Source organism: Mycobacterium saskatchewanense (assembly GCF_010729105.1).
GTDB lineage: Bacteria > Actinomycetota > Actinomycetes > Mycobacteriales > Mycobacteriaceae > Mycobacterium > Mycobacterium saskatchewanense.
In genome coordinates this window covers 1077781-1191294 of the sequence record NZ_AP022573.1, presented here as the reverse complement: position 1 = coordinate 1191294, position 113514 = coordinate 1077781, and the positions used below count along the sequence as shown (strand labels likewise).

General features: G+C 69.4%; 105 protein-coding genes, 1 tRNA gene and 5 pseudogenes (2 of these 111 cut by a window edge). 69 read left to right on the top strand and 42 right to left on the bottom strand.

What is annotated here, in order from left to right; genetic code table 11:
• Positions 1-963 carry the 5' portion of an alpha-(1->6)-mannopyranosyltransferase A gene (locus tag G6N56_RS05495; protein ID WP_085257123.1) on the bottom strand. It extends 564 nt beyond the left edge of the window, so the window shows 963 of its 1527 coding nt (coding positions 1-963); it begins with the start codon at positions 961-963; its stop codon lies off the left edge, out of view.
• A 2-nt stretch (positions 964-965) separates the two neighbouring features.
• Entirely contained in the window at positions 966-2015 is a 1050-nt protein-coding gene (idsA2, locus tag G6N56_RS05490; RefSeq protein ID WP_085257129.1) for a bifunctional (2E,6E)-farnesyl/geranyl diphosphate synthase, read from the bottom strand.
• A 251-nt stretch (positions 2016-2266) separates the two neighbouring features.
• On the opposite strand from idsA2, the gene G6N56_RS05485 reads away from it, so the two are divergent.
• Positions 2267-3163: a mycobacterial-type methylenetetrahydrofolate reductase gene (locus G6N56_RS05485; protein ID WP_085257124.1), complete on the top strand. Its 897-nt coding sequence runs from the start codon at positions 2267-2269 to the stop codon at positions 3161-3163.
• Here the strand turns inward: G6N56_RS05485 and lppM are convergent.
• Complete coding sequence (gene lppM, locus G6N56_RS05480) at positions 3160-3807, bottom strand: lipoprotein LppM (RefSeq protein WP_085257130.1); 648 nt, start codon at positions 3805-3807, stop codon at positions 3160-3162. The two genes, G6N56_RS05485 and lppM, sit on opposite strands and share 4 nt — an antisense overlap.
• 138 nt (positions 3808-3945) lie before the next feature.
• Positions 3946-4566 (bottom strand): GNAT family N-acetyltransferase, encoded by a 621-nt coding sequence (locus G6N56_RS05475; RefSeq protein ID WP_085257125.1) that lies wholly within the window; start codon positions 4564-4566, stop codon positions 3946-3948.
• A gap of 329 nt (positions 4567-4895) precedes the next feature.
• Between G6N56_RS05475 and G6N56_RS05470 the strand changes: the two genes are divergently transcribed.
• The 5 genes from G6N56_RS05470 (at position 4896) to G6N56_RS05450 (ending at position 10638) form a co-directional block, all read left to right on the top strand.
• Positions 4896-5297 (top strand): SCO2097 family morphological protein, encoded by a 402-nt coding sequence (locus G6N56_RS05470; RefSeq protein ID WP_085254096.1) that lies wholly within the window; start codon positions 4896-4898, stop codon positions 5295-5297.
• 455 nt (positions 5298-5752) lie between these two features.
• Complete coding sequence (gene mraZ / locus G6N56_RS05465; RefSeq protein ID WP_085254095.1) at positions 5753-6184, top strand: division/cell wall cluster transcriptional repressor MraZ; 432 nt, start codon at positions 5753-5755, stop codon at positions 6182-6184.
• Positions 6159-7331: a 16S rRNA (cytosine(1402)-N(4))-methyltransferase RsmH gene (gene rsmH, locus G6N56_RS05460; protein ID WP_142280430.1), complete on the top strand. Its 1173-nt coding sequence runs from the start codon at positions 6159-6161 to the stop codon at positions 7329-7331. The genes mraZ and rsmH overlap by 26 nt, the downstream gene beginning before the upstream one ends.
• Positions 7328-8578, top strand: a complete 1251-nt coding sequence (locus G6N56_RS05455; RefSeq protein ID WP_085254093.1) for a cell division protein FtsL — start codon at positions 7328-7330, stop codon at positions 8576-8578. Before rsmH ends, G6N56_RS05455 begins: the two co-directional genes overlap by 4 nt.
• The gene (locus G6N56_RS05450) at positions 8575-10638 is read left to right on the top strand and encodes a peptidoglycan D,D-transpeptidase FtsI family protein (protein WP_085254092.1); all 2064 of its coding nucleotides are present in this window, start codon (positions 8575-8577) and stop codon (positions 10636-10638) included. The genes G6N56_RS05455 and G6N56_RS05450 overlap by 4 nt, the downstream gene beginning before the upstream one ends.
• A 33-nt stretch (positions 10639-10671) precedes the next feature.
• Here G6N56_RS05450 and G6N56_RS05445 read toward each other — a convergent pair whose 3' ends face one another.
• Positions 10672-11781 carry an FAD-dependent monooxygenase gene (locus G6N56_RS05445; protein WP_085254091.1) on the bottom strand — a complete coding sequence of 370 codons (1110 nt, stop codon included), beginning with the start codon at positions 11779-11781 and terminating at the stop codon, positions 10672-10674.
• Between the two features lie 117 nt (positions 11782-11898).
• Between G6N56_RS05445 and G6N56_RS05440 the strand changes: the two genes are divergently transcribed.
• The 16 genes from G6N56_RS05440 (at position 11899) to G6N56_RS05365 (ending at position 29320) form a co-directional block, all read left to right on the top strand.
• Positions 11899-12456, top strand: coding sequence for a TetR/AcrR family transcriptional regulator (locus G6N56_RS05440; RefSeq protein WP_085254090.1), 558 nt, complete (start codon positions 11899-11901; stop codon positions 12454-12456).
• A gap of 65 nt (positions 12457-12521) precedes the next feature.
• Positions 12522-14090, top strand: coding sequence for a UDP-N-acetylmuramoyl-L-alanyl-D-glutamate--2,6-diaminopimelate ligase (locus G6N56_RS05435; RefSeq protein WP_085254089.1), 1569 nt, complete (start codon positions 12522-12524; stop codon positions 14088-14090).
• Positions 14087-15667, top strand: coding sequence for a UDP-N-acetylmuramoyl-tripeptide--D-alanyl-D-alanine ligase (locus tag G6N56_RS05430; RefSeq protein WP_085254088.1), 1581 nt, complete (start codon positions 14087-14089; stop codon positions 15665-15667). Before G6N56_RS05435 ends, G6N56_RS05430 begins: the two co-directional genes overlap by 4 nt.
• Positions 15664-16743 (top strand): phospho-N-acetylmuramoyl-pentapeptide-transferase, encoded by a 1080-nt coding sequence (mraY, locus tag G6N56_RS05425; protein ID WP_085254087.1) that lies wholly within the window; start codon positions 15664-15666, stop codon positions 16741-16743. The genes G6N56_RS05430 and mraY overlap by 4 nt, the downstream gene beginning before the upstream one ends.
• Positions 16743-18209, top strand: a complete 1467-nt coding sequence (gene murD / locus G6N56_RS05420; protein ID WP_085254086.1) for a UDP-N-acetylmuramoyl-L-alanine--D-glutamate ligase — start codon at positions 16743-16745, stop codon at positions 18207-18209. Before mraY ends, murD begins: the two co-directional genes overlap by 1 nt.
• Before the next feature lie 6 nt (positions 18210-18215).
• Positions 18216-20048, top strand: coding sequence for a putative lipid II flippase FtsW (gene ftsW / locus G6N56_RS05415; RefSeq protein WP_085254085.1), 1833 nt, complete (start codon positions 18216-18218; stop codon positions 20046-20048).
• Positions 20045-21286 (top strand): undecaprenyldiphospho-muramoylpentapeptide beta-N-acetylglucosaminyltransferase, encoded by a 1242-nt coding sequence (gene murG, locus G6N56_RS05410; protein ID WP_085254084.1) that lies wholly within the window; start codon positions 20045-20047, stop codon positions 21284-21286. The genes ftsW and murG overlap by 4 nt, the downstream gene beginning before the upstream one ends.
• 50 nt (positions 21287-21336) lie before the next feature.
• Positions 21337-22785, top strand: coding sequence for a UDP-N-acetylmuramate--L-alanine ligase (gene murC, locus G6N56_RS05405; RefSeq protein ID WP_142280437.1), 1449 nt, complete (start codon positions 21337-21339; stop codon positions 22783-22785).
• Positions 22786-22826: 41 nt separating this feature from the next.
• Positions 22827-23729, top strand: coding sequence for a cell division protein FtsQ/DivIB (locus G6N56_RS05400; RefSeq protein WP_232069307.1), 903 nt, complete (start codon positions 22827-22829; stop codon positions 23727-23729).
• Between the two features lie 194 nt (positions 23730-23923).
• Positions 23924-25078 (top strand): cell division protein FtsZ, encoded by a 1155-nt coding sequence (gene ftsZ / locus G6N56_RS05395; protein ID WP_085254081.1) that lies wholly within the window; start codon positions 23924-23926, stop codon positions 25076-25078.
• A gap of 31 nt (positions 25079-25109) precedes the next feature.
• Entirely contained in the window at positions 25110-25832 is a 723-nt protein-coding gene (gene pgeF, locus G6N56_RS05390; RefSeq protein ID WP_085254080.1) for a peptidoglycan editing factor PgeF, read from the top strand.
• A 5-nt stretch (positions 25833-25837) separates the two neighbouring features.
• Positions 25838-26650, top strand: coding sequence for a YggS family pyridoxal phosphate enzyme (locus G6N56_RS05385; protein ID WP_142280436.1), 813 nt, complete (start codon positions 25838-25840; stop codon positions 26648-26650).
• Between the two features lie 65 nt (positions 26651-26715).
• Entirely contained in the window at positions 26716-27372 is a 657-nt protein-coding gene (locus tag G6N56_RS05380; RefSeq protein WP_085254079.1) for a cell division protein SepF, read from the top strand.
• Positions 27373-27529: 157 nt separating this feature from the next.
• On the top strand, positions 27530-27820 hold the full coding sequence (locus G6N56_RS05375; protein ID WP_023364806.1) for a YggT family protein: 291 nt from the start codon (positions 27530-27532) through the stop codon (positions 27818-27820).
• A gap of 261 nt (positions 27821-28081) precedes the next feature.
• Complete coding sequence (wag31, locus tag G6N56_RS05370) at positions 28082-28885, top strand: DivIVA-like cell division protein Wag31 (RefSeq protein WP_085254078.1); 804 nt, start codon at positions 28082-28084, stop codon at positions 28883-28885.
• Between the two features lie 63 nt (positions 28886-28948).
• Entirely contained in the window at positions 28949-29320 is a 372-nt protein-coding gene (locus tag G6N56_RS05365) for a phage holin family protein (RefSeq protein ID WP_085254077.1), read from the top strand.
• Positions 29321-29329: 9 nt separating this feature from the next.
• Here G6N56_RS05365 and G6N56_RS05360 read toward each other — a convergent pair whose 3' ends face one another.
• The 9 genes from G6N56_RS05360 to G6N56_RS05320 all read right to left on the bottom strand — a co-directional run bounded on the left by G6N56_RS05360 (position 29330) and on the right by G6N56_RS05320 (position 37542).
• The gene (locus G6N56_RS05360) at positions 29330-30007 is read right to left on the bottom strand and encodes a phosphoribosyltransferase (RefSeq protein ID WP_085254076.1); all 678 of its coding nucleotides are present in this window, start codon (positions 30005-30007) and stop codon (positions 29330-29332) included.
• A 28-nt stretch (positions 30008-30035) separates the two neighbouring features.
• Positions 30036-30377, bottom strand: a complete 342-nt coding sequence (locus G6N56_RS05355) for an STAS domain-containing protein (RefSeq protein WP_085254075.1) — start codon at positions 30375-30377, stop codon at positions 30036-30038.
• The gene (locus G6N56_RS05350; protein ID WP_085254074.1) at positions 30374-30616 is read right to left on the bottom strand and encodes a hypothetical protein; all 243 of its coding nucleotides are present in this window, start codon (positions 30614-30616) and stop codon (positions 30374-30376) included. The genes G6N56_RS05355 and G6N56_RS05350 overlap by 4 nt, the downstream gene beginning before the upstream one ends.
• The gene (locus tag G6N56_RS05345) at positions 30613-32274 is read right to left on the bottom strand and encodes a PP2C family protein-serine/threonine phosphatase (protein WP_085254073.1); all 1662 of its coding nucleotides are present in this window, start codon (positions 32272-32274) and stop codon (positions 30613-30615) included. The genes G6N56_RS05350 and G6N56_RS05345 overlap by 4 nt, the downstream gene beginning before the upstream one ends.
• Positions 32275-32426: 152 nt before the next feature.
• Positions 32427-34184, bottom strand: a complete 1758-nt coding sequence (locus G6N56_RS05340) for an MOSC domain-containing protein (protein WP_085254072.1) — start codon at positions 34182-34184, stop codon at positions 32427-32429.
• Positions 34185-34246: 62 nt separating this feature from the next.
• Entirely contained in the window at positions 34247-34882 is a 636-nt protein-coding gene (locus G6N56_RS05335) for a pyridoxamine 5'-phosphate oxidase family protein (protein WP_085254071.1), read from the bottom strand.
• Between the two features lie 307 nt (positions 34883-35189).
• A complete protein-coding gene (locus tag G6N56_RS05330; RefSeq protein ID WP_085254070.1) occupies positions 35190-36029 on the bottom strand; it encodes an MBL fold metallo-hydrolase in 840 nt (279 codons plus the stop codon).
• A 23-nt stretch (positions 36030-36052) separates the two neighbouring features.
• On the bottom strand, positions 36053-36721 hold the full coding sequence (locus tag G6N56_RS05325; RefSeq protein WP_085254069.1) for a cysteine hydrolase family protein: 669 nt from the start codon (positions 36719-36721) through the stop codon (positions 36053-36055).
• The gene (locus G6N56_RS05320) at positions 36718-37542 is read right to left on the bottom strand and encodes an alpha/beta fold hydrolase (protein WP_085254068.1); all 825 of its coding nucleotides are present in this window, start codon (positions 37540-37542) and stop codon (positions 36718-36720) included. The genes G6N56_RS05325 and G6N56_RS05320 overlap by 4 nt, the downstream gene beginning before the upstream one ends.
• 169 nt (positions 37543-37711) lie before the next feature.
• Here G6N56_RS05320 and G6N56_RS05315 point away from each other — a divergent pair, with 169 nt between their 5' ends.
• Positions 37712-38644, top strand: a complete 933-nt coding sequence (locus G6N56_RS05315) for a LysR family transcriptional regulator (protein ID WP_158090673.1) — start codon at positions 37712-37714, stop codon at positions 38642-38644.
• Between the two features lie 20 nt (positions 38645-38664).
• On the opposite strand, the gene G6N56_RS05310 is transcribed toward G6N56_RS05315, so the two are convergent.
• Complete coding sequence (locus tag G6N56_RS05310) at positions 38665-39132, bottom strand: nuclear transport factor 2 family protein (RefSeq protein ID WP_085254066.1); 468 nt, start codon at positions 39130-39132, stop codon at positions 38665-38667.
• 89 nt (positions 39133-39221) lie between these two features.
• On the opposite strand from G6N56_RS05310, the pseudogene G6N56_RS28850 reads away from it, so the two are divergent.
• A pseudogene (locus G6N56_RS28850) lies at positions 39222-39356 on the top strand (CGNR zinc finger domain-containing protein); the annotation flags it as partial.
• Between the two features lie 117 nt (positions 39357-39473).
• Here G6N56_RS28850 and G6N56_RS05300 read toward each other — a convergent pair.
• Positions 39474-40472: a quinone oxidoreductase family protein gene (locus G6N56_RS05300; protein WP_232069215.1), complete on the bottom strand. Its 999-nt coding sequence runs from the start codon at positions 40470-40472 to the stop codon at positions 39474-39476.
• Between the two features lie 185 nt (positions 40473-40657).
• On the opposite strand from G6N56_RS05300, the gene G6N56_RS05295 reads away from it, so the two are divergent.
• Positions 40658-41296, top strand: a complete 639-nt coding sequence (locus tag G6N56_RS05295; RefSeq protein WP_085254064.1) for an FMN-dependent NADH-azoreductase — start codon at positions 40658-40660, stop codon at positions 41294-41296.
• Positions 41297-41319: 23 nt separating this feature from the next.
• Complete coding sequence (locus G6N56_RS05290) at positions 41320-42174, top strand: alpha/beta fold hydrolase (protein WP_085254063.1); 855 nt, start codon at positions 41320-41322, stop codon at positions 42172-42174.
• Here G6N56_RS05290 and G6N56_RS05285 read toward each other — a convergent pair whose 3' ends face one another.
• On the bottom strand, positions 42175-43149 hold the full coding sequence (locus tag G6N56_RS05285) for a GlxA family transcriptional regulator (RefSeq protein WP_197746655.1): 975 nt from the start codon (positions 43147-43149) through the stop codon (positions 42175-42177).
• Positions 43150-43278: 129 nt separating this feature from the next.
• Between G6N56_RS05285 and G6N56_RS05280 the strand changes: the two are divergent.
• Positions 43279-43984, top strand: a pseudogene (locus tag G6N56_RS05280) (nitronate monooxygenase).
• A gap of 204 nt (positions 43985-44188) precedes the next feature.
• On the opposite strand, the gene G6N56_RS05275 reads toward G6N56_RS05280, so the two are convergent.
• Together G6N56_RS05275 and G6N56_RS05270 are read right to left on the bottom strand one after the other, a co-directional pair.
• Positions 44189-44353, bottom strand: a complete 165-nt coding sequence (locus tag G6N56_RS05275; protein ID WP_158090671.1) for a hypothetical protein — start codon at positions 44351-44353, stop codon at positions 44189-44191.
• A 32-nt stretch (positions 44354-44385) separates the two neighbouring features.
• Positions 44386-44471: transfer RNA gene (locus tag G6N56_RS05270), tRNA-Leu, on the bottom strand.
• Between the two features lie 98 nt (positions 44472-44569).
• Between G6N56_RS05270 and G6N56_RS05265 the strand changes: the two genes are divergently transcribed.
• A complete protein-coding gene (locus G6N56_RS05265; RefSeq protein ID WP_085254062.1) occupies positions 44570-45937 on the top strand; it encodes a M20/M25/M40 family metallo-hydrolase in 1368 nt (455 codons plus the stop codon).
• Between the two features lie 29 nt (positions 45938-45966).
• Complete coding sequence (locus G6N56_RS05260) at positions 45967-46497, top strand: YbhB/YbcL family Raf kinase inhibitor-like protein (RefSeq protein WP_085254061.1); 531 nt, start codon at positions 45967-45969, stop codon at positions 46495-46497.
• A 7-nt stretch (positions 46498-46504) separates the two neighbouring features.
• Here the strand turns inward: G6N56_RS05260 and G6N56_RS05255 are convergent, their stop codons facing one another.
• The gene (locus tag G6N56_RS05255; RefSeq protein ID WP_085254107.1) at positions 46505-48352 is read right to left on the bottom strand and encodes a PE family protein; all 1848 of its coding nucleotides are present in this window, start codon (positions 48350-48352) and stop codon (positions 46505-46507) included.
• Between the two features lie 171 nt (positions 48353-48523).
• Between G6N56_RS05255 and G6N56_RS05250 the strand changes: the two genes are divergently transcribed.
• Entirely contained in the window at positions 48524-49945 is a 1422-nt protein-coding gene (locus tag G6N56_RS05250; RefSeq protein ID WP_085254060.1) for an HNH endonuclease signature motif containing protein, read from the top strand.
• Here G6N56_RS05250 and G6N56_RS05245 read toward each other — a convergent pair.
• The 3 genes from G6N56_RS05245 to G6N56_RS05235 are packed head-to-tail and all read right to left on the bottom strand — an operon-like array spanning position 49942 to position 52324.
• A complete protein-coding gene (locus G6N56_RS05245; protein WP_163645199.1) occupies positions 49942-51018 on the bottom strand; it encodes a quinone-dependent dihydroorotate dehydrogenase in 1077 nt (358 codons plus the stop codon). The two genes, G6N56_RS05250 and G6N56_RS05245, sit on opposite strands and share 4 nt — an antisense overlap.
• 26 nt (positions 51019-51044) lie before the next feature.
• Positions 51045-51251 carry a DUF5703 family protein gene (locus G6N56_RS05240; protein ID WP_085254106.1) on the bottom strand — a complete coding sequence of 69 codons (207 nt, stop codon included), beginning with the start codon at positions 51249-51251 and terminating at the stop codon, positions 51045-51047.
• Positions 51252-51304: 53 nt separating this feature from the next.
• Entirely contained in the window at positions 51305-52324 is a 1020-nt protein-coding gene (locus tag G6N56_RS05235; protein ID WP_085254058.1) for a YncE family protein, read from the bottom strand.
• A gap of 153 nt (positions 52325-52477) precedes the next feature.
• Here G6N56_RS05235 and G6N56_RS05230 point away from each other — a divergent pair, with 153 nt between their 5' ends.
• The 7 genes from G6N56_RS05230 to G6N56_RS05200 all read left to right on the top strand — a co-directional run bounded on the left by G6N56_RS05230 (position 52478) and on the right by G6N56_RS05200 (position 58390).
• Positions 52478-52780, top strand: a complete 303-nt coding sequence (locus G6N56_RS05230; RefSeq protein ID WP_085254057.1) for a hypothetical protein — start codon at positions 52478-52480, stop codon at positions 52778-52780.
• A gap of 93 nt (positions 52781-52873) precedes the next feature.
• Positions 52874-53608 carry a histidine phosphatase family protein gene (locus G6N56_RS05225; protein ID WP_085254056.1) on the top strand — a complete coding sequence of 245 codons (735 nt, stop codon included), beginning with the start codon at positions 52874-52876 and terminating at the stop codon, positions 53606-53608.
• A 76-nt stretch (positions 53609-53684) separates the two neighbouring features.
• On the top strand, positions 53685-54272 hold the full coding sequence (locus G6N56_RS05220) for a DUF3090 domain-containing protein (RefSeq protein WP_085254055.1): 588 nt from the start codon (positions 53685-53687) through the stop codon (positions 54270-54272).
• Positions 54256-55080 (top strand): SCO1664 family protein, encoded by an 825-nt coding sequence (locus tag G6N56_RS05215; protein ID WP_085254054.1) that lies wholly within the window; start codon positions 54256-54258, stop codon positions 55078-55080. Before G6N56_RS05220 ends, G6N56_RS05215 begins: the two co-directional genes overlap by 17 nt.
• Positions 55081-55424: 344 nt before the next feature.
• Entirely contained in the window at positions 55425-56204 is a 780-nt protein-coding gene (locus G6N56_RS05210; RefSeq protein ID WP_085254105.1) for a 3'(2'),5'-bisphosphate nucleotidase CysQ, read from the top strand.
• Positions 56205-56230: 26 nt separating this feature from the next.
• Entirely contained in the window at positions 56231-57466 is a 1236-nt protein-coding gene (mshC, locus tag G6N56_RS05205; RefSeq protein WP_085254053.1) for a cysteine--1-D-myo-inosityl 2-amino-2-deoxy-alpha-D-glucopyranoside ligase, read from the top strand.
• 36 nt (positions 57467-57502) lie between these two features.
• Positions 57503-58390, top strand: coding sequence for an SDR family oxidoreductase (locus G6N56_RS05200; protein ID WP_085254052.1), 888 nt, complete (start codon positions 57503-57505; stop codon positions 58388-58390).
• 51 nt (positions 58391-58441) lie between these two features.
• Here G6N56_RS05200 and G6N56_RS05195 read toward each other — a convergent pair whose 3' ends face one another.
• Entirely contained in the window at positions 58442-59332 is an 891-nt protein-coding gene (locus G6N56_RS05195) for a PAC2 family protein (protein ID WP_180150480.1), read from the bottom strand.
• A 356-nt stretch (positions 59333-59688) separates the two neighbouring features.
• Here G6N56_RS05195 and metH point away from each other — a divergent pair, with 356 nt between their 5' ends.
• Positions 59689-63465: a methionine synthase gene (gene metH, locus G6N56_RS05190; RefSeq protein ID WP_142280425.1), complete on the top strand. Its 3777-nt coding sequence runs from the start codon at positions 59689-59691 to the stop codon at positions 63463-63465.
• Between the two features lie 59 nt (positions 63466-63524).
• Here the strand turns inward: metH and G6N56_RS05185 are convergent.
• A pseudogene (locus G6N56_RS05185) lies at positions 63525-63689 on the bottom strand (ABC transporter permease); the annotation flags it as partial.
• 385 nt (positions 63690-64074) lie between these two features.
• Here G6N56_RS05185 and G6N56_RS05180 point away from each other — a divergent pair.
• The 4 genes from G6N56_RS05180 to G6N56_RS05165 all read left to right on the top strand — a co-directional run bounded on the left by G6N56_RS05180 (position 64075) and on the right by G6N56_RS05165 (position 67176).
• Complete coding sequence (locus G6N56_RS05180) at positions 64075-64356, top strand: phosphoribosyl-ATP diphosphatase (RefSeq protein WP_085254103.1); 282 nt, start codon at positions 64075-64077, stop codon at positions 64354-64356.
• Between the two features lie 2 nt (positions 64357-64358).
• The gene (gene hisG, locus G6N56_RS05175; RefSeq protein WP_085254049.1) at positions 64359-65210 is read left to right on the top strand and encodes an ATP phosphoribosyltransferase; all 852 of its coding nucleotides are present in this window, start codon (positions 64359-64361) and stop codon (positions 65208-65210) included.
• Between the two features lie 116 nt (positions 65211-65326).
• A complete protein-coding gene (locus G6N56_RS05170; protein ID WP_085254048.1) occupies positions 65327-65809 on the top strand; it encodes a DUF4126 domain-containing protein in 483 nt (160 codons plus the stop codon).
• A complete protein-coding gene (locus G6N56_RS05165; RefSeq protein WP_085254047.1) occupies positions 65806-67176 on the top strand; it encodes an FAD-containing oxidoreductase in 1371 nt (456 codons plus the stop codon). Before G6N56_RS05170 ends, G6N56_RS05165 begins: the two co-directional genes overlap by 4 nt.
• A 203-nt stretch (positions 67177-67379) precedes the next feature.
• Here G6N56_RS05165 and G6N56_RS05160 read toward each other — a convergent pair whose 3' ends face one another.
• Complete coding sequence (locus G6N56_RS05160) at positions 67380-68249, bottom strand: RecB family exonuclease (RefSeq protein ID WP_085254046.1); 870 nt, start codon at positions 68247-68249, stop codon at positions 67380-67382.
• 73 nt (positions 68250-68322) lie between these two features.
• Between G6N56_RS05160 and trmI the strand changes: the two genes are divergently transcribed.
• Complete coding sequence (gene trmI, locus G6N56_RS05155; RefSeq protein WP_085254045.1) at positions 68323-69165, top strand: tRNA (adenine(58)-N(1))-methyltransferase TrmI; 843 nt, start codon at positions 68323-68325, stop codon at positions 69163-69165.
• Between the two features lie 4 nt (positions 69166-69169).
• Here trmI and G6N56_RS05150 read toward each other — a convergent pair whose 3' ends face one another.
• Both G6N56_RS05150 and G6N56_RS05145 read right to left on the bottom strand, forming a co-directional pair.
• The gene (locus G6N56_RS05150) at positions 69170-69469 is read right to left on the bottom strand and encodes a DUF503 domain-containing protein (RefSeq protein ID WP_085254044.1); all 300 of its coding nucleotides are present in this window, start codon (positions 69467-69469) and stop codon (positions 69170-69172) included.
• An 8-nt stretch (positions 69470-69477) separates the two neighbouring features.
• Positions 69478-70122, bottom strand: a complete 645-nt coding sequence (locus tag G6N56_RS05145; RefSeq protein WP_085254043.1) for a lipoprotein LppK — start codon at positions 70120-70122, stop codon at positions 69478-69480.
• 295 nt (positions 70123-70417) lie between these two features.
• Between G6N56_RS05145 and arc the strand changes: the two genes are divergently transcribed.
• Positions 70418-72247, top strand: coding sequence for a proteasome ATPase (gene arc, locus G6N56_RS05140; protein ID WP_085254102.1), 1830 nt, complete (start codon positions 70418-70420; stop codon positions 72245-72247).
• Positions 72248-72405: 158 nt separating this feature from the next.
• Here the strand turns inward: arc and G6N56_RS05135 are convergent, their stop codons facing one another.
• From G6N56_RS05135 to G6N56_RS05125, 3 genes and pseudogenes are all read right to left on the bottom strand, one after another.
• Positions 72406-73050 carry a hypothetical protein gene (locus tag G6N56_RS05135; RefSeq protein ID WP_085254042.1) on the bottom strand — a complete coding sequence of 215 codons (645 nt, stop codon included), beginning with the start codon at positions 73048-73050 and terminating at the stop codon, positions 72406-72408.
• Positions 73051-73059: 9 nt separating this feature from the next.
• A pseudogene (locus G6N56_RS05130) lies at positions 73060-73296 on the bottom strand (hypothetical protein); the annotation flags it as partial.
• Positions 73297-73310: 14 nt separating this feature from the next.
• Positions 73311-74066 carry a sulfite exporter TauE/SafE family protein gene (locus G6N56_RS05125; protein ID WP_085254041.1) on the bottom strand — a complete coding sequence of 252 codons (756 nt, stop codon included), beginning with the start codon at positions 74064-74066 and terminating at the stop codon, positions 73311-73313.
• A 99-nt stretch (positions 74067-74165) separates the two neighbouring features.
• Here G6N56_RS05125 and dop point away from each other — a divergent pair, with 99 nt between their 5' ends.
• The 11 genes from dop (at position 74166) to G6N56_RS05070 (ending at position 86436) form a co-directional block, all read left to right on the top strand.
• Complete coding sequence (gene dop / locus G6N56_RS05120) at positions 74166-75674, top strand: pup deamidase/depupylase (RefSeq protein WP_085254040.1); 1509 nt, start codon at positions 74166-74168, stop codon at positions 75672-75674.
• A 119-nt stretch (positions 75675-75793) separates the two neighbouring features.
• A complete protein-coding gene (locus G6N56_RS05115) occupies positions 75794-75988 on the top strand; it encodes a ubiquitin-like protein Pup (protein WP_085254039.1) in 195 nt (64 codons plus the stop codon).
• A complete protein-coding gene (prcB, locus tag G6N56_RS05110; protein WP_085254038.1) occupies positions 75985-76872 on the top strand; it encodes a proteasome subunit beta in 888 nt (295 codons plus the stop codon). Before G6N56_RS05115 ends, prcB begins: the two co-directional genes overlap by 4 nt.
• On the top strand, positions 76869-77708 hold the full coding sequence (gene prcA, locus G6N56_RS05105; RefSeq protein ID WP_085254037.1) for a proteasome subunit alpha: 840 nt from the start codon (positions 76869-76871) through the stop codon (positions 77706-77708). Before prcB ends, prcA begins: the two co-directional genes overlap by 4 nt.
• Positions 77709-77895: 187 nt before the next feature.
• Entirely contained in the window at positions 77896-79254 is a 1359-nt protein-coding gene (gene pafA, locus G6N56_RS05100; protein WP_142280424.1) for a Pup--protein ligase, read from the top strand.
• Positions 79255-79407: 153 nt separating this feature from the next.
• Positions 79408-80421 carry a helix-turn-helix transcriptional regulator gene (locus G6N56_RS05095; RefSeq protein WP_085254035.1) on the top strand — a complete coding sequence of 338 codons (1014 nt, stop codon included), beginning with the start codon at positions 79408-79410 and terminating at the stop codon, positions 80419-80421.
• A complete protein-coding gene (locus tag G6N56_RS05090) occupies positions 80418-81392 on the top strand; it encodes a helix-turn-helix transcriptional regulator (RefSeq protein ID WP_085254034.1) in 975 nt (324 codons plus the stop codon). The genes G6N56_RS05095 and G6N56_RS05090 overlap by 4 nt, the downstream gene beginning before the upstream one ends.
• 91 nt (positions 81393-81483) lie before the next feature.
• Positions 81484-81750 carry a Sec-independent protein translocase subunit TatA gene (tatA, locus tag G6N56_RS05085; RefSeq protein WP_085254033.1) on the top strand — a complete coding sequence of 89 codons (267 nt, stop codon included), beginning with the start codon at positions 81484-81486 and terminating at the stop codon, positions 81748-81750.
• Positions 81751-81889: 139 nt separating this feature from the next.
• Positions 81890-82753, top strand: a complete 864-nt coding sequence (gene tatC, locus G6N56_RS05080; protein WP_085254101.1) for a twin-arginine translocase subunit TatC — start codon at positions 81890-81892, stop codon at positions 82751-82753.
• A 93-nt stretch (positions 82754-82846) separates the two neighbouring features.
• Positions 82847-85627, top strand: a complete 2781-nt coding sequence (locus G6N56_RS05075) for a DEAD/DEAH box helicase (RefSeq protein WP_085254100.1) — start codon at positions 82847-82849, stop codon at positions 85625-85627.
• A 65-nt stretch (positions 85628-85692) separates the two neighbouring features.
• Entirely contained in the window at positions 85693-86436 is a 744-nt protein-coding gene (locus G6N56_RS05070) for a DUF4333 domain-containing protein (protein WP_085254032.1), read from the top strand.
• Positions 86437-86440: 4 nt separating this feature from the next.
• On the opposite strand, the gene G6N56_RS05065 is transcribed toward G6N56_RS05070, so the two are convergent.
• Complete coding sequence (locus tag G6N56_RS05065) at positions 86441-87397, bottom strand: 5'-3' exonuclease (RefSeq protein WP_085254031.1); 957 nt, start codon at positions 87395-87397, stop codon at positions 86441-86443.
• 102 nt (positions 87398-87499) lie between these two features.
• Between G6N56_RS05065 and G6N56_RS05060 the strand changes: the two genes are divergently transcribed.
• The 5 genes from G6N56_RS05060 to G6N56_RS05040 all read left to right on the top strand — a co-directional run bounded on the left by G6N56_RS05060 (position 87500) and on the right by G6N56_RS05040 (position 92096).
• Positions 87500-88627, top strand: a complete 1128-nt coding sequence (locus G6N56_RS05060) for a M24 family metallopeptidase (protein WP_085254030.1) — start codon at positions 87500-87502, stop codon at positions 88625-88627.
• An 82-nt stretch (positions 88628-88709) separates the two neighbouring features.
• Positions 88710-91226: a WXG100-like domain-containing protein gene (locus G6N56_RS05055; RefSeq protein WP_085254029.1), complete on the top strand. Its 2517-nt coding sequence runs from the start codon at positions 88710-88712 to the stop codon at positions 91224-91226.
• Positions 91227-91256: 30 nt separating this feature from the next.
• A complete protein-coding gene (locus G6N56_RS05050; RefSeq protein WP_085254028.1) occupies positions 91257-91469 on the top strand; it encodes a hypothetical protein in 213 nt (70 codons plus the stop codon).
• Positions 91470-91574: 105 nt separating this feature from the next.
• The gene (locus G6N56_RS05045) at positions 91575-91796 is read left to right on the top strand and encodes a hypothetical protein (RefSeq protein ID WP_085254027.1); all 222 of its coding nucleotides are present in this window, start codon (positions 91575-91577) and stop codon (positions 91794-91796) included.
• Positions 91797-91928: 132 nt separating this feature from the next.
• Positions 91929-92096 (top strand): hypothetical protein, encoded by a 168-nt coding sequence (locus G6N56_RS05040; RefSeq protein ID WP_232069214.1) that lies wholly within the window; start codon positions 91929-91931, stop codon positions 92094-92096.
• A gap of 10 nt (positions 92097-92106) precedes the next feature.
• Here G6N56_RS05040 and G6N56_RS05035 read toward each other — a convergent pair whose 3' ends face one another.
• Complete coding sequence (locus G6N56_RS05035; RefSeq protein WP_085254025.1) at positions 92107-92520, bottom strand: F420-dependent biliverdin reductase; 414 nt, start codon at positions 92518-92520, stop codon at positions 92107-92109.
• 35 nt (positions 92521-92555) lie between these two features.
• On the opposite strand from G6N56_RS05035, the gene G6N56_RS05030 reads away from it, so the two are divergent.
• The 4 genes from G6N56_RS05030 to G6N56_RS05015 are packed head-to-tail and all read left to right on the top strand — an operon-like array spanning position 92556 to position 95951.
• On the top strand, positions 92556-93305 hold the full coding sequence (locus tag G6N56_RS05030; protein ID WP_085254024.1) for a decaprenylphospho-beta-D-erythro-pentofuranosid-2-ulose 2-reductase: 750 nt from the start codon (positions 92556-92558) through the stop codon (positions 93303-93305).
• A complete protein-coding gene (gene cbiE, locus G6N56_RS05025) occupies positions 93302-94474 on the top strand; it encodes a precorrin-6y C5,15-methyltransferase (decarboxylating) subunit CbiE (RefSeq protein ID WP_085254023.1) in 1173 nt (390 codons plus the stop codon). The genes G6N56_RS05030 and cbiE overlap by 4 nt, the downstream gene beginning before the upstream one ends.
• Positions 94471-95226, top strand: coding sequence for a precorrin-4 C(11)-methyltransferase (gene cobM / locus G6N56_RS05020; protein WP_085254099.1), 756 nt, complete (start codon positions 94471-94473; stop codon positions 95224-95226). Before cbiE ends, cobM begins: the two co-directional genes overlap by 4 nt.
• Complete coding sequence (locus G6N56_RS05015; RefSeq protein ID WP_085254022.1) at positions 95226-95951, top strand: cobalt-precorrin-6A reductase; 726 nt, start codon at positions 95226-95228, stop codon at positions 95949-95951. The genes cobM and G6N56_RS05015 overlap by 1 nt, the downstream gene beginning before the upstream one ends.
• Here G6N56_RS05015 and sigC read toward each other — a convergent pair.
• Positions 95948-96502, bottom strand: coding sequence for an RNA polymerase sigma factor SigC (sigC, locus tag G6N56_RS28845; protein WP_232069306.1), 555 nt, complete (start codon positions 96500-96502; stop codon positions 95948-95950). The two genes, G6N56_RS05015 and sigC, sit on opposite strands and share 4 nt — an antisense overlap.
• 156 nt (positions 96503-96658) lie before the next feature.
• A pseudogene (locus G6N56_RS28840) lies at positions 96659-97297 on the bottom strand (DUF2275 domain-containing protein); the annotation flags it as partial.
• Positions 97298-97456: 159 nt separating this feature from the next.
• Here G6N56_RS28840 and G6N56_RS05005 point away from each other — a divergent pair.
• The 3 genes from G6N56_RS05005 (at position 97457) to G6N56_RS04995 (ending at position 102668) form a co-directional block, all read left to right on the top strand.
• Positions 97457-99007: a PPE family protein gene (locus G6N56_RS05005; protein ID WP_085254021.1), complete on the top strand. Its 1551-nt coding sequence runs from the start codon at positions 97457-97459 to the stop codon at positions 99005-99007.
• Between the two features lie 287 nt (positions 99008-99294).
• Positions 99295-99726: an MmpS family transport accessory protein gene (locus G6N56_RS05000; RefSeq protein ID WP_085254097.1), complete on the top strand. Its 432-nt coding sequence runs from the start codon at positions 99295-99297 to the stop codon at positions 99724-99726.
• Complete coding sequence (locus G6N56_RS04995; protein ID WP_085254020.1) at positions 99723-102668, top strand: MMPL/RND family transporter; 2946 nt, start codon at positions 99723-99725, stop codon at positions 102666-102668. The genes G6N56_RS05000 and G6N56_RS04995 overlap by 4 nt, the downstream gene beginning before the upstream one ends.
• Here the strand turns inward: G6N56_RS04995 and G6N56_RS04990 are convergent.
• The 4 genes from G6N56_RS04990 to G6N56_RS04975 form a co-directional block, all read right to left on the bottom strand.
• Entirely contained in the window at positions 102656-104134 is a 1479-nt protein-coding gene (locus tag G6N56_RS04990; protein ID WP_085254019.1) for a precorrin-2 C(20)-methyltransferase, read from the bottom strand. The genes G6N56_RS04995 and G6N56_RS04990 overlap by 13 nt on opposite strands.
• Complete coding sequence (locus G6N56_RS04985) at positions 104131-104757, bottom strand: precorrin-8X methylmutase (protein WP_085254018.1); 627 nt, start codon at positions 104755-104757, stop codon at positions 104131-104133. Before G6N56_RS04985 ends, G6N56_RS04990 begins: the two co-directional genes overlap by 4 nt.
• A gap of 4 nt (positions 104758-104761) precedes the next feature.
• The gene (gene cobG / locus G6N56_RS04980; RefSeq protein WP_085254017.1) at positions 104762-105874 is read right to left on the bottom strand and encodes a precorrin-3B synthase; all 1113 of its coding nucleotides are present in this window, start codon (positions 105872-105874) and stop codon (positions 104762-104764) included.
• Positions 105875-106415: 541 nt separating this feature from the next.
• Positions 106416-107621 carry an IS30 family transposase gene (locus tag G6N56_RS04975; protein WP_163645198.1) on the bottom strand — a complete coding sequence of 402 codons (1206 nt, stop codon included), beginning with the start codon at positions 107619-107621 and terminating at the stop codon, positions 106416-106418.
• 126 nt (positions 107622-107747) lie between these two features.
• On the opposite strand from G6N56_RS04975, the gene G6N56_RS04970 reads away from it, so the two are divergent.
• A complete protein-coding gene (locus G6N56_RS04970; protein ID WP_085257405.1) occupies positions 107748-108419 on the top strand; it encodes an alpha/beta hydrolase family protein in 672 nt (223 codons plus the stop codon).
• Positions 108420-108422: 3 nt separating this feature from the next.
• Positions 108423-111995: a cobaltochelatase subunit CobN gene (gene cobN / locus G6N56_RS04965; RefSeq protein ID WP_085257373.1), complete on the top strand. Its 3573-nt coding sequence runs from the start codon at positions 108423-108425 to the stop codon at positions 111993-111995.
• A gap of 21 nt (positions 111996-112016) precedes the next feature.
• Here the strand turns inward: cobN and G6N56_RS04960 are convergent, their stop codons facing one another.
• The 3 genes in view from G6N56_RS04960 to G6N56_RS04950 are tightly spaced (at most 56 nt apart) and all read right to left on the bottom strand, a layout consistent with a single transcriptional unit that may run on beyond the window.
• Positions 112017-112820 (bottom strand): SDR family NAD(P)-dependent oxidoreductase, encoded by an 804-nt coding sequence (locus G6N56_RS04960; protein ID WP_085257372.1) that lies wholly within the window; start codon positions 112818-112820, stop codon positions 112017-112019.
• Between the two features lie 27 nt (positions 112821-112847).
• Complete coding sequence (locus G6N56_RS04955) at positions 112848-113441, bottom strand: TetR/AcrR family transcriptional regulator (RefSeq protein WP_085257371.1); 594 nt, start codon at positions 113439-113441, stop codon at positions 112848-112850.
• A 56-nt stretch (positions 113442-113497) separates the two neighbouring features.
• Positions 113498-113514, bottom strand: partial view of a sulfotransferase family protein gene (locus G6N56_RS04950; protein WP_085257370.1) — the final stretch only. 1129 nt of this gene lie beyond the right edge of the window; only the last 17 of its 1146 coding nucleotides appear in the window; its start codon lies off the right edge, out of view; its stop codon occupies positions 113498-113500.

Here is a 113514-nt window from a genome sequence, read left to right as displayed (position 1 = left end):
CGCCGCGAGGAACGCCTTGGCGGACGAGTAACCCCGCCGCGCGCGCAGATGGCGCATCCACACCCACACCAGGAAGGGCAGCGAGATCCCCGCGGTGGCCTTGACCGCGATCGCGACCGTGATCAGTGTGACGCCCAGGACGTGGCGGTCGGCGAACGTCAGGGCGATGCCGGCGGCCATCAGGCCCACCATCAGCATCTCGTTGTGCACCCCGCCCATCAGGTGGATGAGCACCAGCGGGTTGAGCACGCAGATCCACAGCGCGATGGAGCCGTCGGTGCCCAGCTGCCGTGCCAGGCGTGGGGCGGCCCAGATCAGCAGCGCCAGCCCCGGCAGCATGCACAGGCGCAGCAGGGCCGTCCCGGCGACGACGTTGTTGCCGACGACGATCGTGACGAATTTCGCGACCAGGATGAAGGCCGGGCCGTAAGGGGCGGTGGTGATCGTCCAGATCGGACTCACGTTGTCCAACAAGATGTTCGGATTCGCGACGGGTCCGACCGCGTACGGGTCGAGCCCGTCGCGCAACAGCGCGCCCTGGGCCAGGTAGGAGTAGGTGTCCCGGCTGAAGACCGGCACCGAGAGCAGCAGCGGCGCCAGCCAGAAACCGGTGGTGGCTTTCATCGTGAACTCGGTCGCCTGCCCGGCGAGCGCCCGTCGGCCCAGCGCAAGCCATGCGATGAGCATGAGGCCCACGCCCGCCCACAGCAGGATCGACGACAGCACCAGGCCGTGGCCGAACCGCATCCAGGACATGTGAATCGTTTCCAGCAGCGGGTCGTGCTGGCGGGTGCTGCCCGCCCCGAGCCCGCCGATGGTGATCAGGATCGAGCCGAACAGGCCCAGCCGCGCCGGGCCGGACTCGGGGGCGGCGGCGAATGCGGTGAGCCGCGAAACGCGTTGTCGGAAAGGAGCTTTCGTCCCGGCTTCGTCGGCGGGCGGGGTATCTGTGGGCGTGGTCATCGTCAGGCGGAGCGGTCGGTGGCCATCCTGGCCATCTCGAACAGCCCGGCTTTGGCCTCGGCGCCGACGGGCGCGGCCGCCAGAGCGTCCAGCGCGCGCCGCGTCAGCTCGGCGATACGCCGTTCCGCGGCGGCCAGCGCGCCGACCGACTCGATGACCGCCCGCAACTCGTCGACCTGCGCGTCGGTCAGCTCGGCGCCGATGGAGCCGCGCAACAGGGCGGCCGCCGCGGGGTCCGACCGGTCGGCGAGCTCAACCGCCTCGGCGAGCAGCACCGTGCGCTTGCCGGAGCGCAGGTCGTCCCCGGACGGCTTGCCCGTCACCGCCGGGTCGCCGAACACGCCCAGCACGTCGTCGCGCAGCTGGAACGCCACCCCGAGGTCCGTCCCGAACTGGCCGAACACGGCCTGCACGTCGGGCCTGTCGGCCGCTGCCGCCGCCCCCAGCTGCAGCGGGCGGGACACGGTGTAGCAGGCCGTCTTGAAGGTGTCGACGTTCATCGCCGACGCGATGGACTCGGCGGCGCTCGCCTCGGCGACGATGTCGAGGTACTGACCGCCCAGCACCTCGGTGCGAATCTGGGCCCACACGCGCCTAACCCGCCGGTGGGCCGCCGGCGACACCGGCAAGTCGGAGACGATGTCGTCGGCCCAGGCGAGTGCGAGGTCGCCGAGCAGGATGGCCGCCGACTCGCCGAACCGCTCCGGCGAACCCCGCCATCCCCGCTCGCGGTGCAGCGCGGCGAAGCGGACGTGCGTCGTCGGCTTGCCGCGGCGGGTGGACGAGTCGTCGATCACGTCGTCGTGTACCAGGGCGCAGGCGTGCAAAAGCTCGAGGGCCGAAAACAGCAGCAGCGCGTCGGAATTCGGCTCCTGGTCGGCCACGGCACGCCAGCCCCAGTACGCGAACGCGGGCCGCAGCCGCTTGCCGCCGCCCAACACGAAGTCTTCGAGCGCGCCGATCAGGTCGTCGTAGTCGGCGCCGATATAGGCGCTCTCGGCGCGCCGCTCGTGCAGGTATTGCCTAAGCCGCTCGGTGATGGCGCCGGTCAACTCGATGGTTGCCGCTGCTTTTGCGGTTTCCGGGCTCAGCGCGGCGCCCCCTTCCTGCTCGGCCTGGCTCGTGCGGTCCTGGGCCGACAGTTTATGTCGCGCCGGCGGCCGCACTGGCTTGGACCGCCTCAGTATTCCCCCGCCAGCGGCCGGTCCCGCCCCGCCTATGCTGGCGGGGTGTCTGGGCGCGACGGCAGCGCGGCCATCCAGAGCCCAGGGAAATGGTCGTCTGACCGACGGAGAGGAGCCGCGTGACCCTCAACACCATCGCCCTCGAGCTGGTGCCTCCGAATCGCGACGACGGTCGAGAGCGGGCCCTCGATGATGCACGGAAAGTGGTGCGGTACTCGGCCGAATCCGGCCTGGACGGCCGGCTCCGGCACGTGATGATCCCGGGGATGATCGCGGAAGACGACGACCGGCCCGTCGCGATGAAGCCGAAGCTGGACGTGCTCGACTTCTGGTCGATCATCAAACCGGAACTGCCGGAGATGCGCGGTCTCTGCACGCAGGTCACCGCGTTCATGGACGAGGCGTCGTTGCGGGAACGGCTCGCCGCCCTGTGTTCGGCCGGGATGGAAGGCGTGGTCTTCGTCGGCGTGCCGCGCACCATGAACGACGGCGAAGGCTCCGGCGTGGCGCCGACCGACGCCCTGTCGATCTACCGCGACCTGGTGCCCAACCGGGGCGTCATCCTGATTCCGACCCGCGACGGCGAGCAGGGCCGGTTCAACTTCAAGTGCGACCAGGGCGCCAACTACGCCATGACCCAGCTGCTGTATTCCGACGCGATCGTCGACTTCCTGGCCGAGTTCGCCAAGACCACCGACCACCGGCCGGAGATCCTGCTGTCGTTCGGGTTCGTCCCGAAGGTCGAGGACCGCGTCGGCCTCATCAACTGGCTGATCCAGGACCCGGGCAACGCGGCGGTGGCCGGCGAGCAGGAGTTCGTCAAGCGGTTGGCCGGCAGCGAGCCGGCCGACAAGCGCCGGCTCATGGTCGACCTGTACAAGCGGGTGATCGACGGCGTCGCCGATCTCGGCTTTCCGCTGAGCATCCATTTCGAGGCCACTTACGGGGTATCGGGGCCGGCGTTCCAGACGTTCGCCGAGATGCTCGACTACTGGTCGCCCACCCCGGCCGGCTAGACCGGTGGCTGGTCGCGCGGCGCGGTGATCCGCGGGGAGCGATCCCGCCCGATCCAGGCGAGCAGCGCCACCACCCCCGCCGCCGCGAACGACGCGATGCCCAGCCAGACGCCCGCACCGGTGAAGGAGCGGGTGTTCGGGTCGGTGGAGCGGGCCTGGGCGGTCATGGTGCTCACCACGCCGGGCTTGAGCTTCCAGGACACCACCTCGGGCTCGACGCGGTCGCCGTTGGTGGAGGTCACGACGCCGGGAAAGGCGACGGTGAGCTCGACGTCCGCCTCGGGGTCGGTCACCGAGGTCAGGTCCGCCCGGCCTTCCAGGATCACCAGGTTGCCGTTCCGGCGCAGCGACAGGTTCACCCCGGAGGCGTCGGAGTTCATGTTGGCCAGCTGCGGCAACTCGGCGAACGTCAGGTCCGAGAACACCGCCTGCGAACCCACGTAGCCGTCGCTGTCGTAGTTCGACACCGCCACCTTCTGCCCGAACGGCAGGTTGTTCGTGTCGAGCTGGGGGCCCATGTCCTTCGAGGTCCTGGGTTTGGCGGCGGCGACGATCTCCCCGGACACCATGTCGTCCGGGGAGATGGTGAGCGACGCCCGGACCCGCAGGCATCCGGTGGCCAGGGGGACCAGGAGCAGCAGCATCGCGATGGCCAGCGCGCGGCGCCGCCGGGGAATGGATCGCCGGGCCGGGAGCGGAGGGGAGCTGGCGCGCACCAGGTCATCGTGCCAGACGGGGTGTGTCGCTTCGGCGGGTCGTCCCGCCTGCCCGCGCGTAGGAGGTTAGCCGGGCGGCGCGGAGGCCTCCAGGGGCAGCGCGCGGCCCAGGATCGCGAAAGCCCGCGGGTCGCCGGCGAAGTGGTAGCCGCGGATGACGTCCGTGAAGCCCAGTCGCCGGTACAACCGCCACGCGCGGTTGGGCTCACCGTTGGTTTCGGGCGTCGACAGCAGGACGTTCTGCTCGGTCCGGCGGGCCAACAGCCGGCGGATGAGCGCCTCGCCCAGGCCGCGACCCTGGGCGCGGGGATGGATATGCAATTCGGTCAGCTCGAAGTAGCTGCTCATCAGGCGCGCGATCTCCTGTGGCGGCTGGCCGCCGCGCTGCAACCCCAGCACGACCTGTTGCTGCCACCACTGCCCCGGCGCCCCCGGGTACCCGTACGCCACACCGAGCAGTGGCGCGTTGCTCAGGTCTGCGGCTGATGGGGTGGTCCCGTGGGCGACCTCGGCCTCGACGACCCCCACGCCCTGCCACCCTCGGCGCCGCAGGTGCTCCAGCCACATGGCGGCGCGCTGGTTCTCGGTGCCGCGCGGGTAGCGCATCGCGTCGACATAGACCCCCAGGGCGTCGCCGAGGCGGCGCTCCATGTGCTCCGGCGGCAGATCGATGAGGAAGATCGCCAACTGCGGTGCCTCCTCGTCGGGTGATCCGTGCGGTTGACCCTCCAGTCCCCGCGCTGACGCAATTATCGGACCCGGGCGGGGTCGTCCGACGGGCGGGCGCGCACCCGGCGGGACCGCTCGAAGCAAGCAGGTTGGCGCGCAGCGCGGTTCCGCGCCCGCCGGGCGTGGGGTGGTGCGGGCCGGTGGGGGAGGGCGGGCGGGGATAGAATCGCCGCCGAACCAGTGGTACCGCGCAGATTGACCTCGTATCATTTGATTTAGTTGCCCTCCCAACGGGCATCCGCGTGCTACCGATAGATACGCGTCAACGTGCCGGCAAGGAGGGACGAATGCCACTCTCCGATCATGAGCAGCGGATGCTCGATCAGATCGAGAGCGCTCTCTATGCCGAGGACCCCAAGTTCGCGTCGAGCGTGCGCGGCGGGGGCTTCCGGGCACCCACGGCGCGGCGGCGGTTGCAGGGCGCGGCGTTGTTCGTGATCGGTTTGGCGATGCTGGTGTCCGGGGTGGCATTCAAAGCCACCATGATTGGAAGTTTCCCGATCCTCAGCGTCATCGGTTTCATCGTGATGTTCGGTGGTGTGGTGTTTGCGATCACCGGGCCGCGGTTGTCGGGGAGGCCGGGCCATTCCGGTCCGGCCGTCGGTTCGCCGCGCCAGCGCCGCCACAAGGGTGGGGGCTCGTTCACCAGCCGGATGGAAGATCGGTTCCGCCGTCGCTTCGACGACTAGCGACGCACGGCACGACACTGCGGGGTAGCCAACGGCTGCCCCGTTTGTCGTTGAGGTGAAGGTACGGACCGGGCGCGCGGGACGCGGGGGGCGCTGGCGCGGCGCCATCTTTTCAGGCCGCGGCGCCCCGTCGGCGCCCGGCAGACCCGTTGAGTCCCTTCTGAATCCAAACTGAGCCGGAATCGAGGCTTCGGGGCTGGTCGCGAGCCCCACTTGGCCCCACCGAGCTCCCCACTTTGGCCCACCTTCCCGTTTGAGGCCTCTGACATGCGCATTTTCTGAGCCGCGCGGCGTTTGCCGGGCTACGCCGGGCGTCCCGTCGTACCGCTGGAAAGGCGGTTGGGGGCGGATAACCGCGAAAACACGGCCACGACACCCCTTTAATGGGGAGAAGTGGGGGATTGTGGGGTATGGTGGCTCAAGTGTTCGGGTGACCCCGCAGGGGAGGTGAGCAGGTGTTTCTCGGCACCTACACGCCAAAACTCGACGACAAGGGGCGGCTCACGCTGCCCGCCAAGTTCCGCGACGCGCTGGCAGGGGGGTTGATGGTCACCAAGAGCCAAGACCACAGCCTGGCCGTGTATCCGCGGGCGGAATTCGAGCAGCTGGCCCGCCGGGCGAGCAAGACCTCGCGGAGCAATCCGGAGGCCAGGGCCTTCCTGCGCAACCTCGCCGCCGGCACCGACGAGCAGCACCCCGACGCGCAGGGCCGGATCACCCTGTCGGCCGACCACCGCCGGTACGCGAACCTGTCCAAGGACTGCGTGGTGATCGGGGCGGTCGACTTCCTCGAAATCTGGGATGCCCAGGCCTGGAACGACTACCAACAGACCCACGAAGAGAACTTCTCCGCGGCCAGCGATGAAGCACTCGGCGACATCATCTGAGGCGCGTGCCCGTGCATCGTGGCCTCTGCCCGAACCGACCCTGGCGTACTTCCCCAACGCCAGGTTCGTGCCTTCGGACAGGGACCTCGGTGCAGGGGCGGCCTTCGGGTTCCTAGGGTCCGAAGGGTGCCCCCAAACCCGGGGAGGCGTTGCGGTGGCTGACATTTCAGAAGATTTCGGTCACGTGCCGGTGCTGCTGGAGCGCTGCGTCGAACTGCTTTCCCCGGCGCTGACCCGCCACCACGCCGACGGGTCGGGGGCGGTGCTGGTGGACGCCACGCTTGGCGCCGCCGGGCATGCCGAGCGATTCCTCATCGAGCTGCCCGGGCTGCGGCTGATCGGTCTCGACCGCGACCCGAGCGCTCTGGCCATCGCCCGGACTCGCCTGGCGCGGTTCGCCGACCGGGCCACCCTGGTGCACACCCGGTACGATGGCATCCCGGCCGCGCTCAACGAATGTGGTTTGGCCGCAACGGAATCCGTGGATGGCGTGCTCTTCGACCTCGGCGTGTCGTCCATGCAGCTCGACCGCCCCGAACGTGGTTTCGCATACGCCCAGGACGCGCCGTTGGACATGCGGATGGACCCGCAGTCCGCGCCGACCGCCGCCGACATCCTCAACACGTACGACGAGGCGGCCCTGGCTGACATCCTGCACCGCTTCGGCGAGGAGCGATTCGCCCGGCGCATAGCCGCGCGGATCGTCCGTCAGCGCGCCCGCACCCCGTTCACGTCGACCGCCCAACTGGTCGCGCTGCTCTACGAGGCGATCCCGGCGCCGGCCCGGCGGACCGGCGGCCACCCGGCCAAGCGCACCTTCCAGGCGTTGCGGATCGCCGTCAACGACGAGCTCGAGTCGCTGCGCCGGGCGCTTCCCGCCGCCCTCGACGCGCTGGCCGTGTCGGGCCGCGTCGTCGTGCTGGCGTATCAGTCCCTGGAGGACCGGATCGTCAAGCGGGTGTTCGCGGACGCGGTCGCGTCCCGCACGCCGGTGGATCTGCCTTTCGAGCTTCCCGGGCACGAGCCGCGGTTCCGCTCCTTGACGCACGGCGCCGAGCGGGCGGATGCCGCCGAGGTCGAACGCAATCCCCGCAGCGCCGCAGTGCGGTTGCGGGCCCTGCAACGGATTGGGAAAGGCGACTCATGAAGGTGAAGCGCGAGGCGCCGAAACGCGGCCGCGGCAACGACCGCCGGGGTGGCCGCGACGGTTCGGCCCGGACCGGCCGGCGCACCGGGGCCGAGCCGGTGTCGTCGCGGCGCAACCGGCCCGGCCGGGCCGCCGCGCCCGCCCGTGACGCGCGGGCACCGAGATCGGGGCCGCAGACGAGCCCGATCACCCGTCCGGTCGAGCTACCGGGCCGGCCCAAGAGCACGAGCCAGGCCAAGGCGCGGGCCAAGGCGCGTAAAGCGAAGGCGCCCAAGGTTGTCCGGCCCCGCCTGAGCGAGCGCCTGGCCATCCGTCTCGCCTCGATCGACCTGCGGCCGCGGACCATCGCGAGCAAGGTGCCGTTCGTCGTGCTGGTGATCGGTGCGCTGGCGCTGGGCCTGGGGCTCACGCTGTGGTTGTCCACGGACTCCGCTGAGCGCTCCTATCAGCTGAGCCACGCCCGCGAGAAGAACCGGATGCTGCAACAGCAGAAGGAATCGCTGGAACGCGATGTGCGCGAGGCGGAATCGGCCCCGGCGCTGGCGGAGGCGGCCCGCAAGCAGGGCATGATCCCGACGCGTGACACCGCGCACCTGGTCCAGGACCCGTCCGGCAACTGGGTGGTCGTGGGTACGCCCAAGCCCGCCGACGGCGTGCCGCCGCCACCGCTGAACAGCAGGCTTCCCGATGCCGGCCCACCGCCGCCGCCCCAGCCGGCCGCGCTGCCCCCGGAGGTGCCCATCCGGGTCGAGCCCGGCCCCGGCGGCCCGCCCGTCCCGGCCAGGCCGGGCCCCGAGGCGCTGCTGCGCGCCCCCGACGGCGCTTCGACGGTCGGCGGGCAGCACCTGCCGCAGGCGGTCTCGCAGCTGCCCGGGCTGCCCACCGGCCCGGTCACCGGCCAGGTCCCGGGCGCCATCCCGACGCCGGGCCTGCCGACGCCCACCCTGCCGACGCCGGGGCTGCCGACGCCGGGGGGTCCGGCGCCCGCGCCCGGCCCAGCGGAAGTCTCGATCCCTTTGGGGGGCTTGCCGATTCCGCCACCGGCCCGCATGCCGGCGCCGTTACCGGCCGAGGTCCCGGTCCCGGTGCTGCCGGGCCCGCCGCCCGCGGCGCCGCAGGCGGTGGTCCCGGTGATCCCCGGAGCCCCGGCGCCGGGAGCGTTCCCGCGTCCGGGCCCGGGCCCCGGCCCTGCGACTGGTGAGCAGTTCTTGCCGCCGGCCACCGTGCCCCCGGCTGCCGGCCGATGAGCCGGGGCGACGCGCGACGGACCCGCCAGTCGACCCGCCCGACGCGCGGTCCCCGCCACCCGCAGCAGGCCGAAGGCCTCCGGCAACCCAAGCGGCTGCACAAGCCGCGGCAGGCCGAGCAGGGCCGGGACGCCCGGGAACCAAAGGGATTCCGCAAGGCGAAGAAGGCCAAGACGACGGCGGCCCGCCCGGAGGCGGCGCCGGCCGGTCATTCGGCCACGCAGCGGCGCACCCGGCAGATCGTCGCGGTCGGGAGCCGGGGCGCGTCGTTCGTCTTCCGGCATCGGGCCGGCAACGCGGTGATCCTGGTGCTGATCCTGGTGGCCGCCATCCAGTTGTTCGTCCTGCAGGTCACCGATGCGCCGACGTTGCGCGCCCAGGCGGCGGGGCAACTGAAGGTCACCGACGTCGAGAAGGCGATCCGTGGCAGCATCGTCGACCGCCACAACGACCAGCTCGCGTTCACCACCGAGTCCCGCGCGCTGACCTTCCAGCCCAAACGCATCCGGCACCAGCTGGAGGAGGCGAAGCAGAAGAACTCCGCGGCGCCCGATCCCCAGCAGCGGCTGCGCGACATCGCCAAGGAGGTCGCGACCCGGCTGGGCAACAAGCCCGACGTCCCGACCCTGCTGAAAAAGCTGCAGAGCGACGAGAACTTCGTCTACCTCGCCCGCGCCGTCGACCCCGCCGTCGCCAGCGCGATCTCCGAGAAATACCCCGAGGTGGGGTCCGAACGCCAGGATTTGCGCCAGTATCCGGGCGGGTCGCTGGCGGCCAACATCGTCGGCGGCATCGACTGGGACGGCCACGGGCTGCTCGGTCTGGAGGAGTCCATGGACTCGGTACTGTCCGGGACCGACGGATCGGTCACCTACGACCGGGGTTCTGACGGTGTCGTGATCCCCGGTAGCTACCGCAACCGGCACAAGGCCGTCAACGGCTCCACCGTCCAGCTCACCCTCGACGACGACATCCAGTTCTACGTGCAGCAGCAGGTGCAGCAGGCCAAGAACGTGTCCGGGGCCCACGACGTCTCGGCCGTCGTCCTGGACGCCAAGACGGGCGAGGTGCTGGCCATGGCCAACGACAACACCTTCGACCCGTCCCAGGACATCGGGCGCCAGGGTGACAAGCAGCTGGGCAACCTGGCGGTGTCGTCGCCGTTCGAGCCGGGATCGGTGAACAAGGTGATCACCGCGTCGTCGGTGATCGAATACGGCCTGTCCAACCCCGACGAGGTGCTGCAGGTGCCCGGCACCATCTCGATGGGTGGGGTCTCCATCCACGACGCGTGGGAGCACGGCGTCATGCCCTACACCACCACGGGCGTGTTCGGAAAGTCCTCCAACGTCGGGACGCTGATGCTGGCGCAGCGCGTGGGTCCGGAACGCTTCTATGACATGGTGCGCAAGTTCGGGCTCGGCCAGCGCACCAACGTCGGGCTGCCCGGTGAGAGCTCCGGCCTGGTGCCGCCCATCGACCAGTGGTCGGGCAGCACGTTCTCGAACCTGCCTATCGGGCAAGGGCTTTCGATGACCCTGCTGCAGATGGCCGGCATGTACCAGGCCATCGCCAACGACGGCGTCCGGATACCGCCGCGCATCATCAAGGCGACCATCGCCCCCGACGGCACCCGAACCGAAGAGCCGCGGCCCGACGGGGTGCGGGTGGTCTCGGCGCAGACCGCGCAGACCGTGCGCGGCATGCTGCGTGCCGTCGTGCAGCGCGACCCGATGGGATACCAGCAGGGGACGGGACCGGCGGCCGGCGTGCCGGGCTACCAGATGGCGGGCAAGACGGGCACCGCGCAGCAGATCAACCCGGCCTGCGGCTGTTACTTCGACAACGTCTACTGGATCACGTTCGCGGGCATGGCCACGGTCGACAATCCGCGTTATGTGGTCGGGATCATGATGGACAACCCGGAGCGCAACGCCGACGGCACGCCCGGGCACTCGGCGGCCCCGCTGTTCCACAACATCGCCGGCTGGCTGATGCAGCGCGAGAACGTCCCGCTGTCGCCGGATCCGGGGCCGCCGCTGACCCTGCAGGCCACCTAGCGGCGATCGCGAGCGCGGCGTGGCCGGGCGTGTCTATCCAGCCTCTGCTCGGCGGAAGTTGCGATTGCGGGCGTCGATCTCGTCCTGAGTGGCCGGGATGAGGCGCTCGCCTCCGGGCGCCGCCGTCGCCTGGGAGCGGGTGGCGTGCGGCCGCTGGTCGTGCTCGTATTGGCGCCAGGCATGGGCGAGGTCGCCGGGATGCTCGCGCAGCGCCTGAGCCAAAAACCAGGCGCCGGTCAAGGCCAGGCTGGTGCCGCGCCCGGAAAGAGGTGAGGCGCAATGCGCCGCGTCGCCGACGAGGACGACGCGGCCGCGGTGCCAGGTCGGCATATGGATCTGGCTGACCGAGTCGAAGTAGAGTTCCGGGTCCGCGACCGCCGCGTCGAGCAGTTCGGGGACTCGCCACTCGCTGTGGCCGGCGAACGCACTGACGAGTATTCGCTTCTGGGCGGCGAGATCGTGGTAGTCGTACTCGACCCAGGGCGAACGAAACATCAACACCGCCAACGCTTTGTCGCGATATGTGGCGATACCGGCCAGGTGGCCGGGGTAGTTGTACATCGGGTTGTCGCGTCCAGCGGGCGTGTAATCGGGCAGGGCGGCCAGCGCGACGTAGAAGCCGAGATGGTGCAGGAACTGCCGTTCGGGCCCGAACGTGAGCCGGCGGACCGCCGAGTGCATGCCGTCGGCTCCCACGACCAGGTCATAGGTTTCCTCGGCGCCCGAGGCGAAGCGGATGGTGACTCCTGCGTCGTCGTCTTCGAGGCCGGCGATGGATTCTTCGAACCGCAGCTCGACCGACGGCCCAAGATGGCCGTGCAGGATGTGGGTCAGGTCTTCGCGGGCGATTTCGACGTCGTCGGGCGAATCGTTGATCTGGTCCAGGGGCGGCTCGGCGACCACGTCGCCGTTCCGGTCGACGAACTGGATGCGTTCGGTCATGTCAACCCGGCGATCGTGGATCTCGGTGAGCACACCCATTTTGTCGGCTACGCCGATGGCGTGGCCGCGAATATCGATGGGCGACCCGTTGGTCCGCAGGTGGTTAGCGCGTTCGACGAGGATGACGTCGTGACCGTCCGCGCCCAGGTTGATCGCCGTACTCAGTCCCGCTATGCCCGCGCCGGAGACAAGAATGCGCATCGAAGCTCTCCCTCGGGGATAAGATACAACGTGTATCCATCAACGTAGACGCCAGCAATAGGAAACGCAATGTCTCTAAATGCGCCCGGGGTTACGCGGCGACGCCGGGGTCTGGCGTTGGAGGAGGCGCTCCTGAACGCCGCGTGGACGGAGCTGACTGAACGCGGGTACGACGACATGACGATCGACGCGGTCGCCGTGCGGGCGGGAACCAGCCGCGCGGTGCTGTACCGGCGCTGGCCCAACAAGCACGAACTGGTGCTCGACGTATTGGCGCACCAGGCGCGCAAAGACGCCGTGGCCGTCCCCGACACCGGTAGCCTGCGCGGCGACATCATCGCTTTACTGCAGCAAGCCAACAAGGTCAGGGCGGGCCTCGTGGCCCTGCTGTTGACCCGGTTCGGCGGCTTTTACCAGCACACCGGCAGCAGTCTCGCCGACCTCAAGAAGTTCGTGCACGGCGATCGCGAGGCCATGCTCGAGCAGGTGATCCGGCGGGCTGTCGACCGCGGTGAAATCACCCCCGGACAGGTCACCGGGCGAATTGCCCGGCTGCCCCTCGACCTGTTCCGTTACGAGATCATGATGACCTTGAAACCGCTGTCCGACGATGCGATCGAAGAAATCGTCGACACTATTTTCCTGCCCTTGCTCGACTGGCGTAAGAGCCGGTAGCGCGCCAGCCGGGCGCGGGAAGACCGCGTCGCCCCCGGTCCCTCGGTAGGGTGTCATGGCCGAACATGAGGATCGGGCAGGGGCCGAGGGAGGTGGGAACAGTGCCGGGTGGCTTGCGCCCCAGCGCCGTCGCGGGCGTTCCCCTGTCCACGCTGGCAGCCCAGGTGGGCGCGGTGGCCGCCGACGGGAGCGCCGCCGTCCCGGACGTCGCGGTCACCGGTGTGACGCTGCGCGCCCAGGACGTGCTCGCCGGCGACCTGTTCGCAGCGTTGCCCGGCTCGGCGACGCACGGCGCCCGTTACGCGGGCGACGCCATCGACCGCGGCGCGGCCGCCGTGCTGACCGACGCCGCCGGGGTGGCCGAAATGGGCGCCCACGCCGGTCGGGTCCCCACTCTGGTGCATCCCGCGCCGCGCGGCGTACTGGGCGGCCTGGCCGCCGCGGTGTACGGCAACCCCTCCGACCGGTTGGCCGTCGTCGGGATCACCGGCACCTCCGGCAAGACGACCACCACCTACCTGGTCGAGTCCGGGCTGCGGGCCGCCGGCCGCACCGTCGGGCTCATCGGCACGATCGGCATCCGCATTGACGGCGCCGACATCCCCAGCGCGCTCACCACCCCGGAGGCCCCGGCCCTGCAGGCCCTGCTGGCGGCGATGGCCGAACGCGGCGTGGACACGGTCGTCATGGAGGTGTCCAGCCACGCGCTGGCGCTGGGCCGCGTGGACGGCACCGGCTTCGCGGTGGGCGCGTTCACCAACCTCTCCCGCGACCACCTGGACTTCCACCCGACGATGGCCGACTACTTCGAGGCCAAGGCCTTGCTGATCGACCCGGCCTCCAAGCTGCGGGCGCGCACGGTCGTCGTCTGCGTCGACGACGACGCCGGACGTGCGATGGTCGCCCGGGCCGGCGACGCGGTCACCGTCAGCGCCACCGGCCGGCCCGCCGACTGGCGCGCCACCGACGCGGCGCCCTTGAGCGCCGGCGGCCAGCAGTTCACCGCCGTCGACCCCGCCGGCGTGCAGCACCGCGTCGGCATTCGGCTTCCCGGCGCTTACAACATCGCCAACTGCCTTCTGGCGCTTGCCATTCTGGAGGCGGTCGGGGTGTCGCCGGAGCAGGCGTCGCCCGGGTTGCTCGCCACGCGCGTGCCCGGGCGGATGGAAGAGATCGACCGGGGTCAGGATTTCCTCGCGCTGGTCGACTACGCCCACAAGCCCGGAGCGCTGCGCGCCGTGCTGACCGCCCTGGCGCGGCCGGGCCGGCGGCTGGCGGTGGTGTTCGGTGCCGGCGGCGAGCGCGATCCCGGCAAGCGGGCGCCGATGGGCGCGACCGCCGCCGAGCTGGCCGACCTGGTCGTCGTCACCGACGACAACCCGCGCGGCGAGGACCCCGCGGCCATCCGCCGCGAGATCCTGGCCGGGGCGGCCGGCGGCGCGGCCGAGGTGGTGGAGATCGGCGACCGGCGCGACGCGATCCGGCACGCGGTGGCCTGGGCGGGCCCGGGCGACGTGGTGCTGGTCGCCGGCAAGGGGCATGAGACCGGACAGAGCGGCGGGGGCCACACGCGCCCGTTCGACGACCGGGTCGAGCTCGGGGAGGCGCTCGAGGCGCTCGAGGCCCGGCGATGATTGACCTGACCGTCGCCCAGATCGCCGACATCGTCGGCGGCCGGCTCGCCGACATCACCCCGGCGGCGGCGGCGCGGACCACAGTCACCGGGACGGTGGAGTTCGACTCGCGCGCCGTCGGTCCCGGCGGGCTGTTCCTGGCGTTGCCCGGGGCGCGGTCCGACGGGCACGACCACGCGGCGTCCGCGGTGGCGGCGGGCGCCGTCGCCGTGCTGGCGGCCCGGCCGGTGGGGGCGCCGGCGATCGTGGTGCCATCCGTGAGCGCGGCCGACGCGCGGACCGGGGTGCTCGAGCATGACGCCGACGGCTCTGGCGCCGCGGTGCTGGCCGCGCTGGGCAAGCTGGCCAAGGCGGTGGCCGCGGAGCTGGTGGCCGGGGGCCTGACGATCGTCGGGATCACCGGCTCGTCGGGCAAGACCTCGACCAAGGACCTGATGGCCGCCGTGCTGGCGCCCCTGGGCCGGGTGGTGGCGCCGCCGGGCTCGTTCAACAACGAACTGGGTCATCCCTGGACCGTGCTGCGCGCGACCCGGGACACCGACTTCCTGGTCTTGGAGATGTCGGCGCGCCACCCCGGCAACATCGCCGCGCTGGCGGAGATCGCCCCGCCGGCCATCGGCGTGGTGCTCAACGTCGGCACCGCGCACCTGGGGGAGTTCGGCTCCCGCGAAGCCATCGCACGGACGAAAGCCGAACTGCCGCAATCGGTCCCGGCTTCAGGCACGGTCGTCCTCAACATCGACGACCCGGCCGTGGCGGCGATGGCCCGGCAGACCGCGGCCCGGGTGCTGCGGGTGAGCCGCGACGATTCCGGCGGCGCCAACGAATGGGCGGACGTGTGGGCGGCCGACGTGTCCCTCGACGAGCTGGCCCGGCCGCGCTTCACCCTGCACGCGCGCGGCGCCGGCGAGGCGCGGGTGCGGCTCGCCGTGTCCGGCGACCACCAGGTCACCAACGCGCTGTGCGCGGGCGCGGTCGCCCTGGAATGTGGCGCCACCGTCGAGCAGGTGGCGGGCGCGCTCGCCGCGGCGGGACCGGTGTCGCGGCACCGCATGCAGGTGACCACCCGCGCCGACGGGGTGACCGTGATCGACGACGCCTACAACGCCAACCCCGATTCGATGCGGGCCGGCTTGCAGGCGCTGGCCTGGATGGCCCACGGCGGAGTGGCGGGCCCCGGCGAGAAGCGCAGGAGCTGGGCCGTGCTGGGGGAGATGGCCGAGCTCGGTGAGGACGCGATAACCGAGCACGACCGCATCGGCCGGCTGGCCGTGCGCTTAGATGTGTCTCGACTCGTCGTCGTGGGAAGCGGGAGGCCGATGAGCGCGATGCACCACGGAGCGGTCATGGAGGGGTCGTGGGGAACCGAAGCCGTGGAGGTCGCCGACGGCGACGCGGCCCTGGCGTTGTTGCGCGCCGAGCTGCGGCCCGGTGACGTGGTCCTGGTCAAGGCGTCGAACGCGGCGGGACTGGGTGCGCTGGCCGACGCGCTGACCCGTGACGATCGCGAGGGCGGCGAAGCCGGGCGAAGCGGGTCGTCACCATCGAGCGGCGGGGTGGGCGGGGAACGTCCATGAGACAGATCCTGATCGCCGTCGCCATCGCGCTGACCGTGTCCATCCTTCTGACGCCGGTGTTGATCCGGCTCTTCACCAAGCAGGGGTTCGGCCACCAGACCCGGGAGGACGGCCCGCCGACCCACCACAGCAAGCGGGGCACGCCATCGATGGGTGGCGTGGCGATCCTCGCCGGCATCTGGGCCGGGTACCTGGGCACGCACCTCGCCGGGCTGGCGTTCGACGGCGAGGGCGTCTCCGCGTCCGGCCTGCTGGTGCTTGGCCTGGCCACGGCGCTGGGCGGCGTCGGGTTCCTCGACGACATCATCAAGGTCCGCAAGGCGCGCAATCTCGGACTGAACAAGACCGCCAAGGCGCTCGGCCAGGTCGGGGCCGCGGTGCTGTTCGGGGTGCTGGTGCTGCAGTTCCACAACGCCAACGGCCTGACGCCGGGAAGCCCCAACCTGTCCTACGTGCGCGAGATCGCCACCGTCTCCCTGGCCCCGGGGCTGTTCGTGCTGTTCTGCGTCGTCGTCGTCAGCGCCTGGTCGAATGCGGTCAACTTCACCGACGGCCTCGACGGGCTGGCCGCCGGCGCCATGGCGATGGTCTGCGCCGCCTACGTGCTCATCACGTTCTGGCAGGCCCACAGCGCCTGCGTCAGCACGCCGGGCCTGGGCTGCTACAACGTCCGCGACCCGCTGGACCTGGCGATCGTCGCGGCCTCGACCGCCGGCGCCTGCATCGGCTTCCTCTGGTGGAACGCCGCGCCCGCCAAGATCTTCATGGGGGACACGGGCTCCCTGGCCCTCGGCGGCATCATCGCCGGCCTGTCGGTCACCAGCCGGACCGAGATCCTCGCCGTCGTGCTGGGCGCGCTGTTCGTCGCCGAGGTCACCTCCGTCGTGCTGCAGATCCTCGCCTTCCGCACCACCGGGCGCCGGGTGTTCCGGATGGCTCCCTTCCACCACCACTTCGAGCTGGCCGGCTGGGCCGAGACCACGGTGATCATCCGGTTCTGGCTGCTGACCGCGATCACCTGCGGCCTGGGCGTCGCGCTGTTCTACGGTGAGTGGCTCGCCGCGACCGGTGCATGATGAGCGGCCCTGACCCCCTGGCGCCGCTCGCGCCGGGCGCGCCGGTGCTGGTGGCCGGCGGGGGCGTCACCGGCAAAGCGGTGCTGGCGGCCCTGGCCCGGTTCGGCGCCGCACCGACGCTGTGCGACGACGACCCGGTCACGCTGCGCCGCTACGCCGGCGAGGGCGTGGCGACGGCCGCCACCGCGGCGGCGATCCCGCGGATCGCCGACTACGCGCTGGTGGTCACCAGCCCGGGCTTCTCCCCGGCGACACCGCTGCTGGCCGCCGCCGCGGCGGCGGGCGTGCCCATCTGGGGGGACGTCGAGCTCGCCTGGCGGCTCGACGCCGCGGGGCGGTACGGCCCGCCGCGCCGGTGGCTGGCGGTCACCGGGACCAACGGCAAGACGACCACGACGTCGATGCTGCACGCCATCCTCACCGCCGCCGGACGCCGCAGCCTGCTCTGCGGCAACATCGGCGATCCCGTCCTCGACGTGCTGGAAGAGCCCGGTGACCTGCTGGCCGTCGAGCTGTCCAGCTTCCAGCTGCACTGGGCGCCCTCCCTGCGGCCGGAGGCGGGCGTCGTCCTCAACATCGCCGAGGACCACCTGGACTGGCACGCCACGATGGCCGGGTACACCGCCGACAAGGCCCGGGTGCTGGACGGCCGGGTGGCGGTCGTCGGGCTGGACGACCGCCGGGCCGCGGCGTTGCTGGACACGGCCGCGGCGCCGGTGCGGGTCGGCTTCCGGCTCGGCGAACCGGGAGCCGGCGAGCTCGGTGTGCGCGACGGCCACCTGGTGGATCGCGCGTTTGCCGACGACCTCGCGTTGCTGCCGGTCGACTCGATTCCGGTGCCCGGCCCCGTCGGGATTCTGGACGCCCTGGCCGCGGCGGCGCTGGCGCGCAGCATCGGGGTGCCCGTCGACGCGATCCGGACCGCGATCGCCGCGTTCCGGCTGGGTCGGCACCGGGCCGAGGTGGTGGCCGTCGCCGACGGGATCACCTACGTCGACGACTCCAAGGCCACCAATCCGCACGCGGCCGAGGCGTCCGTGCTGGCCTACCCGCGGGTGGTGTGGGTCGCGGGCGGTTTGCTGAAGGGGACCTCGGTGGACGCCGAGGTCGCCAGGATGGCGTCGCGCCTGGTCGGCGCGGTGCTCATCGGCCGGGATCGCCGCGAGGTTGCAGAGGCGTTATCGCGACACGCGCCGGATGTCCCCGTCGTCCAGGTTGTGACAGGCGAGGATGCTGATATGAATGCGACGGTTGTGGTTTCTGATGCAAATGTGACAGAAGTGAAACATCCGGGCGGAGACCTCGGCGCCCGCGTCATGACCGCCGCCGTGGCCGCGGCCCGCGACCTCGCCCGGCCCGGGGACACGGTGCTGCTGGCGCCGGCCGGCGCGTCGTTCGACCAGTTCACGGGGTACGCCGACCGCGGCGACGCGTTCGCTGCCGCCGTACGCGCGGCGCTGCGGTAGGCGGGTGTGGGTAACGGGCTGACCCGGCGGCTGCGCCGGGGCAAGAAATCGACGGGGACGGCTGGGGAGACGACCCCGGCCGAGCAGCGCGACGAACTCGCCGTGACCGACGCCGAAGTCGACGACGTGACCGACGCTGAAGTCGACGACGTGACCGACGCTGAAGTCGACGACGTCACGGCCGAGGAGGCGACCGGCGCCCACCAGGCCCCCGCGGAGAGCACCGAGGAGGCGCGCGAGGCCGGCGAAGACGACCGGGCCGCCGACGCGCCGGTGTTCGCCGCCCGCGAGGCCCCGGCCCCGGCGCCGGGCCCGGGCAGCCGATTCGGCGCCTGGCTGGGCCGCCCGATGACCTCGTTTCACCTGATCATCGCCGTCGCCGGGCTGCTCACGACCCTCGGCCTGATCATGGTGCTGTCGGCGTCGGGCGTGCGGTCCTACGGCGCGGACGGCTCGGCGTGGGTGATCTTCGGCAAGCAGGTCATGTGGACGATCATCGGCCTCATCGGCTGCTACGCCGCGCTGCGGATGTCGGTCCGGTTCCTCCGCCGGGTCGCGTTCACCGGCTACGTCGTCACCGTCATCCTGCTGGTGCTGGTGCTCGTTCCCGGAATCGGCAACCTGGCCAACGGGTCGCGGAAGTGGTTCGTCATCGCGGGCTTCTCGATGCAGCCGTCCGAGCTGGCCAAGATCGCCTTCGCCATCTGGGGCGCGCACCTGCTCGCGGCCCGGCGCCTGGAGCGGGCGTCGCTGCGTGAGCTGCTGATTCCGCTGGTGCCCGCCGCGGTCATCGCCCTGGCGCTGATCGTGGCGCAGCCCGACCTCGGGCAGACGGTGTCGTTCGGCATCATCCTGCTGGCCCTGCTGTGGTATGCGGGGCTCCCGCTGCGTGTCTTCGGCACCTCGCTGCTGGCGGTCTTCATGGCAGGTGGCGTGCTGGCAATGTCGGCGGGGTACCGCTCCGACCGGGTGCGGTCCTGGATGAACCCCGAGAACGACCCCATGGACACCGGCTACCAGGCGCGGCAGGCGAAGTTCGCGCTCGCCCACGGCGGCGTCTTCGGCGACGGCCTGGGCCAGGGCGTGGCCAAGTGGAACTACCTGCCCAACGCGCACAACGACTTCATCTTCGCGATCATCGGCGAGGAGCTCGGGTTCATCGGCGCGTTCGGGCTGCTGGTCCTGTTCGGGTTGTTCGCCTACGCCGGGATGCGGATCGCGCGCCGCTCGGCAGACCCGTTCCTGCGGCTGCTGACCGCCACCACGACCATGTGGGTGCTGGGCCAGGCGTTCATCAACATCGGCTACGTGATCGGCATCCTCCCGGTCACCGGCATCCAGCTGCCGCTCATCTCAGCCGGTGGAACATCAACGGCAGCAACGCTTTTCATGATCGGCATCATGGCCAACGCCGCGCGTCACGAGCCGGAGGCGGTGGCCGCGCTGCGCGCGGGGCGCGACGACAAGATGAATCGCATCCTGCGGTTGCCGCTGCCCGAGCCGTACGTGCCGAGCCGCCTCGAGGCGTTCCGCGACCGCAGGCGGGTCGGCGCGCCGCCCGGCAAGGGCGGCCCGCGCGGGCCCGGGAAGGGCGGCGGCAAGACCACCCCCAAGACCAACGCCAAGACCAAGGCGCCCGGACGGAAGGCGTCCCGCAACTCCGAGACGCCGCCGCGCCCGGCCGCGCCCCGGTCGTCCCGCCAGTCTGGCGGCGGCGCCCGGTCGCGGGTTAGGCATCATGGATCTGGCCAGCGCGGGGTCGCCACGGGCACCAGCAAGGGCGCGGGCCAGCGTCAGCCACGGCGCACACGCGCACTGGAAGGTCAGCGTTACGGGTGAACGACACGGTCAGGAAGCCGGCCGGCGGGCTGGGGGCGAGCCCCTCGCCCGCCGGTGCCGCGTCGCCGTCTCTTGAGTCGCCGCCGTTCGCGTCTTCCCTATCGGTCGTCCTCGCCGGCGGCGGCACCGCCGGCCACGTCGAGCCCGCGATGGCCGTCGCCGACGCGCTCACCGCGCTCGACCCGCGGGTACGCATCACCGCGCTGGGCACGCCGCGGGGCCTGGAAACCACGCTGGTGCCCAAGCGCGGCTACCACCTGGAGCTGATCACGCCGGTGCCGCTGCCCCGCAAGCCCACCGGCGACCTGGCCCGGCTGCCACCGCGGGTGTGGCGGGCCGTTCGCGAGACCCGCGCCGTGCTGGACGCCGTGCACGCCGACGTGGTGATCGGCTTCGGCGGGTACGTGGCCCTGCCGGCGTACCTGGCGGCCCGGGGCATCCCGAGCGGTTTCCGCCGGCGGCGCCGCATCCCGGTGTTGATCCACGAGGCCAACGCCCGCGCCGGGATCGCGAACCGGGTCGGGGCCCGCACCGCGGACCGCGTGCTGTCGGCCGTGCCGGATTGCGGGCTGCCGCGCGCCGAGGTGGTCGGCGTGCCGATCCGGGCGGCCCTTACCACGCTGGATCGCGCAGCTCTGCGCGCCGAGGCGCGGCGCTACTTCGGCTTCGCCGACGACGCCAAGGTGTTGCTCGTGTTCGGTGGCTCGCAGGGCGCCGTCTCGCTCAACCGCGCGGTTTCCGGGGCCGCGGCCGGCCTGGCCGCCGCCGGGGTGGCCGTGCTGCACGCCCACGGCCCGAAGAACACCCTCGACCTGCGGAATCCGCAGCCGGGCGACCCGCCCTACGTGGCGGTGCCGTACCTCGACCGGATGGACCTGGCCTACGCCGCGGCCGATCTGGCGATCTGCCGGTCCGGGGCGATGACCGTCGCCGAGGTGTCGGCCGTCGGGCTGCCCGCCATCTACGTGCCGCTGCCCATCGGCAACGGGGAGCAGCGGCTCAACGCGCTGCCGGTGGTCAACGCCGGCGGCGGCATGCTGGTCAACGACGCGGCCCTCACCCCCGACCTGGTGGTCGAGCAGGTCGGCGGTCTGCTCAACGACGCGCCGCGGCTGGCCGCGATGACGGCTGCCGCCGCGCGGGTGGGCCACCGCGACGCCGCGCGCCAGGTGGCCGAGGCGGGGCTGGACATCGCCAGACGGGCGCGCGCCGGACATCCCAATGAGGGAGCGCGGTGACCGCCGACCAGCTGCCCCCCGAGCTGCCCCCCGAGCTGCGAAGGGTCCACATGGTGGGCATCGGCGGGGCCGGCATGTCCGGCATCGCCCGCATCCTGCTGGACCGCGGCGGGCTGGTGTCCGGCTCCGACGCCAAGGAGTCGCGCGGCCTGCACGCCCTGCGGGCGCGCGGCGCGCTGATCCGTGTCGGCCACGACGCCTCATCGCTGGACCTGCTGCCGGGCGGCCCCACCGCGGTCATCACCACCCACGCCGCGATCCCCAAGACCAACCCCGAACTCGTCGAGGCCCGGCGGCGCGGTATTCCGGTAGTGCTGCGGCCCGTCGTGCTGGCCAAGCTGATGGCCGGGCGCACCACGCTCATGGTCACCGGCACGCACGGCAAGACGACGACGACGTCCATGCTGATCGTCGCGCTGCAGCACTGCGGGCGCGACCCGTCCTTCGCGGTGGGCGGCGAGCTGGGCGAGGCCGGCACCAACGCCCACCACGGCAGCGGCGACTGCTTTGTCGCCGAGGCCGACGAAAGCGACGGCTCGCTGCTGGAATACAGCCCCAACGTCGTGGTGGTCACCAATATCGAAACCGACCACCTGGACTTCTATGGCAGCGCCGACGCCTACGTCGCGGTGTTCGACTCGTTCATGGAGCGGCTCGTGCCCGGGGGAGCGCTGGTGGTGTGCACCGACGACCCCGGGGCCGCCGCGCTGGCCGAACGCACCGCCGATCTGGGGATCCGGGTGCTGCGTTACGGCTCGGCGGAGGCGGGTTCGCCACAGCCCCTGGCCGGCGCGCTGCTGTCGTGGGAGCAGCGCGGCACCGAGAGCGTGGCCCACATTCAGCTGGCCGGCGAACCGCACCCGCGGGTGATGCGGCTCTCGGTGCCCGGGCGGCACATGGCGCTCAACGCGCTCGGGGCACTGCTGGCGGCGATCGAGATCGGCGCCGAGCCCGACGACGTGCTCGACGGGCTGGCCGGCTTCGAGGGCGTGCGCCGCCGGTTCGAACTGGTCGGCACCTCGGCGATCGGCGCGACCCCGAACTCGTTGGTGCGGGTCTTCGACGACTACGCCCACCATCCCACCGAGATCGGCGCCACGCTGGCGGCGGTCCGCACCGTGCTCGAGCAGAGCCCCGGTGGCCGCTGCATCGTGGTCTTCCAACCGCACTTGTACTCGCGCACAAAGACATTCGCGGCCGAATTCGGGCGCGCGCTGGACGCGGCGGACGAGGTGTTCGTGCTTGATGTCTACGGCGCCCGCGAACAACCGCTCGCGGGCGTCAGCGGGGCCAGCGTCGCCGAGCACGTCACCAAGCCGGTGCACTACCTGGCAAACTTCTCCGCCGTCGCCGAGGAGGTGGCCGCGGCGGTCGGTCCCGGCGACGTCGTCGTCACCATGGGCGCGGGCGACGTGACCCTGCTGGGTCCGGAGATCGTGACCGCGCTGCGGGTAAGGGCCAACCGCAGCGCTCCGGGACGGCCGGGGGCGCTGCGGTGACCGAGGCGGACCCGGAGCCGACCGGCGCCACCCCGACCGACGTGGCCGACTCGGGCCCGTCGGCCGAAGCCGTCACCGAGCCGCTGGTCGCGGGCCGCCCGGCGCCCGAACGGGCGGAGGAAGCCGATCTCGAGGGTCCGCGCCGGCGCGCGCGCCGGGAACGGGCCGAGCGCCGGGCCGCGCAGGAGCGCGCGCGGGCCATCGAGGAGGCCCGCCGGGAGGCCAAGCGCCGGGCCGGCGGGCGGATCGCCGAGCAGCGCAAGCCGGTCAAGCGGGGCGTCGTTCGCGGCCTGAAGATGCTGCTGGCCACGGTGCTGCTGGCCGTCGCCGGGGTCGGGCTGGCGTTGGTCCTGTACTTCACGCCCGCGATGTCCGCGCGCAACATCGTCGTCACCGGCACCGGGACGGTCACCCGCGAGGATGTGCTGGACGCCGCAAAGGTGCGCCCGGGAACCCCGTTGCTGCAGATCAACACCAGCCAGGTCGCCGACCGGGTGGCGGCGATCCGGCGGGTGGCCAGCGCGCGCGTGCAGCGCCAGTATCCGTCCGCGCTGCGGATCACCATCGTGGAGCGTGTTCCCGTGGCGGTCAAGGACTTTCCGGACGGACCGCACCTGTTCGACCGCGACGGGGTGGACTTCGCGACCGGGCCGCCGCCGCCGGCGCTGCCCTACCTCGACGTCGCTGACCCCGCGCCCGGCGACCCGGCGACCAAGGCCGCGCTGCAGGTGCTGACCGCGCTGCGCCCGGAGGTCGCGGGCCAGGTGGGGCGCATCGCGGCACCGTCGGTCGCCTCGATCACCCTGACGCTTGGCGACGGTCGGGTAGTGATCTGGGGGACCACCGACCGCACCGAGGAGAAGGCCGAGAAGCTGGCCGCCCTGCTGACGCAGCCGGGACGGACCTATGACGTGTCCAGCCCCGACCTGCCGACGGTCAAATAGGCGGGGGCCGCACCGAAAAATTTGCGCGGCGCCTCCTCGGCGCGCCTGCGGGGCTAGCGCGCGCCGTGCCCATACCGTTCTGGTTGCGCGGAACTACTTGACATAACTCTAACCCTATGGTTGAGGTTGAGGGTTTTGCCGGCGGATATCCGCCATCGCGAGAGCTTTGAGCCCACCAGGGAGGAAGACGAATGATGACCCCCCCGCACAATTACCTGGCCGTGATCAAGGTCGTGGGGATCGGTGGCGGCGGCGTCAACGCCGTCAACCGGATGATCGAGCAGGGCCTCAAGGGCGTGGAATTCATCGCGATCAACACCGACGCGCAGGCGTTGTTGATGAGCGATGCCGACGTCAAGCTCGACGTCGGGCGCGATTCCACCCGCGGCCTGGGCGCCGGGGCCGACCCGGAGGTCGGGCGCAAGGCCGCCGAGGACGCCAAGGACGAGATCGAGGAGCTGCTGCGCGGGGCGGACATGGTGTTCGTCACCGCCGGCGAGGGCGGCGGGACGGGCACCGGCGGTGCGCCCGTCGTCGCCAGCATCGCCCGCAAACTGGGCGCGCTGACCGTCGGCGTGGTCACCCGGCCGTTCTCGTTCGAGGGCAAGCGCCGCGGCAACCAGGCCGAGAACGGGATCGCCGCGCTGCGCGAGAGCTGCGACACCCTGATCGTGATCCCCAACGACCGGCTGCTGCAGATGGGCGACGCCGCGGTGTCGCTCATGGACGCCTTCCGCAGCGCGGACGAGGTGCTGCTCAACGGCGTGCAGGGCATCACCGACCTGATCACCACGCCCGGCCTCATCAACGTCGACTTCGCCGACGTCAAGGGCATCATGTCCGGTGCCGGCACCGCCCTGATGGGGATCGGCTCGGCCCGCGGCGAGGGCCGCTCCCTCAAGGCCGCCGAGATCGCGATCAACTCGCCGCTGCTGGAGGCCTCGATGGAGGGCGCGCGGGGCGTGCTGATGTCGATTGCAGGCGGCAGCGACCTGGGCCTGTTCGAGATCAACGAGGCGGCGTCGCTGGTGCAGGACGCCGCACACGCCGACGCCAACATCATCTTCGGCACGGTCATCGACGACTCCCTGGGCGACGAGGTGCGGGTCACGGTGATCGCGGCGGGCTTCGACGCCGCCGGTCCGGGGCGCAAGCCGGTGGTGGGCGGCGCGGCGGAGGCAGGCACCGGCGGGGCCCACCGGATCGAGTCGGCGAAGGCCGGCAAGCTCAGCTCGACGCTGTTCGAGCCGGTCGACGCGGTCAGCGTGCCGTTGCACACCAACGGCGCGACGCTCAACATCGGCGGCGACGACGACGAGGTCGACGTGCCGCCGTTCATGCGCCGCTGAGGTCATGGGCGCGACAGCCGATACTTGTCGTGTGAGCGTTCGCATCCGGCGGGTGACCACCACCCGCGCGGGTGGTGTCTCGGCGCCCCCCTTCGACACCTTCAACCTCGGCGACCACGTCGGTGACGATCCGGCGGCGGTGGCCGCGAACCGCGCCCGCCTGGCCACCGCCACGGGCCTCGGCGCCGACCGGCTCGGCCGTGATCGGATCGTGTGGATGAACCAGGTCCACGGCGACCGGGTCGAAGTGGTCGACGGGCCGCAGGACGCGGCGCTCGACGACACCGATGCGCTCGTGACCACTTCGCCGCGGCTGGCGCTGGCGGTGGTGACCGCCGACTGTGTGCCGGTGTTGCTGGCGGACGCGCGCGCGGGTGTCGTCGCGGCGGTGCACGCCGGTCGTGTCGGGGCGCAGCGCGGGGTGGTGGTCCGGGCGGTCGAGGCGATGCTGGGATTGGGCGCCCGTGCCGCCGACATCTCGGCGCTGCTGGGCCCGGCGGTCAGCGGTCGCAACTACGAAGTTCCCGCGGCGATGGCCGACGAGGTGGAGGCGGCGCTGCCCGGCAGCCGCACCACCACCGCGGACGGGACCCCCGGCCTCGATCTGCGGGCCGGAATAGCTTGGCAGCTAAAGGATTTGGGCGTCACGTCGGTCGACATCGATCCTCGTTGCACGGTGGCCGACCCGAGATTGTTCAGTCACCGTCGGGACGCGCCCACGGGGCGGCTGGCCTCGCTGGTCTGGATGGAGTGACGGTGGTGGCCCCAGGGGACGCGGCCGGCGGAAGTCGGGGCGAGCCGGGAAACCGCGAAGCCGAATTGACCCATGCGCTGGCGGTGGTCCGATCGCGCCTTGCGGCGGCCGCGGAAGCGGCGGGTCGCAATGTCGGCGAAATTGAGCTTTTGCCAATTACCAAATTCTTTCCAGCAACCGATGTAGTGATTTTGTCTCGATTGGGTTGCCGGGCCGTTGGGGAATCGCGCGACCAGGAAGCGTCGGCGAAGGTGGCCGAAGTCGCCCGATTGGCCGACACCGGGAAAGGGTCGGCGGCTTCCCCGTGGACCGATTCGCGCGGCATCCGCTGGCACATGGTGGGTCACATCCAACGCAACAAGGCGCGCTCGGTGGCGCGGTGGGCGCACACCGCGCACTCCGTCGACAGCGTCGCGCTGGTGACGGCGCTCGATCGCGGGGCGGGCGTCGCGCTGGCCGACGGACATCGCGCCGAGTCGCTGCGCGTCTATGTGCAGCTCAGCCTCGACGGCGACGTCTCGCGCGGGGGAGTCGACATCTCGAACGCGAAGGCCGTGGACCAGGTGTGTGACCAGACCGCGCAGGCCAAGAACCTCAAGCTCGTCGGGCTGATGGCGATTCCGCCGCTGGACTGGGACCCCGACCGGGCCTTCGACCGGCTGCAATCCGAATACCGGCGGGTGCTCGGGTCGCACCCCGGGGCCGTCGGCCTCTCGGCCGGCATGAGCAACGATTTCGAAGTCGCCGTCAAACACGGTTCGACGTGTGTGCGTGTCGGTACCGCGCTATTGGGCCCCCGGCCGCTACCGTCACCGTAATAAGTCACTGTAGTCACATCTTCATCACTGACACCAACGCCAGGGGCTAGAAGGGGTCGAACGCAATGAGCACACTGCACAAGGTCAAGGCCTATTTCGGGATGGCCCCGATGGACGACTACGACGACGAGTATTACGACGACCGGGCCCCGTCGCGCGGCTTCCCGCGTCCCCGCTTCGACGAGGGATATGGCCGCCTGGACGGCCGCTACGAGGGGCGCGAATATGACGACCCACGCGCCGAGCCCGCAGATTACCCGCCGCCGGCCAGTTACCGCGGGGGCTATGCGGACGACCCGCGCTATGGTGCCGTTCACCCGCGCGAGTTCGATCGCCCCGACATGACCAGGCCGCGCCTGGGGTCCTGGCTGCGCAACTCCACGCGTGGCGCCCTGGCGATGGACCCGCGCCGGATGGCCATGATGTTCGAAGAGGGCCACCCGCTGTCGAAGATCACCACGCTGCGGCCCAAGGACTACAGTGAGGCCCGCACCATCGGCGAGCGGTTCCGCGACGGCACCCCCGTGATCATGGACCTGGTGGCGATGGACAACGCCGACGCGAAACGGCTGGTCGATTTCGCCGCCGGGCTGGCGTTCGCGCTGCGCGGCTCCTTCGACAAGGTCGCGACCAAGGTGTTCCTGCTGTCGCCGGCCGACGTCGATGTGTCCCCGGAGGAGCGCCGCCGGATCGCCGAAACCGGTTTCTACGCCTACCAATAACGCGCTAGCCACCCCGCGTCGCGTGGCCCGGGTGCCGACCGCACCGTGTTGATGCTGCTCACACCGGATGTGGGTGCCTCTTCGGAGTCGGTACGCTGGCAACTGCCGCGCTGACGTGCGGCACTTGACGTCTCACGAGTAAGGTCGGGGCCCGCAGTTGGTGCTGTTTTTCCAGATCCTTGGGTTTGCGCTGTTCATCTTCTGGCTGCTGCTCATTGCGCGCGTGGTCGTGGAGTTCATCCGCTCATTCAGTCGCGACTGGCGGCCCACCGGCCTCACCGTGGTGATCCTCGAGATCATCATGTCGATCACCGATCCGCCGGTGAAACTGCTTCGCCGCCTGATTCCCCAGCTCACCATCGGTGCGGTCCGCTTCGACCTGTCCATCATGGTGCTGCTCCTGGTCGCGTTCATCGGCATGCAGCTGGCGTTCGGTGCCGCCGCGTGAGCGACGCGCGGTCATCGGAGAAGTCGCGGGCGAAGCCGGGAGACGGTTCGGCCACGTTTTAGTGTCGGTTCGGGGGGCGCGATTTAAAAAATCTAAGGAATGGGATTTTATTGCTCTTAGTGTTTGAAATCCGTTCTTAATTATTGGCCGACTCAGCAACGTTCGCGGCTGGTGTGACAGGATGGACGGCAGTTGCGCGACGGCTAGCACTGCGTTCTACACTTTCCAGAACGTTCGACAGGAACTTGAGGGGACGAAACAATGCCGCTTACACCAGCCGACGTCCACAATGTGGCGTTCAGTAAGCCACCCATCGGCAAGCGGGGCTACAACGAAGACGAGGTCGACGCTTTCCTCGACCTGGTCGAGGCCGAGCTGACGCGGCTCATCGAAGAGAACTCCGATCTGCGTCAGCGGATCGAGGAGCTGGACCAGGAGCTCGCCGCCGGTGGCGCCGCCGGCCCGTCCGTCACCGCCGCGCCGACCCAGGCGATCCCGACGCCCGAGCCGGAGCCCGTCAAGGCGGCCCCGGCCCCGGTTGCGGCCCCCGCGGCGCCCGCGGGCAACAACGAGGAGCAGGCCATGAAGGCCGCCCGCGTGTTGACCCTCGCGCAGGACACCGCCGACCGCCTGACCAGCACCGCCAAGGCCGAGTCGGAGAAGATGCTGGCCGACGCCCGCGCCAACGCCGACCAGATCCTCAGCGAGGCGCGGCACACCGCCGAGACCACGGTCACCGAGGCCCGCCAGCGCGCCGACGCGATGCTGGCCGACGCGCAGACCCGCTCCGAGGCCCAGCTGCGTCAGGCCCAGGAAAAGGCCGACGCCCTGCAGGCCGACGCCGAGCGCAAGCACTCCGAGATCATGGGAACCATCAACCAGCAGCGCACGGTGCTGGAAGGCCGCCTCGAGCAGCTCCGCACCTTCGAGCGCGAATACCGCACGCGACTCAAGACCTACCTCGAATCCCAGCTGGAGGAGCTCGGCCAGCGCGGGTCGGCCGCACCGGTCGACTCCAGCGCCGACGCCGGCGGGTTCGATCAGTTCAATCGGGGCAATAACTAGCATCGGAACCGCACACCAGATGCCTGGACCTGACGGTCGGGCTTGTCGGCTGGAGGACGACTGATGCTCATCATTGCGCTGGTCCTGGCCCTCATCGGGCTCGTGGCGTTGGTGTTCGCGGTTGTGACCAGCAACGAGCTGGTGGCGTGGGTCTGCATCGGGGCCAGCGTCCTGGGCGTGGTGCTGCTGATCATCGACGCGGTGCGGGAACGCCAGCGCCGCGACACCGGCGAGCCGCCGCACGAGGACGAGGTGGCCGGGGAGGACCATGACGCCTACGTCGACTACCCGGAAGAGGTTCCGGGGGAGGAGTCGCACGACCTGCCCACCGGCGACGCAACCGGTGAGGACGCCGCCCACGCGACCGGGGAGCCCGAAGTGTCGGAGGAATCCCGGGTGCCCGCGGACGGGCCCGGCGAGGAGCCGGCCAGGTAGGACCGCCGCTCAACCCGTCGGGGTGCTGAGCAGCCGGCGCACCTCGTTGTCGCCGACCTGGTGGAAGTCGGCGTAGACCTGCCCGACCGCTTCGAATCCGGGCGGCATGGTCACGCACACCACCTCGTCGGCCTCCCGTGCGAGTTCGCGGCAGGTCGACGACGCCCCGACGGGCACCGCCACCACGATCGACTTCGGCTGCCCGGCCCGCACCGCGCGGACGGCGGCCAGCATGCTGGCACCGGTGGCGATGCCGTCGTCGACCAGGATGACGGTCTTGCCGCGGGGGTCGGCGACCGGGCGGTCACCCCGGTAGGCCCGCTCCCGCCGGGCGAGCTCCGCGGTCTCGCGTTCGATCACCTCGCGGACCTGCTCGTCGGTGACCCGCATGCTGGCGATCACGTTGTCGTTCAATACCAGCGCACCGCCGCTGGCCAGCGCCCCCATCGCGAGCTCCGACCAGCCGGGCACCCCGAGTTTGCGGACCACGAAGGCGTCCAGCGGGGCGTGCAGCGCCGCCGCGATCTCCCGAGCCACCGGGACGCCGCCGCGCGCCAGCCCGAGCACCAGCACGCCGTCCTTTTTGCGGTAGGAGCCCAGTTCGCCCGCCAGGGCGCGGCCGGCTTCGCGGCGGTCGCGGAAGGTGCGCGTCCTGGTTCGCCGGAGGAAGCCGCTCGGAGAGTTCATCGTCGGAGCCAGATTCGGTGCGACGGCCTTAACGGACCCCGGTCTCGCCCGGGGCGTTCGACGTCACGAGGTGCTCGAACGTGCCGGTGATGTCGAGGATCCGGTCGAGAAACCGGGGCCGGTGTTCGAGGTGCAGCCGCACTCCGGCCTGGCTCGTGCGGCGGTGGACGAGGAGTAGACCGGACAGGCCGGCCGAGTCGCAGAAGGTCAGTTCCGAGAGGTCGAGGTGCAGGTCCTCCGGGGCGGGGCGCCGGCCGATCAACGCGTCGACGGTGTCGATGAAGCCGCCGGTGGACTGGTAGTCGAGTTCCCCGGCGAGGTGCAGGCTGGCCGATCGCGGTGTCGTGGCGGCGGTCATGGTCAGGGTCATTCGGGTGCTCCCGGGCTCTCGGCGTCGAGCGCGTCTTTGGCCGCGTGCAGCAGGCGGCGGGCTCGTGGGAAATCGTTCAGCTGGCCATCGAGCAGCTCGCGCGCGGGGCGCAGCGAGGCCGCGTACTCGTCGCGGTCGGTGAGCGCACCCCGGTGACGGACGAGGCTCTTCTCGAGGTTCGTGAGATTCTCAGTGGCAGCGGCAGTCCGGGTGGTGGTCTCGGTGTCGTTGCAACTCAAGCGATATACCTCCCCCGGGTGTGACCGTCGACCGCGCTGAGATGGGTGCGCCGCGGGGCCGTGATGGCGACCACGGCGATGTCGTCGTGGGCGCGGAAACCCACCCACTGCGCGGTCAGCATCAGGACCCGCTCGACCACGGCCTCGGCCGGCATCCCGGCGCATTGGGCCAGCGCGTCGGCCAGCCGCTGGTCGCCGAAGAAGTCGCCGCCCAGCGGGCCGCCGCGGGCCTCGGTGACCCCGTCCGTGTAGAGCACGCACGTCTCGCCCGGCGCCAGGGACGTCTCGAACGTCTGCACCCTGATCTGCGGCAGGGCGCCGACCAGGGTGCCGCGGGTGTCGGCCTCTTCGACGTGGCCGCCGTCGCGCAGGATCAGCGGCGGGGGATGCCCGGCGCTGGTCAGCCGCAGCGTCACCTCACCGTCCCGGTAGGCGACTGACGCCAGCACGAGGGTGGCGAACCGGGTGTGGTCGTCGGACAGCATCGCGCGGTTGAGCAGCGTGAGCACGCCCTCGTGGCTGGCCGCCAGCGGCGTGAGCGCTTGCAGCGTGTTGCGGATCTTGCCCGTCATCACGGCGGCCTCGAGGCCCTTGCCGCAGACGTCCCCGAGCACCACGAGCGTCTCGTCCTCGGGCGTCGCCGCGGGGTGGAAGTCGTAGAAGTCGCCGCCCACGACCTCGTGGTCCTTCGAGGCCCGGTAACCGCCGGCGTATTCGATCCCGTGCAGGCCGTGCAAAGGCGGGGGGAGCAGGTCGCGCATCAGCGTGCGCGTGATGGCCGCCTGCTCCGCGTACAGCCGGGCGGCGGAGAGGGCCGCTCCGGCCCGCGCCGAGAACTGCCGCGCGAACATCTCGTCGTCCTCGGAGAACCCCGGCCGGTCGGCGTGCCGCAGCAGCACCAGCGCCCCGGCGGACACCCCGTGCCCGGGCAGCGTCATGATCATGACAGACCCGACGGGTCCGGAAAAGTTCTGCGGCACAAGCCATTCCGGCACGGACGTGGGATCGATCCAGCCCGACGAGACCGGCGGGGACCCGTGCAAGGCCTCGCTCAATCCGGCCACCGTCGCGGGATCGGCGTCCACGCTGCACTGCTCGACCGCCCCGTCCACGAAGCTGCTGAACACCGGGAGCCGCCGGCCGCGCCCCGCGGGTGCCACCAGGACCGCGGCGTCCGCCAGGTGACGGGCCGCCATCTGCACCGTCGCTTCCCGGCAGCGGTCGACGTTGAGCGAGGCCGTCAACACCGAGGACGCTTCGAGCAGGAAGGCCGTGCGCTCCTGTTCGCGCGCCAGCGCCCGCTGCGCGTCGCGCAGCAGCTGGCCGGTGTCCTCGACCAGCGACCACACGACCTCACCGCTGGGCAGCACCGCGGCGTGCGCGTCGAATTTGCGACCCGCCAGGCTTCCGGACACGACGACCGCCTCGGTATCAGCCGTACCCGGTGGGGCGCCGGCCAGGCGGTCGTGCGCCTGCCACAGCCAGTCGGCCGTGTCCTGGAGCCGGGCGCCCGGCGAGGTGTTCGGGAGGACGGCCTCGGCCGATGCGCTCACGGTCCGGACGATGCCGGCACGGTCGACCACCAGGGTTGGGCACGGCACAGAGGCCCACAAAGCGTCGAGTTCGGGCTCGACGCCTATGGGCGCTCCATCATGCATCGCATGGGCCTGTCACTGGTCTGTGTGGTCAATAACCGAACCGGTCTGGCCCGAGTCCGACCCGGTTCGGCAATATTTCGATACTACGCACAGAGCGTGCGAAGCGGCGCTCGCGCCGCGGCGATGCGCCCTTTGCTTTCTTCCTGATTTCTTCAGAGATCGAGAACGACGTTCTCTGACGGTGTGGAAACGCAGAGGAGGACGCTGCCCGGGGCGGGAGGTTCGAGGGGATCGAGGCCGTACCGCACCTGCCCGGACAGCAGCGCCGTCTCGCAGTTGTGGCAGACACCGGTGCGGCATGACCACCGGGTCGGCACGTCGCACGCTTCGGCGAATTCGAGCAGGCTTTCGTAGCCGGGGGCCCATTGCGCGGACAGCGCGCTGCGCGCGAACTGGATTTCGGGTCCGGGGCCTGACGGGCCTTCCGGCGGATGGGGCGGCTTCGCTCCGGTAGGGGCGATACCGGGTGTGAGACCGGCGCGGGCGCCGAATGTCTCCATATGGATGTTGGCCGGGTCGACGCCGATTCCGGCGAGCGCCCTGCCCATTTCAGCCATGAACAATTCCGGCCCGCACAAGTAGGCCTGCGCGGTGACGGGCACGCCCAGTAGGCGCAGGCCGTCGGCGGTGATCCGGCCCTGTTCGTCGTAATCGACACCTCGGCGATCGGTGAGCGCCGGACGGCTGTAGAAGACGTGCGATCGCCGGTTGGGCAATGCATCGAGCAACGCTCGAGCCTCCGCGGCGAACGGGTGCTCCGCGCCGTCGCGCGCGCCGTGCACCCACCAGACGGATCGTTTCGACGCGACCCCGGCCAGTGAGTGCAGCATGGAAAGCACCGGCGTGACACCGACTCCCGCCGAGAGCAGGATCAGCGAGTCTTCGCCGTCGTCGAGGAAGAAGGGCCCGCGCGGGGCCGCGACGTCGACGACGTCGCCGGGCCGCACATGGGCGTGGATGTATGCGCTGACGGTGCCGTGCGGCTCGCGCTTGACGCCGATTCGGTATGTGCCGGAGGCGGGCTCGTTGGACAGTGAGTAGTTGCGGATCAGGGACCCTCCGTCGGGTCCGGCCGGAAGCCGCACAGTGACGGACTGCCCGGGCAGCCATTCCGGCAGGGCCGCGCCGTCGGCGCCGGCCAACGACACGGAGCGCACGGTTGTGCTTTCGTCGCGGGTACCGGTCACGCGTAGTGACCGGAAGCCCGGCCAGGCCGGCCGCGGGGCGGTGCTGCCGGTCAGGCCGCTGTTGCCGGCCGCCTTGTCGGCGCCCTGATCGAGCAGCTGCTGCAGCGACCACTTCCAGCCTGGGCTCAGCGCCGGGATGCGCAGTGCGCGCTCCAGCGCGTCCCGGGGATGGCCCGGCAGGTAGAGCAGCGCGTCGATCTCGGCGACCGTGACCCGCTCGGGCCCGGCTGCGATCTTCTCGATGTCCTGTCCCGCCTGGACTTCGCCTTCGGCCAGCACGCGGCAATAGAAGCCCGGCCGCCGATGCGACACCAGCAGCGCCGGCATGCGCGGCTCGCCGACCCGGATGCCCACCCGATAACAGGTGACCCGGGGCTGGGTGACCTCGAGGACCACCGGGCCGATGCGATAGCGATCCCCGATGCACACTTCATCATCGGGAAGCCCGTCCACGGTGAAGTTCTCGCCGAGCGCGCCGGGCTTCAGGTCGTCGCGCCCGAGCTCGGCCGCCCAGTGGTCGTAGGAGGCGACTTGGTAGAAGAGCACGGCCCGGTTCTCCCCGCCATGGCCGTCCAAGTCGCCCTGGCCGTCGCCGTCGATATTGAGGCGGCGAACCATGCGCGGCCCCGTCACGGGGGCTTTCCAGACGCCGGTGTAAACCGTACGGCCTTGCCATGGCACGTTTTTCGGCTTGCCGACGTTCACCGAGACCAGCTTTGCCATGCTGAGATCCTTCCCGAAAAGTTACGAGGGCGCCATCGTGTCAGCACCGGGAAGATGGGCGGTCACTGCGACGCGGGAATCTCGCTGCGCAGTCTGGCGTTTTCGGCCTGCAGGGCCGCCAGCTGTTCTCGCACCGGCGCCAGCGCCGCTTCGAGCTCGGCGGCGGTGTACCTGGGCGTGATGTGCTGCGGACAGTTCCAGTCGAATGCGTCGACGTCGACGACGACGGCGCGCTCCACGGCGGCCTCGTAGGCGGGATCCGTCAGGGCCGAGGTCAGTTGCGGGTCATCCTCGGCGGTGACGACCCTCGCGTGGCCGAAGAGCTTGAGGCGCCGGCGATGTGGGTAGTCGACGGCGATGATGGCGACGCGGTCCTGGCCGGCCAGGTTGCCGGTGCTGATGTATTGCAGGTTGCCGCGGAAGTCGGCCCACCCGACCGTGTGCTCGTCCAAGACGCGCAGGAAACCCCTTGGACCGCCGCGGAATTGGACATAGGGCCAACCAGTCTCGCTGACGGTGGCGACGTAGAAGCTGTCTCGCTCGGCCAGATAGTCCCGCTCGGTCGTGGTCAGCGGGTCGCGGCCGGGCGACGCCTTACCGGCCAGGCGCTTGCGGTCGTAGAAGGCTTCGCTGCCGTAGCGACGCTGGACGGCGCGGACGTCGTCGGTGAACGCTATGGCGCCGTAGTGCTTGCTCATGGGGTCCCTTCCGTCAGCGGGGGCATAGCGTTCTCAACCTGGTCCCGCCCGCGAACATTTCCGGCGGTAAGGCGTCAAAGAACGCTGAATCCCACGGCCACAGCACACCGAGGGAGTCGCGGACTTAGCCGCTGGATTCGTGAACCCCTCCACATAGGCGCTGCCGCTCTGGGCGATGATCGCGGCGATGCGTTCGCCGGGCTTGCGCCGGCGATGCGCAGGCCGATCAGTGCGCCGATCTTCAGCCACCCGTCGATGACCAAGGGATTCAACCAGCTCCCGGCGGCGCTCTGGCGGAGTGCGGTCGTCACCCGGTGGGGGTGAATGTGTAGGTCTCGCCGTGGCTCAGGTACACGAATTTAGTTGCTGTGCTCGATGATTCGGCCGCCTTCTTGAAGTCGTCGAGTCCCGACAAGAACACCGAGAAGTCGTTGTAGTGGATCGGAATGGCGGTGCGGGGCTTGGTGATTTCGACCGCCCGCACCCCCTGCTCGCCCGTCATCGTGACGACGGTGACGAGGAATGTCGTGCCACCGGTGTGAATGAGGCCGAGGTCGATGTCGGGGTAGCGGCGGGGGATGTCCTCGAGGCTGTCGACGAGCATGGTGTCCCCGGTGATGTACAGCCGATACAGCAGATCACCGCTGCGGCCGAAGTCGAGCAGGTGGCCGTTGACGGGCATGAGCAGCTCATCGACCGTCTCCTCGGCGGCGTGCTTGGCCGGCATGGCGGTGACCGTCAGCGTCGCGTCGCCTTTGCGGACCTCGAGGGATTCCCACGTGTCCAGGGGGTGCCCGTGCTGGAAGCCGAGGGCTTGCAGCTTGTCGACCGCGTCGGCCGTCGACACGATGGGCAGTGTCTTATCGAGCTCCCGGGCGGCGACGTCATCGAAATGGTCTCCGTGGTAATGCGATAACACGATCAGGTCGATCGGTGGCAAGTCGGCGATCTGGCAGGCCGGCTCGACCTCGCGACGCGCCCAGATCCCGTGGCCCAGGTACACATGCTCGCCTTTGTGCAGAAAGGCCGGATCGGTCAGGATCGTCAGCCCGCCGAAACGGATCAACGTCGTGGCATTGCCGATGAAGTAGACGGCACCCTCGGTGAAGTCCGCGGTCCCGCCGCCGGCAAGCTCCAGGGATGTCATGTGGGCGCTCTCCTCGGAAAACGTTAGGGGCGTTGGGCCTTCATGGCTTCGACGACGTCTTCTGTGTACGGGACGGCGTGGGCCAGGAACGCGTAGTTGACCAACGCGGCCTGGTATCCGTCGCCCCAGGCCGGGTGGCGGGGGCCGGCCGTGGCGTCACGGACGACGGCCACCTGGAACCCTTGCTCGAGCAGATCCCGGAGATGGGACTCCACGCAGATGTTGGCGAGCATGCCGCACAGGACGACCTTGCTGATCCCTCGCTTGCGCAGCTGCAGCACCAGGTCGTTGGTCTGCGGGCCCCACACCTTGTGGGGGCTCGCCACCACGGTCGCCGGGTCCTCGATGAACGACCTGAGCCGGTCGAGCCAGTCGGCGCCCGAACCGGCCAGGCCGTCCAGGCGCAGGGGGCCGGTGCGCGCGAACGTGTTGGTGCGCAGCTCATCGGATTCCAGCGGACCGTTGAACAGCCAGCCGTGGTCGGTCGGATAGAAGTAGTGCGGAGAGATGAAGACGGTGAAGCCGCCGGCCTTCGCGGCGGTGAAGATGTCGACGAGATGCTCGACCGTCTTGTTCTCGACGACGCTGTCTTTCAACACCTCCCAGCTCTTGCCGGTAGGGCTCAGCACGTCGTTCTGGGGATCGATGACGACGACGGCCGTGTCGGAGGGGTGGTATGTCAGAGGTGTCATTGCCGGATGAACTCCAACAGGTCGGCGTTGATGACGTCGGCGTGGACGGTCGGCATGCCGTGGGGGAAACCCGGATACGTCTTCAGGTGCCCGTTGCGGAGGAGCCGCGCCGTCAACGGCCCGGAGTCGGCGTACGGCACGATCTGATCGTCGTCGCCGTGCATGACCAGCACCGGCGCCGTGATTTTCCTGAGATCCTCGGTGAAGTCGGTCTGGGAGAACGCGACGATCCCGTCGTAATGCGCCTTGGCGCCGCCCATCATGCCTTGCCGCCACCAGTTGGCGACGATCGCCTCCGAGGCTTCCACGCCCGGCCGATTGAATCCGTAGAACGGTCCGGAAGCCAAGTCGCGGTAGAACGTCGACCGATTGGCGGCCAGCTGCGCCTGCAACGCGTCGAACGCCTCCTTCGGCTGCCCGCCGGGGTTCGCCTCGGATTGGACCATCAACGGAGGCACCGAACTCAACAGCGCCGCCTTGGCGACCCGGCTTTCCCCGTGGCGCGCCAGGTAGCGCACCACTTCGCCGCCCCCGGTGGAATGACCCACGTGGACGGCGTCGTGCAGATCGAGGTGAGTGGTCAGGGCCGCGAGATCATCGGCATAGTGGTCCATGTCGTGACCGTCACCGGTCTGGCTGGACCGTCCGTGGCCCCGTCGATCGTGAGCGATCACCCGGTACCCGTGCCGGAGGAAGAACAGCATCTGGGTGTCCCAGTCGTCGGCCGACAGCGGCCACCCGTGGCTGAACACGATCGGCTGACCGGAGCCCCAGTCCTTGTAGTAGATCTCGACACCGTCGGTCGTCGTGATGCTGTTCATCGAGACCTCGACGCCGCCGATGCAGCGGTGTACGACCGCCGGCTCAACCCGCTCATGTGATACAGACTGCTCGGTCGCGTCGATCGAAAAAAGGGCCAATACCGAATCAATGCGATCGTCGCTGCTGATAAATCAGGCGTGGTTCCACGCGCCCACCTACTATCTGCACGTGGAGTTGAGGCAGCTGGAAGCGTTCGTCGCGGTAGCCACCGAGCTGCACTTCGGCCGGGCGGCGCAGAAGCTCCACATGGGCCAGCCGACGCTGAGCGACCTGGTGCGGCGCCTGGAGCGCGAGGTGGGCGCATCGCTGCTGACACGCACCACGCGCCGGGTGGCCCTGACGGCCGCGGGGGCCGAGTTGCTCAAGCGCGCCAAGGTGATCCTCGACGAGGTTGCCTCCGCGTCGGCGGCGGTGCACCGGTTGGCCGACGGCGAGGCGGGCACCGTGCGCGTGGGCATCACGCCGCCCGTCGCGCCGGTGCTGGCACCTCACCTCGCGGCGGCCCTGCGCGAGGAGGCACCGGACGTCGACCTCGTCGTGCGCCGCATGTGGTTGCACGACGTCGAGCGCGCTGTGGCCGACGGCGCGGTCGACGTGGCGATCACCTGCGGTATCGTTCCCGACCCGCCGGGGGTCGTTGGCGAGGTGTTCTGCGGTGAGCCCCTGTTGGTTGGCGTGCGGCCCAACCACCCACTCGCCGAATGCGATTCGGTGCCGCTGGCCGCGCTTGCCGACCAGACGCTCGGCATCCACAGTGAGGCGCTCTTCCCGGCGTGGACGCTGGCCCAGCGCCAGGCGCTGGCGGCGGCCGGGGTCTCGCCGCCCACCGTCGAGCTCGCGGACTCGGATCTTTCGGCGTGCCACTGGGAGGCCCAGGCGGACGTCGACTGGATTCTCACCACGGCATCGATCGCCGGCGCCGACATGACGACCCCGATTCGTCCCGCGTCTCCGACCCAACTGGTGCCGTACACGTTGCAATGGAACCCCGATCGGGCCACCACCGCGGCCGTCGGCCGCTTCGTGCACCTGGCGCTCACCGTCGAAATGCCCTCGGGCTGGGTGACCCAGCCCGACCACCTGCGGCACGGCCACGGCTGAACGACGGTGGGGCGTCGCGCTCAGCGCAGGGGGAAGTCGTGGCCCGGGCCGCGTTCGCTCTCGGGCCGCGGGCCGAAGTAGCGGCGTTCGGACTCGTCGATGCGGACGTCGTTGATGCTCGCCTCGCGTCGCCGCATCAGCCCGTTGTCGTCGAACTCCCACAGCTCGTTGCCGTAGCTGCGCCACCACTGGCCGGCGACGTCGTGGCACTCGTACTGGAAGCGCACCGCGATCCGGTTGCCGTGGAAGTCCCACAGGCTCTTGCGCAGCGAGTAGTCGAGTTCCCGCTCCCACTTGGCGGTGAGAAACTCCACGATCTGGTCCCGGCCGGTGACGAACTGGTCGCGGTTGCGCCAGGCGCTGTCGGGCGTGTACGCCAGGCTGACCTTGTGGGGGTCGCAGGTGTTCCACGCATCCTCGGCGGCCTGGACCTTGATCAGCGCCGACTCCGGGTCGTACGGGGGAAATGGTGGGCGGGGCTCAGTCATCCGGTCGGGTCCTTCCTCAGGCGCGCGTCGCGTGTTTCGACACTTTAGATTGCGCCAAGCGGGTGAACGGAAAAAGAGGCGATGCCTCCGGACCCGCCGCGGTCAATTTGCGCGCCTGCAATGCGCCAGGCCGCGTGCTTTACTTCGTTAGACCACACCCGCGCCGCGAATGGTGCTCAGAAGCCTGCGGCAACCGTGCAGGCACGGCGCGCCACTACCAACGTGTCCGCAGCCAGAAAACACGCTCATCAAATCCTGTGGACATCCGCACAAACAAAGTCGTTCATTGGTGGGCGATTCCGCTGGCGCGCCCGACGATCAGGATCGTCTTGCCGCCCAGGTCAGGGATTGACGCTCACCGCTACTTTGCCCATCGGGCCATCGGCGAGGTATTCGAACGCCTGGGGCAACTGGTCGAACGGGAATGCCCGGTCGACCAATGGCCGGGAGCCGTTGCGTGCCAGTGTTTTCAGCACCTCGTTCCACGCGGCGCGATTCTCTGAGGTTGTGTAATAGCCCAGGGCCATGGCGCCGATCCTCAGCCGGCGCGAAAACAGTGTGCCCGTATAGAAGTTGGGGACCGGGCCGCCGAGTTCTCCGACCAGGCTGAGCCTGCCCAGTTCACCCATGGTTTCGATCAGATTCGTGAACTGCTTGCCTCCGATGGTGTCAACGGCCAGGTTCACCCCGCGCGAACCCAACGCGTCCTTGACGCGTGCCGGCCACTGGCCCTCCCCGGGATCGAACGCGAACTTCGCGCCGATCTGCTTGAGTCGTTGTTGTTTTTCCTCGCTGCGGGACAGCGCCACCACGGTGTGGCCCATCGCCGCGGCCAGCTGTACGGCCGCAAGCCCTACCCCGCCAGATGCGCCGGTGACCAGGACGACCGAGTTCTCCTTGAGCGGTTCCCACATGGTCAGCGCGTGGTATGCCGAAAGGTAGACCAGGGTGGCACCGGCTGATTCCTGTTGGGTCCACCCTTCCGGAATCTCCACCAGGTTGACGGCCGGCAGGGCCACCCGCTCGGCGAATGTGCCCCACCTGAAAACGCCGACCTCGCTGCGAAGGATGACGCGCCGTTCTCCGACGCTGACGTCGGTGACCCCGTCGCCCACAGCCACGACGGTGCCCACCCCGTCTCGTCCCAGAACGTGTGGCAGCGGCGGGTCAACGGGATACGGGTAGCGTCGTTCCGCGAGCATCCGGTCGGCGGGATTGAGCGCGGCGTAGTGGACCTGTAGTACGACTTCGCCCTCGCCTGCGACGGGATCGGGTGCCTCGCTCAGGCTCAAATGGTCCAGCCCGGGTTCCCCGTCCCACAGCCACGCTTTCACAGCCACTCCCATTCTTTGCTTTCGGTTGTCATCGTAGGTTCGGAGGCGCCGGAAAAGATGCGTCAGTCGCGCCGTTGATGGATACCTTTCGGCCAATCTGTCGCCGGTGGTAAGAGGAACCGAGTTCGTCCGCGTTCCATTGACGTGGTATCTCGCCCGCACGTCGAACCGCGCGTCGAAGGAGTCCGTCCATGACCAAGCTGTTGTTCATCCAAGCCTCGCCACGAAAGGCGGACTCGAAGTCGGTTCAGATCGCGACGGCGTACCTGAGCGCCCTGCGCGCGCAGACCCCCGGCCTCGACGTCGGCATTCTCGAACTATGGGACACCGACCTGCCGCAATTCGACGGCGACAAGGCCGCCGCGAAGATGAACGCCATCGTCGGCAACGAGCAGACGGGCGTCCAGAAGACGGCCTGGGATCAGATCACCGAGATCGCGCAGAGATTCATCTCCGCCGACCGCTACCTGTTCGCCGTGCCGATGTGGAATGCCGGGATCCCCTACCGCCTCAAGCAATACATCGATCTCATCCACCAGCCGGGCCTGCTCTGGACGCTCGACCCGGACACCGGTTACCGCGGGCTGCTCAGAGCCAAGCACGCCACGGTGGTCTACACGTCCGGGGTCTACGCGCCCGGTGTCCAGGAGCCAGCCTACGGAGTCGATCACCACGCGGCGTACCTCACCGCCTGGCTCAACCAGGCCAATGTCAGTGAGATCGACGAACTGCGCTTTCAACCGTCCATGTTGACGCCTGACCCCGCCGGCGATCTGGAGAAAGCCATCCGCAGGGCCGTCGAACTCGCCGAGCGCCACGGCCACGTGTAATCGGACACAAAAAGGAGGCCGCCATGCCCCCCATCCGCCATCACTCGATCACTGTCGACGGGTTGAACATCTTCGTCCGGGAAGCCGGCGATCCCGCCGCATCGACGATCGTTCTGCTGCCGGGGTATCCCTCCAGCACCCGTGCCTACGTGCGCCTCATCGACCGGCTCGCCGCCCGATGGCACGCCGTGGCAATCGATTACCCGGGCTTCGGCGGCTCGGATCCACTGCCGGAATCCCCGACCTTCGATCGGCTTGCCGAGGTGACCGGACGCGCGATCGACCTACTGAGTATCGGCGATTACGCGATCTACATGTTCGACTACGGCGCCCCGGTGGGATTTCGGATCGCGCTGGCTCACGATCAGCGGGTACGCGGCATCGTCACGCAGAACGGCAACGCCTACGTCGAGGGCCTGGGTACCGGTGCCGCTCCGCTGCAGGCGTATTGGGCCGATCGCCCGGCCGGCCAGGCCGCCATCGACGGGTTCGTCAGCCTCACCGGCACCCGATTCCAGTGGGAGGCCGGTGCCCGTGATGTGGCCAATATCGATCCCGAGCAGGCGCTGGCCGATCAGGCCGTCATCGACTTGCCCGGTCGGGCCGAGTACATGAAAGAACTCCTGTACGACTACCGCACCAATCCACCCAAATATCCCGAGTGGCAGGCCTGGCTGCGGTGCCGTGCGCCCAAAGTCCTTGCCGTCTGGGGCATGAACGATCCGTTCTTCGTCCCGCCCGGTGCCCAGGCCTACAAGACCGATGTTCCCGACGCTCAGGTCGTGCTGCTCGACACCGGTCACTTCGCACTCGAAGAGGAAGCCGACTCCGTCGCCGAGCTCACCGACAAGTTCTTGCAAGAAACGTTTGCCCGCTGATCACTCGCCCGCTGCAGCAAGCAGCGGCCGATAAAGTTGCCGGTAGTCGCGGGGGAGCACGCTGACTTGACGGGTGAAGATGCGCCGAAAATTGGCCACCGTGCCCAGTCCCGATCGGCGAGCCACCTGCTCGACGGTCAGGTCGGTGGATTCCAACAATTCGCGCGCGTGGTCGATGCGGGCTGTCTGTAGCCATTTCATCGGTGAGACACCGGTTTCGGCGAAGAAGCGCCGCGAAAAGTTCCGTGTCGACATGTTGGCATGCCGGGCAATGTCCTCCAGGGTCAGCGGGGCATGCAGATGAGCGAGCAGCCAGTCGCGTGTCGAGGACATCGAGTCACCGCGCACCGGGGGAACGAAATGTTGCACGAACTGCCGCTGATCACCGGATCGGTGGGGTGCCGCCACCAGGATCCGTCCGCGCTGATTGGCTTCGGCCGCGCCCAAATCGCTGCGAATCATGTCCAGGCACAGGTCGATCCCGGACGCGACACCCGCCGAAGTGCACACCGAACCGTCGCGAACGTAGAGCACGTCGCGGCACACTTCGGTGCCGGGGAATCTTTGCGCGAGTGTGTCCAGGTGCAGCCAGTGAGTGGTCGATTGCCGATGATCGAGCAGACCGGCATAGCCCAACGCGAAGCTTCCCAGACAGATCGAGGCGATGCGAGCGCCGTTGCCGTGTGCCTCTTGCAGTGCCGAGATCAACGCCGGGGACGGTCGTGCGGCCGCAGGAAAAGAGCCGGGCACGATCACCGTATCGGCTTCGGCGATCGCTTCCAGCCCTGCGGGCGGGCTGATGGCGACACGCGATTGCCCGTCTTGGACCGTACCTTCCCCGCAGACGGTGACCGCGTAGGCGTCGAAGTCGAAAACGTGGATGGCGATGCCCAACTCGAAGGACAACACGCCGGGCATCGCCACCACCGCAACCTCATGCGCCGCCGAACCAGGGGTTGGCGAACACATCGGCATGGCATGATTCTACTCATTGCGACGATTCCAGCCAGCGACGTCGACCGCCGGACTCGGCTGGAATGTATCCGCCTTTGGCGGCCGTAACGCCTGTCGGCTGCAGGCAGACAGACCTAGCCTGGTTGCGTCATGACCTCACTACTGGCCGGTCTCGGCCTGACCACCCCCGTCATCGCTGCACCGATGTCCGGTGGCCCGACCACGCCTGCCATGGTGATCGCCGCCCACCGTGCCGGTGGGTTGGGATTCCTGGCCACGGGTTACAAGACACCCGAAGCCGTCGAGGCCGACGTACTCGCTGTACGCGAGGCGGGAGTACCGTTCGGCGTCAACGTCTTCGTGCCGACTCCGGTGCCGATCTCGCCGGCCCGCTATCGCGAGTACGCCCGCTTCATGCAGGGCGAAGCGGATCGCTTCGGGATCACGCTGCCCACCGAACCGATCGACAGCGACGACTACTTCGACGCCAAAGATCGACCTGCTGCGTGCCGAGCCGGTTCCGTTGGTCAGCTTCACGTTCGGCATCCCCGGTCATGGAGTCATCCGCGATCTACAACGCGCGGGAACGACGGTGGTGCAGACGGTCACGTCGCTTCAGGAGGCCAAGGCCGCCGCGGCGGCGGGCGTGGACGCGCTCGCGGTGCAGGCGACCGTCGCGGGCGGGCATTCGGCAACCCTGACCCCGGACCGGCCGCCGCCGGCCGCGACCAGTCCGCTGCGCAAGGCCGCCGCGGCCGCAGGCGATCCCGAGTTGGTGCACTTGTGGGCAGGGACCGGGTATCGCCACGCCCGTCGCCAGCCGACCGAGCAGATTCTGTCCCGGTTGGTGCCGTAGGGCGCTAGGACGCCTGTGCCGCGATCGCGGCAGACCAGCTGTAGAGCCGCAGCTGCGCATCGGAATCCACCCGAGCCTCGAGGGTGTAACACCGGTTCTATTCGGTATCGGTTCTCGGTCTGTGTATGACAGTTACCGTGGTTCGTTCGCGACCCGGATTCTCGCGTGGGTGACAGTGTTATCCGTAATGGTCTAAACCGTCGTTTAGCGCATCCTGGTCAACAGCACCCCGCCACCGCCACCGTCACCGGCAAAATCGGCTACCAATTCGTCGCCAGCCACCACATCGACCCCGACGAAACTACCGGCCGAACCAAAACAAAAACCCCGGCCGATGGCCGGGAATCTGTAACCGATGTCGCGACTCATGTGTAACCCATGACCCGACTCATCACAAAAAGTGTCCGAGGGGGGACTTGAACCCCCACGCCCATTAGTAGGGCACTAGCACCTCAAGCTAGCGCGTCTGCCATTCCGCCACTCGGACAAGACCAACCAGAGTTGGCAGCTAAGGCTAGCGGATCGGGCTGCGCGGACCCAAGCCAGGCGGGTGCCGATCGGCCCGCGAGCCGCGCGGCGGCGCCGATGGTAGGAAAGGTGGTTGTGACCCTTGATGCCGCGGAGGCCCCGGTCAACCCCAGCGACGACGTGGTCGAGGTCGTCAGCAGGCTGATCCGGTTCGACACCACCAACACCGGCGAGCCGGAAACCACGCGCGGAGAGGCCGAATGCGCCCGCTGGATCGGTGAGCAGCTCGCCGAGGTCGGCTATCAGCCGGAATACGTCGAATCCGGCGCGCCCGGTCGCGGCAACGTGTTCGTCCGGCTGCCCGGGGCGGACAGCTCGCGTGGCGCCCTGCTCATCCATGGGCATCTCGACGTGGTGCCGGCCGAGCCTGCCGAGTGGAGCGTGCACCCGTTCTCCGGCGCGGTGGAAGAGGGCTTCGTCTGGGGCCGCGGCGCGGTCGACATGAAGGACATGGTCGGCATGATGGTCGTGGTCGCGCGGCAGTTGAAGCGCGCCGGGATCGTCCCGCCCCGCGACCTGGTGTTCGCCTTCCTCGCCGACGAAGAGCACGGCGGCCATTACGGGGCGCAGTGGCTGGTCCGCAACCGGCCCGAGCTCTTCGACGGAGTCACCGAGGCCATCGGCGAGGTGGGCGGGTTCTCGTTGACCGTGCCGCGACGCGACGGGGGCGAGCGCCGGCTCTACGTGATCGAGACGGCCGAGAAGGGGCTGTCCTGGATGCGGCTGACGGCCCGCGGCCCGGCCGGGCACGGCTCCATGGCCCACGACCGCAACGCCGTCACCGCCGTCGCCGAGGCCGTCGCCCGGCTGGGGCGGCACCGCTTCCCGCTGGTCATGACCGACACGGTCGCCCAGTTCCTGACCGCCGTCAGCGAAGAGACCGGCCTCTCCTTCGACGTGAACTCGCCCGACCTGGAAGGAATGATCGAGAAGCTCGGCCCGATGGCCCGTGTGCTCAAGGCCGTGCTGCACGACACCGCGAATCCCACCATGCTCAAGGCCGGATACAAGGCCAACGTCATCCCGGCAACGGCCGAAGCCGTGGTGGACTGCCGCATCCTGCCCGGCCGCAAGGCCGCGTTCGAGGCCGAGGTGGACGAGCTGATCGGCCCGCACGTGACCCGGGAGTGGATCAGGGATTTCTCTTCGTACGAGACGACCTTTGACGGCGATCTCGTCGACGCCATGAACGCCGCGCTGCTGGCGCTCGACCCGGACGCCCGGACGGTGCCGTACATGCTGTCCGGCGGCACAGACGCAAAGGCGTTCGCGCGCTTGGGCATTCGTTGCTTCGGCTTTGCCCCGCTCCGCCTGCCGCCGGACCTGGATTTCACCGCCCTGTTCCACGGCGTCGACGAGCGGGTACCCATCGACGCGCTGAGGTTCGGCACCGAAGTGCTGGCACACTTCCTGACACACTGCTAGAGCAAGCCGATCACACGAGAGGACCGTTCATGAGCACCGCGCCCGACCCGTATGCCTCGCTGCCGCAGCTGCCGACGTTCACCCTGACCTCGGAATCGATCACCGACGGTCAGCCACTGGCCAAACCCCAAGTCAGCGGCATCATGGGCGCCGGCGGGGAAGACGTCAGCCCGCAGCTCAGCTGGTCGGGTTTTCCCGAGGAGACGCGCAGCTTCGCGGTCACCGTCTACGACCCCGACGCCCCCACCGCATCCGGGTTCTGGCACTGGGCGGTCGCGAACCTGCCGGCCGACGTCACCGAGCTGCCGGCGGGCGCCGGCGACGGCAGCGACCTGCCCGGCGACGCATTGACGCTGGTCAACGACGCCGGGATGCGCCGCTACATCGGCGCCGCGCCGCCTCCCGGGCACGGCCCGCACCGCTACTACGTCGCCGTGCACGCCGTCGACGTCGACAAGCTCGACCTGACCGAGGACGCCAGCCCCGCGTACCTCGGGTTCAACCTGTTCCAGCACGCCATCGCGCGCGCGGTCATCCACGCCACCTACGAGCAGAGCTAAATCGCTCTTACGGCGTGATGGCGGTCGCGAGCTGTCGCGGCAGGTCGTTCACCAGCAGGGGAAGCAGGCCCCCGAACGGGGTGCCGCCGAGTGTGAGGCTGATCGGGAGGTTGAGAACGCCTCCGACGGTCACGTCCACCGTGGACGAAATCGGATGCGGCGGGACGAGAAGTCCGTCGAACGGCAGGTGGATCACGATCGGGATGGTGGGATCGATGCCGGCGACGCCCAGGATCGCCGCGAGAGGCTGGCCAAGCGGACCGAGGAAGCTCGGCAGAACGGTCGACGTGCTCACCGGCAGGGCCAGGTCGACGATTGTCTCGCCGTTGAGGAAGCCGTTCAACCCGTAGGCCGGCATGTCGAAGAGCGCGCCGGCCGCCGCCGCGCCGTTGCCGGATTGCAGGGCCGCCGACAGCACGGTCGCGCCCGTCGCGAGCCCGTTCAGCCCGGAGACCGGCGCCCCCAGAACGGAGAAGGCAAGCGACAACGGCGTCCCGAAGAAGGCATCGGCCTGCAGCACGTTCGCGCTGGGGTTGAAGAGGTTCAGCCCGAAGGTCGTCGACGTGGTGGAGCTCGTCAGCGTGGACACCGCGTTGAGGTAGTTGTGCGCGATCTGGCCGGGGATCGAACCGGGCGGGAACAGACCGGCAAACGCCTGCGCCTGCTGCGCGGGGATGGCGAGGATGGGCAGCAGGTCCCCACCCGGGCCCAGCACCGTGATGTTCGACAGGTTGCTGGTGTCGAATCCGCTGACAAAGAGGCCCAAGAGGCCGTGGGTGAAGTCCTGCACCGCGCCGTGGTAATCACCCGCCGCGATCGCCTGGCTGGCCAGCCCCATGTCGGCCTGGAACACCGGCAGCGTCGTCTGTAGGTCCGCGCCCGCCTTCTGCAGCGACGTCGTGATGGTCCCGGCCCAGCCGAGCTGCTGGTTGACGAAGACCTGTGCGGCGGCCACCGGGTTGAAGTTCAACGCCGACTGGACGCCGAGTTGAAGGCTCGCTGGCGCGTTCGCCAGCGTGGTGGGGAAGTTCTGCAGGGCGAACGCCATCTGGCTGCCCAGCTGCTGCGCGTAGCCCTGCTGGTTGACGAGGATCTGGTGCAGGAACGGGAACGGGTCGGCCGACCAGGTCGCGTACAGGTTCTGCAGGTTGGCCCCGGTCTGCGCGAACAGCAGCGCCCACGGGTCGCCGGCGGGCGACGGCAGTGCGCCGGGCGCGAATAACGCGGGGAGGACGGGTTGCAGCAGGGGTTGGAGTAGGGCCCCGAGTCCCTGCAGCCCCGGGACGTCCGTAAACGCTCCGGAGAGGGTTTGCAGGACCGGCCCGAGCGGATTGGCGAGCAGGGAGACCGGGCTGCCGCCCAGAATGCCCGACAGCACGCCGCCGAGGTCTTGGCCTACGCCGTTGAGGATCGGGCCGAGCGGGCTACCGCTGAGTATCGGGCCCAAGCCGCCGAGAAGCCCGCCCGTCGTGCCGCCCGTGCCGCCACCGAGGATCCCGCCCAGGTCGCCGATGATCGGGAGCGTGGCCGCGGGGACGCCGGCGGCGCCGGCGTGGAAGAGAACCTGCTCGGCGCTGGCGGCCTCGGTGCTCAGGTAGGCGGCCGACCCGCCGTTCAACACGCTGACGAAGGCGCTGTGAAACGCCGCCGCCTGCGCGCTCAGAGCTTGGAAGTCCTCGCCGAACGTGCCGAACAGCTGGGAGATCGCGACGGATACCTCGTCAGCGGCTGCGGCCGCGAGCGTGGTGGTTTGGCCAGACGCCGCGGCGGTTGCCTCCTGTAGCGACGAGCCGATGTGCGCCAGGTTCCCGGCCGCCGCCGTAATTGCCTCGGGTGCTGCCGTCAAAAAGGACATGGATGTCTCCTCGACTCGGGGCCCCGAACCCGACGTTGTGATCATAAGCACATCCGGGGGCTGTTCGACATATGCCTAGCGGAGGCGGCCGCATGAAAAACTTCCGTCCCAAGCGGCTCGGGAGTCACAAATTGTGGGTTCGTGTCAGAGGACAGGCCTAATGTTTCGAACATGAGTTCGAGTGATCGGGATGAGGTGCAGCGGGATTTCGAGGCGTTGCACGCCGCGGTCACGCGGATCTTGGAACACTCCTATGACGCCCTGACGTGTCCGGAGCGGTTGGTGTTGTTGGAGCGTCTTGAGGTCGAGGGGCGCCGGTTGCGGGTGCCCGGGCATCAGCTGCTCAACCAGCTGGGCGAGCAGGCCGACCCCGAACAACTCGGCGGGCGGCTGTCGCACGTGCTGGCCGACCGGCTGGGGCTGACCCGCGCCGAGGCCGCCCGGCGGGTGGCCGAGGCCGCCGACCTCGGGCCGCGCCGCGCCCTGACCGGCCAACCCCTGCCACCCCTGCTCGAGGCGACCGCGGCCGCCGAACGCGACGGCCGCCTCGGCCCCGCCCACATCCGGGTCATCCGCCGCTTCGTCCATCAGCTGCCCACCACCGTGGATGTGGACACCCGGCAGTGCGCCGAAGCCCACCTGGCCCGCCTAGCCACCGGATTTCGGCCCGACCACCTCGCCGGGCTGGCCGACACCCTCACCGACTGCCTCAACCCCGACGGCTCCTACACCGATGAGGACCGCGCCCGGCGCCGCGGCCTGACCCTCGGCCGCCAGGGCCCCGACGGCATGTCCGAACTGCGCGCCACCTTGACTCCCGAAGCCCGCGCCACCCTGGAAGCCGTGCTCGCCAAACTCGCCGCCCCCGGCCTGTGCAACCCCGACGACGAACAACCCGTCGTCGATGGACCCGCCGCCAACGACGCCGCTGGGCGCGACACCCGCAGCGCCGCCCAACGCCACCACGACGCCCTCACCACCGCCCTGCGCGCCCTGCTGGCCTCCGGCAAACTCGGCCAGCACAACGGGCTGCCGGCCACCATCATCATCACCACCACCCTCAACGACCTACACCACGCCACCGGCACCGGCCACACCGCCGGCGGCTCCCGGCTACCGATCAGCGATGTCATCCGCCTAGCCCGCCACGCCTACCACTATCTAGCCGTCTTCGACGACGCCAAACCCTTAGCGCTCTACCACACCAAACGGCTCGCCTCACCAGGCCAACGCATCGTCTTGCACGCCAAAGACCGCGGCTGCACGGCACCGGGCTGCGATGTGGCGGGCTATTACTGCGAAGCCCACCACGTCACCGACTGGGCGAGCACCCACACCACCGACATCAACCAACTCACCCTGACCTGCAAACCCCACCACCGCCTCCTCGACAACGGCTGGACCACCCGCAAACACCCCAACAGCACCACCCAATGGATCCCCCCGCCCCACCAAGACCGCGGCCAACCCCGCACCAACACCTACCACCATCCCGAAAGACTCCTCACCCCCAACGAAGACGACGACGAAGACGGAGACGAGGACGACGAGGACGCTGGGGGAGCGGCTGAGGACGCTGGGGGAGCGGCTTAAGCCGCCGAACCGACCGCATCGCTGAGCGAGGCGAAGCCGCCGTCGCGCAATCGGCGGGCTATGCCATCGTGAATGTGCTTGGGCCACAAGCCCCCGCCGTAGATGAACCCGGTATACCCCTGCAAGAGCGACGCTCCCGCGGTGATCCGTTCCCAGGCGTCGTCGGCTGTCTCGATGCCCCCGACGCTGATGAGCACCAGGCGACCGCCGACGCGGCCGTACAACCGGCGCAGCACCTCGACGGCGCGATGCGCGACCGGCGGACCGGAGATGCCGCCCGGCCCCAGCTCGTCGACGCCGGGCGTGAGCAGGCCGTCGCGCGACACGGTCGTGTTGGTCGCGACGATGCCCGCCAGCCCCAATTCGACGGCCAGGTCGGCGATGTCGTCGACATCGGAGTCGGAGAGGTCGGGCGAGATCTTCACCAGCACCGGCGTGGGGGCGCCGGGGCCTCGGGACACCTCGGCGAGGACGCCGGCGAGGATCGGCCGCAGCGACTCGACCGCCTGCAGGTCGCGCAGCCCCGGCGTGTTCGGCGAACTGACGTTGACCACCAGATACGACGCCAGCGGCCCGACGAGCCGCGCGCTGGCGCGGTAGTCGTCGACCGCCTCGGCGGGCGGGGTCGTCTTCGTCTTGCCGATGTTGACCCCGATCGGGACATCGGGGCTATGCCGGGCGAGTCGGATCGCCAGGGCTCCCGCGCCAAGGTTGTTGAACCCCATCCGGTTCAGCAGGGCGCGGTCGGCGGGCAGCCGGAACATGCGCGGCGCCGGGTTGCCGGGCTGCGGGCGCGCGGTCACGGTGCCGACCTCGGCATATCCGAAGCCGAGCGCGCCCCAGGTGCCCAGCCCCAGGCCGTCCTTGTCGAACCCGGCAGCCAGGCCGAGCGGCGCCGGGAACCGCACCCCGAAGACGGTGCTGGCGAGCAGGGCATCCGTCGGGCCGAGCAGCCGGCGCAACAACCGCCGCGCCGGGCCGACCGACGTGACCCCGCGCAGCACAGCGAAAACCAGCGTGTGAATGCTCTCGGGCGGGACCGCAAACAGCAGCCGTCGGACCACGCCGTACACCCGGTGGCCGCGGGATGGGGCCGGAGTCACAGCTCGGGCTGGTCGGGCAGTCGCTTGTCCAAGCGACTTTTCTTGCGGCGCAACAACACTCGCCGGCTGCCGTCGGTGTACAGCCGCACTCGGGTCAGCTCCCAGCCGCGGTATTCCGCCTCGATCGACAACCGGATGGACGCGCTGATCCGCGTCACGTCCGGCGGCAGCCGCAGCGGCACCCATTCGTATTCGTCCGACATCTCGGCTTCCCAGCCGGCCGGCAGCCGACTCCACCGCGGCGCGGTCCCGCTCGTCACGGTGCGCTCGCCGCGTGCTCGATGACCTGGATTCCGGCACCGGACCCCGACACCACGTACAAGGTGCCCGACGTTTCGTCAAAGGCCAGTGTGTTCGGTTGCTGCACGGTTGGGTATCGCACCTTTTCGACGGGAATTCCGGTGGACAGATCGTAACCAACCACCATATTCGAAGCGGTCAGGGACACCCAGGCCAACTCGCGGGATCCGGCGAGGCCGTACGGGGCGTGCCGCACCGGGTAGGCCTGGCGCAACATCAGCGGGTCGACTCCGTACACCAACAGCTGGCCACCGCGGGTGTCCGCGGCGAGCACCACCCCGAGGGGGTCGGCGGCCAGGGTGGTCGCCCCAGCGCCCGCCCGCAGCGCCTGTTCGGCGTGGCCGTCGGCGCTGATCGACGTCACCGAGGTCTGTCCGCGGTCCAGCACCACCGTCGTATTGCCCTGCGCCACAAGGCAATCGACGCGAGCGAAGATCTTGTTCCGGCTGGTGACGGCCGCCGCCGCGCCGGTGCTGTCCGGCCCCTGCAGGAGGTAGACGGCGCCGTCGGCGCTGCCCAGTGCCAGCCTGCCGTCGGCGCGACGGGCGATGGCGGTGAAGTCCACCTGTTGCGCTCCGGCGACGCTCACGAATCCGGTGTGGCCGTCCGACAGCTCGACGACGAAGTAGCCGCCCCGGGTCGCGAGGTACGCGGCGCCGCGGCCGTCGCCCGTCAGCGCGGTGGCGGGCCCGGGCAGGGTGAAGACCCGCGGCGCCGCCTCCGGGCCGGCGAACGCTGTGATGGTGGCGGGTGCGGCGGGGGCGGCGCCGGGCGTCAGGACCGCCAGCTGGTGTGTTCCACCGTCGAAGGTCGCGGCGGTGGCGGGACCGGCCATCGGTCGGACCGCACCAGCCGGCCGTTGCGACACCGGTGGGGACTGCGCCGCCTTCGCTGGTTCGATGGTCGGAGGCGCGCTGGAAAGCGGACTCGATGAACATGCCGGCAATACCGCCGTCGCGGCCAGCAAAGCGAACAATCCCGCGGCGTGCCGACTGCCAGGCGGTCTAAGCGCTATCAACCGTGACAGCAATTATTTTCCCTCACGTAAGCGAAATCTTAAGGAACGGTTTCGCATCCAATATGGCCATGTTGAATGCATCAAGTCCGAGTGGCGAGGTATGGTCGCGTCATGACCGTCATCGCCGACCGGCATATCACACAGAAAGAGTTTGCTGTCGAGGACATGACCGCGGGCATTTTCGCCAGTGGGTATGGGCAAGTCGGTGATGGACGCAGTTTTTCATTCCATATTGAACACCGATCGCTCGTCGTCGAAATTTACCGGCCGCGGCTGGCCGGCCCGGTTCCGCAGGCCGAGGAGGTCGTCGCGCGGGCGGTGCGCAGCCTGGTCGACATCGACCTCACCGACGCGCGCAGCCTGACCGCCGCGGTGCGCGATTCGGTCGCGCACGCCGTGGCGGTGTCACACTAACTTCGTCCGGTCGCGGCCGCCCACACCAGGTACGGTCGTCGTCGTGACTGCGGTTCCGGCGATGACCCGGCGGCTGGGCTCAAGCCCCGCGACATGACCGTCATCCTGTTGCGACACGGTCGCTCGACTTCCAACACCGCGGGCACCCTGGCCGGGCGCTCCGAGGGGGTCGACCTCGACGACAAGGGCCGCGAACAAGCCGCCGGGCTGATCGACCGGATCGGTGACCTGCCGATCCGGGCGCTGGTCAGTTCGCCGCTGCTGCGGTGCCGGCGCACCCTTGAGCCGCTCGCCGAGGCGCTGTGCCTGGAGCCGCTCATCGACGAGCGACTCGCCGAGGTGGACTACGGCGACTGGACCGGCCGCAAGATCGGCGAGTTGGCCAAGGAGCCGCTGTGGCGGGTGGTGCAGGCGCACCCCAGCGCGGCGACGTTCCCGGGCGGCGAGGGCCTGGCGGAGGTGCAGACGCGCGCGGTGGCCGCCGTCCGCGAGCACGACCGCAGGCTGGCCCAGGAATTCGGGGCGGAGCACGGCGGCGACGCCCTCTGGGTGGCGTGTACGCACGGTGACGTCATCAAGGCGGTGATCGCCGACGCCTACGGCATGCATCTGGACGGATTTCAGCGCGTCACCGCCGACCCGAGCTCCGTGAGCGTGATCCGCTACACCGAACTGCGCCCGTTTGTGTTGCACGTCAACCACACCGGCGCTCGGCTGTCGGCCGCGCTGCGGGCGGGACCCCCACCGAAGAAGGACGGGGAGGCGCAACCGGAGCAGGCCGCGGCGGCATCCTCGAGTGACGCGGTCGTCGGCGGCTCCACGGATTGACCCGGCTGCGCCGCCGGGGACCACAACGGCGATCGGATCGCACGGCGACCGCAACAGCCGGTATTTTGGAAGTGCCATGGCACGCGCAATCCACGTTTTCCGCACACCCGACCGATTCGTGGCCGGGACCGTTGGCCAGCCTGGCAATCGGACCTTCTACATCCAGGCGGTCGGCGATTCGCGCGTGGTGTCGGTGGTTTTGGAAAAGCAACAGGTCGCGGTGCTCGCGGAGCGCATCGGCGCGCTGCTGCTCGAGGTGAACCGCCGGTTCGGCACGCCGGTTCCGCCCGAGCCCACCGAGGTCGACGACCTCAGCCCGCTGATCACGCCGGTCGACGCGGAATTCCGCGTCGGCACCATGGGCTTGGGCTGGGATTCCGAGGCGCAGACCGTGGTGGTGGAACTCCTCGCCGTCACCGACGCCGAGTTCGACGCGTCGGTGGTCCTGGACGACACCGAGGAGGGTCCCGACGCGGTTCGTGTGTTCCTGACGCCGGAGTCCGCGCGCCAGTTCGCCACGCGCTCCAATCGGGTCATCTCGGCCGGACGTCCGCCCTGCCCGCTGTGCGAGGAGCCGCTGGACCCGGAGGGGCACATCTGCGCGCGCACCAACGGCTACCGGCGCAGCGCGCTGCTCGGGCCGAACGATGAGCCCGAGGAGTAGCGGGACTGACGAGCGTGAGGTGCTTCGGGACGGCGAGCTGACGGTCCTCGGGCGCATCCGCTCAGCCAGTAACGCCACCTTCCTGTGCGAAGCCACACTGGGCGAGTCCACCGTGCACTGCGTCTACAAGCCGGTCGCGGGTGAGGCGCCGCTGTGGGACTTTCCCGACGGGACCCTTGCCGGCCGCGAGCTGTCCGCGTACCTGGTGTCGCGCCAGCTGGGCTGGAACATCGTGCCGTACACGGTGATTCGGGACGGCCCCGCCGGTCCAGGGATGCTGCAGCTGTGGGTGGACCAGCCCGGCGACGCGGCCGACTCCGATCCGGCGCCCGGCCCGGACCTGGTCGACCTGTTTCCAGTCGGCAAGCCGGGGCGCGGCTACCTGCCGGTGCTGCGCGCTTACGACTACGCCGGCGACGAGGTCATCCTCATGCATGCCGACGACCCCCGATTGCGTCGGATGGCAGTGTTCGACGTGCTGGTCAACAACGCCGACCGCAAGGGGGGCCACATCCTGTGTGGCGTCGACGGCCGCGTCTACGGCGTCGACCACGGGGTGTGCCTGCACGTGGAGAACAAGCTGCGCACGGTGTTGTGGGGGTGGGCGGGCAAGCCGGTCGACGACGAGGCACTGGAGGCCGTGGCCGGTCTCGCCGAGGCGGTCGCCGGGTCATTCGGTGACGAGCTGGCCGAGCGGATCACCCGAGCCGAGATCGCGGCGCTGCGCAAGCGCGCGTTCGCGCTGCTGGACAACCCCGTCATGCCCGGCCCCAACCGGCACCGCCCGATTCCCTGGCCGGCGTTCTAGCGTCGATCGCGAGCGCGGCGGAGCCGGGTGTGGCGGGTCGGCGCCGGCGTTCTAGCGTCGATCGCGAGCGCGGCGGAGCCGGGTGTGGCGGGTCGGCGCCGGCGTTCTAGCGTCGATCGCGAGCGCGGCGGAGCCGGGCGTGGCGGGTCGGCGCCGGCGTTCTAGCGTCGATCGCGAGCGCGGCGGAGCCGGGCGTGGCGGGTCGGCGCCGGCGTTCTAGCGTCGATCGCGAGCGCGGCGGAGCCGGGCGTGGCGGGTCGGCGCCGGCACCGGCGTTCTAGCGTGGGGCGCGGCCGTGCGCGGCCGTCGGCGATACTGATGCGGTGACCCCGGCCGGCGATGAGATGACGGACGCCGCGCTCGCCGCCGACCTGGCCGCAGACGCGGGGGAGTTGCTGCTGAAGGTGCGCGACGAGATCGGCTTCGGCCATCCGTGGGCGCTCGGGGATGCGGGCGACACCCTGGCGAACGACCTTCTGCTCCGACGCCTGCGCGCCGAGCGGCCCGGCGACGCGGTGCTCAGCGAGGAGGCGTACGACGACCTGGTCCGGCTCAAGCGCGACCGGGTGTGGATCATCGACCCGCTGGACGGCACCCGCGAGTTCTCCACGCCCGGCCGCGATGACTGGGCGGTGCACGTCGCGCTGTGGCAGCGTCCCGGCGACGGCCGAGGCGACGACCGGCCCGAGATCACCGACGCGGCTGTCGCCCTGCCCGCCCGCGGCAACACCGTGTACCGCAGCGACACCGTCACCGCCGGCACCGCCCGCGAGGGCATCCCGGACACCATCCGCATCGCCGTCAGCGCGACCCGGCCCCCGGCCGTCCTGCACCGTATGCGGCAGACCCTGCACATCCAGCCCGTCGCGATCGGTTCCGCGGGCGCCAAGGCAATGGCCATCATCGACGGACACGTCGACGCCTACGTGCATGCCGGCGGCCAATGGGAGTGGGACTCGGCGGCGCCGGCCGGGGTGGTGATGGCCGCGGGCATGCACGCGTCGCGGCTCGACGGGTCACCGCTGCGCTACAACCAGCTCGACCCCTACCTGCCCGACTTCGTGATGTGCCGCGCCGAGCTGGCGCCGATCCTCCTCGGCGCCATCCGCCAGGAATTTCGCTGATCCCGCCCGCGTTTAGAGTCGACGTTATGCAGACGTGGTCTTCCGCACAGGTTCCGGTGGTACCGGGGCGCGGGCCGGAGCTACGGCTGTACGACACCGCCGACCGGCAGGTGCGCCCGGTGGCGGCCGGTGCCAAAGCGAGCATGTACGTCTGCGGGATCACGCCCTACGACGCCACCCACCTCGGCCACGCGGCGACGTACCTGGCGTTCGACCTCGTCTACCGCCAATGGCTGGACCTCGGGCACGACGTGCACTACGTGCAGAACGTCACCGACGTCGACGACCCGCTGCTGGCACGCGCCGAACGGGACGGCATCGACTGGCGCGTGCTGGGCGACCGCGAGGTCGCGCTCTTCCGGGAGGATATGGCCGCCCTGCGGGTGCTGCCGCCGCGCGAGTACGTCGGCGCCACCGAGGCGATCGCCGAGGTCGTCGAGCTCGTCGAGAAGATGCTGGCGTCGGGCGCGGCCTACGTGCTGGACGGCGATCATCCCGACGTCTATTACCGGGCGGACGCCACGCCCCAGTTCGGCTACGAGTCCGGCTATGACCGGGAGACCATGCTGCGCCTGTCCGAGGAACGCGGCGGCGACCCCCACCGCCCCGGCAAGAGCGACGAGCTCGACGCGCTGCTGTGGCGCGCGGCGCGGCCGGGGGAACCGAGCTGGCCGTCACCGTTCGGCGCCGGACGGCCCGGCTGGCACGTCGAGTGCGCGGCGATCGCGCTGAGCCGCATCGGCACCGGCCCGGACATCCAGGGCGGGGGCGCCGACCTGATCTTCCCGCACCACGAATTCACCGCCGCGCACGCCGAATGCGTGCGGGTCGAGCGCCGGTTCGCGCGGCACTACGTGCACGCCGGAATGATCGGCTGGGACGGGCACAAGATGTCCAAGAGCCGCGGAAACCTGGTCCTGGTGTCCAAGCTGCGCGAACAGGGCGTCGAACCGTCGGCGATCCGGCTGGGACTGCTGTCCGGCCACTACCGGGCGGACCGGTTCTGGAGCCCCCAGGTGCTCGACGACGCGAACGCGCGGCTGCACCGCTGGCGCTCCGCGGCCGCGCTGCCGGCCGGGCCGGACGCCACCGACGTGATCGCCCGCCTGCGCCAATACCTGGCCGACGACCTGAACACGCCGAAAGCGCTCGCCGCCCTCGATGGTTGGGCCGCCGACGCGCTGCAATACGGGGGTCACGACACCGCGGCGCCGAAACTGGTGGCCACCGCGATCGACGCGCTGCTCGGCGTAGACCTGTAATCGTCGCGGAGCCGGTCACGAGGTACGGTCTCGGCCATGACGTCACTGCGGGACAAAGTTGTTTTCATCACCGGCGGCGCCCGCGGGATCGGGGCCGAGGTGGCGCGCCGGCTGGCCAAGCGGGGCGCCAAATTGGTGCTGACGGATCTCGACCAGGCCGAGCTCACCGCGCTGGCGGCCGAGCTCGGCGACGACCGGGTGCTGACCGCGGTCGCCGACGTGCGCGACCTGCCCGCAATGCAGTCCGCCGCCGCCCAGGCCATCGAACGCTTCGGCGGTATCGATGTCGTGGTCGCCAACGCGGGCATCGCCAGCTATGGGTCGCTGCTGCATGTCGACCCCGAGGCGTTCAAGCGGGTGCAGGACATCAACGTGCTCGGCGTCTTCCACACGGTTCGCGCCACCCTGCCGGCGGTGATCGACCGTCGCGGCTACGTGCTCGTCGTCTCGTCGCTGGCGGCCTACGCGGCGGCTCCGGGGCTGGCGCCGTACAACGCGTCGAAGGCGGCCGTCGAGATCCTCGCCAACGCGCTGCGCCTGGAGGTCGCCCACCACGGTGTCAGCGTCGGCTCGGCGCACATGTCGTGGATCGACACCGCCCTGGTCCGCGACACCAAGGCCGACCTGCCGTCCTTCGCCGAACTGCTGACGAAGCTGCCGTGGCCGCTGAACAAGACCACCACCGTCGACGACTGCGCGGACGCCTTCGTCAAGGGCATCGAGGGCCGCGCGCGGCACGTCTACTCGCCGCCCTGGGTGGGGCTGTTCCGGTGGCTCAAGCCGGTGCTGTCCACCCCGATCGGCGAGCTGCCGGTGCTGCGGCACACCGCGGAACTGGTGCCGCGGATGGATGACGAGGTGGCCGCGCTGGGGCGGTCGACCAGCGCCTACAACGCGGCCCTGGACGGTCCAGCGTCGAGTTGATGCGCGGAGTCGGCGAGTTGCGGCACAACTAGTCGACGTTCGGCGGAAGGGTCAGCGCCCGAACCCGGGTCGCCGGCGGCGCAGGTAGCGCTCGAACTCGGCGGCCAGGGCGTCGCCGTCGATCTTGCCCAGGGCCTCGTTCATGTCGACCTCGGCGTCGCCGCGCTGCTCGAGGGACGTCACGTACTCGGCCAGGTCCTCGTCCTCGGCGGCCATCTCGGTGATCGCCTGCTCCCACTCCTCGGCCTGAGCCGGCAGGTCGGCCAGTGGCACCTCGACGTCCAGCACGTCCTCGACCCGCCGCAGCAGCGCCACCGTCGCCTTCGGGTTCGGCGGCTGTGACACGTAGTGCGGCACCGCCGCCCAGAACGTCACCGCCGGGATCCCGGCGGCCACGCAGGCGTCCTGGAATACCCCGGCGATCCCGGTCGGGCCCTCGTAGCGGGTCTCCTCGAGGCCGAAGCGCTTCGCCGACTCGGGGGAGTACGCCGCGCCCGACACGGGCACCGGCCGGGTGTGCGGGGTATCGGCCAGCAGGGCGCCGAGGATGACGACGGTGTCGGCGTTGAGCTTGTCGGCGATGGCCACCAATTCGGCGGAGAAGGTCCGCCAGCGCATGTTGGGCTCCACCCCATGCATCAGCACGACGTCGCGGTCGCAGCCCGGCGGCCGGCAGTGGGAGATGCGCATCGCCGGCCACACCAGCTCTCGCGTCACCCCGTCGACCTGCCGGATGACGGGGCGATTCACCTGGTAGTCGTAATACGCCTCGTCGTCGATCTCGATGATCGGGTCGGCCTCCCAGATGGTCTCGAGATGGTCGAGCGCATCGCTGGCCGCGTCGCCGGCGTCGTTCCAGCCCTCGAACGCCGCCACGACGATGGTGTTGTGCAGTTCGGGCAGCGCGGCTTCTCCGTAAGGGGGGCCCTGGGGCGGGGTCACAGAATCAGCGTACGGCCTTCTGCAGACTGCCTGCGAATACGCTCGCCGGGAACTCGCTGCGAGCTGTCAGGGCCCTGTCAACCAGCGGGCGCATTCCATAGGACGACTATCCTTGTGGGGTGACTGCGACGAAATACGTTCGGCTGCTAACTCGTTAACATTGGTAACTATGACACCGTCGACAAGATCCGCGAGATGGCGCTCACGGGCGCTGCGAACGCCGAGCGGGTCGAGTCGAGCTGGGCGTCCAGACGTCGCGTGACGACGTAGACTTTTCTGGTCGAGAGGCGTTGCAACGGTTTTCCGGTCCCTACCGGTATCCGCCACGCTCGGCAGAGTCAAGGACGCCTTCCGTAATGGAAGGAATGCATGTGAACGCCCCCGTAAACGTCCCGGCCCCCGACACGTTCGTGCCGAACATCCGCCCCGACTGCACCGACGAACTGACGGCCGCTCTGCGCCAGCGGATCATGGTGATCGACGGCGCGATGGGCACGGCGATCCAGCGGGACCGGCCGGACGAGGCGGGGTACCGCGGCGAGCGGTTCACGGAGTGGCCCACCGCTCTACAAGGCAACAACGACCTGCTGAACCTGACGCAGCCGCAGATCATCGAGGGGATCCACCGCGAATACCTCGACGCGGGCGCCGACATCCTGGAAACCAACACGTTCAACGCGAACGCGATCTCGCTCTCCGACTACGACATGGCGGACCTGAGCTACGAGCTGAACTACGCCGGCGCCGCCCTGGCCCGCAAGGCCGCCGACGAGTACAGCACCTCGGAAAAGCCCCGATACGTCGCCGGAGCCCTCGGGCCGACGACGCGGACCGCGTCGATCTCGCCGGACGTCAACGACCCGGGAGCGCGCAACGTCTCCTACGACCAGCTGGTCGCCGCCTACCGCGAAGCCGCCAACGGCCTGGTCGACGGCGGTGTCGACCTGCTCATCGTCGAGACGATCTTCGACTCGCTGAACGCCAAGGCGGCGGTGTTCGCCATCGAGACGCTGTTCGAGGAGCGCGGACGCCGCTGGCCGGTGATCATCTCGGGCACCATCACGGATGCTTCCGGCCGGACGTTGTCCGGTCAGGTCACCGAGGCGTTCTGGAACTCGATCAGGCACGCGAAGCCGCTCGCGGTGGGCCTCAACTGCGCCCTGGGCGCGCCGGAGATGCGGCCCTACATCGCCGAGGTGTCGCGGATTGCGGACACCTTCGTCTCCTGCTACCCGAACGCCGGACTGCCCAACGCATTCGGTGAATACGACGAGTCCCCCGAGCGTCAGGCGAGCTACATCGCCGACTTCGCCGAGGCCGGTCTGGTCAACCTGGTCGGCGGATGCTGCGGGACGGCGCCGCCGCACATCGCCGAGATCGCCAAGGTCGTCGAGGGCAAGCCGCCGCGCGAGGTGCCGCACATCCCGGTGGCCACCCGGCTCGCCGGCCTGGAGCCGCTCAACATCACCGACGACTCGCTGTTCGTCAACATCGGCGAGCGCACGAACATCACCGGCTCCGCCCGGTTCCGCAACCTGATCAAGGCGCAGGACTACGACACCGCGCTGTCGGTCGCCCTGCAGCAGGTCGAGGTCGGCGCGCAGGTGATCGACATCAACATGGACGAGGGCATGATCGACGGCGTCGCCGCGATGGACCGGTTCACCAAGCTGATCGCGGCCGAGCCGGACATCAGCCGCGTGCCGGTGATGATCGACTCGTCCAAGTGGGAGGTCATCGAGGCGGGCCTGAAGAACGTGCAGGGCAAGCCGATCGTCAACTCGATCTCGATGAAGGAGGGCGAGGAGAAGTTCGTCCGCGAGGCGCGGCTGTGCCGCAAGTACGGCGCCGCCGTCGTGGTGATGGCCTTCGACGAGCAGGGCCAGGCCGACAACCTGGAGCGCCGCAAGGAGATCTGTGGGCGCGCCTACCGGATCCTGACCGAAGAGGTCGGCTTCCCGGCCGAGGACATCATCTTCGACCCGAACTGCTTCGCGCTGGCGACCGGTATCGAGGAGCACGCGACGTACGGGATCGACTTCATCGAGGCCTGCGCCTGGATCAAGGAGAACCTGCCCGGGGTGCACATCTCCGGCGGTATCTCGAACGTGTCGTTCTCGTTCCGGGGCAACAACCCCGTGCGCGAGGCGATCCACGCGGTGTTCCTGTTCCACGCCATCAAGGCCGGCCTGGACATGGGTATCGTCAACGCCGGCGCGCTGGTGCCCTACGACTCGATCGACCCCGAGCTGCGGGACCGCATCGAGGACGTCGTCCTGAACCGCCGCGACGACGCGGCCGAGAGGCTGCTGGAGATCGCCGAACGGTTCAACAAGACGGACAAGACCGAGGATCCAAAGGCGGCCGAGTGGCGCAGCCTCCCGGTCCGCGAGCGGATCACGCACGCCCTGGTCAAGGGCATCGACGCCCACGTCGATGACGACACCGAGGAATTGCGGGCCGAGATCGCCGCCGCGGGCGGCCGCCCGATCGAGGTGATCGAGGGCCCGCTGATGGACGGCATGAACGTCGTCGGCGATCTCTTCGGCTCGGGGAAGATGTTCCTGCCCCAGGTGGTGAAGTCGGCCCGGGTGATGAAGAAGGCCGTCGCGTACCTGCTGCCGTACATCGAGGCCGAGAAGGAAGAGTCGGGCGCCACAGCTGGGAAAGACACCAACGGCACGATCATCATGGCGACCGTGAAGGGCGACGTCCACGACATCGGCAAGAACATCGTCGGGGTCGTCCTGCAGTGCAACAACTTCGAGGTGATCGATCTCGGTGTGATGGTGCCCGCCGAGAAGATCCTGGCCGCGGCGAAGGAACACGAGGCCGACATCATCGGGCTGTCCGGGCTGATCACCCCGTCCCTGGACGAGATGGTCAACTTCGCCGTCGAGATGGAACGCGAGGGGCTGGAAATTCCGCTGCTGATCGGTGGTGCGACCACCTCGCGCGCCCATACGGCCGTGAAGGTGTCGCCGCGTCGCAGCGGTCCGGTGGTCTGGGTCAAGGACGCGTCCCGCTCGGTGCCGGTCGCCGCGGCGCTCCTCGACGACAGGCAGCGGCCGGCTCTGCTGGAGGCCACCGAGAAGGACTACGCATCGCTGCGCGAACGGCATTCCCAGAAGAACGAGCGGCCGATGCTCACGCTGGAGAAGGCCCGGGCGAACCGGACGCCGATCGAGTGGGACGGCTACACGCCGCCGGTGCCCGCTCAAGGCCTGGGAGTGCGGGATTTTCACGACTACGACCTCGCGGAGTTGCGCGAGTACATCGACTGGCAGCCGTTCTTCAACGCCTGGGAGATGAAGGGCAGGTTCCCCGACATCCTGAACAACCCGGTCTCGGGCGAGGCTGCGCGCAAGCTGTACGACGACGCCCAGGAGATGCTGGACACCCTCATCAAGGAGAAGTGGCTGACCGCCAACGGGGTGATCGGTTTCTTCCCCGCCAACGCCGTCGGTGACGACATCGAGGTCTACACCGACGACACCCGCACCGAGGTGCTGACCACGTTGCACAACCTGCGCCAGCAGGGCGAGCACCGGGACGGCATCCCGAACCGGTCGCTGGGCGACTACGTCGCGCCCAAGAACACGGGTCTGGCCGACTACGTCGGCGCCTTCGCCGTCACCGCGGGGCTGGGCAGCCAGGACAAGATCGCGGAGTTCAAGGCGGCCCACGACGACTACAGCGCGATCCTGCTGGAGTCGATCGCCGACCGACTGGCGGAGGCGTTCGCCGAACGGATGCATCAGCGAGTTCGCAAGGAGTTCTGGGGATTTCAGCCGGACGAGCATCTGGACAACGAGGCGCTCATCAGCGAGAAGTACGTGGGGATCCGCCCCGCCCCCGGCTACCCGGCCTGCCCGGAGCACACCGAGAAGGCGACGCTCTGGAAGTTGCTGGACGTCAAGGAGCGGGCCGGCATCGAGTTGACGGAGTCCATGGCGATGTGGCCCGGGGCTGCGGTCAGCGGTTGGTATTTCTCGCACCCGCAGTCGCAGTACTTCGTCATCGGTCGGGTGGCCCAAGACCAGGTCGCCGACTACGCGAGGCGCAAGGGCTGGACCCTGCGGGAGGCCGAGCGCTGGCTCGCCCCCAACCTGGGCTACAACCCCGAGGACTGAGCCCCGGTGGCATTCCGCGCACGCTCGCGGCCGCGAATCACACGCGCCACACCAAGCTCGGTCCCGGCCATGAACGCGCCCTGCCGGACGAACCCTTCCCGCTGGAACCGGCCGGTGACGAGATCGACGAAGAAGTACCGGAGCGTGCGGACCCCGAAGTGGCGTTTGGAACACCCGACCGATAAGTCGGCAATGGCCGTCACGCCGTCTTGCCCCGTGGTCATCGAGACGCGGCCCGTGCTCGCGCGGGCAAATAACGCCACCCGTCGTCGCGTACCGGTACCCCGCGGTCGCCGGCGCTCTCCCGCCTTCTATGTCTTGGGTGCCGGACGGAAGATGTGGGCACTCGTGGGAACTCCGTGGCCGGGACAGTGCTACCGATTCCGGCAACACTGCAGCTCAAATCCCTTCAGCGAAAAACCCAGCCCACTCGAAGGGTGCTTTCAACACTCAACAAATGCCTTATTAGGTCGCTCCCGAATGCGGGCCGGCTCGTCGAGATATCCGCTCAACTGACGCGATTACCCTGACTCAGCAAACGCATAACCGGAGGCGTGGACGCGCGCTGCCTGCGTGCCGGAAAACCGCCGTGACTCCGGCGGCCGCCGCGTGGAACAATCGCTCGCCGTGAAGACCTTCGAGGATCTGTTCGCCGAACTGGGCGAGCGCGCGCGTACCCGGCCGGCCGGCAGCGCGACGGTCGCCGCGCTGGACGCCGGAGTGCACGGGTTGGGGAAGAAGATCCTGGAGGAGGCCGGCGAGGTGTGGCTGGCCGCCGAGCACGAGGCCGACGAAGCGCTGGCCGAGGAGATCAGCCAGTTGCTCTACTGGACCCAGGTGTTGATGATCGCGCGCGGGCTGTCCCTCGACGACGTCTACCGGAAGCTGTGAGCATGTTGCGGGTCGCGGTACCCAACAAGGGCGCGCTGAGCGAGCCGGCCAGCGAGATCCTCGCCGAGGCGGGCTACCGGCGCCGCACCGACCCCAAGGACTTGACGGTCATCGATCCGATCAATCAGGTCGAGTTCTTCTTCCTGCGGCCCAAAGACATTGCCATCTATGTCGGCTCGGGAGAGCTCGACTTCGGCATCACCGGCCGCGACCTGGTGCTGGATTCCGGCGCGCCGGTGCGCGAGCGCCTCGCGCTGGGGTTCGGCTCGTCCAGCTTCCGCTACGCTGGACCGGCCGGCCGGCAGTGGACGACGGCCGACCTGGCGGGAAAGCGGATCGCCAGCGCCTACCCCAACCTGGTACGAAAAGACTTGGCGGCCAAGGGTGTCGAGGCGACCGTCATCCGGCTGGACGGCGCCGTCGAGATTTCCGTGCAGCTCGGGGTGGCCGACGCCATCGCCGACGTGGTGGGGTCCGGACGCACACTCGCCCTGCACAACCTGGTGGCCTTCGGGGACCCCCTGTGTGATTCGGAGGCGGTGCTGATCGAGCGGGTCGACCACGACGGTCAGGCCGCGCACGCCCGCGACCAGCTGGTGGCCCGGGTGCAGGGTGTGGTCTTCGGGCAGCAGTACCTGATGCTCGACTACGACTGTCCCCGCGCGGTGTTGGACAGGGCCACGGCGATCACGCCGGGACTGGAGTCACCGACCATCGCCCCGCTGGCCGACCCGGACTGGGTCGCGATCCGCGCGCTGGTGCCGCGCCGGGGCGTCAACGAGATCATGGACGAGCTCGCGGCGATCGGCGCCAAGGCGATCCTGGCGTCCGACATCAGGTTCTGTCGGTTCTGATCGACCCGGCAGCGGCGGCATTGCTGTGTTAGCGTCCGCCTAGGGCCGTGCCCGTGTCACCTCCATAGGCCTCAGCCCTGTTCGTCGCCGGGCTGTTCAACCTCTAGGAGGCTGTCGTGACACACGCTCTTGTTCTGTTGATGGCGTTGCTGATTGGCGTCGTCGCGGGCCTGCGCTCGCTCACCGCTCCCGCGGTCGTCGCCTGGGCGGGCTTTCTCGGGTGGATCAATCTGCATGCCACCTGGGCGTCGTGGGTCGCCAACATCATCACGGTGTTGGTGCTGACCGTTCTGGCGATCGGCGAACTGGTCACCGACAAGCTGCCCCAGACCCCGGCGCGCACCGCGCCGCCCTCGTTCGCCGCCCGGATGGTGATGGGCGCGTTCGCCGGCGCGGTCATCGGGGCCGCGTGGCACTACACCTTCAGCGCACTGGGCGCCGGTGTGATCGGCGCGGTGCTGGGTACCCTGGGCGGCTTCCACGCCCGCCGGCGGCTGGTCGCCGCTCGCGACGGGCAGGACCTGCCGATCGCGCTGCTCGAGGATGCGATCGCGATCTTGGGAGGTTTCGCGATCCTCGCCGTGACGGCCAGCCTGTGACAGACCATTTCGACGCGATCATCGTCGGCGCGGGACAGGCCGGGCCCCCGCTTGCGGGTCGGCTGACCGCGGCCGGGCAGCGCGTCGCGCTGGTCGAGCGCAAGCTCTTCGGAGGGACGTGTGTCAACACCGGATGCATCCCGACGAAGACGCTCGTGGCCAGCGCCTACGCCGCCCACCTGGCGCGCCGCGGCGCCGAGTACGGGGTCGGAACCGGGGCCATCAGCGTGGACATGGCGAAGGTCAAGGCGCGCAAGGACGAGATCATGCTCGCCGACCGCGCGGGCATCGAAGACTGGCTCGACGGCATGGAGGGCTGCACGGTCTTTCGCGGGCACGCCCGCTTCGAGGACCCGCACACCCTGCGGGTCGGCGAAAAAGTGGTGAAGGCCGACCGGATCTTCCTCAATGTCGGTGGCCGCGCGGTGGTCCCGGACATCCCCGGCCTGTCCGACGTGGAGTACCTGACCAACGTGTCCATCCTCGAACTCGACAGCGTGCCAGACCATCTCGTCATCGTCGGTGGCGGCTACATCGCGCTGGAGTTCGCCCAGATGTACCGGCGCTTCGGGGCCCGGGTGACCGTAGTCGAGCGGGCCTCGCGGCTGGCGTCGCGCGAAGACGAGGACGTGTCGGCCACCGTCCGGGAGATCCTCGAGGCCGAGGGCATCGACGTCGTCGTGGGCGCCGACGACGTGCGAGTCCGTAAGGTGGACAACGGATTCGAACTGACCCCGCGCGCCGGCGCCGGCGCCATCGCCGGTAGTCACCTGCTGCTGGCGGTGGGGCGGCGACCCAACACCGACGACCTGGGCCTTGATGCGGCCGGTGTGCAGATCGACGGGCGTGGCTACATCGTGGTCGACGACCAGCTCAAGACGAGCGTCGAGCACATCTGGGCGATGGGCGACTGCAACGGCAAGGGGGCGTTCACCCACACCTCCTACAACGACTTCGAGATCGTCGCCGCCAATCTGCTCGACGACGACCCGCGTCGGGTGAGCGACCGCATCACCGCCTACGCCCTCTACATCGACCCGCCGCTGGGCCGGGCCGGCATGACCGTCGACCAGGTCCGCGCTTCGGGCCGCCGGGCGCTGGTCGGCAAGCGGCCGATGACCAGGGTCGGCAGGGCGGTGGAAAAGGGCGAGACCGAAGGCTTCATGAAGGTGGTGGTGGATGCCGCCACCCACGAGATCCTCGGGGCCGCGATCTTCGGGGTCGGGGGCGACGAGGTCGTTCACGCCATCCTGGACATCATGTCGGCCAAGGCGCCGTACACGACGCTGTCGCGCACGATGCACATCCATCCCACCGTCAGCGAGTTGATCCCCACGATGCTGCAGGAGATGTCCCCGCTCGCGTAGTGATCGTAAGGCGCTGTGGGGCCGGGCTTCCGCGCGCCGAACGTGGGGGTTGTACGAAATTCGCCGAATCTTCATGCGTAGCCCCCACGTTCGGCGGATCGATGAGCCCGGTAGATCGATGAGCCCGTGGATCGATGAGCCCGTGGCGATGGCGGGCGCGGCGGAGCCGGCGGATCGATGAGCCAAGCGGCGGGTGGTCCGGCTCAAACAGCCTGAGCGCCGGCAATTTCCGGCCAGCCGGGGTAGGGCGGGGGAGTTCCGCCAAAGAGCGGGCAATGCTGCTGATGCGGGCACCAGTCGCACAACCGCGACTGGCTGGGGCGGAAATCGCCCGTCTGGCCCGCGGATTGGATGGCCCGCCAGATCGCGATCAGCGTCTTCTCGAAGCGCAGCAGTTCGTCGTGCTCCGGCGAATAGTCCAACACCTGGCCGTCGGCGAGGTAGATCAACCGCAGGCGCGCGGGTTTCACGCCGCGCGACCGCAGCAGCGCAACCGCGTAGAACTTCATCTGGAACATCGCTTTGAACTCCGCGAGTGCCCGCGCGGCGGGCGGCGCCTTGCCGGTCTTGTAGTCGACCACCCGCAGTTCCCCCGTCGCGGCGACGTCGATGCGGTCGATGAATCCACGCAACAGCGTGCCGTCGGCGAGTTCCACTTCGACCCGTTCTTCGCAGCACTGCGGATCGAACCGGGTCGGATCTTCGAGCCGGTAATACCCCGCCAGCAGCGCGCGCGCCTCGGCGAGCAGTTCGGTGCGCTGCGCGGCGGCCAGCTCGCCGGCAAGGTCGGGCTCCGCGGCGACCACCTTGTCCCACGCCGCCTCCACCAGCGCCGCCGCCGTGTCGGGGCCGCGCTGCGCCGCGGGCAGGCCGTAGAGCTGCTCGAGCGCCGAGTGCACCACCGACCCGCGCAGCTGCGCCGCCGACGGTGCTTCCGGCAGCCGGTCGATCGCCCGGAAGCGATAGAGCAACGGGCACTGCTTGAAGTCCGCCGCCCGCGACGGGGACAACGCCGGTCTTGAGGCCGGTGCTGCAGACGGACGTGGCGTCGTCTCCACCCGCAGGACGGTCATGCCGGCAGCTTAGGACCGGGGACCGACAACCCCGGGCAGCCGGCGCGGCGAGTCGGCTGGCACGCTGGACGGCGTGTCCGAGACCGGCCCTTTCACCGCGGGGGAGCGCGTCCAGCTCACCGACGCCAAGGGCCGGCACTACACGATGGTCCTCACCGAGGGCGCCGAGTTTCACACCCATCGCGGCTCCATCCCCCACGACGCCCTCATCGGCCTGGAACAGGGCAGCGTCGTGAAGTCCAGCAACGGTGCGCTCTTCCTGGTGCTCCGCCCCCTTCTCGTCGACTACGTGATGTCGATGCCCCGCGGCCCGCAGGTGATCTATCCGAAGGACGCGGCGCAGATCGTGCACGAGGGCGACATCTTCCCCGGCGCCCGGGTGCTGGAGGCCGGGGCCGGCTCGGGTGCGCTGACTCTGTCGTTGCTGCGCAGCGTGGGGCCGGAGGGGCGGGTGGTGTCCTACGAGGCGCGCGCCGACCACGCCGAGCATGCTCGGCGCAACGTCTCGGTGTTCTCCGGCGGGCCGCCCGACAACTGGCAGCTGATCGTCAGCGACGTCGCGGACTCCGACCTGCCCGACGGCTCTTTTGACCGCGCCGTGCTGGACATGCTCGCCCCCTGGGAGGTGCTCGACTCCGTCGCGCGGCTGCTGGTCCCCGGCGGCGTGCTGATGATCTACGTCGCCACGGTCACCCAGCTGTCGCGGGCCGTGGAGGCGTTGCGGGCCCAGCAGTGCTGGACCGAGCCCCGATCCTGGGAGACGCTGCAGCGCGGCTGGAACGTCGTCGGCCTGGCGGTCCGGCCGCAGCATTCGATGCGCGGACACACCGCTTTCCTGGTGTTCACCCGGCGACTCGCTCCCGGCGCCGTCGCCCCGGCGCCGTTGGGCCGCAAGCGCGTGGGGCGCGACGGCTAGGCCGTCAGGTCAGATCGTCGCTGCGCAGCAACGAGCGCCGGACCGACAACAGCTCGAACTCGGGATGGCCGGCGACCAGGCGTTCGGCCGCGTCCAGCACGTCGACCGCATGGCCGCGGTCACCGGAGACCATCGCCACGCCGATGCCGGCCCGCCGATACAGCTCGCGCGCGCCCGTCTCCGCCGCCGACACGCCGAACTTTCGCTGCAGTTCGGCCACCACCGGGCGGATAACCGACCTCTTCTGTTTGAGTGATCGCACATCGCCGAGGAGCACGTCGAACTCCAGCCAGCCGATCCACATCCCGCCGGTCAACCCGGTGGCGGTGGGGTCGGAGCGGGTTCCGGGGTCGGCGCCGGGGCGGGTTCGGGCGGCGGTGGCAGGGGTGGACCGGGCGGCGGCGGAGCGGAACTGGGAGCCGGCGGAGCGGAACTGGACGACGGGGCCGGCGACTTGCCCAGGGCCAGCAGCATTTCGGCGGTCCGGCGGGACAACTGCCACCCGCCCTGGAACGGGGCGAACTCCATCGGGAAGGTGAAGTTCGGGTTGTTCGGTTGCGCCGTGTTGACCGTGACGCTGGCCATCACGTGGGAGGGGTTCTTGTCCGACCAGGCGACGTTGTTGGCCGCGAACGTCATGGGCAGATAGCCGTTGTCGCGCAGCGCGCTGACGAACTTGTCCAGGGTGCCCGCGCTCTCGGGGGTCGCGCCCTCGACCAGGCTCACCTTGTCGGTGCCCGGGACGTTCGGGTCGGCCAGCCGGGTGAGCACCGCGTTGAGGGCTTCCGGGCCCGGGAGCGGAGCGGTCGGGGGAGCGGCGACCGGGATCGAGGTGGCGGGCGGCGCCGGCGCCGTGGGCGACGACGCGATCTTGGGCTTACTCGCCGAACATCCCGCGAGCGCGACCGCCGCCACGGTCGCGGCGGCGATCAGCGTTGCGGACGAGTGTCGGGGCATCCGGACGGTCAGCCAGGTTACGGGCGGGTGATCACTGATTTCGGGCCAACGGGTGCAACGGAAGTCACAGCGACGGCCACCGCCGCCATAGTGAGCGGCCGGATGAGCCAGTGGCGAGGCACTTTGCGGTCACTACGTTCCCTCTGGGCCGTTTCGATCAACACGATTCGTCGCCGAATTTACCAGCGTGACGAAAGTCTTAACTTTTCGTGGGTATTTGACTGCGCACATGAACCGGCAATCGCCGGTAGCTTTGAGGTATCCACGCCATTTCGGGGTGGGAAAGGAGCGCAACATGGGTGGCTCAGAGCGTTCTGAAGCATTCGGTACCCCCCGCGAGTCCAGCATGTCCAGCGGCGAAGCTGCCGAATTGGAACAACTACGCCGCGAAGCGGCAATGCTGCGCGAGCAACTGGAGAGCGCGGGCGGCGCGCAGGGCAACGCCCGGTCCGCCCGCGATGTGCACCAGCTGGAGGCCCGCATCGATTCGCTTGCGGCGCGCAACTCCAAGTTGATGGACACCCTCAAGGAGGCGCGCCAGCAGCTGTTGGCGCTCCGCGAGGAGGTCGACCGGCTCGGTCAGCCGCCGAGCGGTTACGGCGTGCTGCTGTCCACACACGAGGACGACACGGTCGACGTGTTCACCTCGGGCCGCAAGATGCGGCTGACGTGCTCGCCGAACATCGACGTCTCGGTCCTGCGTAAGGGCCAGACCGTTCGGCTCAACGAGGCCCTGACCGTCGTCGAGGCCGGCACGTATGAATCGGTCGGCGAGATCTCCACGCTGCGCGAGCTCCTGGCCGACGGGCACCGTGCGCTCGTCGTCGGCCACGCCGACGAGGAACGCATCGTCTGGCTCGCCGAGCCCCTGGTCGCACCGGACCTGCCGGACAACCAACCCGACGCCCTCAACGACGACACCCGGCCCCGCAAGCTGCGGCCCGGCGACTCCCTGCTGGTCGACACCAAGGCGGGCTACGCGTTCGAGCGCATCCCGAAGGCGGAGGTCGAGGACCTGGTACTCGAGGAGGTGCCCGACGTCAGCTACGAGGACATCGGTGGTCTCACGCGCCAGATCGAGCAGATCCGCGACGCCGTCGAGCTGCCCTTCCTGCACAAGGAGCTGTACCGCGAGTACGCGCTGCGTCCGCCCAAAGGCGTGTTGCTCTACGGCCCACCCGGCTGCGGCAAGACGCTCATCGCCAAGGCGGTCGCGAACTCGCTGGCCAAGAAGATGGCAGAGGTCCGCGGCGACGACGCCCGCGAGGCCAAGTCGTACTTCCTGAACATCAAGGGCCCCGAGCTGCTCAACAAGTTCGTGGGTGAAACGGAGCGCCACATCCGGCTGATCTTCCAGCGCGCCCGCGAGAAGGCGTCCGAGGGAACGCCGGTGATCGTGTTCTTCGACGAGATGGACTCGATCTTCCGCACCCGCGGCACCGGGGTCTCGTCGGACGTCGAAACTACCGTGGTCCCGCAGTTGCTGAGCGAGATCGACGGCGTGGAGGGGCTCGAGAATGTCATCGTGATCGGCGCCTCGAACCGCGAGGACATGATCGACCCGGCAATCCTGCGGCCCGGCCGGCTGGACGTGAAGATCAAGATCGAGCGGCCGGATGCCGAAGCGGCACAGGACATCTTCTCGAAGTACCTGACCGATTCGCTGCCGGTGCACGCCGATGACCTGGCCGAGTTCGACGGCGACCGGGCGGCCTGCATCATGGCGATGATCGAGAAGGTCGTCGAGCGGATGTACGCCGAGATCGACGACAACCGGTTCCTGGAGGTCACCTACGCCAACGGTGACAAGGAAGTCATGTACTTCAAGGACTTCAACTCCGGGGCGATGATCCAGAACGTCGTCGACCGGGCGAAGAAGAACGCGATCAAGTCGGTGCTGGAGACCGGGCAGCCCGGTCTGCGCATCCAGCACCTGCTCGACTCGATCGTCGACGAGTTCGCCGAGAACGAGGACCTGCCCAACACCACCAACCCCGACGACTGGGCGCGGATCTCGGGCAAGAAGGGCGAACGGATCGTCTACATCCGCACGCTGGTCACCGGCAAGTCGTCGAGCGCCTCTCGGGCCATCGACACCGAGTCCAACCTGGGTCAGTACCTGTAGGGGTCTGGGGCCTCGCCGACACGCTCGAGGTGTCGGCGAGGCCGTCACGTCGCCGGTTCCGAGGCCGTCACGTCGCGGTTCCGCGAGCGGCCGCGAAATGACACCCCGCACGGCGTGTCGGTGTACAGACACGGTCGCTCAGCGAAGTTGTGGCCTGGTCAGCCCGTCACCAGCGAGTAGCTGTTCGTCAGGTCGTCCTGCAGGACGCGGGCGGCGCGCGTCGTGGTGTCGACGCGCAGTTCGCTGGTGAGCACGCGCGGCTGGTAGGACCACCCGTCGGGCAGCTTGAGCCGCTCGCCCAGCTTCGGCAGGTCGGCCCGCGACAGGTTCGGGTCCGCGACCTGGCTCCAGGTCTGCATCACCCAGTGCTGTCCGTGCGGGTCCTGCAGCTCGTAGACCTCTTCGCCGGCATTGAAGACGAAGACGGTGTTGCGGCTGACCTGGTTGACCGTGTACGGGGCCGGGTTCATCGAGGCCAGCAGCACCGTCGCCTGCATGATCATCTCGATGCCGCCGAAGTTCTTCGTGATCTGCGGGCCGCGGGTCTGCTTCTCGATGGAGTTCATCAGCCAGTAGCGCGGCCCGTTGAGCAGCGCCGTCGCGGCACCGTTCTCTTTGGCGATGGCCTGCGCGTCGAGCTGGGACCACAGCTCGGCGGGGCAGTCGTTGAGCGGGAAGCTGTTGTAGACCGTTGCTTGCGGGCCCGCCTCACCGGGGGTCACCAGAAGCACTTCGCCGTAACGCTTCCCGGACAGGTCGTTGGCCGGATCGCGCACTATGGGACCGGATTCTGGGGCGGACACAGGGTGAAGTTAATCACTGGGCCCGGTCGCGTCAACATGGCGCGCGACCGCTACGGCCCCGCGGTAGCGGTTCCGCGCTACCAAGGTCACGCGCGCAGGTCGTCGATCAGCGGGTCGAGGAACGTGGAGCGGTATGCGGCGTCGCCGGTCGCTCGGGCGCTGATGTACACGAACGTCAGCGAGCCGAGAAAGAGGCTCATTGTGGATGAGCGAGTGCGGCACCGGCAGCGTGAACCCCAGCAGCGTCGCGGCGGATCGATTCACGCGACCAGCCGGTACAAGATGAACGCCGCCCCGCTGACGATCAGAAACCACGCGAAGGCGGCCTGCATGCGCCGAGCGTTCTTGTGCTGCGCCCACAACGCCGTGACGGCGCTGGCAGGGGTAGCCCCGATCGCCAGCGCCCCGGCCACGGACCAGTCGATGTGTCCGAGCGCCCCGTGCATCGCGGTCGTCGGGATGGCCAGCGCCGCGACCACGGCCAGGCTGGTGCCGGCGGCCTCCAACATGGTCAGACCGAACACGAGCAGGAACATCGGAACAAGGAGAAAACCGCCGCCGTTGGCGAGCAGGCCGGTGAATAGCCCTACCCCCGCGGACGCCGCCACGAGCATGGGACGGTCCCGGCGCCGGGCTTCGCCGACGCGGTGGGCGCGATCGGACACGGGACGCAGGACCCTGACACCCACCGCGACCAGCGCGACACCGGAAGCGATGAGCAGCGGGCCACCGCCGATCAGATGCGCGAGCAATGCGCCGATGACACTGGCCGGAACCGCGCCCACTAGTGACCACAGCGCCGCACGTGGGCGGACATTGCGTCGGCGAACGTACGGCCAGGCCGCCGTCACCGCCGTAGGCACCGTCGCGGGGAGCGGCGACGCGACTGCCATCAGACCGGGCACTCCGAGCACGGACAACAGCGGAGTGGCCAATGACGACCCGCCTACGCCGAATAGGCCGCTCAGCGAGCCCAGCACCGCGCCGACGCCGACGAAGACAGGCCAAGGCGGCACGAGACAACCGTAACCGCGCGAGCAGTCCGCCGGCCCGGTGGCGGGTCAGCGGCTCATGCCCCAGCGCGGGCCGGTTCGTCGGCGGCCTAGGCTGGTGGCATGCAAAGGATTATCGGGACGGAGGTCGAGTACGGCATCTCGTCGCCGTCCGACCCGACCGCCAACCCGATCCTCACGTCGACGCAGGCGGTGCTGGCCTATGCGGCCGCCGCCGGCATCCAGCGGGCCAAACGCACCCGGTGGGACTACGAGGTGGAATCGCCGCTGCGGGATGCGCGCGGGTTCGACCTGAGCCGCTCGGCCGGGCCGCCACCGGTGGTCGACGCCGACGAGGTCGGCGCGGCCAACATGATCCTGACCAACGGCGCCCGCCTCTACGTCGACCACGCGCACCCGGAGTATTCCGCGCCCGAGTGCGCGGACGCCCTCGACGCCGTGATCTGGGACAAGGCCGGCGAGCGGGTGATGGAGGCCGCCGCCAGGCACGTCGCCAGCGTGCCGGGGGCCGCCAAACTGCAGCTTTACAAGAACAACGTGGACGGCAAGGGCGCTTCCTACGGGGCGCACGAGAACTACCTGATGTCGCGGCAGACGCCGTTCTCGGCCATCATCGCGGGCCTCACCCCGTTCCTGGTGTCCCGGCAGGTCGTGACGGGTTCCGGCCGCGTCGGCATCGGCCCCTCGGGCGACGAGGCCGGCTTCCAGCTGTCGCAGCGCTCCGACTACATCGAGGTCGAGGTCGGGCTCGAGACGACGCTCAAGCGCGGCATCATCAACACCCGCGACGAGCCGCACGCCGACGCCGACCGATACCGCCGGCTGCACGTCATCATCGGCGACGCCAACCTCGCGGAGACGTCGACCTACCTGAAGCTGGGCACCACCGCGCTGGTCCTCGACCTGATCGAGGAGGGCCCGGCCCACGGGATAGACCTGAGCGACCTGATGCTGGCGCGGCCGGTGCACGCCGTCCACGCGATCAGCCGCGATCCGTCGCTGCGGGTCGCCGTCGCCATGGCCGACGGCCGCGAGATGACAGCCCTTGCGCTGCAACGGATTTATCTCGACCGCGCCGCAAAGCTGGTCGACGGCCGAGATCCCGATCCGCGCGCGTCCGACATCGTCGAGACCTGGGCGAACGTGCTCGACCTGCTGGAGCGCGACCCGATGGAGTGCGCGGAGCTGCTGGATTGGCCGGCCAAGTTGCGGTTGCTCGAAGGCTTCCGGCAGCGGGAGAACCTGAGCTGGTCGGCGCCCCGGCTGCACCTGGTCGATCTGCAATATTCCGACGTCCGGCTGGACAAGGGCCTCTACAACCGGCTGGTGGCACGCGGGTCGATGAAGCGTCTGGTCAGCGAGCACCAGGTGCTCGAGGCCGTCGACAATCCGCCGACCGACACCCGCGCCTACTTCCGGGGGGAGTGCCTGCGCCGCTTCGGTGCCGACATCGCCGCCGCCAGCTGGGACTCGGTGATCTTCGACCTCGGTGGCGATTCGCTCGTCCGCATCCCGACCCTCGAGCCGCTTCGGGGCAGCAAGGCGCACGTCGGCGCGCTGCTGGACTCGGTGGACAGCGCCGTCGAACTGGTCGAGCAACTCACCAGCTAAGCCCGGTTCGGCGGGGAAACGTCGGGGTCGACCGGTAGGGTAGGGAAAGACCAGCGGGCAGTGCGGTTCACCGAACCAAACTGGCCGCTGATGAGATTCACCGAAAGCAGGAGGCGGCAATGGCTCAGGAGCAGACCAAGCGTGGTGGTGGCGGCGGCGATGACGACGACCTCGCCGGCAGCACGGCCGCGGGCCAAGAGCGCCGCGAGAAGCTCGCCGAAGACACCGACGACCTGCTCGACGAGATCGACGACGTCCTTGAGGAGAACGCTGAGGACTTCGTCCGGGCGTATGTCCAAAAGGGCGGACAGTGACCTGGTCGTTCTCTGATCGCCTGTCCACTAATTTCGCTCTCTCGGGAAACTCGGCTGTAAACCTGTCGTCGTTTGCCGACTACCTGCGCCGCGAGGCGCCCGAGCTGCTGCCGGCCAACCTCGGCGGCGGCCATCATCCCGGTGGTGCCGGCGCGCAACTGCCGCACGGCACCACGATCGTCGCCCTGAAATACCCGGGCGGTGTCGTCATCGCAGGCGACCGGCGCTCGACGCAGGGCAACATGATCGCCGGGCGCGACGTCAAGAAGGTGTACATCACCGACGACTACACCGCCACGGGGATCGCGGGCACCGCCGCGATCGCCGTGGAGTTCGCCCGCCTTTACGCGGTGGAGCTCGAGCACTACGAGAAGCTCGAGGGCGTGCCGCTCACGTTCGCCGGCAAGGTGAACCGGCTCGCCATCATGGTCCGCGGCAACCTGGCGGCCGCGATGCAAGGCCTGGTGGCGCTTCCGCTGTTGGCCGGCTACGACATCCACGCCGCCGACCCGCAGAGCGCCGGCCGCATCGTGTCGTTCGACGCCGCCGGCGGCTGGAACCTGGAAGAAGAGGGCTACCAGTCGGTGGGGTCGGGGTCGATCTTTGCGAAGTCGTCGATCAAGAAGCTGTACTCACAGGTGACGGATGCCGACTCCGCGGTGCGCGTGGCCGTGGAGGCGCTGTACGACGCCGCCGACGACGACTCCGCAACCGGCGGACCGGATCTGGTCCGCGGCATCTACCCCACGGCCGTCACCATCAGCGCCGAAGGCGCCGCCGACGTGCCGGAGAGCCGCATCGCCGAACTGGCCCGCCAGGTCATCGAAAGTCGTTCGCGCGCCGATACTTTCGGCCCCGACGCCGAGTCGCGGGGGAACAAGTGAGCTTCCCGTATTTCATCTCGCCCGAGCAGGCGATGCGCGAGCGCAGCGAGCTCGCGCGCAAGGGCATCGCCCGGGGCCGCAGCGTGGTGGCGCTGGCCTACGCGGGTGGCGTGCTGTTCGTCGCGGAGAACCCGTCGCGGTCGCTGCAGAAGATCAGCGAACTCTACGATCGCGTGGGCTTCGCGGCGGCCGGCAAGTTCAACGAGTTCGACAACCTGCGCCGCGGCGGAATCCAGTTCGCCGATACCCGCGGCTACGCCTACGACCGCCGCGACGTCACCGGCAGGCAGCTGGCCAACGTCTATGCCCAGACCCTGGGCACCATCTTCACCGAGCAGGCCAAGCCCTACGAGGTGGAATTGTGCGTCGCCGAGGTCGCGCACTACGGCGAGACCAAGCCACCCGAGCTGTACCGGATCCTGTATGACGGGTCGATCGCCGACGAGCCGCATTTCGTGGTCATGGGCGGCACGACGGAGCCGATCGCCACCGCCCTCAAGGACACCTACACCGAGAACGCCGATCTGTCCGACGCCGTGCGCATCGCGGTGGAAGCGCTGCGCGCGGGCAGCCCGGACACCTCGTCGAGCTCGGGCGGTTCGGGCGGCGATCAGCCGACGCTCGGGGTGGCCTCCCTGGAGGTGGCCGTCCTGGACGCCAACCGGCCGCGGCGCGCATTCCGGCGGATTACGGGTGCCGCGCTCGACGCGCTGTTGCCGCAGGCCAACCGCGCCGCCTCGGACAAGAGCTCCGACAACGGCTCTGACAAAGGCTCGGACAAGAGCTCCGACAAAGGCTCAGATAAAAACACCGACAAGGGCAAGTCCTCGAAATAGTGCCCACGGCGCCAGCCCCGGCGCTCGGGCGGCGTGTCGGCGAACCCCGGCGGCCGGGGGTTTCGTGCGCCGTCGTGCCCGATCATCGGCTGCGCAGCCTGCCCCGGCGGTACTCACGTCGACCAAAACCGGCACTTACCGCGGCGCTTTCGCACCACAGGCGCCCACAGCCAGTACCCTCGATTAGGTGCAGCGACGAATCATGGGCATCGAGACAGAGTTCGGTGTCACCTGCACCTTTCACGGCCATCGCCGGCTCAGTCCGGACGAGGTCGCCCGCTACCTGTTTCGCCGGGTGGTGTCGTGGGGGCGCAGTTCCAACGTTTTCCTCCGTAACGGCGCCCGCCTCTACCTCGATGTGGGGAGCCATCCCGAATACGCCACCGCCGAATGCGACAGCCTGGTGCAGTTGGTCACCCACGATCGCGCCGGGGAGTGGGTCCTCGAGGACCTGCTCATCGACGCCGAGCAGCGGCTCGCCGACGAGGGCATCGGTGGTGACATCTACCTGTTCAAGAACAACACCGACTCGGCCGGCAACTCGTACGGCTGTCACGAGAACTACCTGATCGTGCGGGCCGGGGAGTTCTCCCGGATCTCCGACGTGCTGCTGCCGTTCCTGGTCACCCGCCAGCTGATCTGCGGGGCCGGCAAGGTGCTGCAGACCCCCAAGGCGGCGACGTTCTGCTTGTCGCAGCGCGCCGAGCACATCTGGGAGGGGGTGTCCTCGGCGACCACCCGCAGCAGGCCGATCATCAACACCCGCGACGAGCCGCACGCCGACGCCGAGAAGTACCGGCGTCTGCACGTCATCGTCGGCGACTCCAACATGTGCGAGACCACGACGATGCTCAAGGTGGGCACCGCGGCGCTCGTGCTGGAGATGATCGAAGCCGGCGTCCCGTTCCGCGACTTCTCGCTGGACAACCCGATCCGCGCGATCCGGGAGGTCAGCCACGACACCACGGGCCGCCGGCCGGTGCGGCTGGCGGGCGGCCGTCAGGCCAGCGCCCTGGACATCCAACGCGAGTACTACACCCGCGCCGTCGAGCACCTGCAGACCCGTGAGCCCAACGCCCAGATCGAGCAGGTCGTCGACCTGTGGGGCCGCCAGCTCGACGCGGTCGAGAGCCAGGACTTCGCCAAGGTGGACACCGAGATCGACTGGGTCATCAAGCGCAAGCTGTTCCAGCGCTACCAGGACCGTTACAACATGGAGCTGTCCGACCCGAAGATCGCCCAGCTCGACCTGGCCTACCACGACATCAAGCGGGGGCGCGGCGTCTTCGACCTGCTGCAGCGCAAGGGTCTGGCCACGCGCGTGACCACCGACGAGGACATCGCGGAGGCGGTCGACACCCCGCCGCAGACCACCCGTGCGCGGTTGCGCGGCGAGTTCATCAGCGCCGCCCAGGCGGCGGGCCGCGACTTCACCGTCGACTGGGTGCACCTCAAGCTCAACGACCAGGCGCAGCGCACGGTGCTGTGTAAGGACCCGTTCCGGGCGGTCGACGAACGGGTCAAGCGGCTGATCGCCAGCATGTAGCCGCGGTCCCAAAGCGGCGACTCGGTATCGCGGGCGCCATCACGTATGAGACACACTGCTCCCCGCCAACCCGGGACTGTGGGGCAAACGTGAAAATTGCGACTCGCCCGTCGGTGCAGGCACGGGACGAGCGCCAGCGATAATCTTTAGCCAATGGCGACCTCGAAAGTAGAGCGGCTGGTTAACCTCGTCATCGCCCTGCTGTCCACCCGCGGCTATGTCACCGCCGAGAAGATCAGGTCCACCGTGGCCGGGTATTCGGACAGTCCGAGCGCCGAGGCGTTCTCGCGGATGTTCGAGCGCGACAAGAACGAATTACGCGACCTCGGCATCCCCCTCGAGGTCGGCAGGGTATCGGCCACGAACCCCGCCGAGGGCTACCGCATCAACCGCGACGCGTACTCGCTGCCGCCGGTCGAGCTGACCCCCGACGAGGCGGCCGCGGTGGCGGTCGCAACCCAGCTGTGGGAATCGCCGGAGCTGATCACCGCGACTCAGGGCGCCTTGCTCAAGCTGCGCGCCGCCGGGGTCGATGTCGATCCCTTCGACGGCGGCGCCCCCGTGGCGATCGCCTCCCCGTCCGGCGTGCCCGGCCTGCGCGGCTCCGAAGACGTCCTCGGAATCCTGTTGTCCGCGATCGACTCCGGGCAGGCGGTACAGTTCCCGCACCGATCGTCACGGGCGGAGCCGTACAGCACCCGCACCGTCGAGCCGTGGGGCGTGGTGACCCACCGGGGCCGCTGGTATCTCGTGGGCCACGATCGCGATCGAGACGACATCCGCGTGTTCCGCCTCTCGCGGATCGGCGCCGACGTCGCGCCGGTCGGCCCGGTGGGCGCCGTCGCGGTTCCCGACGACGTGAACCTACGGGAGATCGTCGCCGAGAAGGTCACCGACGTGTCGGCGGCGCCCGCCGGCGGCCGGGCCCGGGTCTGGGTCGCCGACGGGCGTGCCACCGCCCTGCGCCGGGCGGCACGAGCCGCCGAGGCGCGCCGACTCGGCGACCGCGACGGCGAGGTGATCGAACTCGACATCCGGGCGGCCGACCAGCTGGCGCGCGACATCGCCGGATACGGGGCGGACGCCGTCGTGCTCGAACCGGATTCCCTGCGCGGCGACGTAATCGATCGGCTGCGCGGCCACGCGGGCCTGGGGGAGTCCGGGTGACTCCGGTGTCGACCCGGCTGATCCGGCTGCTCAACATGGTCCCGTACTTCCAGGCCAACCCCCGGATCACCCGCGCGGAGGCGGCCGCCGATCTCGGTGTGTCGATCAAGCAGCTGGAGGATGACCTCAACCAGCTGTGGATGTGCGGCCTGCCCGGCTATTTCCCGGGCGACCTCATCGATTTCGAGTTCTCCGGTGACACCATTCAGGTGACATTCTCGGCCGGCATCGACCGGCCGCTCAAGCTCACCTCGCCGGAGGCCACCGGCCTGCTGGTGGCGCTGCGCGCGCTCGCCGACATCCCCGGCGTGGTCGATCCGGAAGCGGCGCGCAGCGCGATCGCCAAGATCGAGGCCGCCGCCGGCACCGTCGGGCGCGACACCGTGGCTCCGGTGGCCGCCGCCGACGAGCCCGCGCCCGTCGAGAACCGAGTCGCCGCCGCGGTGCGGGCGGCAGTGCAGCACAAGCGCGCGCTGACCATCGACTACTACTCGGCGTCCCGAGACACCCTGACGAGCCGGATCGTTGACCCCATTCGGGTACTGCTGATCGGCGGGCAGAGCTACCTCGAGGCCTGGTCGCGCGAATCGGAGGGCGTCCGGCTGTTCCGCTTCGACCGGATCGTGGACGCCGGCGAGTTGGGCGAGCCGGCCGCACCGCCCGAGCCGGCGTTGCAGGCGCCCCCGGACACGTCGCTGTTCGACGGTGATCCGTCCCTGCCGTCGGCGCGGCTGCGGGTGGCGCCCTCGGCGTCGTGGATGTTGGAGTACTACCCGATGCGTGACGTCCGCGAGTTTCCGGACGGGTCGTGCGAGGCTGTCATGACCTACGCATCCGAACATTGGATGACGCGGCTGGTCTTGGGATTCGGCTCGGCGGTCCAGGTGATCGAACCCCAGTCGCTCGCGCAGCGTATACGGCATGCGGCGGCGGCGGCGCTGGCGGCTTACGAGGTCGCCGGCCAGGTCTGACGCGCTGGTGAGCCGGTCCCGCCGCGGCGCGGGCACACCGGCACGCCGCCCGGCTGCGGTAGCATCGGGTGGACGTCTGGAGGTAATCAAAGTGGGCAGTCTTAGTCCGTGGCACTGGGCGATACTCGCTGTCGTAGTGATCTTGCTGTTCGGCGCCAAGAAGCTCCCCGATGCCGCGCGCTCCTTGGGCAAATCGATGCGCATCTTCAAGTCCGAGCTCCGCGAGATGCAGAGCGAGAACAAGACCGAGCCGCCTTCCCTGCAAACACCCTCCGAGACCCCGCAGCCCGTGCAGTCGCAGCGAGTCGACCCGCCGGCCACGAGCGAGCAGGGTCACAGCGAAGCGCGCCCGGCTTAGCGCGGCAATCGTCGGCGCGACGCCCGAGCGCCACTGATCAAGCCTCGTGAACACACCCAGAGTCTCAGCGCGCGCCGCGGGCCTGCTGAAGCGGCTCAATCCCCGCCAGCGTCGCAGCCGCACCAATCCCGACGCGACGATGTCGCTGGTCGACCACCTCACTGAGCTGCGCACCCGATTGCTGATCGCGCTCGCGGCGATCCTGCTCACCACGATCTTCGGGTTCTTCTGGTATTCGCACTCGATCTTCGGTCTGGAGAGCCTCGGCGAGTGGTTGCGCCATCCGTACTGTTCGCTGCCGCAGTCGGCGCGCGCGAGCATCAGCGCCGACGGGCAGTGCCGGCTGCTGGCGACGGCTCCCTTCGACCAGTTCATGCTGCGGTTGAAGGTGGGAATGACGGCCGGAGTCGTGCTCGCCTGCCCGGTGTGGTTCTACCAGCTGTGGGCGTTCATCACGCCCGGGCTTTATCAGAAGGAGCGGCGCTTCGCGATCGCGTTCGTGATCCCCGCGGCGATGCTGTTCGTGGCGGGCGCCGTGTTGGCGTACTTCGTGCTGTCCAAGGCGCTGGGCTTCCTGTTGACCGTCGGCAGCGACGTGCAGGTGACCGCGCTTTCGGGTGATAGGTATTTCGGTTTCCTGATCAACCTGCTGGTGGTTTTCGGCGTCAGCTTCGAGTTCCCGTTGCTCATCGCGATGCTCAACATGGCCGGCGTCGTGACCTACGAGCGGCTCAAGTCGTGGCGGCGCGGCCTGATCTTCGGGATGTTCGTGTTCGCCGCCGTCTTCACGCCGGGCTCCGACCCGTTCTCGATGACCGCGCTCGGGGTGGCGCTGTCGGTGCTGCTGGAGTTGGCCATCCAGATCTCCCGCCTGCACGACAGGCGAAAGGCCAAGCGCGAAGCCTTGGCCGAGATCCCCGACGACCAGGCCTCGGTGATCGAGCCACCCGCGCCGATCCCCGAGCCCTCAGTCAGCGCCGGTCAGCATGACGACGTCACGTAGACCGCCGGCGCCTCTCCGCGAGCGCCCGTGTCTGTACGGCGACACGCCGCATTCGGTGTGCATTTACGGACCCTCGCGCGCCGGGGCGCCGGCGTGACCGAGCTGATCGAGCTGCCCCGGTTCACCGCGGAACTGCCCTTTGCGCTCGACGACTTCCAGAAGCGGGCGTGCGCGGCGCTCGAGCGGGGCCACGGAGTGCTGGTGTGCGCGCCGACGGGGGCCGGCAAGACGGTGGTGGGCGAGTTCGCGGTGCACCTCGCGCTGGCGGCCGGCGGCAAGTGCTTCTACACCACGCCGCTCAAGGCGCTCAGCAACCAGAAGCACACCGACTTGACCGCCCGTTACGGGCGCGACCGGATCGGCCTGTTGACCGGCGACGTGTCGGTGAACGGTGACGCGTCGGTGGTGGTGATGACCACCGAGGTGCTGCGGAACATGCTCTACGCGGATTCGCCTGCACTGCAAGGCCTTTCGTATGTGGTGATGGACGAGGTGCACTTCCTCGCCGACCGGATGCGCGGCCCGGTGTGGGAAGAGGTGATCCTGCACCTGCCCGAGGAGGTGCGGTTGGTCAGCCTGTCGGCGACGGTCAGCAACGCCGAGGAGTTCGGTGGCTGGATCCAGACCGTGCGCGGCGACACCACCGTGGTGGTCGACGAGCATCGGCCGGTGCCACTGTGGCAGCACGTCATGGTGGGCAAGCGGCTCTACGACTTGTTCGACTACCGGAATGCGTCGGCCCACGCGCAGCCCGACGGCGCCGGCAAGCCGCGCGTCGACCCGGAGCTGCTGCGGACGATCGCACACCGGCGCGAGGCGGACCGGCTGTCGGACTGGCAGCCGCGCCGGGGACGGTCCGCGGCCAGGGGAGGCGGTTCCGGGCGGCCGCGGTTCTACCGGCCGCCCGCGCGGCCGGACGTCATCGCGACCCTGGACTCCCACGGGTTGCTGCCGGCGATCACGTTCGTGTTCTCCCGGGCCGGCTGCGACGCGGCGGTCGCCCAGTGTCTGCGGTCGCCGCTGCGGCTGACGAGCCAGGACGAGCGCGCGCAGATCGCCGAGATCATCGAGCACCGCTGCGGCGACCTGGCCGACGCCGACCTGGCGGTGCTGGGGTACTACGAGTGGCGGGAGGGGCTGCTGCGAGGCCTGGCGGCTCATCACGCCGGGATGCTCCCGGCGTTCCGGCACACCGTCGAGGAGCTGTTCACCGCCGGACTGGTCAAGGCGGTGTTCGCGACCGAGACGCTGGCGCTCGGGATCAACATGCCCGCGCGCACCGTGGTGCTCGAGCGGCTGGTGAAGTTCAACGGCGAGCAGCACGTGCCGCTGACGCCGGGGGAATACACGCAGCTGACCGGGCGCGCGGGCCGGCGCGGCATCGACGTCGAGGGCCACGCGGTCGTGCTGTGGAATCCCGCCGAGGACACCACCGACCCGTCGGCCGTGGCCGGCCTGGCGTCCACCCGCACCTTCCCGCTGCGCAGTTCGTTCGCCCCGTCGTACAACATGACCATCAACCTGGTGCACCGGATGGGGCCCGAGCAGGCGCACCTGCTCCTCGAGCAGTCGTTCGCGCAGTACCAGGCCGACCGGTCGGTCGTCGGGCTCGTGCGCGGCATCGACCGAGGCAAGAAGATGCTCGACGAGATCGCGGCCGAGCTGGGCGGGCCTGACGCGCCGATCCTGGAGTACGCGCGGCTGCGGGCGCGGATCTCGGAGATGGAGCGCGCGCAGTCCCGCGCGTCGCGGCTGCACCGACGGCAGGCCGCCACCGACGCGCTGGCCTCGCTGCGCCGCGGCGACATCATCAACATCACCCACGGACGGCGGGGTGGACTGGCGGTGGTGCTGGAGTCGGCCCGCGACAGCGCCGACCCCCGCCCGCTGGTGCTGACCGAGCACCGCTGGGCCGGGCGCATCTCGTCGGCGGACTATTCGGGCGCCTCGGCGCCGGTCGGTTCCATGGCGCTGCCCAAGCGGGTGGAACACCGTCAGCCGCGGGTGCGACGCGACCTGGCCTCGGCGTTGTTGTCGGCCGCCGCCGGGCTGGACGCCCCGGTCAGCCGCCGCCGCGGCCACGGCGACGCGGACGAGGGCTTCCACGACCCCGAGCTGGCTTCGCTGCGGGCCGAGCTGCGCCGGCACCCCTCGCACAACACGCCGGGCGTCGAGGAGCTGGTCCGTCAGGGCGAGCGGTACCTGCGCATCGAACGCGACAACGCCCAGCTGGAGAGGAAGGTGGCCGCCGCGACGAACTCGCTGGCCCGCACCTTCGACCGCATCGTCGGGCTGCTCACCGAGCGCGGGTTCATCCAGGGTCCCGCCGACGACCCGCACGTCACCGACGACGGACGCTTGCTGGCCCGCATCTACAGCGAAAGCGACCTGCTGGTCGCCGAATGCCTGCGCACCGGCGCCTGGGCGGACTTGAAGCCGGCCGAGCTCGCGGCGGTGGTCTCGGCGGTCCTGTACGAGACCCGGGGCGGCGACGGGCCCGGCGGGGGTGTTGCCGCCGAGGTGCCCACGCAGCGGCTGCGTCAGGCGCTGCAGCAGACGGCGCGGCTGTCCACCGAGCTGCGCGCCGACGAGCAAGCGCACCGGATCGCGCCGAGCCGGGAACCCGACGACGGCTTCGTCACCGTGATGTACCGCTGGGCCCGGACGGGCGACCTGGCGGCGGCGCTGGCCGCCGCCGACCTCGGTGGCACCGGCTCGCCGCTGCTGGCCGGCGATTTCGTCCGGTGGTGCCGCCAGGTGCTCGACCTGCTGGACCAGGTCCGCAACGCCGCGCCCGACACCGAGCTGCGCTCCACCGCCAGGCAGGCCATCAACGATGTTCGGCGCGGCGTCGTCGCAGTTGACGCCGGGTAGGCTGAGCCGCAGCTACGGTTAGAGCCGTAGCGAAAGCCAAGACAGCAAGGGGCTGAGGAGAAACGATGAGCGGACCGCAGGGATCCGACCAGCAGTGGCAACCGCCCGGTCATGCGGGTGACCAGTCCTCGGAACCGACTCAGGTGGGCTCGCCCTGGCAGCAGCAGCCGCCGACTCAGGAAGCGACCTGGCAGGCGCCCGCGTATACGCCGCCCGCCGACTATCCGCAGTACCAGCAGCCCACCGAGCAGCAGGGCTATCAGCAGCCGTACCCGCAGCAGCCCGGCTATGGCCAGGGCGGCCAGTACGCCCAGCCGGGCCAATACGCCCAGCCGGGCCAATATGGTCAGCCGGGACAGTACGCCCAGCCGGGCCAATATGGTCAGCCGGGACAGTACGGTCAGCCGGGTCAGCCGGGGCAGTACGGTCAGTATCCGCAGCAGTACCCGCCATATGAGCAACCGGGCAAGAAGCGCTCCGGCGCGCTGATCGGCGGCGTCGCCGCCGCGGTCGCCGTGGTCATCATCGCGGCGGTGGGAGTGCTCGGCTTCCTGTGGCCCGGTTGGTTCGTCACCACGAAGCTGGACGTCAACAAGGCGCAGGCCGGGGTGCAGCAGATCCTCACCGACGAGACCAACGGCTACGGCGCCAAAAACGTCAAGGACGTCAAGTGCAACCACGGCCAGGATCCCGTCGTCAAGAAGGGCGGCACCTTCGACTGCGACGTCAGCATCGACGGCGCGGCCAAGCGCGTGACGGTGACGTTCCAGGACAACAAGGGCACCTACGAGGTCGGCCGCCCGCAGTAGGTCGTTACGAGGGCAGAGCGTCCAGTGCCTTCTGCAGCCGGGCGATCGAGGACCCGACGCCCAGTTGAGTTGCCAGCTCCGCCGTGCGCTTGGGGTCGGCGGCGACCAGCGGCAGCGCGTCGGTAGGGGTGGACAGTTCCACCGGCGCGTCGGTCGCCACTCGCACTACCTGGTGTGCGGCGTCGAGGTAGTCGTCGGCGGCCAGCAGCTTGGCCCGCAGCCCCTTTGCCAGGTTCGACTTGGGGTCGCGCGCCGCGGCGCGAATCTGTTCCAGCGAGCCGTGCTGACCCAGCAGCGTGGCCGCCGTCTTCTCACCGATGCCGGGGACACCGGGCAGGCCGTCGGACGGATCGCCGCGCAACAGCGCCAGTTCGGCGTAGGCCTGCCCGGCCCGTTCTCGGGGCACGCCATAGTGTTCGGCGACCTCGGCGGGCCCGAACAACGTCGCCTTCGCCAGCCCGCGACCCAGGTAGAGGACCCGAACCGGGACGGGATCGTCGGACACCACCTGAAGCAGGTCACGGTCCCCGCTGACCACGACCACCGGGTTCCGGCGTTCCCGCGCCGCCAGCGTGCCCAGCACGTCGTCGGCCTCGAACCCGGCCGCGCCGGCCGTCGGGATTCCGAAGGCGTCCAGCAGGTCGGTGATCATGTCGATTTGGGGCGTGAGGTCGTCGGGGACTTCCTCGACGTCGGGTTCGCCCTGGGGCTCCGCCTCCGCCACGCGATGGGCCTTGTACGACGGGACGAGGTCCACGCGGAATTGCGGGCGCCAATCGAGGTCCAGGCAGACCGCGAGGCGGCTGGGCCGTTGCTGACCGATCACCACGGCCATCGAGTCGATGAATCCGCGTACGGCGTTGACGGGTCTGCCGTCGGGTGCGGTGATCGATGACGGCACCCCGAAGTACGAGCGGAACCACATGCTCGCGCCGTCGAGCAGCACCAGGGGCGATTGCATGGCGGCTATAGTCTCACGCGCCGAGCGTCGACTTGTTGCTGGCCAATTGGGGTGTATGGCGCAACAACCCGACGTTCGACGGGCGCGGTTAGCCTGAAACCTATGGATTCGCACCGATTCGACGCTTCCGTGTATGCCCGCCGGTTGGCGTCGGCGGCCTCGGCGACTGCCGACGCGGGCCTGACGGGATTGGTGATCACCCCGGGCTACGACCTGCGCTACCTCGTCGGCTCGCGTGCGCAGACGCACGAACGGCTCACCGCGCTGGTATTGCCCGCGTCCGGCGACCCGACGGTTGTCGTGCCGCGCCTGGAACTGGCCTCGCTCAAGGAATCGGCGATCGCGGAACTCGGCGTCGCGGTGCGCGACTGGGTCGACGGCGACGACCCCTACCGGCTGGTGAGCGCCGCTTTGGGGGGAGCCCCGGCCGCCACGGCAGTCACCGATTCCATGCCCGCGCTGCACCTGTTGCCGCTGGCCGAAGTGCTCGGCCTACTGCCGGTCCTGGCCACCGACATCCTGCGCGCGCTGCGGATGGTGAAGGAGGAGTGCGAGATCGATGCGCTGCGCAAGGCCGGCGCGGCCATCGATCGCGTGCACGCCCGGGTGTCCGAATTCCTGATCCCGGGTCGCACCGAGGCCGACGTCGCCGCCGACATCGCCGACGCCATTGTCGCCGAAGGGCATTCGGAGGTGGCGTTCATCATCGTCGGCTCCGGTCCGCACAGCGCCGACCCACACCACGGGTATTCGGACCGTGAGCTGCAATCCGGTGACATCGTCGTCGTCGACATCGGTGGTGCGTACGGGGCCGGGTACCATTCCGACTCGACGCGGACCTACAGCATCGGCCAGCCCGATCCTGATGTGGCGCAGCAATATTCGGTACTGCAACAAGCGCAGCGCGCCGCCTTCGAGGCTGTCCGGCCGGGCGTGACGGCCGAGGAGGTCGACGCCACCGCCCGCGACGTGCTGGCTCGGGCGGGCCTCGCGGAGGCTTTCGTGCACCGCACCGGACACGGCATCGGCCTGTCGGTGCACGAGGAGCCCTACATCGTCGCCGGCAACGACCTGCCCCTTACGGCGGGCATGGCCTTCTCCATCGAGCCGGGCATCTACTTTCCCGGTCATTGGGGCGCCCGCATCGAGGACATCGTCATCGTGACCGAGGACGGCGCCGAGGCCGTCAACCACCGGCCGCACGAGTTGATCGTGGTGCCAGGGGCTTAGAACCTTATCGCTCGTGGCTATGTCCACAGCGCGATCAGTAGGTGAATAGCGACGCGAACCGCTCTGGGCGAGACTTTCGCGCGTGGTTCCCCTGGTTGTTGATCCCGAGGCCCTGTTCGCCGCCGGAAGCGCCGTCGTTGCCGCTGGTGGGGGCCTGGCCGCGAACCTGACCATCTTGGCCGCCGGGATGTCCGCCCACACCGGGCTGGATGTGGCCGGGGTGGTATTTGGGCTCGGCTACCAAGAAGCGGCCGGGTCGTTGTTGAAGGCTGCGGCCGCCGCGATCAACGCGTGTCGCTCCTGCGGCGTGACCATTCAGCAAGGGGCAGTGAACTATTCGAACGCCGAAGCGGCGTCGACGCTAGGCGGCGGGAGCGGTGAGCTGCAACCGCCCGATGAACCGGCGAAGGTGACCGCGCCGGGGCCGCCGGGGACACTAGGTCCCGGCAAACCACCACCGTCGCTGTGGGCGGTGGTGCAGTCGTTCCTCGACGACGTGTGGCCCGATGGCGACGTGGCGGCGCTCCGCTCGGCGGCGGCACGTTGGCGCAACTTCGGCACGGCAATTAGCGGCATGCAAGCTGCGCTCGCTGCCTCGAAATCACTGTTCGATTCACAGCACCTTCCCGAAGGCGGCCTGATCGACGACGCCCTTTCGCAGATCAGCGTGCTGATGACCAACATCGGGGAGGCCTGCAAGAAACTGGCCGCCAGTCTCGAGGACTTCGCCCGCGAGGTCGGGAATGCACAGAACGCAATACGGGACCTGCTGGACCAGTTGGAGTCGCTGACCGATCTGGTGCACGACGTGGTGCTGATCGTCGAGGGTGATGCGCTCGATGAGGTCGAAAGGATTGCCGCGGATATCGGCGGCGTCCAACACAACCTGGGGCGCCAAGCGCAAGCCTTCGAGCAGGGAATCAAAGTCTTGACACAGCTCGGCGACGGCTTGGTGGTCAAGCTCGAAAAGTACACACGCCGTCAGTTGACCCACTTTTTGGGCGACGAGGTCGGCAATCCGGTGGCGACGGTCTTCGACGCCGTGGTCAACGCGAACGAGGGCTCGCTCAAGGGTGCGCTCGGCATGGTGCAAGGCATGGCCGCGACGGACCCGCGCCGATTCCTGCTCGATCCCGAGGGCGCTGCCACCACCTGGAAGGGCATGTTCCGGGGCGGCCTGGCCGACATTGCCCTGCACCCGAAGGAGGGCATTGAAGCAAATCGTCAGAACTGGAGAGCGCTTCTCCACCTTGACGATTGGAGTACGGCCCGGCCCGGGTTGGGCCTCGGCGAGAACCTCTTCGATGTGGCGTCGCTGTTCATCCCCGGGATCGGGGAAGCCGGTGCGGTGACGGACGGAACCTCCGCTGCGGCGCGCGGCGCCGACGCCGCGGCCGACGCGGCCGAGCGTGCGGGCGGGAGTGCCGCTGACGGGTTGCAAGGTCTCGCGGCCGCACGTGGCCCGTTGGGCGAGATCGCCAAGTCGGCCACCGGACTGACTCAAGGCCTTGACGGACTCGCTGGGAAGCTGCCGAAGATTGAGCCCCCGGGTGGACGTCCTGCGCATTTCCCGCCCGGCAAGGCACCCGAATCACCGATGGGGCCGACAGCGCGGTCGCCGGAATCCGGACCGCCACACGGCGCGCCGAAAATTGGACGGCCTGATGAGCCCAGCGCGTTGGGTGACTCGCCGTCCGCGGAACCGAAAGGGTCCAACCACGCGCAGCGCGGCCTGCATGGGCCTACGCCCGTCGAGGATCCGGTCGATGCTGCGGCCGAGCACGGCGCGCATGCGCCCATCTCTGCAACTGTTCCGAGCGAGCAACTCCCCGACAGAGTGTCCGTATCGCCCAGGGATGCTCCCGCAGAACCCTCACCAGTTGAGGCGCACTCATCGCAGCCGGCGCCAGCTCCGTCGACTGCACAAATCAGGACGCCGGAGCCCGATTTGCCGACGTCGGAGGCCGGCGCAAACGGGCTCGGGAATGGCCGGTCTCCGGGCGGAGGCCCCCACGAACTTGCGCCTCATCAGGGGGAACCGCACGAGCCGGGCGACGGTGACCCAGGCGATGGTGGCCACGGCGCCAGCGCTGCCCCCGGCGAGTCCTCTGAGACGGGTGTCCATCCAGGTTCTTCTGCAGATCCAACACCGAATGATGTCGCCGCGCTTGCCGACTACACTGGTACTGGCTATGAAGATTTAAACGACGCGTTGAGGAGAGACGTTTTGGACGCGTCTCAGAGGTCTCGGGTTGAGGCGCTCAACGACGCGCTTGGCAAGTTTCCTCCGTATGAAGGCCCCGTAGTTCGCGGCACCGATTTACCGCCCGAGATCCTTGCCCATTATCAGCCCGGTGAGTACATCATAGAAAAGGGGTTTTTGAGCACGACAACTGATCCAGACGTACTGCAGTCGGATGCGTTTATCGGCAACGTCGAATTTAGGATCATTTCTTGCACCGGCCGCGATGTTGCCGCTTTCTCGATCGTACCTGAGGAGCGAGAAGTGCTGTTTCCGTCGCACACGAGATTTTTTGTTTTGAGCAAGACGATTGATCCGATGACAAATCGTACAATCATTGAAATGATCGAAGAGTAGTCAAACGGTCACTCGGGACAGGAGATAAGGATGGAAGAGATCGCTGGAAAGATCTTCTTGTCGCCGGAGGAAGCAGGGGTCCCTCCGCCGACGAAGGAGAAAATCGAGCGCGCACGAAAGATGTTCGCTGAGTTTCAGGAAAAGGTGGATGCCGTGCGAGACGAGGACCGGCCCAAGACGATATCGCCGAAATTCTGGGATGACATATCGGGTACCGAGTATGAGAAACCAAGTCAAGGGTAGGCTTCCATCGCTCCATGATCTTCGCTCCGCATAACGGTGTGCGGAAATACATAACGCGTGTTAACCGAAGAGTAGTCAAACGGTCACTCGGGACAGGAGATACGGATGGAAGAGATCGCTGGAAAGATCTTCTTGACTCCGGAGGAGGCGGGGGTCCCTCCGCCGACGAAGGAGAAGATCGAGCGCGCACGAAAGATGTTCGCTGAGTTTCAGAAAAAGGTGGATGCCGCCCGAGACGAGGGCCGACCCAACCGGCCCACCAAAACTTCGCCGAAATTCTGGAATGACACATCGGGTACCGAATATGAGAAACCAAGTCAAGGGTAGACTTGGTTCGGTGTCACCATCAACGCTGGGCCGCACCGTTCAAAAATCACCCCGTTGATGTGGGATTAGGCTGCAATTGACATGAGTAAAAGAATTGCGGGAAAGACCTTTTCGACGCCGGAGGAGGCTGGGGTGACGCCGCCGACGCAAGAGGAGCTAGCGGAGGCGCGCAGGGTATTCGACGAATTCGAGCAAAAGATCAACGCGGTGGCGCCCGAGGATCGAGTCAAAGAAGTGTCACCGAAATTCTGGGATGACATCTCGGGTACCGAGTTCGACCCTCGCAGGAATGAGCGCTGAGGGCACGCCCCTACTGCTCGCCCCGGTCCAGCAAACCCGACGAGCCGAGCACCCGCTCGATCTGCACCTCGATGACCACCCGCTTCGGGTTGGCGCGCGGCGTCCGGTAGCGCTGCGCGTAGCGCAGCTCGGCGTCGCGCACGGCATCGGCGTCGCCGTTCACTTGTGACCGACCCTCCAGCGACAGCCAGCGCGCGCCGTCGACCTGGCTGAGCACCGCCACGCCACCGCGATCGGCGTTCACCGCCTTCTGCGAGCCGCCGGTGGTGATCACGCGCGCGATGTGAGTCTTGGGATCGAAGGTGAATCCCACCGCCACCACGTGCGGTGATCCGTCGGCGCGCAGCGTCGTCAGCATGGCCAGGTGGCGTTCGGAAAGAAAGGCCAGCGCGTCGTCGGTGAGCCGCGTAGTGGTATTCGCCATCACCGCCCACGCTAGCGCAGGCGATAATCGCAGCCGTGGACGACACGGTTGCTGGTCCGGTTCTGGTTCTGGGCGGCCGCAGCGAGATCGGCATCGAGCTCGCGCGGCGCCTCGCTCCGGGCGCAACGGTGGTGTTGGCCGCCCGCAAGGTCGATCAGCTCGACGACGAAGTCGCGACGCTGACGGCTGCCGGTGCCGCCGAAGTGCACACCGCGGAGTTCGACGCCGACGACCTGGCCTCGCACGGCCCGCTGGTCGACGCGATCGTCGCCGAGCACGGCCCCATCGGCGTCGCGGTGCTGGCCTTCGGGATCCTCGGCGACCAGGCCCGCGCCGAGGCCGACGCCGCGCACGCGGTCGCCATCGTCCACACCGACTATGTCGCCCAGGTCAGCATGCTCACCCACCTGGCCGCCGCCATGCGATCGGCCCGCACCGGGTCGCTGGTGGTGTTCTCGTCGGTGGCCGGCGTTCGGGTGCGCCGCGCGAACTACGTCTACGGCTCGGCCAAGGCCGGCCTGGACGGTTTCGCCAGCGGCCTGGCCGACGCCCTGCACGGCACCGGCGTGCGGCTGCTGATCGCCCGCCCCGGATTCGTCATCGGCCGCATGACCCAGGGCATGACGCCCGCGCCGCTGTCCAGCACCCCCGACCAGGTGGCCGCCGCCACCGCGCGGGCGCTGGCCAAGGGAAGGCGGACGGTGTGGATCCCGTGGGCGCTGCGCCCGACGTTTTTCGCGATGCGGCTGCTGCCGCAGTTCGTTTGGCGCAGGATGCCGCGATGATCGTCGTCGTCGGGATCGGCGCCGACGGCATGGCGGGGCTTGTCGAGTCGTCGCGCGCCGAATTACGAAGCGCCACTGTGATCTACGGATCCAAGCGGCAGCTCGACCTGCTCGACGAGACCGTGCCCGCACCCCGTCGCGAGTGGCCGTCACCAATGTTGCCCGCGCTGGAGTCGCTGCTCGACGCCAACAACGGCGACATCCACGTCGTCGCCAGCGGTGATCCGTTGCTGCACGGGATCGGCGGCACGCTGATCCGGCTGCACGGCGCGGACAAAGTCAGGGTGCTGCCGCACGTCAACTCGGTGACGCTGGCGTGCGCGCGGATGGGCTGGAACGTCCACGACACCGAGGTCATCAGCCTGGTCACCGCCGAACCACACACCGCGGTGCGCCGGGGCGGGCAGGCAATCGTCCTGTCGCGCGACCGCTCCACGCCGCACACGCTGGCGGCGCTGCTCACCGCCCACGGCCGCGGGCAATCAGAGTTGACCATGCTCGAACGGCTCGGCGGCCCGGCCGAACAGCGCCGCGACGGCGTGGCCCGCCAGTGGGCCGACAATCCGCCGACGGACGTCGACGACCTCAACGTCACCGCCGTCCGCTACCTGCCCGACGAACGAGTCTCACCGCCGCCCGACGCCGCCTTCGCCCACGACGGGCAGATCACCAAGCACGCGATCCGCGCAACGACCCTGGCCGCGCTGGCGCCGCGGCCGGGGGAGCGGTTGTGGGACGTCGGGGCCGGCTCGGGAAGCATCGGCGTCGAATGGTGCCTGAGCTGGCCCGGATGCAGCGCGGTGGCGTTCGAGCACGACGAGCGGCGGCGCGTCAACATCACCCACAACGCCGCGGCATTCGGCGTCCGCCTCGACGTGCGCGGCGCGGCTCCCGACGCGTTCGATGGGGCCGACGCGCCGTCGGCGATCTTCATTGGCGGCGGACTGACCCAGCCGGGTCTGCTCGACGCGTGCCTGGACCACCTTCCGCCCGGCGGGCGGCTGGTGGCCAACGTCGTCACCGCCGAATCCGAAGCGCTACTCGTGCAATCCTATTCGCGCTACGGCGGCGAGTTGCGACGCTTCCAGCACTACCAGGGCGAGCCGCTCGGCGGATTCACCGGCTGGCGCCCGCAGTACCCGGTCACCCAGTGGGCGGTGACCCGATGACGGTGTATTTCATCGGTGCGGGACCCGGCGCCGCCGACCTCATCACCGTCCGCGGCCAACGGCTGCTGCAGCGGTGCGAGACCTGCCTGTATGCGGGCTCCATTATGCCCGATGATCTGCTGGCTTGGTGCCCGCCGGGCGCGAAACTCGTTGACACCGGCCCGCTTACGCTCGAACAGATCATCGACGAACTCGCCGACGCCGACGCGGCCGGGCACGACGTGGCCCGGCTGCACTCGGGCGACCCCTCGCTGTACAGTGCGCTGGCCGAGCAGTGCCGGCGCCTGGACGCGCTGGGCATCGACTACGAGATCGTGCCCGGCGTCCCGTCGTTCGCCGCGGCGGCGGCCGCGCTGAAACGGGAGCTCACCGTTCCCGGCGTCGCGCAGACGGTGACGCTGACGCGGGTGGCCACCCTGTCGACGGCCATGCCGCCCGGGGAAGACCTCGTCACCCTGGCCCGTTCGGGAGCCACCCTCGTCCTGCACCTGGCCGCCGCGCAGATCGACGCGATCGTCCCGCAGCTTCTCGACGGCGGATACCGCCACGAAACACCCGCCGCCGCAGTCGCTTTCGCCAGCTGGCCACAACAGGCCGTGCTACGCGGCACGCTCGGCGACATCGCCGAACAGATGCGCGGCGCGGGCATCACCAAGACCGCCGTCATCGTCGTCGGCGACGCGCTCGCCGCCGAGGGGTTCACCGACAGCTACCTGTACTCCACGGGGCGGACCCGGGGGAGCCGGCACTGATGCGGGTGCTCCTGCTCGGCGGCACCGCCGAGGCGCGCGCGCTGGCGACGACGCTGCACCCGCGCGTCGACGTCGTCAGCTCGCTGGCGGGCCGCGTCCCGGACCCCGCGCTGCCGGTCGGCTCGGTGCGCGTCGGCGGATTTGGCGGCGTCGACGGGCTCCGCCGCTGGCTGCGCGACGAACGCATCGACGCCGTCGTGGACGCCACCCATCCGTTCGCCGCGACCATGACCGCCCACGCGGCGCAAGCCTGCGGAGAGCAGGGGATCCCGCACCTGGTCCTTGCCCGACCCGCCTGGGACCCCGGCGACTCCCTGGTCGTCGAGTCGGACGCCCAGGCCGCCGAAACGGTTGAGCAACAGGGTTATTCGCGAGTCTTCCTGACCACCGGCCGTTCGGGTGTCAATGCCTTCGCCGACAGTGATGCCTGGTTCCTCATCCGCGCGGTCACCGAACCCGACGGTTCCGTCCTGCCGCGCCGGTATGAGCTCGTGTTGTCCCGGGGCCCCTACCGCTACGACGACGAACTGGCGTTGCTGCGTGGCCACGGGATCGATGCCCTGGTGACCAAGAACAGCGGCGGCGACATGACGCGGGCAAAACTGGATGCGGCTGCGGCGCTGGACGTTCCGGTGGTGATGGTGGCCCGGCCGCCGCTGCCCGGGGGCGTGCGGACGGTCGGCACGGTGGGCGAGGCCGCCGAATGGGTGGCGGGACTGGTTTAGCCGGTCAGGTCTTCCCGGTCGACGTCGGCAAGCAGGGCGTCGCGCGCGCGGGCCACGCGGGAGCGAATGGTGCCCACCGGGCAGCCGCACACGGCTGCCGCGTCGGCGTAGGGGAGTCCGAGCAGCTGGGTGAGCAGCAGGGCTTCGCGCTGTTCGGTGGTGAGGTTGGCGATCATCTGGGTCACCTCGACCAGGTCTTCGAAGCCGCGGGCGTGGCGGTCACCGCGAACGAGATGGGCCGGATCGGCACCCACCGCGGTGCGCGGCCGCGACTGCGCGTAACGAATGTGATCGGCGACGACGCGGCGCGCGATCGCCAAGAGCCAGGTCCGCGCGCTCGAGCGTCCGGAGAATCGCTCGATCGCGCTGATGGCGCGGAGGAAGGTCTCCTGGGTGAGATCGTCGGCGTTGCCGGCGTCGCACAGATACGTCACGAACCGCCACACGTCCTGCTGGGTGGCCCTGATGAACGCCTCCAGGGCCCGGGCATCCCCGCGTGCGGCTTGGAGGGCCAGCTCGGTGACGGCCTCGTCGTCGCTGGACGCGGTCATGGCCAACCACCTTAGTGTCGCGGGCTTGACCAGTCTACGACGGGTCGTCGTAGAGACCGCGGCGGGGGACCGATTGATCGGCCACAGGTGGCCGCGCCGTCGCGCCTGGGGTGACGGGGCCCGCGCCGGGGCGCGGTCGGTATATGAGGTATCGCTCTGCGGCGTGTGCGTGCCGACCCGCTCCCGGGCCACCAGCAAGGTGAAGACCAGGCCGAGCAGGATGGGCATGTGGCTGGCGACGCGTGCCGCCGTCACCTCGCCGTTGAACGCGTCGACGACCACATAACTCAGCAGTGCCACCGAATACACGCCCGTAATCGCTGCGACACCGATTGCGGTGACGGGCCACACGCCGGCGGCGACCATCGCCAAACCGAGCGCCAGAAGCCAGGCCGTGGACTCGTGCATCAGGTGCTCGCCGGACATCGCGCCGTGCATGTGCGTCGAGACCATGCCGAAATCCATGCCGCTGATCTGCGCAGCGGCGATCGCCACCTGGAACAGGCCGACGGCGACCAGTCCCCAGCGCCGGTAGTGCCTGCGCACTGCCCGCATCCAGCGTCCCTGCCGCGTCGTTGCCCCCTCGCCGACGCTCGCCAGGATCCTGTCCACCAGGTCCGGCCCCTGACCGGGTTCGATCGAGGCGAGCCGCCGAGTCTGCACGGCCGCACCGATGAGCCAGGTTCGGCAACCGCGACACGATTCCAGGTGGGCGTCGACCTGCTGCGCGAGCACCTGCGGACGCTCGCCGTCCAACCGCGCAGAAAGCGCCTCGCGCGCAACGTCACACCGCATCCCTGCATCGTTGCGCATGGCTGGTCCAGGCGCAAAGACATCGCCGAACAAGTAGTTGGGAACCAAACCGCCCCGCCAACCGACCACTGGAGGAGCACAGCCCGCAAAGCCACTCGAAGAGGTGTTCGTGTCCCAGCGCATCCGCAACGGTCCCCGGCGATGACCGCCCCGATCTGGATGGCCTTCCCCCCGGAGGTGCACTCGGCGATGCTGAGCAGCGGTCCCGGCCCGGGGCCCCTGCTGGCGGCCGCGGGGGCGTGGTCGTCGCTGGCCACCGAATACGACGCCGCGGCAGACGAACTCACCGCACTGTTGGGCGAGGCGCAGGCCGCGTGGGACGGCCCGACCGCGGAGCAATACGTGGTGGCGCACGCTCCCTACCTCGGCTGGCTGCACGGAAAGGCCGCCGATGCCGCTGTCGCCGCCGCGCTGCACCAGACGGCTGCCGGCGCCTATGCCACCGCGCTGGCAACCATGCCCACGCTCGCCGAGCTTGCCGCCAACCACGCGGTGCACGGCGTGTTGATCGCCACCAACTTCTTCGGGATCAACACGATTCCCATTGCGGTCAACGAGGCGGACTACGTGCGCATGTGGCTGCAGGCGGCCGAAACCATGACGACCTATCAGCTGATCTCCGAGTCGGCCCTGGCGGCGGCCCCGATGGCCGCGCCGCCGCCGCAGATCGTGGCCGCCAACCTCGACCACGCCGACGCCTCCACGACCCACCAACAAGCCAGCGCGGCAGCCAACCAGGCGGCGTCATGGCAGGACCAGCTCACGGCGATCATCAAGCAGTACACCAGTCAGTTCGCCTGGCCCGTGTCCAAGGACCTCAACCCGGCCGGGTGGCCCTTCCCTCCGACGCCGTTCGTCAACGGCATCACCTCGACGCTGACCCAGATTCCGGGGTTCACCCCGGCCCTCGCCAACGCCATCGCGTGGGCGACCTTCCATACGCTGATGATCTTCTGGCCGTTCGGGCAACAGGCGATCCAGTTGGCGGTGTCCCTGACCCCGGCGCTGGCCGCGGTGGTGCCGGCCGCCGGCGCCATCGGGGTGACCGCGGGCGCGGGAGTCGCGGCCGGCATCGCCGTTCCGGTGTCCCTGGCCACCGGCATCCCGGCGGCAATGCCGGTCGGCGCCGCGCCGGCCCCGGCGGTGGCGCCGGGTGTGTCGGCGACCGCGGGCACCGCACCGGTGCTCTCGAGCCCAAACCCGGCGCCAAGCCCGGCGACGCCTTTGGGGGGCGGACCCGTCGGTGGGGGTCCGGGTGTCGGTTTCGGGCCGGGGGCGACGACGGGGCTCGGCGCCGGCCTGGCCGATTCTCTCTACGCCGTCGGCGTGGCGGGACTGTCGGCACGCGGCAGCGCGAGCGGTCGCGCGCGTCGGCGTTCGGAGGAACCGGTGCCCGACGACGCCGACGAGCCGGCGGCGGCCGCGGCCGCCGCTGATGGCCGGACGCGACGGCGCCGTCGCCGCGGGGCGACGGTCGAGGATCGCGCGCATCGCTATGAGTTCATGGACATCGACGACGCCGCGGACCCGGGGCCCGAGTCGTCCGACTGTGGAGCGGGTCCGTTCGGATTCGCCGGCGTTAGCGCGAAGGCCGGTACCGGTCGGCCTGCCGGTCTGATGACGCTCGCCGACGATGGATGGAACGGTGCCCCGGCCGTGCCGAATAGCTGGGACGGGCGAGCGGCCGAATAGAGCTGCGCGCAACCCCATTCAACCCTCAACGGTTGACGCGCGGCATTCGCGGGTAGCCGACCGGTCACATCGCCGGCTGCGGCTCAGCAAAGTGGAAGCTTTCCGAGCGGTCATCCAACGCGTAGAAAATACCCTAGGGGGTATGGTATATCTGGTTAGGCGAGCGCCCCGCCGGCGCGTTGAAGCCGGGAGGCTACCGGTGCGACGTCGAAGCGCTCTACCGGACGTCGCCGCGTGGTGGTGACACTGCGCTCGAAGGACCGGACTACGAGCGAAGGGAAGCGACGGTGTTGACCTTTCTCAAGAAAGCGTGGGTGCCCCTCGTTGTGGTGGCCGCCGTGGCTCTCGGTGCCATCGCCGTTGACCGACTCCGCGGCGTCTTCGGTTCCGACGAGATCTTCACGGCGACCGGGAGCAGCGCCGAACCGCTGGAGCCGTCCCACATCAAGCGGGTGACGTACGAGGTGTACGGCCCGGGCGGCACGACGGGAAGCGTGAGCTATCTCGACAAGAACGCCGTGCCCCAACAGGCGGAGTTCACCACGCTGCCCTGGACCTACACGATCACGACGACGGTTCCGGCCGTGATCGCCAACGTGGTGGCACAAGGCGACGGTGACAATATCGGGTGCCGCATCACGGTCAACGACCAGCTGAAGGACGAGCAATCCGCCGCCGGGCACCACGCCCAAACGTCGTGTCTGGTGAAGGCCGCATGAGCACCGACACCGACGCGCGCCCGAGGTTCATGCGGTTCGTCCGCAGGTTCGCGGTGCCGATCATCATCGGGTGGCTGCTGCTGACCGTCGCCGTGAATGTCCTTGTGCCACCGATCGAATCGGTCGCCAGGAACCACGCCATGACGATGTCACCGCAAGATGCCCCGGCGATGATCGCCGCAAAACGCATCGGCGAGAAGTACCGCGAGTCGGATTCCGACAGCATCGCGATGATCGTCCTGGAGGACGACAAGGACCTAGGCGGACAGGCGCACCGCTACTACGACGGCCTGATCGGCAAGCTTCAGGCGGATCCCAAACACGTGCAGCACGTCCAGAACGTGTGGGGCGATCCGCTGACCGCCGCCGGCGTCCAGAGCCGCGACGGCAAAGCCGCCTACGTGCAACTCAACCTGGCCGGCAACCAGGGCAGCACCCTGGGCAACGAGTCCGTCGAAGCCGTGCGGGAGATCGTCGACCGCTCCGTGCCCCCCAAGGGGCTCAAGGTGTACGTCACCGGCCCGGCGGCGCTGACCAAGGACATGAACGAGGCCGCCGACAAGAGCATGTTCAAGATGATGGGCGTTACCGGCGTCGTCATCATGATCATGCTGTTCATCGCCTACCGCTCGATCAGCACGGTGCTCCTGGCCCTCGTCATGGTCGGGTTCGAAATGGGCACGGCGCGAGGGCTGGTCGCCATCCTCGGCAACTACAACCTGCTGGGGTTCTCCACGTTCGTCGTCGCCATGCTGTCCTCGCTGGCGATCGCGGCGGGAACCGATTACGCGATCTTCCTCATCGGCCGCTACCAGGAGGCCCGGCAAGCCGGGCAGGACCGTGAAGCGGCCTACTACAAGATGTTCCGGGGGACGTTCCACATCATCCTGGGTTCCGGGTTGACGATCGCGGGAGCCACCTTCTGCCTGCACTTGGCTCGCCTGTCGTACTTCAAGGCGCTCGGCATTCCGTCCGCGCTGGGCCTGCTGGTCGTCGTGGCGGGGGCGCTGACGGTGGCTCCCGCCGTGGTCGCCGTGGCCAGCCGGTTCGGCCTGCTCGATCCCAAACGTGTTGTGAAGGTTCGCGGTTGGCGCCGCATCGGCACCGCGACGGTGCGCTGGCCGGGCCCGGTGTTCGCGGCGTCGCTGGTGATCGCCGTCATCGGCATCCTCATCATGCCGAGCATGAAGGTCAGCTACAACGACCGGTTCTACATTCCGCGCAGCCTGCCGTCGAACGTCGGATACGCCGCCGCCGAACGCCATTTCAGCGCGGCCACCATGAATCCCGACATACTCATGATCGAAAGCGATCACGACATGCGCAGCACCGGCGACATGATCGTGCTCGACCGGATCGCCAAGGACGTCTTCCGCGCACCGGGAATCGCCATGGTGCAGAGCATCACCCGGCCCCTGGGCGGACCCATCGAGCACACATCGATACCCTTCCAGATCAGCGCGCAGTCGATCCCCATTCAGGAGAACCTGCGCTTCATGAACGACCGCGCGGCCGACATGCTCAAGATGAGCGACGACCTCGGGGCCATGATCGGCGCGATGCAGCGAATGCAGGGGCTGCTGGGCCAGATGAGCGGCAGAACGCATCAGATGGTTGGCGATATGCACGACATGCAGTCCACGCTGGACGAGATGCGCGACCATCTAGCGGATTTTGACGATTTCGCGCGGCCGTTGCGCAGCTATCTCTACTGGGAGCAGCACTGCTTCGACATCCCGGTCTGCTGGGCGACGCGGTCGGTGTTCGAGGCGATCGACGGCGTCGACAAGTTCAGCGAGAACATGACCGCCCTCATCAAGGACGTCAACAACGTCGACGCGATCATCCCCCAGATGCAGGCGCAGTTCCCGCCGATCATCGCCGTCGCCACCTCCATGCGGGGCACCCTGCTGACCATGCACAGCAGCTTCTCGGGTCTGATCACGCAGATGGCTCAGATGACCGACACGGCGAGCGCGATGGGGCAGGCCTTCGACGCGTCGCGCAGCGGCGACTACTTCTACCTGCCGCCGGAAGCCTTCCAGAACCCGGACTTTCAGCGCGGGCTGAAGCTCTTCCTGTCGCCCGACGGCAAGGCCGCACGGTTCATCATCACCCACGACGCGGATCCAGCCACCCCGAAGGGTATCGCGGCGGTGACGCCCGAACTCAACGCGGCGCATCAGGCGGTGAAGGGCACGGCCCTGACCGACGCCCGGTTCTACCTCGCCGGGACGGCCGCCATCTATCGGGACATCCAGTCCGGGTCGCACTACGACCTGCTGATCGTGGGAATCGCGGCGCTGACGCTGATCTTCGTCGTGATGGTGATGATCACCCGGGCGCTGGTCGCGTCGCTGGTCATCGTCGGGACGGTGCTGCTGTCGCTCGGCGCGGCGTTCGGCCTGTCGGTGTTGGTGTGGCAACACATCCTGGGTCTCGAGTTGAACTGGATCGCACCGGTGTTCGGGCTGATCATCCTGCTGGCGGTCGGTTCGGACTACAACCTGCTGCTGGTCTCGCGATTCCAGGAGGAGATCGGCGCCGGCTTGAGGACGGGCATCATCCGCTCGATGGGGGAGACCGGCGGCGTCGTCACCGCGGCGGGCCTGGTGTTCGCGTTTACCATGATGTCCATGGCCGCCAGTGACCTGCGGTCGATCGGTCAGGCGGGCAGCACGATCGGGCTCGGCCTGTTGTTCGACACGCTCGTCGTGCGGTCGCTGATGACACCGTCCATCGCGGCGTTGCTCGGACGCTGGTTCTGGTGGCCCCTGAAAGTCCGTCCGCGCCCGGCCAGCGCCATGCTCCGGCCGTTCGGTCCGCGCCGGTTGGTGCGTTCACTCCTGCTCGGTGAGGAGGCCGACGCGGCTACCGCCCCGCTCGCAGCGGACCGCCCAGGGGCTCCCCAGCCGGTGCCGGTAGGCGTTCAGCCGGGGTAGTGCCGCGGGGTGAACACCTGGTCGCCGGAATCGCTTGCGTACCACTGTGTTTGGGAAGAGCCGACAATGAGCAGGCACCGCATGTCCACGTCGGCCGGATCGAGGTCGGCCAGCCGCACCACGCGGACGTCCTCGTCGGGTCCCGACACGTTGCGGCCGATCACCACCGGCGTGCCCGGCTCGCGATGGGCCAGTAGCAGGTCACGCATCGCGCCGACCTGCCAGGTGCGGGTCTTCGAAGCCGGGTTGTAGATGGCCAGCACCAGATCCGCGGCGGCGGCCGCGGATACGCGCGCCGAGATCACCTCCCACGGCTTGAGCCGATCGGACAGGGAGATCACCGCGTAGTCGTGCCCGAGGGGGGCGCCGACGCGGCTGGCCACGGCCTGCGCAGCGGTCATCGCGGGGATCACCCGGATCCGCACCCCGGGCCACTGCTTGGCCTCCTCGAGAACGGCGGTGGCCATCGCGAAGACACCCGGATCGCCGGACGACACCACCGCGACGGCGTGCCCCTGCTCGGCGAGGGCGCAGGCCAGCCGCGCCCGGGCGGGCTCGTCGGTGTTGTCGCTGGGATGACGGCGCTGGCCCTCCCGCACGGGGACGCGGTTCAGGTAGCCGTGGTAGCCGATGAGATCGGTCGCGGCGGCCAGTTCCCGCCGGCTCTGCGGTGTCATCCAGTCGTTGTCGCCGGGACCCAGGCCCACCACCGCGACGGTGCCGGCGGTGGACCGCCGATCGCGCCGACGGCCGCCGGGCAGCATGGCCAGCGAGAAGTACGGCACCCCGGCCTCGTCGACGTCCGCGGCGGGCAGGACGCGCTGGCCGGCCGTGCTGGCGCGCTCGACGTAGAACGCGTCGCCGAGCTGTCCGGATGCCGAAAGCGCCTCCCGCACATTGTGATACGAACGACCCAGTTTGAGCACCACGGCGGCGTCGGCGTCGGCGAGCCGGCGGGTCAGTTCGGCGACGGGCAGGGTGCCCGGCAAGATCGAGAGCACCTCGTCCCCGGCCACCAGCGGCGTCGCGACGGCGGCGGAGGCGGCGCTCACCGACGTCACGCCCGGCACGATCACGGCGTCGAACCGCTCGGTCAGCCGGGTGTGCAGGTGCATGTAGGAGCTGTAGAACAGCGGGTCGCCCTCGGCCAGCAGCGCGACGTCGCGGCCGGCGTCGAGGTGTGCGGCGATGCGCCCGGTGGCATCGGCGTAGAAGTCCTCCAGCGCGCCGGCGTAGCCGCCGGGATGGTCGGTGCCCTCGGTGGTGACCGGATAGACCAGGTGCTCCTCGATCTGGCCGGCCCTCAGGTACGGTTCGGCGATGCCGCGGGCGATGCTGCGGCCGTGCCGGGCGCTGTGATAGGCCACCACGTCGGCCTGACCGATCAGTCGGGCGGCCTTGACGGTCACCAGCTCGGGGTCGCCCGGCCCCAGCCCGACCCCGTAGAGGGTGCCCCGGTCGGTCATTCCCGCTCGCTCGCGATCGCGTTGACGGCGGCGGCGGCCATGGCGCTGCCGCCGCGGCGGCCCCGCACCACTAGGTAGGACATCCCGCGCGGACGGTCGATGAGCTCCTGCTTGGACTGTGCCGACCCGACGAACCCGACCGGCCCGCCGAGCACCGCGGCCGGTGGGGCGACGCCGTCGTCGAGAAGCTCGAGCACGCGGAACAGGGCGGTGGGCGCGTTGCCGATGGCCAGCACCCCGCCGGGCAGCCGGTCGGCCCACAGGTCGACGGCCGCCGCCGAGCGAGTGGTCTGGCGGAGCGCGGCCTGCTCGGGCGCGCGCGGATCGGCCACCAGCGACACAACCTCGTTGTCCGCGGGCAGCCGGGCTGCGGTGATCCCGGCGGCGACCATCGACGAGTCGCACAGCACCGGCGCGCCGGCGCGCAGCGCGGCGCCGGCCCGCGCGACCACGTCGTCGGTGTAGGCGACGTGCTCGGCGACGTCGACCTGCCCGCAGGTGTGGATCAGCCGGACCACGACCCGCGCGACGTCCTCGGGGAATCGCGCCAGGTCCGCCTCGGCGCGAATGGCCGCGAACGACTGCCGGTAGATCTCGGCCGCGTCGCGGATATAGTCGAGCACCCGCTCACCCTAAAGGCTGGTCGCCGCGCCTTCGATATCCCCGTCCCGTAGCGACCAGCACCTCACCGGCAAGCGGGCTGCCGCACGCCCGCTCGCAGCCGACGAAGTGGCGGTGCACCGCGGCCCGGGGGTCCAGCGCCTGCGCGGCGTCGGCCCGTACGTCGGCGACCGAATGCGCGCACCCGGGGCTACCCGTGCAGGCGCTGACACCCAGCCACGGGGAGTTCTCGTCGAAGACCAGGCCCAACGGCGCCAGCACCCGCAGCGTCACGTCCGCGACGCCCTCGTCGAGGTCGCACAGCAGCACCGACCGCCATGGGGTCACCACCAGCGGGGCCTCGACGGCGGCCAGGTATTCGGCCACCTGCGCCGGCAGCACGCCCAGCGGCACCGCGGCGCCCAGCGTGACGCCGCCGTCGTCCTGGTCGATCCACCCGACGGGGCCCCTGGTGACCGTCGGGAAGGCCGTCGCACTCAGTTCGGCGCCGGGCAGAACACGGCGGACGTCGTCTAATTCCTCTATACGCCAGGCGCTTCCGCGCGCGGCGACGAAACGCACCGCGACATCCGTCATCGCCTCGATCACCTCGCCGGGGGCCAACCGGACCCCGGTGTCGCGCCCGGCCAGCAGCAGGGCGCAGCCGTCGTCGAGCACGTGCGCGCCGACGTCGGCCCGCAAGCCGGAGACGTCGGCGCGGCCGTCGTCGAGGCTGAACCAGAACCGGCCGCCCAGCCCCGCGAGCCGGGGTTCGGCGCGGACCGCCGCGTCCAGCTCGCCGACCCATCCGCGAACGTCGCGCTTTCCGCCGGACCGGCCTGTCAGCGGAGACGCGACGATGTTCCGGACCCGCTCGTGCGTCACGGACGGCAGCAGCCCGGCGGCCGCGATCGCGTCGGCGGCCGCGGTCGTGTCGGTGATCCCTCGCAGCTGCACGTTGCCGCGCGCGGTCAACTCCAGCGTCCCTGATCCCAGTTCACCCGAGACCCGGGCGAGCGTGGCGAGCTGGGCGGCGGTGATCATGCCGCCGGGCAACCGGACTCGCGCCAGGGCTCCGTCGGCGGCCTGATGCACCTGCAGCGCGCCGGGGCACGCGTCGGTGTCGCGCGATCTGGCCATGAGTCCACGGTACGGCTCTAATCCGCGACCATGACCGGGGGCGAACATAGGTGGATTTGCATATTCTCCCGGGGGCGCCGCGGCGGTAGCGTCTGGTCAGGCTCATGGTGGACGAGGCATCGGCCGACGGCCCGACGGCGTACCGCTCGATGGGCCCGCATTCGCGATCGGCAACCAGTCGCTGATACCGATCGCCGAGGACCAGGCCGACTACGCGATGTGGTGGATCGAGCGGCTGCGCGACGGTTCGATGCGCGCCGTAGCGCCGACCGAGGCGGCCACCAAGGAATACAACGAGGCCATGAAAGCCGCGATGCCGCAGACCATTTGGGTCACCGGCTGCAGCAGCTGGTACCTCGGCAAGGACGGGCCGCGCGAACTGTTCCCTGGACGCCGGAAACCCACCACGCGCTGTTGCGTCGGCCCGTACTCGCGACTTCGACGTGCGCACCGCCCGAGGGGCGGCCCTTCTTACTGCGCCGAGCGTGAAGTGGCGGCGACATTTCGCCCTCAAAGTCAAGTGGTTAGTGCAACAGGGTGTTCAGGCTGCCTGCTCGAGGAGGGCTGCCAGCCGCTGAGCTGGCGTGTCGAGGTCGAGGGTGGGTCGAGGTCGTCGGTTAAGGGTGTCTTGGATGCGTTTGAGGTCGGCTGGGGTGTAGCCGCTGAGATCGCTGCCCTTTTCGAACCAGAACCGCAGCAGCCGGTTGGTGTTCTCGTTGGTGCCGCGCTGCCAGGGCGAATGCGGATTGCAGAAATACACCGGAGTTTTTAGCTGGAGGTGGATGTCTTTCCAGCGGGCCATCTCCGAGCCGCGATCCCAGGTGATCGAACGGCGTAGATGCTCGGGCAATTGGCTCATCGCGGCGATCATCGCGGTAGATACGGTCTCGGCGGTGTGGTCGCCAGGCAGGTGCAGCAGCAAGGTGAACCGGGTCGTGCGTTCGACCAGGGTGCCAATAGCGCTGTTGTTCGGGCCGACGATCAGATCACCTTCCCAATGCCCGGGAACCGCCCGGTCTTCGGCTTCGGCGGCCCGCTCGGCGATGGTGAACTCCTCACCGCTGCTGTAGACCCCGCTGCGGCTATCGACGTGACCGCGCGACTTGCGGGCCGGCCGCTTAGTGGACAAACACCGGTGCAGATCAGCGCGCAGACTGCCACGGGTCTGCACATACAGGCATTGGTAGATGGTTTCGTGGCTCACTGTTGCCAGCTTGTCATCGCGATGATCGCGGGCCAACACATCAGCGATCAGTTTCGGGCTCCACCCCTGGTCCATCCAGGCCTCGATCGCTGCGCATAACGGGTTGTCAATGAGCTTGAAATTCTTCGGCCGGCGAGCCTTCTCAGCGGCCCGCGCATGAGCCATCAGGGCGTGGTAATCCCCGTCGGCGTTGCGATTACGCCGCGTCTCGCGGTAGATCGTGGATCGGTCGCGGTCGAGCCGCTCAGCGATCTCGGCGTCACTGAGGCCGGCATCGCGCGCACGCATGATCTCGACACGTTCTTCGACACTGAGCCGATGACCTCGGCCACCGGGCAACGACATGTTGCCCGGTTGGAGTAGACCACGTCGACCCCGTCCGCCAATCTGCACCTTCATTGCCCCAGCCTTGCGCCACCACGCTGCCCCGACGTTGCGCGACACGCCCAGCTGCCGTTCGGCCTCCCACACCGACGTTCCCGAGCAGACGAGATCAAAAAACAGCCAGCGCAACTCCCGCGGAGCCCGATATCCAGTCGGCATTGCAACCTCCAAAACTAGGGATGTTGCACTGACCGTATGAATCTGCCGCCGATTTTTTCGCCCTGGTTGCACGTTCGGCGCGCGGTTCACGATTGGGTCCGCCCCAGCCGGGGCACACTCGTGGCCGTGGAGACGCAGGAGTACGCCCCGGGGCGTCTGGTCGATGTCTACGGCGAGGCGGCGCGGCCGACGGTCCTGATCTGGCACGGCATGCAGACCAACGCGCGCGCGGCCGTCGGGCCGCTGGCCGGGCTGCTCGCCGGCCACGGCCTGGCCGTGGCGGCGCCGGACTGGAACTCCCACGCCGACGACGGCGGGCGCGCGGATCTGCTGGGATCGGTGGAGTTCACCCGCGGGCGCGCCGGCGACGGCATCGTGCTCGTCGGGTGGTCTCTGGGTGGCGCCGCGGCGGCCGGATTGACGGTCGACGCGGACCGCTTCGGCATAACGCTGCGGCACACGGTCTGCCTGGCGGGGGCGTTCATGGCGCCCGATCCCATCTCGGACCGGCCCGTGACGGGCGGGCTGTCCGCCGACCGCGTCGGTCCGCCGTTCACCCTGCTGCACGGTCTCGACGACGACGTCGTGCCGGTGAGCGCCAGCCGCGAGTTCGCCGCCGACCTCCGGCGGATCGGCTGGCCGGTGGAGGTGGTCGAGCTGGTCGCCGACCACGGGTCGATCGCCGGCGCCGACTACGACGCCGCCGCCGACCGCTACGTGCCGGGGACCAGCGAACCCGCGCGGCGTGTGGCCGCCGAGGTCGCCGAGCGCATCGCGGCGACGCTGCGGTACGAATGATGGGTGGCTGACCCGACCATCCTGCTGCTCTCGACCTCCGACACGGACCTGATCAGCGCCCGTTCCAGCGGCAAGAACTATCGGTGGGCCAACCCGTCGCGGCTGTCCGAGGAGGAACTGCCGGACCTGCTCGCCGACGTCGACGTCGCGGTCGTGCGCATCCTCGGCGGCTACCGCGCCTGGCAGGGCGGCATCGACGCGGTGATCGCCAGCGGCGTGCCGACCGTGCTGGTCAGCGGTGAGCAGGCCGCCGACGCCGAGCTGACCGGCCTGTCTACGCTCGCGGCCGGCATCGCGGTCCAGGCGCACATCTACCTGGCCCACGGCGGCGTGGAGAACCTGCGTCAGCTGCACGCCTTCCTGTCCGACACGGTGCTGATGACCGGGTTCGGGTTCAGCCCCCCGGTGGTCACGCCGACCTGGGGCGAGCTGGAGCGGCCTGCGAGTACCGTCGACGGCCCCACCATCGCCGTGCTCTACTACCGCGCGCAGCAGCTGGCCGGCAACACCGCCTACATCGAAGCGCTCTGCCGCGCGATCGAACAGGCCGGCGGGCGGGCGCTGCCCGTCTATTGCGCGTCGCTGCGCACCGCCGAACCCGCACTGCTGCAACGACTCGGCGACGCCGACGCCATGGTGGTCACCGTGCTGGCCGCCGGGGGCCTGAAACCCGCGACCGCGTCGGCCGGTGGCGAGGACGACAGCTGGAACGTCGAACACCTTGCGGCCCTGGACATCCCGACCCTGCAGGGCCTGTGCCTCACCAGCCCGCGCGCCCAGTGGGCCGCCAACGACGACGGACTCAGCCCGCTCGACGTCGCCACCCAGGTGGCGGTGCCGGAGTTCGACGGCCGCATCATCACGGTCCCCTTCTCGTTCAAGGAGATCGACGACGACGGGCTCATCTCCTACGTCGCCGACCCCGAACGCTGCGCGCGGGTGGCCGGCCTGGCGGTCCGGCACGCCCGGCTCCGCCACGTCGCGGCGGCGGACAAGCGGGTGGCGCTGGTGTTTTCGGCGTACCCCACCAAGCACGCCCGCATCGGGAACGCGGTGGGGCTGGACACCCCGGCGAGCGCGGTCGCGCTGCTGCGCGCGATGGGCGAGCGCGGGTACCGGGTGGGGGATGTGCCCGGAGTCGAGGCCGGCGACGGCGACGCGCTGATCCACGCGCTGATCGAGCGGGGCGGACAGGACCCGGACTGGCTGACCTCAGAGCAGTTGGCCGGCAACCCCATCCGTGTTTCTGCCAAGGACTACCGGGACTGGTTCGCCGCCTTGTCGGCCGAACTCACCGACGCGGTGACCGAGCACTGGGGGCCGCCGCCCGGCGAGCTGTTCGTCGATCGCACGAGAGACCCCGACGGCGAGATCGTCATCGCCGCAATCCAATCGGACAACCTGGTGCTGATGGTGCAGCCGCCCCGCGGCTTCGGCGAGAACCCCGTCGCCATCTACCACGACCCCGACCTGCCGCCCAGCCACCACTACCTGGCCGCCTATCACTGGCTCGACGCCGGGTTCGGGGCGCACGCGGTGGTGCATCTCGGCAAGCACGGCAACCTGGAATGGCTGCCGGGCAAGACCCTGGGGATGTCCGCGGCCTGCGGGTCCGACGCCGCGCTGGGCGACCTACCGCTGATCTACCCGTTCCTTGTCAACGACCCCGGCGAGGGCACCCAGGCCAAGAGGCGCGCGCACGCCGTGCTCGTCGACCATCTCATCCCGCCGATGGCGCGCGCCGAAACCTACGGCGACATCGCCCGTTTGGAGCAGCTCCTCGACGAGCACGCCAACGTGGCCGCGCTCGACCCCGCCAAGCTGCCCGCGATCCGCCAGCAGATCTGGACGCTGATCCGGGCCGCCAAGATGGACCACGACCTCGGGCTCACCGAACGGCCCGAGGAGGACTCGTTCGACGACATGCTGCTGCATGTCGACGGCTGGCTCTGCGAGATCAAGGACGTCCAGATCCGTGACGGGCTGCACATCCTGGGTCAAAAGCCCACGGGCGAAGCCGAACTGGATCTCGTCCTGGCAATTCTCCGGGCCCGCCAGCTGTTCGGCGGCGAACACGCCCTTCCCGGCCTGCGCCAGGCGCTGGGTCTGGCCGAGGACGGGACGGACGACCGGTCGTCGGTCGACGAGACCGAGGCCGCCGCGCGGGAACTCGTGGCGGCGCTGCAGGCCAGCGACTGGGACCCCGGCGCCGCCGACCGCCTCACCGACAACGCCGACGTCGCCGCGGTGTTGCGGTTCGCGGCCACCGAGGTGGTACCCCGGCTGGCCGGCACGGCCTCGGAGATCGACCAGGTGCTGCGCGCCCTGGACGGCCATTTCATCCCCGCCGGCCCGTCGGGCTCGCCGCTGCGCGGCCTGGTCAACGTGCTGCCCACCGGGCGCAACTTCTACTCCGTCGACCCCAAGGCTGTGCCGTCCCGGCTCGCCTGGGAAGCCGGTGTGGCGCTGGCGGACTCGCTGCTGACCCGCTACCGCGACGACCACGGGCGGTGGCCGCAGTCGGTGGGTCTGTCGGTGTGGGGCACCTCGGCCATGCGCACGGCCGGCGACGACATCGCCGAAGTTCTTGCGCTGCTGGGCGTTCGGCCCGTGTGGGACGACGCGTCGCGGCGCGTCGTCGACCTCGCGGCTATCCCGCTGGCCGAGCTGGGCCGTCCGCGCATCGACGTCACCGTGCGGATCTCGGGCTTCTTCCGGGACGCCTTCCCGCACGTGGTCACCATGCTCGACGACGCGGTCCGGCTGGTCGCCGATCTGGACGAGCCCGCCGACGACAACTACGTGCGCGCGCACGCCCGGGCCGATCTCGCTCAACACGGTGACGAAAGGCGATCCACGACAAGGATATTCGGCTCCAAGCCGGGAACCTACGGCGCGGGCCTGCTGCAGCTGATCGACAGCCGCAACTGGCGCGACGACGCCGACCTGGCGCAGGTATACACCGCGTGGGGCGGATTCGCCTATGGTCGCGACCTGGACGGCCGCGAGGCGGTCGACGACATGAACCGCCAGTACCGGCGCATCGCGGTGGCCGCCAAGAACACCGACACCCGCGAGCACGACATCGCCGACTCCGACGACTACTTCCAGTATCACGGCGGGATGGTGGCCACGGTGCGCGCGCTGACGGGGCAGGCGCCCGCCGCCTATATCGGCGACAACACGCGACCCGACGCGATCCGCACCCGCACGCTGTCGGAGGAGACCGCGCGGGTGTTCCGCGCCCGCGTCGTCAACCCGCGCTGGATGGCGGCGATGCGCCGGCACGGTTACAAGGGTGCATTCGAGATGGCCGCGACGGTCGACTACCTGTTCGGCTATGACGCGACCGCCGGGGTGATGGCCGACTGGATGTATGAGCGGCTCACCGAGAGTTATGTGCTGGATCCCGAGAACCGCAAGTTCATGGCCGAATCCAACCCCTGGGCGCTGCACGGCATGGCCGAGCGGTTGCTGGAGGCCGCCGGCCGCGGCATGTGGGCCAAACCGGAGCCGAAGACCCTGGACGGGCTGCGGCAGGCGTTGCTCGAAACCGAAGGCGATCTGGAGGGCTGAGCAGGGTCGGCGCGGGAGGTATCAGATGAAGTCCGACCCGCCATCCACGTTGACCATGGCCCCGGTGACGTAACCGTTTCTCCGCGACGCCAGGTAGGCGGTAATGGAAGCGACCTCCTCGGGAAGGCCGGCACGTCCGAGGTCGCACGGTTGGTGAAAGTTGTTGTCGATCCAGGTCATGACGTCCACCGGATCGGTGGCGTCCAGCCCATCGGCGGCCAGGATGTCCTTCAGCTGCTCGGTGAAGCTGGCAGTCACGATCGTTCCCGGGCAGACGCAGTTCACCAGAATGCCGTCCCTGGCAAGGCTTTTCGCAAGATTCTTGGTGACGCTGGCCAGTGCCGCCTTCGCCGCCGTATAGGCGACGATGCGCGGGTTCTGCCGCTGAATCGAGTGCGCGGACAGCGTCACGATGCGGGCCCAATCCGCGGAGCGTAATAAGGGCAGTGAGGCGCGAACCGACCGCACGGCAGACATCGTGCCGAGGGTGAACGCCTCTGCCCATTGCGTGTCGTCCATCTCCTCGAAATAGCCATCACCCGGGCCAATCGTGTGGACCAGGCAATTGAGCCGACCCCAACGCTGCGACACTGCGGCGAAACCATCGGCGATGGACGAGGCATCGGCCATGTCTACGCTGATCCCGATCGCGTCCGGGGCGCCGGCCTCGCGCAGCGATGCCGCGGCGGCATCCAGCGCGCCCTGGCTTCTGGCCATCACCGCCACGCTGGCTCCCTCGGCCGCCAGGGTTTCGGCGATGGCGAGCCCCATTCCCTTGCTGCCGCCCGTGACCACGGCCGTCGATCCGGCAAGACCCAGGTCCATCGACGTCTCCCTCTCGTTGTTGTCGTTTCAGAGCGAAACCCCGGCGATCGTCTCCGCTGCCACGCCCAGCCCGCCCAAACAGAAACGCAGCGCGAGTTGGCGAACCTTGTCGCGGTCGCAATCGCCGGTCGTCCACTGCCGCTCGATGCCTGCCCACACCACGGCGTGGATGGCGTGCGCACCGTCCAGCGGATCGATGTGATGGAACACTCCCTGCCGCAGGCCCCGTTCAAGTGCTTCGCTGAGCGGCTTGAGCAGCTGTTCGTAGGCCGGCCGCACCAGCTGAGGGGAGGCGAACATCTGGGATTGAGCCTCCAGCGACACGCGGCGCAAATCGGATTCGACGTGATCGTCGAACGCCAAGTCGAGTCGCCCGTCGATCCACGCCGCCACCGCCTCGATCTCCGTGGTGGTGGCGGCCATTCGGTGCCGTAACCGCCGTTCCTCGGTGCGTGCCATCGCAAAGAAGAGTGCGGCCACCAGTTCGTCCTTGGAGGCGAAATGCCGATAGAACGCGCGGGTGCCCAATGCGGCTCGGTCCAGCACCGCGGCAATGCTCAGGCCTCGAAACCCCTTCTCCCGCAGTGTTGTTGACGCCGCAGTCAGGATCTTGCGGCGCACCGCCGGGTCTGGAGGTAGTTTGTCGCGTCGCCGTCTGCGCTGAGGGTCCACGGGGGTCAGGCCGTCGCATCGT

Bases quoted from the DNA above. Each gene is read 5' to 3' on its own strand.
- lppM (WP_085257130.1), bottom strand. From the start codon at position 3,807: ATGCTGCTGCTCCTGGTCCCCCTGGCCACCGGATGCCTGCGGGTCCGG.
- G6N56_RS05470 (WP_085254096.1), top strand. From the start codon at position 4,896: ATGCCACTCTCCGATCATGAGCAGCGGATGCTCGATCAGATCGAGAGC.
- rsmH (WP_142280430.1), top strand. From the start codon at position 6,159: ATGAAGCACTCGGCGACATCATCTGAGGCGCGTGCCCGTGCATCGTGG.
- G6N56_RS05455 (WP_085254093.1), top strand. From the start codon at position 7,328: ATGAAGGTGAAGCGCGAGGCGCCGAAACGCGGCCGCGGCAACGACCGC.
- G6N56_RS05450 (WP_085254092.1), top strand. From the start codon at position 8,575: ATGAGCCGGGGCGACGCGCGACGGACCCGCCAGTCGACCCGCCCGACG.
- G6N56_RS05445 (WP_085254091.1), bottom strand. From the start codon at position 11,781: ATGCGCATTCTTGTCTCCGGCGCGGGCATAGCGGGACTGAGTACGGCG.
- G6N56_RS05435 (WP_085254089.1), top strand. From the start codon at position 12,522: ATGAGGATCGGGCAGGGGCCGAGGGAGGTGGGAACAGTGCCGGGTGGC.
- G6N56_RS05430 (WP_085254088.1), top strand. From the start codon at position 14,087: ATGATTGACCTGACCGTCGCCCAGATCGCCGACATCGTCGGCGGCCGG.
- mraY (WP_085254087.1), top strand. From the start codon at position 15,664: ATGAGACAGATCCTGATCGCCGTCGCCATCGCGCTGACCGTGTCCATC.
- murD (WP_085254086.1), top strand. From the start codon at position 16,743: ATGAGCGGCCCTGACCCCCTGGCGCCGCTCGCGCCGGGCGCGCCGGTG.
- murC (WP_142280437.1), top strand. From the start codon at position 21,337: ATGGTGGGCATCGGCGGGGCCGGCATGTCCGGCATCGCCCGCATCCTG.
- ftsZ (WP_085254081.1), top strand. From the start codon at position 23,924: ATGACCCCCCCGCACAATTACCTGGCCGTGATCAAGGTCGTGGGGATC.
- G6N56_RS05380 (WP_085254079.1), top strand. From the start codon at position 26,716: ATGAGCACACTGCACAAGGTCAAGGCCTATTTCGGGATGGCCCCGATG.
- wag31 (WP_085254078.1), top strand. From the start codon at position 28,082: ATGCCGCTTACACCAGCCGACGTCCACAATGTGGCGTTCAGTAAGCCA.
- G6N56_RS05365 (WP_085254077.1), top strand. From the start codon at position 28,949: ATGCTCATCATTGCGCTGGTCCTGGCCCTCATCGGGCTCGTGGCGTTG.
- G6N56_RS05360 (WP_085254076.1), bottom strand. From the start codon at position 30,007: ATGAACTCTCCGAGCGGCTTCCTCCGGCGAACCAGGACGCGCACCTTC.
- G6N56_RS05355 (WP_085254075.1), bottom strand. From the start codon at position 30,377: ATGACCCTGACCATGACCGCCGCCACGACACCGCGATCGGCCAGCCTG.
- G6N56_RS05345 (WP_085254073.1), bottom strand. From the start codon at position 32,274: ATGCATGATGGAGCGCCCATAGGCGTCGAGCCCGAACTCGACGCTTTG.
- G6N56_RS05340 (WP_085254072.1), bottom strand. From the start codon at position 34,184: ATGGCAAAGCTGGTCTCGGTGAACGTCGGCAAGCCGAAAAACGTGCCA.
- G6N56_RS05335 (WP_085254071.1), bottom strand. From the start codon at position 34,882: ATGAGCAAGCACTACGGCGCCATAGCGTTCACCGACGACGTCCGCGCC.
- G6N56_RS05330 (WP_085254070.1), bottom strand. From the start codon at position 36,029: ATGACATCCCTGGAGCTTGCCGGCGGCGGGACCGCGGACTTCACCGAG.
- G6N56_RS05325 (WP_085254069.1), bottom strand. From the start codon at position 36,721: ATGACACCTCTGACATACCACCCCTCCGACACGGCCGTCGTCGTCATC.
- G6N56_RS05320 (WP_085254068.1), bottom strand. From the start codon at position 37,542: ATGAACAGCATCACGACGACCGACGGTGTCGAGATCTACTACAAGGAC.
- G6N56_RS05310 (WP_085254066.1), bottom strand. From the start codon at position 39,132: ATGACTGAGCCCCGCCCACCATTTCCCCCGTACGACCCGGAGTCGGCG.
- G6N56_RS05295 (WP_085254064.1), top strand. From the start codon at position 40,658: ATGACCAAGCTGTTGTTCATCCAAGCCTCGCCACGAAAGGCGGACTCG.
- G6N56_RS05290 (WP_085254063.1), top strand. From the start codon at position 41,320: ATGCCCCCCATCCGCCATCACTCGATCACTGTCGACGGGTTGAACATC.
- G6N56_RS05285 (WP_197746655.1), bottom strand. From the start codon at position 43,149: ATGCCGATGTGTTCGCCAACCCCTGGTTCGGCGGCGCATGAGGTTGCG.
- G6N56_RS05275 (WP_158090671.1), bottom strand. From the start codon at position 44,353: ATGAGTCGCGACATCGGTTACAGATTCCCGGCCATCGGCCGGGGTTTT.
- G6N56_RS05265 (WP_085254062.1), top strand. From the start codon at position 44,570: ATGGTAGGAAAGGTGGTTGTGACCCTTGATGCCGCGGAGGCCCCGGTC.
- G6N56_RS05260 (WP_085254061.1), top strand. From the start codon at position 45,967: ATGAGCACCGCGCCCGACCCGTATGCCTCGCTGCCGCAGCTGCCGACG.
- G6N56_RS05255 (WP_085254107.1), bottom strand. From the start codon at position 48,352: ATGTCCTTTTTGACGGCAGCACCCGAGGCAATTACGGCGGCGGCCGGG.
- G6N56_RS05250 (WP_085254060.1), top strand. From the start codon at position 48,524: ATGAGTTCGAGTGATCGGGATGAGGTGCAGCGGGATTTCGAGGCGTTG.
- G6N56_RS05240 (WP_085254106.1), bottom strand. From the start codon at position 51,251: ATGTCGGACGAATACGAATGGGTGCCGCTGCGGCTGCCGCCGGACGTG.
- G6N56_RS05230 (WP_085254057.1), top strand. From the start codon at position 52,478: ATGACCGTCATCGCCGACCGGCATATCACACAGAAAGAGTTTGCTGTC.
- G6N56_RS05225 (WP_085254056.1), top strand. From the start codon at position 52,874: ATGACCGTCATCCTGTTGCGACACGGTCGCTCGACTTCCAACACCGCG.
- G6N56_RS05220 (WP_085254055.1), top strand. From the start codon at position 53,685: ATGGCACGCGCAATCCACGTTTTCCGCACACCCGACCGATTCGTGGCC.
- G6N56_RS05215 (WP_085254054.1), top strand. From the start codon at position 54,256: ATGAGCCCGAGGAGTAGCGGGACTGACGAGCGTGAGGTGCTTCGGGAC.
- G6N56_RS05210 (WP_085254105.1), top strand. From the start codon at position 55,425: ATGACGGACGCCGCGCTCGCCGCCGACCTGGCCGCAGACGCGGGGGAG.
- mshC (WP_085254053.1), top strand. From the start codon at position 56,231: ATGCAGACGTGGTCTTCCGCACAGGTTCCGGTGGTACCGGGGCGCGGG.
- G6N56_RS05200 (WP_085254052.1), top strand. From the start codon at position 57,503: ATGACGTCACTGCGGGACAAAGTTGTTTTCATCACCGGCGGCGCCCGC.
- metH (WP_142280425.1), top strand. From the start codon at position 59,689: ATGGAAGGAATGCATGTGAACGCCCCCGTAAACGTCCCGGCCCCCGAC.
- hisG (WP_085254049.1), top strand. From the start codon at position 64,359: ATGTTGCGGGTCGCGGTACCCAACAAGGGCGCGCTGAGCGAGCCGGCC.
- G6N56_RS05160 (WP_085254046.1), bottom strand. From the start codon at position 68,249: ATGACCGTCCTGCGGGTGGAGACGACGCCACGTCCGTCTGCAGCACCG.
- G6N56_RS05150 (WP_085254044.1), bottom strand. From the start codon at position 69,469: ATGTGGATCGGCTGGCTGGAGTTCGACGTGCTCCTCGGCGATGTGCGA.
- G6N56_RS05145 (WP_085254043.1), bottom strand. From the start codon at position 70,122: ATGCCCCGACACTCGTCCGCAACGCTGATCGCCGCCGCGACCGTGGCG.
- arc (WP_085254102.1), top strand. From the start codon at position 70,418: ATGGGTGGCTCAGAGCGTTCTGAAGCATTCGGTACCCCCCGCGAGTCC.
- dop (WP_085254040.1), top strand. From the start codon at position 74,166: ATGCAAAGGATTATCGGGACGGAGGTCGAGTACGGCATCTCGTCGCCG.
- G6N56_RS05115 (WP_085254039.1), top strand. From the start codon at position 75,794: ATGGCTCAGGAGCAGACCAAGCGTGGTGGTGGCGGCGGCGATGACGAC.
- G6N56_RS05095 (WP_085254035.1), top strand. From the start codon at position 79,408: ATGGCGACCTCGAAAGTAGAGCGGCTGGTTAACCTCGTCATCGCCCTG.
- tatC (WP_085254101.1), top strand. From the start codon at position 81,890: ATGTCGCTGGTCGACCACCTCACTGAGCTGCGCACCCGATTGCTGATC.
- G6N56_RS05070 (WP_085254032.1), top strand. From the start codon at position 85,693: ATGAGCGGACCGCAGGGATCCGACCAGCAGTGGCAACCGCCCGGTCAT.
- G6N56_RS05065 (WP_085254031.1), bottom strand. From the start codon at position 87,397: ATGCAATCGCCCCTGGTGCTGCTCGACGGCGCGAGCATGTGGTTCCGC.
- G6N56_RS05060 (WP_085254030.1), top strand. From the start codon at position 87,500: ATGGATTCGCACCGATTCGACGCTTCCGTGTATGCCCGCCGGTTGGCG.
- G6N56_RS05050 (WP_085254028.1), top strand. From the start codon at position 91,257: ATGGAAGAGATCGCTGGAAAGATCTTCTTGTCGCCGGAGGAAGCAGGG.
- G6N56_RS05045 (WP_085254027.1), top strand. From the start codon at position 91,575: ATGGAAGAGATCGCTGGAAAGATCTTCTTGACTCCGGAGGAGGCGGGG.
- G6N56_RS05035 (WP_085254025.1), bottom strand. From the start codon at position 92,520: ATGGCGAATACCACTACGCGGCTCACCGACGACGCGCTGGCCTTTCTT.
- cbiE (WP_085254023.1), top strand. From the start codon at position 93,302: ATGATCGTCGTCGTCGGGATCGGCGCCGACGGCATGGCGGGGCTTGTC.
- cobM (WP_085254099.1), top strand. From the start codon at position 94,471: ATGACGGTGTATTTCATCGGTGCGGGACCCGGCGCCGCCGACCTCATC.
- G6N56_RS05015 (WP_085254022.1), top strand. From the start codon at position 95,226: ATGCGGGTGCTCCTGCTCGGCGGCACCGCCGAGGCGCGCGCGCTGGCG.
- sigC (WP_232069306.1), bottom strand. From the start codon at position 96,502: ATGACCGCGTCCAGCGACGACGAGGCCGTCACCGAGCTGGCCCTCCAA.
- G6N56_RS05005 (WP_085254021.1), top strand. From the start codon at position 97,457: ATGACCGCCCCGATCTGGATGGCCTTCCCCCCGGAGGTGCACTCGGCG.
- G6N56_RS04995 (WP_085254020.1), top strand. From the start codon at position 99,723: ATGAGCACCGACACCGACGCGCGCCCGAGGTTCATGCGGTTCGTCCGC.
- G6N56_RS04990 (WP_085254019.1), bottom strand. From the start codon at position 104,134: ATGACCGACCGGGGCACCCTCTACGGGGTCGGGCTGGGGCCGGGCGAC.
- cobG (WP_085254017.1), bottom strand. From the start codon at position 105,874: ATGGCCAGATCGCGCGACACCGACGCGTGCCCCGGCGCGCTGCAGGTG.
- G6N56_RS04975 (WP_163645198.1), bottom strand. From the start codon at position 107,621: ATGCCGACTGGATATCGGGCTCCGCGGGAGTTGCGCTGGCTGTTTTTT.
- G6N56_RS04960 (WP_085257372.1), bottom strand. From the start codon at position 112,820: ATGGACCTGGGTCTTGCCGGATCGACGGCCGTGGTCACGGGCGGCAGC.